The 112,170-nt window shown below is 73.2% G+C and carries 106 protein-coding genes and 4 pseudogenes (1 of these 110 only partly in view); 57 read left to right on the top strand and 53 right to left on the bottom strand.

Annotated features, from left to right (window positions below; all coding sequences use genetic code 11):
* From ADK41_RS07390 to ADK41_RS07375, 4 genes are all read right to left on the bottom strand, one after another.
* A protein-coding gene (locus ADK41_RS07390) for a TOPRIM nucleotidyl transferase/hydrolase domain-containing protein (RefSeq protein WP_030827050.1) crosses the window boundary here: on the bottom strand, positions 1-292 show its beginning. 326 nt of this gene lie to the left of the window's left edge; the window shows 292 of its 618 coding nt (coding positions 1-292); it begins with the start codon at positions 290-292; the stop codon falls past the left edge of the window.
* 72 nt (positions 293-364) lie between these two features.
* The gene (locus tag ADK41_RS07385) at positions 365-1,444 is read right to left on the bottom strand and encodes a lytic polysaccharide monooxygenase (RefSeq protein ID WP_030827048.1); all 1,080 of its coding nucleotides are present in this window, start codon (positions 1,442-1,444) and stop codon (positions 365-367) included.
* 190 nt (positions 1,445-1,634) lie between these two features.
* Positions 1,635-2,762 (bottom strand): GH12 family glycosyl hydrolase domain-containing protein, encoded by a 1,128-nt coding sequence (locus ADK41_RS07380; protein WP_030827042.1) that lies wholly within the window; start codon positions 2,760-2,762, stop codon positions 1,635-1,637.
* A 269-nt stretch (positions 2,763-3,031) separates the two neighbouring features.
* Positions 3,032-4,054 carry a LacI family DNA-binding transcriptional regulator gene (locus ADK41_RS07375; RefSeq protein WP_030827039.1) on the bottom strand — a complete coding sequence of 341 codons (1,023 nt, stop codon included), beginning with the start codon at positions 4,052-4,054 and terminating at the stop codon, positions 3,032-3,034.
* Between the two features lie 927 nt (positions 4,055-4,981).
* On the opposite strand from ADK41_RS07375, the gene ADK41_RS07370 reads away from it, so the two are divergent.
* From ADK41_RS07370 to ADK41_RS07355, 4 genes and pseudogenes are all read left to right on the top strand, one after another.
* A complete protein-coding gene (locus ADK41_RS07370; protein WP_030827034.1) occupies positions 4,982-5,398 on the top strand; it encodes a DUF2809 domain-containing protein in 417 nt (138 codons plus the stop codon).
* Positions 5,399-5,474: 76 nt separating this feature from the next.
* Positions 5,475-5,717 carry a hypothetical protein gene (locus ADK41_RS07365; RefSeq protein ID WP_030827031.1) on the top strand — a complete coding sequence of 81 codons (243 nt, stop codon included), beginning with the start codon at positions 5,475-5,477 and terminating at the stop codon, positions 5,715-5,717.
* A gap of 96 nt (positions 5,718-5,813) precedes the next feature.
* Positions 5,814-6,032: a hypothetical protein gene (locus ADK41_RS07360; protein WP_030827028.1), complete on the top strand. Its 219-nt coding sequence runs from the start codon at positions 5,814-5,816 to the stop codon at positions 6,030-6,032.
* 26 nt (positions 6,033-6,058) lie between these two features.
* Positions 6,059-6,226, top strand: a pseudogene (locus tag ADK41_RS07355) (saccharopine dehydrogenase); the annotation flags it as partial.
* Between the two features lie 85 nt (positions 6,227-6,311).
* Here ADK41_RS07355 and ADK41_RS07350 read toward each other — a convergent pair.
* Complete coding sequence (locus tag ADK41_RS07350) at positions 6,312-6,761, bottom strand: hypothetical protein (RefSeq protein ID WP_030827022.1); 450 nt, start codon at positions 6,759-6,761, stop codon at positions 6,312-6,314.
* Positions 6,762-6,888: 127 nt separating this feature from the next.
* Positions 6,889-7,908 carry an aldo/keto reductase gene (locus ADK41_RS07345; RefSeq protein WP_030827019.1) on the bottom strand — a complete coding sequence of 340 codons (1,020 nt, stop codon included), beginning with the start codon at positions 7,906-7,908 and terminating at the stop codon, positions 6,889-6,891.
* Between the two features lie 162 nt (positions 7,909-8,070).
* Here ADK41_RS07345 and ADK41_RS07340 point away from each other — a divergent pair, with 162 nt between their 5' ends.
* Positions 8,071-8,685 (top strand): TetR/AcrR family transcriptional regulator, encoded by a 615-nt coding sequence (locus ADK41_RS07340; RefSeq protein ID WP_030827016.1) that lies wholly within the window; start codon positions 8,071-8,073, stop codon positions 8,683-8,685.
* A 319-nt stretch (positions 8,686-9,004) separates the two neighbouring features.
* On the opposite strand, the gene ADK41_RS07335 is transcribed toward ADK41_RS07340, so the two are convergent.
* The gene (locus ADK41_RS07335; RefSeq protein WP_030827012.1) at positions 9,005-9,247 is read right to left on the bottom strand and encodes a DUF6411 family protein; all 243 of its coding nucleotides are present in this window, start codon (positions 9,245-9,247) and stop codon (positions 9,005-9,007) included.
* 328 nt (positions 9,248-9,575) lie between these two features.
* Here ADK41_RS07335 and ADK41_RS07330 point away from each other — a divergent pair, with 328 nt between their 5' ends.
* From ADK41_RS07330 to ADK41_RS07300, 7 genes are all read left to right on the top strand, one after another.
* On the top strand, positions 9,576-9,935 hold the full coding sequence (locus tag ADK41_RS07330; RefSeq protein WP_030827009.1) for a hypothetical protein: 360 nt from the start codon (positions 9,576-9,578) through the stop codon (positions 9,933-9,935).
* Positions 9,932-10,531: a class F sortase gene (locus ADK41_RS07325; RefSeq protein WP_030827006.1), complete on the top strand. Its 600-nt coding sequence runs from the start codon at positions 9,932-9,934 to the stop codon at positions 10,529-10,531. The genes ADK41_RS07330 and ADK41_RS07325 overlap by 4 nt, the downstream gene beginning before the upstream one ends.
* A 91-nt stretch (positions 10,532-10,622) precedes the next feature.
* Positions 10,623-11,114: an RNA polymerase sigma factor gene (locus tag ADK41_RS07320; protein ID WP_030827003.1), complete on the top strand. Its 492-nt coding sequence runs from the start codon at positions 10,623-10,625 to the stop codon at positions 11,112-11,114.
* Complete coding sequence (locus tag ADK41_RS07315; protein ID WP_030827000.1) at positions 11,098-11,580, top strand: hypothetical protein; 483 nt, start codon at positions 11,098-11,100, stop codon at positions 11,578-11,580. The genes ADK41_RS07320 and ADK41_RS07315 overlap by 17 nt, the downstream gene beginning before the upstream one ends.
* A 268-nt stretch (positions 11,581-11,848) precedes the next feature.
* Positions 11,849-12,832: a hypothetical protein gene (locus tag ADK41_RS07310; RefSeq protein WP_030826997.1), complete on the top strand. Its 984-nt coding sequence runs from the start codon at positions 11,849-11,851 to the stop codon at positions 12,830-12,832.
* Positions 12,833-12,890: 58 nt separating this feature from the next.
* Positions 12,891-14,753: an HSP90 family protein gene (locus ADK41_RS07305; RefSeq protein WP_030826994.1), complete on the top strand. Its 1,863-nt coding sequence runs from the start codon at positions 12,891-12,893 to the stop codon at positions 14,751-14,753.
* A 2-nt stretch (positions 14,754-14,755) separates the two neighbouring features.
* A complete protein-coding gene (locus ADK41_RS07300) occupies positions 14,756-17,749 on the top strand; it encodes a hypothetical protein (protein WP_030826991.1) in 2,994 nt (997 codons plus the stop codon).
* 52 nt (positions 17,750-17,801) lie between these two features.
* On the opposite strand, the gene ADK41_RS07295 is transcribed toward ADK41_RS07300, so the two are convergent.
* The 4 genes and pseudogenes from ADK41_RS07295 to ADK41_RS07285 form a co-directional block, all read right to left on the bottom strand.
* Positions 17,802-18,701, bottom strand: coding sequence for an NAD-dependent protein deacetylase (locus ADK41_RS07295; RefSeq protein ID WP_030826988.1), 900 nt, complete (start codon positions 18,699-18,701; stop codon positions 17,802-17,804).
* A gap of 37 nt (positions 18,702-18,738) precedes the next feature.
* Positions 18,739-19,223 (bottom strand): annotated as a pseudogene (locus tag ADK41_RS38880) (DUF664 domain-containing protein); the annotation flags it as partial.
* 29 nt (positions 19,224-19,252) lie between these two features.
* Positions 19,253-19,879, bottom strand: a complete 627-nt coding sequence (locus ADK41_RS07290; RefSeq protein WP_030826985.1) for a class I SAM-dependent methyltransferase — start codon at positions 19,877-19,879, stop codon at positions 19,253-19,255.
* Positions 19,880-19,977: 98 nt separating this feature from the next.
* On the bottom strand, positions 19,978-20,253 hold the full coding sequence (locus tag ADK41_RS07285) for a hypothetical protein (protein ID WP_030826981.1): 276 nt from the start codon (positions 20,251-20,253) through the stop codon (positions 19,978-19,980).
* 424 nt (positions 20,254-20,677) lie between these two features.
* On the opposite strand from ADK41_RS07285, the gene ADK41_RS07280 reads away from it, so the two are divergent.
* The 3 genes and pseudogenes from ADK41_RS07280 to ADK41_RS40630 form a co-directional block, all read left to right on the top strand.
* Positions 20,678-23,653, top strand: a complete 2,976-nt coding sequence (locus tag ADK41_RS07280) for a glycosyl hydrolase (RefSeq protein ID WP_420706763.1) — start codon at positions 20,678-20,680, stop codon at positions 23,651-23,653.
* Between the two features lie 584 nt (positions 23,654-24,237).
* On the top strand, positions 24,238-24,603 hold the full coding sequence (locus ADK41_RS07275) for a transglycosylase family protein (RefSeq protein ID WP_030826976.1): 366 nt from the start codon (positions 24,238-24,240) through the stop codon (positions 24,601-24,603).
* Positions 24,604-24,666: 63 nt separating this feature from the next.
* Positions 24,667-24,951 (top strand): annotated as a pseudogene (locus ADK41_RS40630) (P1 family peptidase); the annotation flags it as partial.
* A gap of 128 nt (positions 24,952-25,079) precedes the next feature.
* Here the strand turns inward: ADK41_RS40630 and sigJ are convergent.
* Positions 25,080-26,036 carry an RNA polymerase sigma factor SigJ gene (sigJ, locus tag ADK41_RS07270; RefSeq protein WP_037804291.1) on the bottom strand — a complete coding sequence of 319 codons (957 nt, stop codon included), beginning with the start codon at positions 26,034-26,036 and terminating at the stop codon, positions 25,080-25,082.
* A 102-nt stretch (positions 26,037-26,138) separates the two neighbouring features.
* Between sigJ and ADK41_RS07265 the strand changes: the two genes are divergently transcribed.
* The gene (locus tag ADK41_RS07265; RefSeq protein WP_030826969.1) at positions 26,139-26,513 is read left to right on the top strand and encodes a hypothetical protein; all 375 of its coding nucleotides are present in this window, start codon (positions 26,139-26,141) and stop codon (positions 26,511-26,513) included.
* Between the two features lie 95 nt (positions 26,514-26,608).
* Here ADK41_RS07265 and ADK41_RS07260 read toward each other — a convergent pair whose 3' ends face one another.
* The 5 genes from ADK41_RS07260 to ADK41_RS41585 all read right to left on the bottom strand — a co-directional run bounded on the left by ADK41_RS07260 (position 26,609) and on the right by ADK41_RS41585 (position 31,704).
* Positions 26,609-27,370, bottom strand: a complete 762-nt coding sequence (locus tag ADK41_RS07260; protein WP_030826966.1) for a ZIP family metal transporter — start codon at positions 27,368-27,370, stop codon at positions 26,609-26,611.
* 71 nt (positions 27,371-27,441) lie between these two features.
* A complete protein-coding gene (locus ADK41_RS07255) occupies positions 27,442-29,511 on the bottom strand; it encodes a SpoIIE family protein phosphatase (RefSeq protein WP_030826963.1) in 2,070 nt (689 codons plus the stop codon).
* A 280-nt stretch (positions 29,512-29,791) separates the two neighbouring features.
* The gene (locus tag ADK41_RS07250) at positions 29,792-30,583 is read right to left on the bottom strand and encodes a polysaccharide deacetylase family protein (protein WP_051843177.1); all 792 of its coding nucleotides are present in this window, start codon (positions 30,581-30,583) and stop codon (positions 29,792-29,794) included.
* Positions 30,584-30,632: 49 nt separating this feature from the next.
* Positions 30,633-31,532 carry a DMT family transporter gene (locus ADK41_RS07245; protein ID WP_030826957.1) on the bottom strand — a complete coding sequence of 300 codons (900 nt, stop codon included), beginning with the start codon at positions 31,530-31,532 and terminating at the stop codon, positions 30,633-30,635.
* 13 nt (positions 31,533-31,545) lie between these two features.
* Positions 31,546-31,704 (bottom strand): hypothetical protein, encoded by a 159-nt coding sequence (locus ADK41_RS41585; RefSeq protein WP_158717670.1) that lies wholly within the window; start codon positions 31,702-31,704, stop codon positions 31,546-31,548.
* A gap of 158 nt (positions 31,705-31,862) precedes the next feature.
* Here ADK41_RS41585 and ADK41_RS07240 point away from each other — a divergent pair, with 158 nt between their 5' ends.
* Positions 31,863-32,927 (top strand): MGDG synthase family glycosyltransferase, encoded by a 1,065-nt coding sequence (locus ADK41_RS07240; protein ID WP_037804328.1) that lies wholly within the window; start codon positions 31,863-31,865, stop codon positions 32,925-32,927.
* 151 nt (positions 32,928-33,078) lie between these two features.
* Here ADK41_RS07240 and ADK41_RS07235 read toward each other — a convergent pair whose 3' ends face one another.
* The 6 genes from ADK41_RS07235 to ADK41_RS07210 form a co-directional block, all read right to left on the bottom strand.
* A complete protein-coding gene (locus ADK41_RS07235) occupies positions 33,079-33,909 on the bottom strand; it encodes a ribonuclease BN (protein ID WP_051843176.1) in 831 nt (276 codons plus the stop codon).
* Positions 33,910-33,947: 38 nt separating this feature from the next.
* Positions 33,948-35,168, bottom strand: coding sequence for a sigma-70 family RNA polymerase sigma factor (locus tag ADK41_RS07230; protein ID WP_051843175.1), 1,221 nt, complete (start codon positions 35,166-35,168; stop codon positions 33,948-33,950).
* A 524-nt stretch (positions 35,169-35,692) separates the two neighbouring features.
* Positions 35,693-36,184 (bottom strand): hemerythrin domain-containing protein, encoded by a 492-nt coding sequence (locus tag ADK41_RS07225; protein WP_030826948.1) that lies wholly within the window; start codon positions 36,182-36,184, stop codon positions 35,693-35,695.
* 361 nt (positions 36,185-36,545) lie between these two features.
* Positions 36,546-36,857: an SCO4225 family membrane protein gene (locus ADK41_RS07220; protein WP_030826946.1), complete on the bottom strand. Its 312-nt coding sequence runs from the start codon at positions 36,855-36,857 to the stop codon at positions 36,546-36,548.
* Positions 36,858-36,908: 51 nt separating this feature from the next.
* A complete protein-coding gene (locus ADK41_RS07215; protein WP_030826944.1) occupies positions 36,909-37,592 on the bottom strand; it encodes a response regulator in 684 nt (227 codons plus the stop codon).
* Positions 37,589-39,928, bottom strand: a complete 2,340-nt coding sequence (locus ADK41_RS07210; protein WP_030826942.1) for a sensor histidine kinase — start codon at positions 39,926-39,928, stop codon at positions 37,589-37,591. The genes ADK41_RS07215 and ADK41_RS07210 overlap by 4 nt, the downstream gene beginning before the upstream one ends.
* Positions 39,929-40,181: 253 nt before the next feature.
* Here ADK41_RS07210 and ADK41_RS43865 point away from each other — a divergent pair.
* Positions 40,182-40,806, top strand: a pseudogene (locus ADK41_RS43865) (alpha/beta fold hydrolase); the annotation flags it as partial.
* A gap of 265 nt (positions 40,807-41,071) precedes the next feature.
* Here the strand turns inward: ADK41_RS43865 and ADK41_RS07200 are convergent.
* Entirely contained in the window at positions 41,072-42,592 is a 1,521-nt protein-coding gene (locus ADK41_RS07200) for a cytochrome P450 family protein (protein WP_158717669.1), read from the bottom strand.
* 526 nt (positions 42,593-43,118) lie between these two features.
* Here ADK41_RS07200 and rpmG point away from each other — a divergent pair.
* Genes rpmG through ADK41_RS07185 form a run of 3 tightly spaced genes read left to right on the top strand, consistent with a single transcriptional unit; the run spans position 43,119 to position 43,753 of the window.
* On the top strand, positions 43,119-43,283 hold the full coding sequence (gene rpmG / locus ADK41_RS07195) for a 50S ribosomal protein L33 (protein WP_030826934.1): 165 nt from the start codon (positions 43,119-43,121) through the stop codon (positions 43,281-43,283).
* A gap of 50 nt (positions 43,284-43,333) precedes the next feature.
* Positions 43,334-43,591 carry a type B 50S ribosomal protein L31 gene (locus tag ADK41_RS07190; RefSeq protein ID WP_030826931.1) on the top strand — a complete coding sequence of 86 codons (258 nt, stop codon included), beginning with the start codon at positions 43,334-43,336 and terminating at the stop codon, positions 43,589-43,591.
* A 39-nt stretch (positions 43,592-43,630) separates the two neighbouring features.
* Complete coding sequence (locus ADK41_RS07185; protein ID WP_030826929.1) at positions 43,631-43,753, top strand: ribosomal protein bL36; 123 nt, start codon at positions 43,631-43,633, stop codon at positions 43,751-43,753.
* Positions 43,754-43,925: 172 nt separating this feature from the next.
* On the opposite strand, the gene ADK41_RS07180 is transcribed toward ADK41_RS07185, so the two are convergent.
* The 3 genes from ADK41_RS07180 to ADK41_RS07170 form a co-directional block, all read right to left on the bottom strand.
* The gene (locus ADK41_RS07180) at positions 43,926-44,549 is read right to left on the bottom strand and encodes a hypothetical protein (RefSeq protein ID WP_234318790.1); all 624 of its coding nucleotides are present in this window, start codon (positions 44,547-44,549) and stop codon (positions 43,926-43,928) included.
* 181 nt (positions 44,550-44,730) lie between these two features.
* Positions 44,731-45,504: a hypothetical protein gene (locus ADK41_RS07175; protein ID WP_030826924.1), complete on the bottom strand. Its 774-nt coding sequence runs from the start codon at positions 45,502-45,504 to the stop codon at positions 44,731-44,733.
* Complete coding sequence (locus ADK41_RS07170; RefSeq protein ID WP_030826922.1) at positions 45,501-46,115, bottom strand: ABC transporter ATP-binding protein; 615 nt, start codon at positions 46,113-46,115, stop codon at positions 45,501-45,503. The genes ADK41_RS07175 and ADK41_RS07170 overlap by 4 nt, the downstream gene beginning before the upstream one ends.
* A 565-nt stretch (positions 46,116-46,680) precedes the next feature.
* Here ADK41_RS07170 and ADK41_RS07160 point away from each other — a divergent pair.
* Complete coding sequence (locus ADK41_RS07160; protein ID WP_037804289.1) at positions 46,681-47,874, top strand: PP2C family protein-serine/threonine phosphatase; 1,194 nt, start codon at positions 46,681-46,683, stop codon at positions 47,872-47,874.
* A 508-nt stretch (positions 47,875-48,382) separates the two neighbouring features.
* Here ADK41_RS07160 and ADK41_RS42890 read toward each other — a convergent pair.
* Positions 48,383-48,721: a hypothetical protein gene (locus ADK41_RS42890; RefSeq protein ID WP_245174622.1), complete on the bottom strand. Its 339-nt coding sequence runs from the start codon at positions 48,719-48,721 to the stop codon at positions 48,383-48,385.
* 357 nt (positions 48,722-49,078) lie between these two features.
* Between ADK41_RS42890 and ADK41_RS07150 the strand changes: the two genes are divergently transcribed.
* Positions 49,079-50,278, top strand: a complete 1,200-nt coding sequence (locus tag ADK41_RS07150) for an oxygenase MpaB family protein (RefSeq protein ID WP_030826913.1) — start codon at positions 49,079-49,081, stop codon at positions 50,276-50,278.
* A gap of 69 nt (positions 50,279-50,347) precedes the next feature.
* Here ADK41_RS07150 and ADK41_RS07145 read toward each other — a convergent pair whose 3' ends face one another.
* The 4 genes from ADK41_RS07145 to ADK41_RS07130 form a co-directional block, all read right to left on the bottom strand.
* The gene (locus tag ADK41_RS07145) at positions 50,348-51,544 is read right to left on the bottom strand and encodes a TetR/AcrR family transcriptional regulator (RefSeq protein ID WP_030826910.1); all 1,197 of its coding nucleotides are present in this window, start codon (positions 51,542-51,544) and stop codon (positions 50,348-50,350) included.
* A gap of 136 nt (positions 51,545-51,680) precedes the next feature.
* Entirely contained in the window at positions 51,681-52,772 is a 1,092-nt protein-coding gene (locus tag ADK41_RS07140) for an NAD(P)-dependent alcohol dehydrogenase (RefSeq protein WP_030826908.1), read from the bottom strand.
* On the bottom strand, positions 52,769-53,278 hold the full coding sequence (locus tag ADK41_RS07135; protein ID WP_030826905.1) for a DUF4334 domain-containing protein: 510 nt from the start codon (positions 53,276-53,278) through the stop codon (positions 52,769-52,771). Before ADK41_RS07135 ends, ADK41_RS07140 begins: the two co-directional genes overlap by 4 nt.
* Before the next feature lie 89 nt (positions 53,279-53,367).
* A complete protein-coding gene (locus tag ADK41_RS07130; RefSeq protein WP_030826902.1) occupies positions 53,368-54,072 on the bottom strand; it encodes a TetR/AcrR family transcriptional regulator in 705 nt (234 codons plus the stop codon).
* A gap of 261 nt (positions 54,073-54,333) precedes the next feature.
* On the opposite strand from ADK41_RS07130, the gene ADK41_RS07125 reads away from it, so the two are divergent.
* From ADK41_RS07125 to ADK41_RS07105, 5 genes are all read left to right on the top strand, one after another.
* Entirely contained in the window at positions 54,334-55,488 is a 1,155-nt protein-coding gene (locus ADK41_RS07125; RefSeq protein ID WP_030826898.1) for a CaiB/BaiF CoA transferase family protein, read from the top strand.
* Positions 55,488-56,513 carry an LLM class F420-dependent oxidoreductase gene (locus tag ADK41_RS07120; RefSeq protein ID WP_030826895.1) on the top strand — a complete coding sequence of 342 codons (1,026 nt, stop codon included), beginning with the start codon at positions 55,488-55,490 and terminating at the stop codon, positions 56,511-56,513. The genes ADK41_RS07125 and ADK41_RS07120 overlap by 1 nt, the downstream gene beginning before the upstream one ends.
* A complete protein-coding gene (locus ADK41_RS07115; protein WP_106979465.1) occupies positions 56,510-57,658 on the top strand; it encodes an acyl-CoA dehydrogenase family protein in 1,149 nt (382 codons plus the stop codon). The genes ADK41_RS07120 and ADK41_RS07115 overlap by 4 nt, the downstream gene beginning before the upstream one ends.
* A gap of 65 nt (positions 57,659-57,723) precedes the next feature.
* On the top strand, positions 57,724-58,836 hold the full coding sequence (locus ADK41_RS07110) for an acetyl-CoA C-acetyltransferase (RefSeq protein ID WP_245174621.1): 1,113 nt from the start codon (positions 57,724-57,726) through the stop codon (positions 58,834-58,836).
* The gene (locus ADK41_RS07105; RefSeq protein WP_234318785.1) at positions 58,755-60,938 is read left to right on the top strand and encodes an AMP-dependent synthetase/ligase; all 2,184 of its coding nucleotides are present in this window, start codon (positions 58,755-58,757) and stop codon (positions 60,936-60,938) included. Before ADK41_RS07110 ends, ADK41_RS07105 begins: the two co-directional genes overlap by 82 nt.
* A gap of 69 nt (positions 60,939-61,007) precedes the next feature.
* Here ADK41_RS07105 and ADK41_RS07100 read toward each other — a convergent pair whose 3' ends face one another.
* Complete coding sequence (locus ADK41_RS07100; protein WP_030826881.1) at positions 61,008-62,147, bottom strand: acyl-CoA dehydrogenase family protein; 1,140 nt, start codon at positions 62,145-62,147, stop codon at positions 61,008-61,010.
* A gap of 129 nt (positions 62,148-62,276) precedes the next feature.
* On the opposite strand from ADK41_RS07100, the gene ADK41_RS07095 reads away from it, so the two are divergent.
* On the top strand, positions 62,277-62,903 hold the full coding sequence (locus ADK41_RS07095; RefSeq protein ID WP_030826878.1) for a TetR/AcrR family transcriptional regulator: 627 nt from the start codon (positions 62,277-62,279) through the stop codon (positions 62,901-62,903).
* Positions 62,904-62,953: 50 nt separating this feature from the next.
* Here the strand turns inward: ADK41_RS07095 and ADK41_RS07090 are convergent, their stop codons facing one another.
* The 5 genes from ADK41_RS07090 to ADK41_RS41580 form a co-directional block, all read right to left on the bottom strand.
* Positions 62,954-64,459, bottom strand: a complete 1,506-nt coding sequence (locus tag ADK41_RS07090; protein WP_030826873.1) for an aldehyde dehydrogenase family protein — start codon at positions 64,457-64,459, stop codon at positions 62,954-62,956.
* On the bottom strand, positions 64,456-65,397 hold the full coding sequence (locus ADK41_RS07085; protein ID WP_030826869.1) for an oxygenase MpaB family protein: 942 nt from the start codon (positions 65,395-65,397) through the stop codon (positions 64,456-64,458). The genes ADK41_RS07090 and ADK41_RS07085 overlap by 4 nt, the downstream gene beginning before the upstream one ends.
* A gap of 448 nt (positions 65,398-65,845) precedes the next feature.
* Positions 65,846-66,532 (bottom strand): hypothetical protein, encoded by a 687-nt coding sequence (locus tag ADK41_RS07080; RefSeq protein WP_053670218.1) that lies wholly within the window; start codon positions 66,530-66,532, stop codon positions 65,846-65,848.
* Positions 66,532-67,056 carry a SigE family RNA polymerase sigma factor gene (locus ADK41_RS07075; protein ID WP_051843172.1) on the bottom strand — a complete coding sequence of 175 codons (525 nt, stop codon included), beginning with the start codon at positions 67,054-67,056 and terminating at the stop codon, positions 66,532-66,534. The genes ADK41_RS07080 and ADK41_RS07075 overlap by 1 nt, the downstream gene beginning before the upstream one ends.
* A gap of 130 nt (positions 67,057-67,186) precedes the next feature.
* Entirely contained in the window at positions 67,187-67,753 is a 567-nt protein-coding gene (locus ADK41_RS41580; protein ID WP_159043945.1) for a hypothetical protein, read from the bottom strand.
* 333 nt (positions 67,754-68,086) lie between these two features.
* Here ADK41_RS41580 and ADK41_RS07065 point away from each other — a divergent pair, with 333 nt between their 5' ends.
* The gene (locus ADK41_RS07065) at positions 68,087-68,503 is read left to right on the top strand and encodes a hypothetical protein (protein ID WP_030826857.1); all 417 of its coding nucleotides are present in this window, start codon (positions 68,087-68,089) and stop codon (positions 68,501-68,503) included.
* Between the two features lie 229 nt (positions 68,504-68,732).
* Positions 68,733-69,563, top strand: coding sequence for an ammonia-dependent NAD(+) synthetase (gene nadE, locus ADK41_RS07060; RefSeq protein WP_030826854.1), 831 nt, complete (start codon positions 68,733-68,735; stop codon positions 69,561-69,563).
* 135 nt (positions 69,564-69,698) lie between these two features.
* Here nadE and ADK41_RS07055 read toward each other — a convergent pair whose 3' ends face one another.
* On the bottom strand, positions 69,699-70,571 hold the full coding sequence (locus tag ADK41_RS07055) for an SGNH/GDSL hydrolase family protein (protein ID WP_030826851.1): 873 nt from the start codon (positions 70,569-70,571) through the stop codon (positions 69,699-69,701).
* 161 nt (positions 70,572-70,732) lie between these two features.
* On the opposite strand from ADK41_RS07055, the gene ADK41_RS38855 reads away from it, so the two are divergent.
* From ADK41_RS38855 to ADK41_RS07040, 3 genes are read left to right on the top strand one after another with little or no spacing between them, the layout of a single operon-like run.
* Complete coding sequence (locus ADK41_RS38855) at positions 70,733-71,290, top strand: helix-turn-helix domain-containing protein (RefSeq protein WP_234318813.1); 558 nt, start codon at positions 70,733-70,735, stop codon at positions 71,288-71,290.
* Between the two features lie 25 nt (positions 71,291-71,315).
* A complete protein-coding gene (locus ADK41_RS07045) occupies positions 71,316-71,864 on the top strand; it encodes a TetR/AcrR family transcriptional regulator (protein ID WP_030826845.1) in 549 nt (182 codons plus the stop codon).
* Between the two features lie 26 nt (positions 71,865-71,890).
* Positions 71,891-74,059: an MMPL family transporter gene (locus ADK41_RS07040; RefSeq protein WP_030826842.1), complete on the top strand. Its 2,169-nt coding sequence runs from the start codon at positions 71,891-71,893 to the stop codon at positions 74,057-74,059.
* Between the two features lie 617 nt (positions 74,060-74,676).
* On the opposite strand, the gene ADK41_RS07035 is transcribed toward ADK41_RS07040, so the two are convergent.
* Together ADK41_RS07035 and ADK41_RS07030 are read right to left on the bottom strand one after the other, a co-directional pair.
* On the bottom strand, positions 74,677-74,895 hold the full coding sequence (locus ADK41_RS07035; protein WP_030826839.1) for an EF-hand domain-containing protein: 219 nt from the start codon (positions 74,893-74,895) through the stop codon (positions 74,677-74,679).
* Between the two features lie 371 nt (positions 74,896-75,266).
* Entirely contained in the window at positions 75,267-76,094 is an 828-nt protein-coding gene (locus ADK41_RS07030) for an alpha/beta fold hydrolase (protein WP_030826836.1), read from the bottom strand.
* A gap of 69 nt (positions 76,095-76,163) precedes the next feature.
* On the opposite strand from ADK41_RS07030, the gene ADK41_RS07025 reads away from it, so the two are divergent.
* Positions 76,164-76,619 (top strand): MarR family winged helix-turn-helix transcriptional regulator, encoded by a 456-nt coding sequence (locus ADK41_RS07025; protein WP_037804286.1) that lies wholly within the window; start codon positions 76,164-76,166, stop codon positions 76,617-76,619.
* A gap of 483 nt (positions 76,620-77,102) precedes the next feature.
* On the top strand, positions 77,103-77,393 hold the full coding sequence (locus ADK41_RS07020; protein ID WP_051843171.1) for a WhiB family transcriptional regulator: 291 nt from the start codon (positions 77,103-77,105) through the stop codon (positions 77,391-77,393).
* 189 nt (positions 77,394-77,582) lie between these two features.
* Here ADK41_RS07020 and ADK41_RS07015 read toward each other — a convergent pair whose 3' ends face one another.
* Positions 77,583-78,041, bottom strand: coding sequence for an SRPBCC family protein (locus ADK41_RS07015; protein ID WP_030826830.1), 459 nt, complete (start codon positions 78,039-78,041; stop codon positions 77,583-77,585).
* A 127-nt stretch (positions 78,042-78,168) separates the two neighbouring features.
* Between ADK41_RS07015 and ADK41_RS07010 the strand changes: the two genes are divergently transcribed.
* Genes ADK41_RS07010 through ADK41_RS07000 form a run of 3 tightly spaced genes read left to right on the top strand, consistent with a single transcriptional unit; the run spans position 78,169 to position 79,223 of the window.
* Positions 78,169-78,651: a GNAT family N-acetyltransferase gene (locus ADK41_RS07010; RefSeq protein WP_030826827.1), complete on the top strand. Its 483-nt coding sequence runs from the start codon at positions 78,169-78,171 to the stop codon at positions 78,649-78,651.
* A 39-nt stretch (positions 78,652-78,690) separates the two neighbouring features.
* Complete coding sequence (locus tag ADK41_RS07005) at positions 78,691-78,942, top strand: hypothetical protein (protein ID WP_030826824.1); 252 nt, start codon at positions 78,691-78,693, stop codon at positions 78,940-78,942.
* Positions 78,943-78,980: 38 nt separating this feature from the next.
* Positions 78,981-79,223, top strand: a complete 243-nt coding sequence (locus ADK41_RS07000; RefSeq protein ID WP_030826820.1) for a DUF5302 domain-containing protein — start codon at positions 78,981-78,983, stop codon at positions 79,221-79,223.
* A 115-nt stretch (positions 79,224-79,338) separates the two neighbouring features.
* Here the strand turns inward: ADK41_RS07000 and ADK41_RS06995 are convergent, their stop codons facing one another.
* The 4 genes from ADK41_RS06995 to ADK41_RS06980 form a co-directional block, all read right to left on the bottom strand.
* Positions 79,339-79,863, bottom strand: coding sequence for a hypothetical protein (locus tag ADK41_RS06995; protein ID WP_030826817.1), 525 nt, complete (start codon positions 79,861-79,863; stop codon positions 79,339-79,341).
* A gap of 243 nt (positions 79,864-80,106) precedes the next feature.
* On the bottom strand, positions 80,107-80,724 hold the full coding sequence (locus ADK41_RS06990; protein WP_030826814.1) for a dirigent protein: 618 nt from the start codon (positions 80,722-80,724) through the stop codon (positions 80,107-80,109).
* A 679-nt stretch (positions 80,725-81,403) separates the two neighbouring features.
* Positions 81,404-81,700 carry an STAS domain-containing protein gene (locus ADK41_RS06985; protein ID WP_030826811.1) on the bottom strand — a complete coding sequence of 99 codons (297 nt, stop codon included), beginning with the start codon at positions 81,698-81,700 and terminating at the stop codon, positions 81,404-81,406.
* Complete coding sequence (locus ADK41_RS06980; RefSeq protein ID WP_030826808.1) at positions 81,700-85,860, bottom strand: SpoIIE family protein phosphatase; 4,161 nt, start codon at positions 85,858-85,860, stop codon at positions 81,700-81,702. Before ADK41_RS06980 ends, ADK41_RS06985 begins: the two co-directional genes overlap by 1 nt.
* Positions 85,861-86,129: 269 nt before the next feature.
* Here ADK41_RS06980 and ADK41_RS06975 point away from each other — a divergent pair, with 269 nt between their 5' ends.
* Positions 86,130-87,446 carry a PP2C family protein-serine/threonine phosphatase gene (locus ADK41_RS06975; RefSeq protein WP_030826806.1) on the top strand — a complete coding sequence of 439 codons (1,317 nt, stop codon included), beginning with the start codon at positions 86,130-86,132 and terminating at the stop codon, positions 87,444-87,446.
* Entirely contained in the window at positions 87,443-87,802 is a 360-nt protein-coding gene (locus tag ADK41_RS06970; RefSeq protein ID WP_030826804.1) for an STAS domain-containing protein, read from the top strand. The genes ADK41_RS06975 and ADK41_RS06970 overlap by 4 nt, the downstream gene beginning before the upstream one ends.
* Before the next feature lie 388 nt (positions 87,803-88,190).
* On the opposite strand, the gene ADK41_RS06965 is transcribed toward ADK41_RS06970, so the two are convergent.
* The gene (locus ADK41_RS06965; RefSeq protein ID WP_234318784.1) at positions 88,191-88,652 is read right to left on the bottom strand and encodes an ATP-binding protein; all 462 of its coding nucleotides are present in this window, start codon (positions 88,650-88,652) and stop codon (positions 88,191-88,193) included.
* Between the two features lie 259 nt (positions 88,653-88,911).
* On the opposite strand from ADK41_RS06965, the gene ADK41_RS44195 reads away from it, so the two are divergent.
* On the top strand, positions 88,912-89,136 hold the full coding sequence (locus ADK41_RS44195) for a helix-turn-helix domain-containing protein (protein WP_030826799.1): 225 nt from the start codon (positions 88,912-88,914) through the stop codon (positions 89,134-89,136).
* Positions 89,137-89,615: 479 nt separating this feature from the next.
* On the opposite strand, the gene ADK41_RS06950 is transcribed toward ADK41_RS44195, so the two are convergent.
* Positions 89,616-91,442, bottom strand: coding sequence for a glycoside hydrolase family 3 protein (locus ADK41_RS06950; RefSeq protein ID WP_030826791.1), 1,827 nt, complete (start codon positions 91,440-91,442; stop codon positions 89,616-89,618).
* 323 nt (positions 91,443-91,765) lie between these two features.
* Between ADK41_RS06950 and ADK41_RS06945 the strand changes: the two genes are divergently transcribed.
* Together ADK41_RS06945 and ADK41_RS06940 are read left to right on the top strand one after the other, a co-directional pair.
* Positions 91,766-92,317: a GNAT family N-acetyltransferase gene (locus ADK41_RS06945; RefSeq protein WP_030826788.1), complete on the top strand. Its 552-nt coding sequence runs from the start codon at positions 91,766-91,768 to the stop codon at positions 92,315-92,317.
* Between the two features lie 737 nt (positions 92,318-93,054).
* Positions 93,055-93,501 carry a hypothetical protein gene (locus tag ADK41_RS06940; RefSeq protein ID WP_234318783.1) on the top strand — a complete coding sequence of 149 codons (447 nt, stop codon included), beginning with the start codon at positions 93,055-93,057 and terminating at the stop codon, positions 93,499-93,501.
* A 78-nt stretch (positions 93,502-93,579) separates the two neighbouring features.
* Here ADK41_RS06940 and ADK41_RS06935 read toward each other — a convergent pair whose 3' ends face one another.
* Both ADK41_RS06935 and ADK41_RS06930 read right to left on the bottom strand, forming a co-directional pair.
* Positions 93,580-94,317: an NIPSNAP family protein gene (locus ADK41_RS06935; protein ID WP_234318782.1), complete on the bottom strand. Its 738-nt coding sequence runs from the start codon at positions 94,315-94,317 to the stop codon at positions 93,580-93,582.
* Between the two features lie 5 nt (positions 94,318-94,322).
* A complete protein-coding gene (locus ADK41_RS06930) occupies positions 94,323-94,703 on the bottom strand; it encodes an Rrf2 family transcriptional regulator (protein ID WP_234318781.1) in 381 nt (126 codons plus the stop codon).
* Positions 94,704-94,710: 7 nt separating this feature from the next.
* On the opposite strand from ADK41_RS06930, the gene ADK41_RS06925 reads away from it, so the two are divergent.
* From ADK41_RS06925 to ADK41_RS06900, 6 genes are all read left to right on the top strand, one after another.
* Positions 94,711-95,049, top strand: coding sequence for a DUF4240 domain-containing protein (locus ADK41_RS06925; RefSeq protein WP_234318811.1), 339 nt, complete (start codon positions 94,711-94,713; stop codon positions 95,047-95,049).
* Positions 95,050-95,567: 518 nt separating this feature from the next.
* Complete coding sequence (locus tag ADK41_RS06920) at positions 95,568-97,322, top strand: lysyl oxidase family protein (protein ID WP_030826777.1); 1,755 nt, start codon at positions 95,568-95,570, stop codon at positions 97,320-97,322.
* 246 nt (positions 97,323-97,568) lie between these two features.
* Positions 97,569-98,429 (top strand): glycoside hydrolase family 16 protein, encoded by an 861-nt coding sequence (locus ADK41_RS06915; RefSeq protein ID WP_030826774.1) that lies wholly within the window; start codon positions 97,569-97,571, stop codon positions 98,427-98,429.
* Positions 98,430-98,682: 253 nt separating this feature from the next.
* Complete coding sequence (locus tag ADK41_RS06910) at positions 98,683-99,198, top strand: GNAT family N-acetyltransferase (protein ID WP_030826772.1); 516 nt, start codon at positions 98,683-98,685, stop codon at positions 99,196-99,198.
* A gap of 253 nt (positions 99,199-99,451) precedes the next feature.
* A complete protein-coding gene (locus ADK41_RS06905) occupies positions 99,452-99,880 on the top strand; it encodes a hypothetical protein (protein WP_051843169.1) in 429 nt (142 codons plus the stop codon).
* 313 nt (positions 99,881-100,193) lie between these two features.
* Positions 100,194-100,403 carry a hypothetical protein gene (locus ADK41_RS06900; RefSeq protein ID WP_030826767.1) on the top strand — a complete coding sequence of 70 codons (210 nt, stop codon included), beginning with the start codon at positions 100,194-100,196 and terminating at the stop codon, positions 100,401-100,403.
* Positions 100,404-100,492: 89 nt separating this feature from the next.
* Here ADK41_RS06900 and ADK41_RS06895 read toward each other — a convergent pair whose 3' ends face one another.
* Complete coding sequence (locus tag ADK41_RS06895) at positions 100,493-103,522, bottom strand: AfsR/SARP family transcriptional regulator (RefSeq protein WP_030826760.1); 3,030 nt, start codon at positions 103,520-103,522, stop codon at positions 100,493-100,495.
* 181 nt (positions 103,523-103,703) lie between these two features.
* On the opposite strand from ADK41_RS06895, the gene ADK41_RS06890 reads away from it, so the two are divergent.
* Both ADK41_RS06890 and ADK41_RS06885 read left to right on the top strand, forming a co-directional pair.
* The gene (locus ADK41_RS06890) at positions 103,704-105,068 is read left to right on the top strand and encodes a helix-turn-helix domain-containing protein (RefSeq protein ID WP_051843168.1); all 1,365 of its coding nucleotides are present in this window, start codon (positions 103,704-103,706) and stop codon (positions 105,066-105,068) included.
* A 142-nt stretch (positions 105,069-105,210) separates the two neighbouring features.
* The gene (locus tag ADK41_RS06885; protein ID WP_030826751.1) at positions 105,211-106,137 is read left to right on the top strand and encodes an ornithine carbamoyltransferase; all 927 of its coding nucleotides are present in this window, start codon (positions 105,211-105,213) and stop codon (positions 106,135-106,137) included.
* Positions 106,138-106,224: 87 nt separating this feature from the next.
* Here ADK41_RS06885 and ADK41_RS06880 read toward each other — a convergent pair whose 3' ends face one another.
* Entirely contained in the window at positions 106,225-106,437 is a 213-nt protein-coding gene (locus ADK41_RS06880) for an MbtH family protein (protein WP_030826748.1), read from the bottom strand.
* A 173-nt stretch (positions 106,438-106,610) separates the two neighbouring features.
* Positions 106,611-106,892, bottom strand: coding sequence for a hypothetical protein (locus ADK41_RS06875; protein WP_030826745.1), 282 nt, complete (start codon positions 106,890-106,892; stop codon positions 106,611-106,613).
* Positions 106,893-107,329: 437 nt separating this feature from the next.
* Here ADK41_RS06875 and ADK41_RS06870 point away from each other — a divergent pair, with 437 nt between their 5' ends.
* The 5 genes from ADK41_RS06870 to ADK41_RS06850 form a co-directional block, all read left to right on the top strand.
* Positions 107,330-107,725, top strand: coding sequence for a cobalamin B12-binding domain-containing protein (locus ADK41_RS06870; RefSeq protein WP_234318779.1), 396 nt, complete (start codon positions 107,330-107,332; stop codon positions 107,723-107,725).
* A complete protein-coding gene (locus ADK41_RS06865) occupies positions 107,722-109,047 on the top strand; it encodes a methylaspartate mutase (protein WP_051843167.1) in 1,326 nt (441 codons plus the stop codon). Before ADK41_RS06870 ends, ADK41_RS06865 begins: the two co-directional genes overlap by 4 nt.
* Before the next feature lie 2 nt (positions 109,048-109,049).
* Positions 109,050-110,066, top strand: coding sequence for an asparagine synthetase A (locus tag ADK41_RS06860; RefSeq protein WP_030826737.1), 1,017 nt, complete (start codon positions 109,050-109,052; stop codon positions 110,064-110,066).
* A complete protein-coding gene (locus ADK41_RS06855) occupies positions 110,063-111,346 on the top strand; it encodes a glutamate synthase-related protein (RefSeq protein WP_030826733.1) in 1,284 nt (427 codons plus the stop codon). Before ADK41_RS06860 ends, ADK41_RS06855 begins: the two co-directional genes overlap by 4 nt.
* Before the next feature lie 125 nt (positions 111,347-111,471).
* Positions 111,472-112,170, top strand: a 699-nt coding sequence (locus tag ADK41_RS06850; protein ID WP_159043944.1) for an AMP-binding protein, incomplete at its 3' end; no start/stop codon positions are given.

Below are 112,170 nucleotides of genomic sequence, written 5' to 3'. Positions count from 1 at the left end.
CGCCCTCGTCGCACAGCCCCGTGAGGCGCAGGTCCAGACCGGACGGCCCGAGAAGGCGGGCGAAGCGCCCGATGTTCATCGCGCCCCCCATCGGCAGGACGCAGATCCCCTCGGCCGCCGGGTTCCGGCCGCGGCGCGCGGCCAGCGCCTCGACCGCCGCGGCGTCGCTCAGCCCCTCGAGCAGGACCGCCGTCCGGACGCCGAGCCGCGCCGCCGACTCGCGCGCGGGCCCGCCGGGACCGCCGGCGGCCCACGCGGTGACCGCGTCCCGGAACATTTCCATGTCAGTCATGAGAGGAGTCTCGGCCCTTTCCGGGCGGTACCGGTAGGGAATTTCCCCCCGCCACCGCCCGGTCCGGGACGGCTACGGCGTCACGCAGCCGATCGTGCCCACCGGGAAGTCGTTGCCCGACGACGTGGCGGTGAAGCCGAACGTCACACTCCCGTCGGGGTTGACCACACGGTTGTGATCGACGTTCCTCACGGTCACCGTGCCGTCGGAACCCTTGGTCAGGGAGCCGTTCCACGCACTGCCGATCGTGGTCCCGGAACCGGGCTTCCACTGCACGGCCCAGCCGTTGAGCGGCGACGTCCCGTGGTTCATCACCTCGACGGAGCCCTGGAAGCCACCGTTCCAGGAGTTCACCACGTTGTAGACGGCCATGCAGGAACCGGTGTGCGGCGGCGGGTCCGTCGGGTCCGTCGGATCCGGGGTCGGCGTGCCGCCCGAGCCGCGGATGCCGGTCACCTCGCCGTTGCCGCCGTCGAAGACCACGTCGGAGCAGGAGAAGAAGTTCTCCTGGCTGTCCGAACGCACCCACTGCATGAAGATCAGCGCGTTGCCGGAACGTCCGGAGGGCAGCTTCAGGTCCCAGTTGTAGTGGCCGCCGTTGGTGCCCGGCGAGCCCTGCTGGGGCGGGTTGGTGACGGTCTGGATGAGTTCGAGGTCGTTCCAGCCCAGCTGTGAGGTGGGCGACCAGCCGGGCTTGGTGAGGTAGACCCGGAAGTCACCCGGATGCGCGGCCCAGTTGCTGTACTTCACCTTGACCGTGGCTCCGGACGTCAGATGCGTCCGGGGCCAGTCCGAGCGGGCCGCGTTGTAGGCGGAGAAGTCGTACGGGGAGCGGTCGCCGGCGCTGCAGAGCGTGCCGTCCGGGACATAGCCGGCTCCCCGCCCGGCGGCCTTGGAGTCGAGGACGGCGAACCAGTTGTACAGCGCCGACGAGCCGCTCCGGTTCAGCGCGTCCCGGCACGCCGGGTTGGTCGGGTCCAGTCCGCCGGTGCCGGTGACGGCGTCCAGCTGACAGAGGTAGGTGCGCGATCCGGGCATCATCGCCACGCCGTGCGCCTGCGCGTCGTTCTGCCAGAGGAAACTCAGGCCGAGCCCTCCGAGGAGGGTGGCCAGTACTGCTGCCAGGGAGACGAGTCTCCGTCGTAAGGGCATGGGATCTCCTGTGCCGGTAGTGGATGGGTCGGACAGGGGCGGAAGGTGGAAACCCCGCCCGTCCGGGGAGGGGCGTCAACCGGAGGGGCGGGGGGTTCGAGGGGCGGGGCAGGGGCCCGCCCTGTCGGCGCAGGGAGGAAGAGCGGGCCCCGGGCCGGGGACGCGGCGGGTGCGCGGCCCGCCGGTCGCCTCACGTGGTCGTGCAGGCGGTCCCGTTCAGGCTGAAGCCGTTCGGCCGGGCGAAGGCGCCGCTGTAGGTTCCCTGGAAGCCGAAGTTCTGGCTCCCGCCGGGCGCGATCCGCGCGTTGCCGTCGAGACCGCTCGCCGTGACCGCGCCCGAGGAAGGGCTGACGGACGCGTTCCAGGAGTTGGTGACGCGCTGGCCGGAGGGCAGGGTGAAGGCGAGCCGCCAGCCGTCGACGGCGGACGAACCGGTGTTCCTCACGGTGACGTCCGCGGTGAAGCCGCCCGGCCAGGCGTTCGTGGCGTAGGACACGGTGCACGCGGCCGGGCCGCCGGGTCCCCCCGGTTCGCCGCCGCCGGTGTTGACGGTGGAGGAGAAGGAGTTCACCGCGAGCCCGGCGCCGTTCTGCCAGGGCTCGAAGCCCGCCTGGACGCTCGTCAGGTACCAGTCGTTCCGCGCCATGCCGCGCGCGACGGTCTCCCGGACGAAGTCCATGACGTCGAAGCCGAAGCTGCTGATCGCCGACGGCGCGACGAACGACAGCACGTCGTTGGTGCCGTTGCCGCCCGACCACACCTGCCAGGTGCGCCCGGCCACGGTGGCCGTGCCGACCTGGGAGCCGATCGGCTGAATCGGGCCCACCTTGTTCAGCCAGATCATGATCTCGGTCCGGTTCACGCCGTCGGTCCGGGGCGTCGGGTCCAGCCAGATGTCGTACGAGGCGTTGTACACGGCGTCGTTGACATAGCCGTACGAGATGCTGCTGGGAGCACTGGAGATGCCGCTGATCCGCGCGGGGAGGGCGGTTCCCGGCGAGCAGTTGGTGTAGTGGCAGCCGTTGAAGAGAGACGGGTACGACTTCGGGGCCCCGTTGGTCGGCACCGAGCCGTCGGCCCGGGTGAGGCGGAAACCGGTGTCCGTGGCGGTGACGCACTGGGTGGCGCTGGTGCCCCAGCGGTTGTTCTGGACGACGTAGCGCCCCTGGACGGTGGTCGATCCGTACTGTTCGCAGATCGTGGTGTCGGCCTGGGCCGGCGCCGTCCCGGTCACCAGCGCCGCGACCACGGCGAGAGCGGTGAGGAGCGTCGCGAACAGGCCGCGCAGGGCCCGGGTGTGGTGCGGTAACCGTCGCATGCGGGGACCTCTCCGAGAGGATGGGGGGGCGACCGGCGGGAGCGCTCCCCTCTCCCCATTGATGGGAGCGCTCCCAGTGGTGTTTCGGAACGGGACTGTAGGAGCTACCCATGTCCCTGACAAGACTGTGCGCGGGAAACTGTCGAATTCATTTCGAAGCCCCAGGTCAGCGAGGTGATCCAGAAGGGCTCTCCGCCTCGGGAGCGCTCCCGAAACATTCGATGACGCGGTGATCCGTGAGGCGGTCGAGGAGAGTGGGGAAAGGCGGATCAGGCGGAGCCGCGCAGCACCAGCTCCGTACGGAGGATGACGTGCCGCCAGGCCACCTCCGGCTCCTCCATCTCCTCCAGGAGCAGACGCACCATCGTCCGGCCGATCTCCTCCAGCGGCTGGCGCACCGTCGTCAGCTTCGGATCGGTGTGCTGGGCGAGCGGGAAGTCGTCGAAGCCGATCACCGCGACGTCCTCCGGCACCCGGCGTCCCGCCGCGCGCAGGGCGTCGAGGGCGCCCGCGGCCATGGTGTCCGACGCGGCGAACACCCCGTCGATCTCCGGGGCGCGCTCGATGAGCCCGGCCATCGCCCGGCGCCCGCTGTCCGCGGAGAAGTCCCCCTCGACCGTCCAGGCCGGCCTGTTCTCGGCGCCCGCCCGCTCCAGCGCCTCGCGGTAACCGCGCAGCCGGCACTGGGCCACGTACATGTCGAGCGGCCCGGTGATGGTCGCGATCGAGCGGCGTCCGAGGCCCAGGAGGTGCGCCACCGCGCCGCGGGCGCCGCCGGCGTTGTCCGCGTCGACGTAGGTCACGCTCTCCTCGCCCGAGCGCCGCCCCAGCAGGACGGTGGGCAGCCCCACTTCGGCCAGCATGTCGGGCAGCGCGTCCTCGGCGTGCACGGACATCAGCATCACGCCGTCGACCCGGCCGCCGCGCGCGTACTCCACCAGGCGCTGCCGTTCGGCGTCCGTGCGGACCAGGGTGAGCAGCAGCTGCACCTTGGTGTCGGTCAGCGCGTCGCCGACGGACCGGACGATCTCCGAGAAGAACGGCTCACCGAACTGCCGCCAGTCCGGCTCCGTCATGACCAGCGCGACGGCGTCGGCACGCCTGCCCGCCAGTGAACGGGCCGCCAGATTGGGCACGTACCCCAGTTCGGCGATGGCGCGCTGCACGGCACGGCGCGTGGAATCCTTCACGCCCGCCGCGTCGTTGACGACGCGGGAGACGGTGCCCCGCCCCACACCGGCGAGCGCGGCCACCTCCTCCAGCGTCGGTGTGCCGGGACGCCGCTTGCCCATGACCCCACCCCCCACGAGATCACTAGATCTTACGGCCACCGGGCGTCCGGAACGGCCGGTCCCGCGAACCTCCGGCCGGATCGAGGACGTCGAGCGGGATGCCTCGCACCCCCGCCGACGCACCCTCCTCGGCGCCGCACCGGGCGGCTCCCGACGGCCCCGGCGGCAAGGCGCCGGGCGCCGGCGGCACGTCCGCGCGACAGCCGGTGCACGTGTACGGGGCCGTCCGGCCCCGGGACGCCCTCGCCGCCCGCGCACCACGGCGCCTGACTCCCGACCGGCCACGGGAGAGGAGCGGGCGCCGCCGGATCCGGTGGCGCCCGGTGCCGCTTCGGCTTCCTGCGGCGCGGACGGAGGGGAGAGCTGTGCGCGGACCGACGCGGGATCCGGGTTGACGTGCGGCCGGCCCCCGACGACGACCGTCGGCACGGTCTCGTGGCCGTCGGCGGCCGCCCGCACCGCCGCCGCTCCGTCCGGATCACGCCGGATGCCGACCCGGTGCGACCGCCCGGCGTCCCGGCCCGACCGGATGCGCAGGCGCAGGCGGTACGTGCAGCCGGGTCGCCAGAAGACGACCGGCCGGCCGTCGACCGCGCTGCGGCGCCGTGCCTCCCGTGCGGTGGGGTGCGGCATGCCGGGGCGACCGCCCGGCGCCGCCCCTCCGCCCACTCGCAGGAGCGGCCGGTCCGCGAGGTCCCGCAGGAGCCGACGGTCGTGGGACGCCACGACGACACCGGCGGCGGTGCCGCGGAGCGCCCCGGTCGGCTCGTCGACCAGCGGCGCCGACAGGTGGTCGGTCGGCTCGTCGAGCAGCGGGACGTCGTGCCCCGCGCCGAGCGGACACGCCGGCCGGATGCGGTGGCGCTGCCCGGCCGAGAGGGTCGCCGGCGACCGTGCCCGGACCGCGGCTGCGGGATGATGACGATCATGGCACTCTTTCTCAGGACCCGTCCCGGCGGTGATCCGGCGCGGACCCGTGTCGCGGCGGCCGTGGCCGCACTGGCGACCGTCGGCGCCGGACTGGGCCTGCGGGCCGTGGCGACGGGGGACGTGGCCAAGTACGGCGGCGACGCCCTCTACACCCTGCTGATCTTCGCCCTGGTCGTCCTGGTGGCACCGCGGACGACACCGCCGAGGGCCGCCGCGGTCGCGCTCGCCGTCAGTTGGGCGGTCGAGTTCCTGCAGCTCACCGGGGTGCCGGCGGAGCTCTCCCGGCACAGCGTCGCGGCCCGTCTGGTCCTCGGTTCCACCTTCAACGCGCCGGACCTGTTCTGGTACGTGATCGGCGCGATCGCGGGCTGGCTCGTCGCACGGGGACGTGCGGCGCCGACCGGGGAGCCGTAGCACGCGGTACCGGTTTCACCGGGCGGCGAGGTGATACCCGGCCCTCCGACCCGTTCCCCTACGCGCGGGAGGACTCATGGCGACCGGCGAGACGGGCTTCAGCGACGTCGTGTACGACCTGATCTCCGTGCAGTACCACTCGTTGAAGGCAGGCCACGACTACGGCCAGTACGTCCGTGACGCGGAGAACGCGGACCAGAGGGAGATCGCCGACTTCTTCAGGGAGGTCATGGAACAGGACGCGGAACGCGCGGCCCGCTGCCACCGGTACCTGGCCCGGCTGTCCGGCACCGGGAAGGCCGGCCCCGCCGTCGGCTGACCGCGAAGGCGCGTCGCGGCTCGCCCGGCCGGGCACCCGGGTGTCCCGCCGGGAGCCCGGCGTGCGGACGGACGCCGGGCACCGCACGCTGGTGCCATGGCGAACGACCGGCCCATCGTGATCTGCCCGCCCGGCGAGGACGGCGGCCGGCGCGTCCGCGACGGCCCGCGGTTCCTCGGGATGGCGTACGGGCGGCTGGACGTGGTGGAGTTCCTGCGCCTCGAGGGCCTGGAGAGCGTCGACCACGACTGGCTGCGCCGGTCCGCGAGGGTCGAGTGGCGCGGCGGCCCGGATGCGTGGCGTGGTCACGGCTGACGGGGCGTCCGTCGGGGACCCTGTCGTCGGATCCGCACACCCCGGCGCCGGCCGCGACCGACGAGCTCGGGCGGTCCGCGCGGACCTTCCCCGTCGACGTCGTCGTGCGCTCCGGCGGCGGCGAACGGCGCGCCGTGGCCCGGGACATCCACGCCGTCACCGCGCCGCTCGTGGTGGAAGCGGTGGGCCGCGTCCGTGAGAGGCCGGGTGAAGGGCTCGAGCCCTGACCGGGCCGTGAGACCCGGTCAGGGCTCGAGCGTGTCGCCCGGAAGGCGCGGATCAGCGGGTGAAGGTGACCCGGTGCTCCTTCAGCGCGCCGCAGTTGGAGCCGTACACCTGTACGTACACGTTGTCGATGCCGCCGCCCCAGTCCACGCAGTGCCCCTTGCCGTAGACGTAGGTGGGCCCCGCGTACGACGTGTACCACCCGCCGTCCTGGTCACCCTTCTCGGTGTCGGGGACGTAGACCCACGCGGACATGTCCCGGGCGGTGCCGGGGTTGGTGCGGATGGTCGTGACGCAGTTCCGGCCGTTGGCCGAGTTGTACGTCAGGTAGACGGTGCCCAGGGAGCCGACGGCTGCCGAGTTCACGGTCTTGTAGCCGCTTCCGCACACCTGCTGCGGGGTGGTGTCGGGTGCGGCCGCGGCCGGTGACGCCAGGGCGGTCGTGGCCCCCACCGACAGGGCGGCCAGGGCGGAGGCGGCCAGGACGGAACGACTGAATCTCATATTTCCCCCTTGCGGCTCTTGGAGCGGTTGCTCCTGTCCTGTGGGACCCGCGGGCCGGGCGAAGGGTTGTGCCGTGTCCGGCGGCGGATGCCGGCGCCCGGTTCCCGGGTGCGCGGCGGGAGATCCGTCAGCGGCGCCGCAGCGACGCGTCGAGCAGTGCGGGCGGGGTGTCGTGCTTCTCGTGTGCGGCCAGGTCGGTGCCCGGGGCGACGACGGAGTCGATCGCGTCGAGTACGTCGGCGCCGAGCACGGTGTCGGCGGCGGCGAGCTGGGAGTGCAGGTGGTCCAGGGTGCGCGGTCCGACGAGGGCGCTGGTCACGGCCGGGTGCGCGGTGGCGAAACCGAGCGCGAGCTGGATCATCGTCAGTCCGGCCGCGTCGGCGATCCCGGCCAGCCGCTCGACGGCGTCGAGCCGGGCCCGGTTGGCGGGGAGGGCGGGGTCGAAGCGTTCCGGCATGAACGCCGAGCGGTGGGTGGTGACGTCCTTGCCCCTGCGGACGGCGCCGGACAGCCAGCCCGAGGCCAGCGGACTCCAGACCAGCACCCCCATCCCGTACTCCTCCGTGACGGGCAGGACGTGGGACTCGATCCCGCGCTGCAGTACGGAGTAGCTGGGCTGTTCGGTGACGTAGCGGCTCAGGCGGTGTTCGCGGGCGGCCCACTGCGCCTGCACGATGCGGTACGCGGGGAACGTGGAGGAGCCGAAGTAGCGGATCTTTCCCGCGCGTTGCAGATCGGTCAGGGCGGACAGGGTCTCCTCGTCGCCGGTGGCCGGGTCCCACCGGTGGATCTGGTACAGGTCGACATGGTCGACGCCGAGGCGGCGCAGGCTGTCGTCCAGCGCGGCGACCAGCCTGCGGCGCGAGCTCCCCCGGTGGTTCGGCTCGTCACCCATGGGCAGGCCGGCCTTGGTGGCCAGCACGATGTCGTCACGGCGGCCGGCGACGGCCTTGCCGACCATCTCCTCCGACTCGCCGTCGCCGTACACGTCGGCGGTGTCGATGAGATTGACACCGGCCTCCAGCGCGGCGTCGACGAGGGCGGTGGCCTCCTCCTGGGTGGTGCGTCCGATCCTGCCGAAGTTCATCGCGCCGAGCGCGAGGGTGCTGACCTGGACACCGGTGCGCCCCAGGGTGCGGTACTGCATGGTCGTGTCTCCTCGGTACGGGAAATGCGTGAGGGAACGGCGGCGCACGGCTTGGTGGCCGGGCGCCCGCTCTGGCATCATAAGCAAGCGGAACCGTGTTCCGGAACCATACGGAACGACGTTCCGCTTTGGCAAGCGGTGGTGAGCGAAAGGAGCGGCGCGGTGAGCGACGGCAGCAGTGGCGAGGGCGCCAAAGGCGCGGCTCCGTCCCGGCGCAAGGACGCCCGGCGCAACAAGGAGGCCCTGCTCGACGCCGCCGCCGCGGTCTTCGTCACGTCGGGTGTGGACGCGCCGGTTCGCGACATCGCGGCGGCGGCCGGAGTGGGAGTGGGCACGATCTACCGCCACTTCCCGACGCGGGCGGACCTCATCATCGCCGTCTACCGGCACCAGGTCGACGCCTGCGCCGAGGCCGGTCCGGCCCTGCTGGCCGGCGGTGCGACTCCGCACGCGGCACTGGGGGAGTGGGTCGCCCTCTTCGTCGACTTCCTGGTCACCAAGCACGGTCTCGCCGCCGTGCTGCACTCGGACGAGGCCGGCTTCGACGCCCTGCACGCCTACTTCCTCGACCGTCTCGTGCCGGTCTGCGGCCAACTCCTCGAAGCGGCCCGGGCGGCCGGTGAGATCCGCTCCGACATCGACGCCTACGCGCTCATGCGCGGCATCGGGAACCTGTGCATCGGCGCGGAGAGCGACCCCCGTTACGACGCGCGCCGACTGGTCGAACTCCTCATCGCGGGGCTGCGCTCACCCCGGCATCCCCTTACCGGGCGGTGAGCGGCCCGGGGCCCGACGTGTCACACCTCTGACCGGTCTCCGTCCCACGGGCCCGCCGGCGGCGTCCGCGCTCCCGCGGAGGCGGCGTCGCCCTCCCGCCCCGAAAGGCGGCCGGCGCGAAGCGCCCCTCCCTCGCCCGCCGGACCCGCGCCCCGCCCGCCGGCCCGGTCCACGGCGCGCTCGCCGGCGCCGCCGACGCCTCGCGGGAGGCCGCGGCGGTCACGGCCGCGACACGGCGGCCCGTGACCGATGCCGCGTCGGCCGGGGCGCTTTCCGCACCGGCGTGATCACGCCGGTGCGCCAAAGCGGCGCCCGGGCCTCAGAACGGGAGCCGCCCGCGCGCCCGCCGTCCCGCGGAACCGCTGCGGCCGACCGCGCGGGAGCTCGAGCTGAAGGGCTTGCTGAGGAGACGCCCGAGCGGTCCCGGCGCCTTGGACCCGGCCCGGGAGCCGAGGCCGAGAGTGCGTTGTGCCCCGTTCTGCGGGTGCCGGGAAAGACGCGGGACGAGGAAGGCGAGGACGGCGATCACCACGCAGACGGCGACGATGCCAACGACCATCATGAGGGCCTCCGGAGTCGGGAACGTGAACACCGGACCGGTTGGTCCGCAGGGGACCGCTTGCCCCGTTCCCGGGTGAACACGCCCCGATCCGGACCGCGTGTCACCGCTCCGTCTCGCGTCCGGCGCCGTCGGATCGCCGGACGCCCCGGCAGGCGCGACGGGGCGATCCCGGTGCCGGCGGGTGACGAACGGCCCGGCAACGGCCCTTCCAGCGCCGGACTTTGCCTTCTCTTTACAACCCGTGCCGCCGCTGTCACGTCTCTTCGCACGATCCATGACCCAGCCCGCCAGGCCATCGTGCGGGCGGAGCGACGAAAGAGAGCGATCCATGCGCCGAACTGTCCTCAGTGCCACAGCACTCGCCTGTACCGCCGTGTTGGCGAGCACGACGCCCGCGCTCGCCGACAGCCCCTCCCCGGTCCCCGCGGCCACCGTGGCCCCCAGCGAGTCGTCGGCCCCGGCCGACGCCACGGAGCCGAGCCCGGTACCTGCCGAGGACGACGCGCCGGACCGGTCGACGGCCCCCGGCGAGGTCGCCGTCGTACCGAGCGGCGCGCCCGACACCGGCGTCGCGTCCGCGGAGTCCGGGGCCGACGGCGCGCTGATCGGCGGGAGTGCCGCCGCGGTGCTCACCGCCGGCGGCGCGGCGGTCCTTCTCGTGCGTCGTCGGAGGGCGACCACGGCATGACGTCGCTCTCCAGGCGTGCCTTCGCCGCCGCGGCGACGGCCGCGCTCCTCGGCGGCTGCGGCGGCGGTCACGGGAACGGCCGGTCCACGGCCGGACGCCCCGGGAGCACGACACCGTCCGCACGGCCCTCCGCGGAGCCGGTGCGCGTCCTCGCACGTTCGGTCCCGGTCGGACTGGAGATACCGGCCATCGGGGTCGACACCCCGGTCATACGGCTGGGGCTGGCCCCGGACCGCACGGTCCAGGTGCCTCCGGTCACGGCCCATGACCGGGCGGGCTGGTACCGGCACTCGCCGACGCCCGGCCAGATCGGCCCGTCGGTGATCCTCGGCCACGTCACGGTCGGCCGCCACGGAGACGGCGTCTTCCGCCACCTCGCGCGTCTGCGCCCGGGGGACGGGATCGTGGCACGCCTGGAGAACGGCACGGCGGCGGTGTTCGCCGTCGACTCGGTCCGGACGGTCGCCAAGGCGGACTTCCCGACGGACGCGGTCTACGGTGACGTCGGCCGTCCGGAGCTGCGGCTCATCACGTGCGGCGGCCCGCGCACCGGCGACGAGTACCGCGACAACGTGATCGTCTTCGCGCGTGCCTGAACCGTCGCCGGGTCCCGGGCCGGCGGGCCGCGCGTTCGCCGGCCCGGGACCCGCTCCCCCGACACCCGTACCGTCCCGAGCATGGAGAGCATTGAAACGGTCCCGAGAGCAGGCGGCTTCCGAACTCTTCGCCGCCCTCTACCCGCGCCTCGCCGGCTGGTGCCGCCGGCTGGTCGACGACGACGAGACGGCCCACGAGATCGCCTCGGAGGCCTTCACCCGGCTGTGGGCCCGCTGGACGTCCGTGGCCGAACCCCGGGGCTTCCTCTACGTCACCGCGGCCAACCTCGTCCGGGACCACTGGCGCGCACTCGAACGCGAGCGCAGGACCGTGCACCGTGTGACCACCGAGACCGCCGTCCGCCCGCCCGCCGAACAGTCCGACCCGTCCGTCCGTCTGCTCGTGCGGTCGCTGCCGGAACGACTGCGCGTCCCGATCCTGCTGCACTACTACGCCGACATGCCGATCCGGGAGGTGTCCGCGGTGACCGGACGCAAGGAGGGGACCATCAAGGCCGACCTCCACGCGGCCCGCGAACTGCTCCGCGCCCACCTGAGGAGAAGCCTTGATCACACACGCTGACGAGGGTCCGGAGTTCGAGCCCGACGACCCCCTCGCCGTCGTCCTGCGGCCCGGCTCCGACTACCTCGGTCCGCCCCCCGGCCGGTTCGAGGAGATCCGCCGCGGCGCGGCGCGGCGCCGGCTGGTCCGTACCGCGGTCGGGGTCGGGGCCGGAATGGCGTGCGCCGTCGCCGCCCTCGTCGTGCTGCCCCCGCAGTCGTCGCCCCTGGACGCCCCGGTGTCCCCGACGGTCCCCCTCGCCCCGCCTCCGGTGAGCAGCCCTTCCGCCACACCCACCCCGTCGCCGTCCCCGGAGCCCACCGAAGCCCACTCCACTCCGACCGAAGCCCACTCCACTCCGACCGAAGTCCACTCCACTCCCACCGAAGTCCGCCCCACTCCCCGGGCCCCGACCGACGGCCCCGGGGACCCGGGGGCGAGGACACCCCCCCTCCCGGCCCGGGGTGAGCCCGGCGGCTCCCCGTGACACCCGCGCACATCCCCGCCGGGGCGCGGCGGCACGGCGGGGCGCACGCGCCGCTCGACCGGACCGCCGCGCTCCCGGTCAACCGGCCCCGACCTGGTGTTCTCATAAGGCCCGGCCGGCCTGACGAGGTCTGCCGAACACCGTCGGGGCGGGCGGCGGACCTCGCCGGCCGGATCGTGGAGCGCCGGTGAAAACCCTGTGGAAGCGGTGTCGGTGGGGTCGCTTATGCTGCACCGGATGATCACGCGGGACCAGGGGAGGACGCGGGATGTTCGGCAAGTTGTTCGGCAGGGAAGCGGAGAGACCGGCGGCGGATCCGTACGCGCTTCCCGCCCCGCGCAGGAAGAACGGGACGTACACGCTGCGCGCGCTCGGGGACACGCGCGTGCTCGCGCTGGTGGAGGCGGCCGACGCGGGGGAGTGGGAGGCGGTCAAGGCGGCACTGGCGCCCTTCGACCTCGGCCGCGACCACCAGGTCCTCGGTGAGCTGGCCGTCCTGGACGGTGTGCAGGACTGGATCGGCCGGGCCGTCGAGGAGGACAAGGAGCACCGGGCGACGGCCCTGCTGATCTCCGGGGCGCGCCACATCGGCTGGGGCTGGGAGGCGCGCACCGCCGCACGCGCCGCGCACGTCACGCAGGAGCAGTGGCGGGTCTTCCACGAGCGGCTCCACATCGCCGAGGAGCAGCTGCTGGAGGCCGCCGAGCTGCGGCCGGAATGGGTCACGCCGTGGCGTCAGCTCCTCACCTCCGGCCGCGGCATGTCGCTGGGCGCCGCCGTCAACGAGACCCGGTTCGACGCCGGACTGCGCCGCGACCCGCTGGACCTGGAGATCCACACCGAGTGGCTGGCCCAGCTGCAGCCCCGCTGGGGCGGCGAGCCCGGCCAGGCCCTGGCGTTCGCCCGGGACGCCCTCGCCCGCGCCCCGCAGGGGCACCGCCTCGGCTGCGTGATCGCCATGGCGCACATCGAGGAATGGGTCGAGTCGGACCGCGGAAGCTGTCTCGAAACCCTTGAGATCCAGGCAGAGTTGCGCGACGCGGCCGACCACAGCATCCTCCACCCGGACTACGCGTGGCGCCCGGGCTGGCAGCAGGACTTCAACATGTTCGCCATGGCCCTGTCGCTGGCCGGTGAGCGCCACACGGTCCGGCGCGTCTTCCGGACCCTGGACGGCGCCTGCACCAAGTGGCCCTGGACCTTCTTCGCGGACCCCGAGAAGGAGTTCGCCCGCCGCCACCGCCGCGCCTGAGCGCCCGCCGGCCCCGGACCGCCCGCCATCCGTCGTCCCTCCCACCCCGGACTGCCCGATGACTCTGCCCGAAACCGCCGCCGACCGCACCTTCCAGGTGGATCTGCGCGGCCTCGTCGACCTCCTCTCCCACCACCTCTACTCCAGTCCCCGCGTCTACCTGCGCGAACTCCTGCAGAACGCGGTGGACGCGCTGACCGCCCGGCACGCGCTCGAACCGGCCGCCCCCGCCGGCTCCTTCGGCGTCCGCCTGTACGCCGACGGCACGGTGGTACGCGTCGAGGACGACGGCGTCGGCCTCACCGAGGCCGACGTGCACACCTTCCTCGCCACCATCGGCCGCAGCAGCAAGCGCGCCATGGGGGTCCCCCCGGACGAGCCCATTCGAGGCTGGGGGAAGATCACCGAGCAACGCGACGACTTCATCGGCCGGTTCGGCATCGGCCTGCTCTCCTGCTTCCTGGTCGCGGACGAGATCCACGTCCTGAGCCGCTCCGCCCGCACCCCCGACGCGCCCGCCGTGGAGTGGCGGGGACGCGGCGACGGCAGCTACACCGTCCGCGTCCTGCCCGCCTCCGCCCACCCCCGGCCCGGCACCACCGTCACCCTGGCGCCCCGCGCCGACGCGGGCGAGTGGACCCGGCCGGCACAAGTGCACGCGCTGGGCCGGCACTTCGGCTCGCTGCTGCGCCACCCGGTGACCTTCGACGACGGCACGGGCGCCGCCTCCGTCAACCCCGAGCCCGCTCCCTGGGCGCGCACGTACCCCACGCCGGGGGCCCGCTCCCGCGCGCTGGCCGCGTACGGCGAGGAGGTCTTCGGATTCGAGCCGCTGGACACCGTCGAGCTGGACCTGCCCGCCGTGGGCCTGAAGGGCATCGCGTGCGTGCTGCCCGAGACGGTGCCGGCCGGCCGCAGTCACGGCCACCGCGTGCACGTCAAGGGCATGCTCCTGTCCGAGCAGGCCGAGGAGATCCTGCCCGAGTGGGCGTTCTTCGTCCGCTGCGTCATCGACGCCGAGAGCCTGCGCCCGACCGCGTCCCGCGAGTCCCTGTACGAGGACGACACCCTCGCCGCCGTCCGTGACGCCCTCGCCGAGCGGCTGCGCGCGTGGATCGCCCGGGCCGCCGCCAGCGACCCGGACCTGCTGGCCCGCTTCCTCCAGGTCCACCACCTGGCCGTGAAGTCGCTCGCCGTGCACGACGACGAGATCCTGCGGATGCTGCTGCCCTGGCTGCCGTTCGAGACCACCGACGGACACACCACCCTCGACGAGTTCGCGCGCACCCACCGCACCGTGCTCGTGACCTCGAGCGTGGAGGAGTTCCGGCAGGTCGCGGCGATCGCCTCCGCCGCCGGACTCGGCGTCGTCAACGGCGGCTACACCTACGACCGCGAACTGGTCCACCGGCTGCCCGAGATCAGGTCCGAGGCCACGGTCGCCGACCTCGACCCGGCGACCCTCACCGCCCACCTCGACCCCGTCGACCGGGAGACGGAACTGGCCGCCGGGGCCTATCTCGCCCAGGCCCGCGACGCCCTCGCCGTCTTCGACTGCGACGTCGCGCTGCGCACCTTCCAGCCCGCCTCGGCCCCCGCCCTCCTCGTCGACAGCCGCGAGGCCCGGCACGAACGCACCCGCTCCCGGCTCGCCCGCGAGCAGGAGGGCGGCCTGTGGGGCGACCTCCTCGGCGCCCTGCGCCAGGAGGCGCCGCGGGCCCAGCTGATCCTCAACCAGCTCAACCCGCTGGTCCGCACCGCCGTCGCCATCGACGAGCCCGAGCTGGCCCGCACCAGCGCCGAGGCCCTCTACGGGCAGGCCGCGCTGCTGTCCCGGCGGCCGCTCAGACCCGCCGAGTCGAGCCTCATCAACCGCTCCTTCCTCGACCTCCTCGCCCACGCCCTCCGCAAGGACAGCTGACGATGCCGACCGCACCCCAGACCACCGATGAGCTGTACCGGGCGCTCCAGGAGAACCACCGGCGTCCCTACGGCCTCACCCGCACCGTCACCGCCGAGGAACTCGTCGACGCCGCCGAGCGGTTCGCGGAACCCGTCCCGCTGGTCCGCGCGCTCTTCGAACTCCAGGAGGCGTACACCTACGGCTCCGAACCCCGGAAGTCACCCGTCGTCTTCGCCCGCCTGCTCACCCTCTTCGACGAGCAGCCGGACGTCTTCGACGACCGCATGCGCCACACGCTGTTCTGGCGGTTCAAGTGGGTGGCCAACGCCCTGCGCGCGCTCCCCGAGATCCCGCTGGCCGGCCTGCGCCAGTGGCTGACGGAGATGCGCGACCGGTACGAGAAGGCGGGCCTCGGCCTCCAGCCCTACTACGGACAGGCGTACCAGCTCGCCGCCCACGTCGGCGAGGACACCGCGCTCGCCTACGAGCTGTGGGCCGGCCGCGCCCGCACCCGGCTCAGCGACTGCGAGGCCTGCGAGATCTGCGAACGTGCCCTGTACCACCTGGCGGCGGGCGACGACGAGCGGGCGCTGCGCGCCTGGGAGCCCGTGCTGGCCGGAAAGGAGTCCTGCCAGGAGGAGCCGGCCCGCTCCTTCTCGTACGCGCTGCTGCCCCTGCTGCGGGCCGGCCGCACCGACCAGGCACGCGAACTGCACCTCGCCGGCTACCGCGGCTGCCGCCGCAACCCCTCGATGGCCGGGGAGGCCGGGCGGCACCTGGAGTTCTGCGCGCTGACCGGCAACGAGGCACGCGGCCTGGAACTCCTCGCCGAGAACCGGAACCTGTTCGACGAGGTGGACTCGCCGCGCGAGCGGTTCGACTTCCTCACCGGCGTGGAGGTCCTCCTCCAGCGCGTCGAGCACCTCGGCCACGGCGCCCTGCCCGCCGCCGGCTTCACGGGCCGCACCTGGACGGTGAGCGACCTGCACGCCGAGGTGCGGGAGCGCGCCGACGGACTCGCCGCCCGCTTCGACGCCCGCAACGGCACCACCGCCCACGCCGACCGCCGCAAGGCCCGCCTCGGCCGCGCCCCGCTCCTGGACGCACTGGAACTGACCCTGCGCGCCCGCACCCTCGACGACGTGGCCCCGGCGGCCCCGGTCGCCGCCCCCACCGCCCGGACGGCCCCCGCCGTCCCCGAGTCGCTGCCCGAACTCATCCTGCGGGCACGGGAACTGGACGAGCAGGGACACCCGGACGCGCGGGCCTGCTGGGCACGGCTGCGCACGCTCGTCGCCGCCCGCGGCTACACCCACCCGGACGACCCGGCCGCGGGCCCGCTCGTCCAGCTGCACGCCGATCTGCTGGACGACGAGGCGAGCCGGGCCGGCGAGAAGGACGAGTTCGCCGACGCCGCCGCCCTCCACGAGGAGGCCGCGGGCCTGTACGACGACGCGGGGCAGCCGGGTCACGCGGCCCTGGCCCGTGCCTGCGCCCTGCTCGCCACCGCGCAGGATCCCGCGCAGGATCCCGCGCAGGATCCCGCGCAGGATCCCGCGCAGGATCCCGCGCAGGATCCCGCGCAGGAGGCCGACGGAGCCGAGGCGAAGGCCGCCGCGCTGACCGCCGCACACGCGTCCATGGTCCGCCTCCACGAGGAGACGTCCGGCCTCACCCCGCGCCAGGAGGCCCGCCTGCTGCGGCTGCGGGCCACCGCGCTCGGCATGCGTCTGCAGACGTCGGGAAGCGAGGAGCACATCGCGCCGGTCCTCGCGGAGGTGGACCTGCTGCACGCCTTCGCCACCCGGCACGACGTCGACGCCCAGATTTCCGGGGCCCTGCTGCTGCGGGCCACCACCCACGCCCTGTCCGGCGACCTGCCCGCCGCACTCACCGGGACCGACGGCGTCCTCGACCGGCTCAAGGAGCACGGCCCGGCCTGGCACCTGCCCCGCGCCCTCGCCCTGCGCGGCCGGCTCCACCTCGGCCTGCACAACGCGCAGGCCGCGTACACGGACCTGGCCGAGGGGCTGCGGCTGGCCGCCGACTGGCCGGCCGACACGGTCGACGCCTCCCGTCTCCACAGCGATCTGGCCGGGGCCTGCCTGCACCTGGGCCGTCCCGACGAGGCGCTGCGGCACCTGACCCGCTCCGCGGAGATCGATCTCCGCCTCGGCAACCGGTTCGACGCGTTCTGCACCTACGGCAACGCGGCCCAGCTCAGCCTCGACCTCGGCCGGGTCGAGGACTGCATCGCGCTGCTCGACTCCGTGCTCGCCGAACCGGACGTCACCGCCGGGGAGCTGGACGACCGGCTCGTCGCCCAACTGCGTCTGACCCGCGCCCGCGCGCTGCACGCGGGGGAGGACCTCAAGGCCGCCACGGCGGAGTTCGTCGCCCTCGCGGCCGAGTCGGCCGGCTGGGACGACGACCCCGGCAGCCACGCCATGATCGCCGCCGAGACGGCCGTACTCCTCGGCGAGTCCGGCGAGTTCGGACGGGCCCGCGAGGCCGTGGACCAGGCCCTCGCCGCCCACGCCGAGGACCCGCGCCATGAGCAGCTCAGCAACTGCCTGCGCGAACTCGCCCGGCTCCAGGCGGAGCGGCAGGGTCCGGAGGGCCTGGCCGGCGCCCGCGCCTTCCTCGCCGACGCCGGCCGGGTCGCCGACGAGGCCCGCGCCGCCGGGTACGAGGCCCACGGCCGTCCGCTGGACGCCGCCCTGGCCTACGAACACGGACGGGTCAACGCCTACGCCGGTGAGTACGAGGACGCCCTGACCGCACTGGAGAAGGCCCTCGCCCTGCTCGGCGAGCCGGGACAGGACCGGGAGCACGCCGGCGAGTGGGCCGAGTGCGTCCGCCTCGCGGGCGCCGTGGAAGGCGTCTACCTGGAGCGCACCGCCCCGGCCCTCACCCGTCTCGACGCGGCGGTCTCCCGCCTCACCGCGCTGGGCCACACCGAGGGGACCGAGCCGCTGGCCTCCCTGGCGGCCCGGCTGCGCGACGAGAAGTGACACGGCGGGCCTGACCCGTTCGGGGACCGCGGGCGGGGACGGGGGCAGCCGCTCAGGCTGCCGTCCGGCCGTCCACCGGGACGCCCAGCCGGTCGGCCACGGCGGTGAGGGCCGTCCCCAGGGGGAGCGCGACCCGGGTGACGGCGTGCCGGTCGCCCCGGGTCGGGTCCCGATTGACGATCAGCACCGGTGTGCCCGCCCGGGCGGCCTGACGGACGAACCGCAGCCCGGACATCACCGTCAGCGACGACCCCAGGACGAGCAACGAGGAGGCCTCACGGACCAGCGCGCGGCAGTGCTCCACCCGCGGCGGCGGCACGTTCTCGCCGAAGAACACCACGTCCGGTTTGAGGACGCCGCCGCAGAGCGCGCAGGGCGCCACCCGGAAGTCCCCGACCTGTTCGTCGGTGAGGTCGGCGTCACCGTCGGGGTTGACGCCCGCGGCCACCGGCGCGAAGCCCGCGTTGGCCTCCTCCAGCCGCCGGGCGAGTTCGCGGCGCGGGCTGAGGGCGCCGCAGGAGAGGCAGACGACCCGGTCCAGGCCGCCGTGGAGCTCCACGACGTCCTCGCTGCCGGCGGCCTGGTGCAGACCGTCGACGTTCTGCGTGATCACACCCGAGAGCAGGCCGTGCCGCCCGAACGCGGCCACGGCCCGGTGCCCGGCGTTGGGCAGGGCACGGTGGAAGGTGCGCCAGCCGAGGTGGCTGCGCGCCCAGTACCTGCGCCGGGCCCGGTCGCTGCCGGTGAAGTCCTGGTAGGTCATCGGTGTGTGGCGGCTCAGGCTCCCGCCCTCGCCCCGGTAGTCGGGGATGCCCGACTCGGTGGAGATGCCGGCCCCGCTGAGCACCAGCACCCCGCCGGCGCCCAGCGCCTCGGCGACCGGCTCCGGATCCGTGGAGCCCGGCGGCAGGCCTTCTTCGGGGGTCCAGCTCAGAGTGGGGCGCATGCGCATGCCGCCAGGGTACGGTGCCCGTTCTCCCGGACGGCCGGCGTCCGGTCGCCCCGTCGATCGGTTCACGGAGCACGTCCGCGTGGCCGGCGTGGCGGCCGGTCTCCTCGATCATGCGGGTGAGCGCCCGGCGGACGCCCGGGGCGGGACCGTTCGACCGGGGGCGGGGAACCGGCGCACCGAGGCCGGCGCACGCGTCGAGTACGTCGTTCGCCCGGGCGACCGCCTGCCGGCAGCGGGTGACGACGTCGGCCGCGCCGTCCGCGGGCGCGGCGTGGAAGGCGGCCCGCCGGTCGGCGACCCGGTCCCCGGGGAACGTGGCCCGTCCGACGAAGGCGAGGTGGTCGAGCAGCCCGAGCAGGTTCGTGCCCGCGGGTACTCGGGCAGTCCTGGCCCGCGGTTCGGGGGCGTCCTCGACCTTCGCGGAGACGGAGTCCCGCAGGTGGCCGAGGAAGCCGCGCAGGACCTCGGTCCCGCTGTCCCGGTGCGGGGCGGCGGGGTGTCGCCCCGGCCGCCGCGGTGCACGGTTCCTCCTCGTGCGGGGCGGGGCCGGCTCAGGCCGTGCGGCGGACGATCAGGACGTGGTCGGTGACCTCGGCGGTCCGCCCGTCCGGTCCGGTCGCGACCCGGCGGGGCGAGTCGGCCCGCTCGACCGTCCACGCCGCCGGGTCCAGGCCGATGCCCGAGGCGACCTCCCGCGGGGCCGGGTACCGGACGTCGGGGTCCTGGTCCCACGACCACGGAGCGGTCGAACCGTGGTCGACCACCAGCAGCCGTCCGCCCGGCCGCAGGGCGTGCGCGGCCCTGTGCAGGACGGCCGCCCGGTCCAGGTCGAGGGGAGTGTGCAGATAGTGGGCGCAGACGGCGTCGAACGCACCTTCCGGGAACGATTCCCGCAGGTCGTGCCGCTGGGCGGCGATCCGGTCGGCCAGGCCGTGCGAGACGGCGAGTGAGGTGAGGCGCTCGACCGCCACGGACGAGACGTCGACGGCGGTGACGCGCCACCCCCGGCGGGCCAGCCACAGCGCGTCGCCACCGGCGCCGCATCCGAGGTCCAGCACGTCACCGGGCGGCAGGTCCGCGAGGATCTCGGTGAGGCGTACGTTCGGCCGCGGATCGCCGGCCGCCGGCCGGGCCGCGTGAACGCCGTTCCAGAACGTGATCGCGTCGGTGGTACTCATGTGGGGCTCCTTCTGCCGGGGGACGCGTCCGAGTCTCACCCGACCCCCGTGGTCCGGCACGAGATGTTGCCGTTCCGGCAAGATGCCCGGTGGGGCCTTCACCCGAGAGCCTCGTAGGCGGACGGCGGATGGACGAGTTCGGGGTGCTCCACCGTGTACCGGTCACCGTGGATCGTCAGCATCGCCCAGTGCCAGGCCTCGTCCTGGAAGACCAGGCCGCGACAGGCGTGGTCCGCCGGCTCGTACGGGTGGCACTCCAGGGCCGCTTCCGTGGCTCCCGCGGGCGTCGGACCGCCGTGATGCCGCATCACCCACGCGAAGGCACGCCGCTCGGCGTGCAGGTGATCGAGGTACTCCGCCTCGCTCCATGTCATGGGCAAAACCCTACGGGTCGGGCTCAGCGGGCTGCGGCACGTCCGTGTGCGGAAGCGAAGGGAACGCCCCGTACGAGCCGGCCGCAGGCCGGCCGGTACGGTGCGCGGTCCCCGGCAGGCCCGGAGCCGCCCGCCCCGACGCGGACGCGCCGGCGCCGCCCTCGTGCCGGTGCGTCCGCGAACGGGGGGGCGGGGAACCCGGCCGGCGGAAGGCGCCGACGGTCACGCCCGCGAGTCGCGCACCCCGTCGACGCCGCCCGCGCCCCTCACCGGTTCCGGGAAACACCTCGCGTCCCACACCTTGACCCGTCCGAACCGCGCGGTTTAGCGTTCCCGCGTTTGATAGTGATTGAAACGATTCAATACACATGAACTTCCCTGGGGTGCACTCATGTACGACGAATCCGTCCCGCAGCGTGGCGGGATGTCCAGGCGCACGGTCCTGGCCGCGGCGGTGACCGCGGGGGCCGCGGCCGCCCTCGGCGCGGCCTCACCCGGCGCCGCCGCGGCTCCCGCCGCCCAAAGCGCCGGGCCGACCGCCGACTGGTTCGCCGCCCCCGCCCGGTCGGTGCGTCCGAAGTTCCGGTGGTGGTGGCCGGACGGTCTCGTGGACCCGGACGAGATAGCCCGCGAGATCGACCAGATCGCGGACGCGGGCTTCGGCGGGGTCGAGATCGCCGCCGTCCACCACAGCATCAAGGACAAGTCGCTGCTGGACACCGCCCGTCACGGCTGGGGAGGCGGGCCCTGGCGCGACGGCGTCGAGGCGGCCCTGCGCCGGGCGGCGAGACGCGGCCTCACCGTGGACGTCACCCTCGGCCCCAGTTGGCCCGTGGCCGTCCCCGGCATCACCCCCGACGACGAGGCCGCAGCCAAGGAACTCGTCCACGGCCGCGTCCCGTTGGCCGGCGGCGCCACCTACGAGGGACCGGTGCCCCCGCCCGTGCGCGAGGCCGCCCCCGGTGTCACCGCCGCGCGTCTCCTCGCCGTGCAGGCCGCTCGTGTCGAGACCGCCCACTCCACCCGCAAGGAGACGGGACTCGACCCGGACAGCGTCCGCGACCTGACCGCCGAGGTCACCGACGGAGCCCTGACGTGGACGGCGCCCGCCGAGGGCGAGTGGGTGCTGCTCTCCTACTGGCAGCGGGGCTCGGGCCAGCAGCCGGAGTCCGGACCGCACTCCGCCCCCGCCGCCTACGTGGTCGACCACTTCGGCGCGGCCGGCACCGCCGCCGTCACGGACTTCTGGGAGCGCCGGATCCTGACCGACTCCCTGCGGCGCCTGCTGGAGGCGGCGGGCGGCGCCTTCTTCGAGGACTCCGTGGAGATGGAGACCGAGGGACTCGTCTGGACGGAGCGGCTGCCGCAGGAGTTCGAGAAGCGCACGGGCCGTCCCCTGCTGCCCCACCTGCCCGCCCTCGTCCTGGACGACGGCAACCAGGTGTTCGCCTTCGAGGCCCAGCTGACCCGGCAGATCAGGCACGACTTCTGGGGCACGGTCTCCGACCTGTTCAACCGTCACCACCTGCGCGCGCTGCGGGACTGGGCCCACACCCTGGACATGACCCTGCGCTCGCAGCCCTACGGCCTGCAGACCGACGCCATCGAGTCCGCCGCGATCCTCGACATCGCCGAGGGCGAGTCCCTCGGCTTCAAGAACCTGGACGACTACCGGTGCCTGGCCGGCGGCCGGGACATGGCCGGGCACACCGTGCTCTCCTGCGAGTCGGGCGCGTACAACGGCTCGGCCTACGGCACGACCTGGGACCGGGTCCTGCGCACCATGGGCGGCGCGTACGCGGCGGGCGTCAACCAGACCGTCCTGCACGGTTTCTCCTACGCCAAGGCCCCCGAGGCCCGGTGGCCCGGCTTCGCCGCCTTCAGCCCCTACAACGGCAGCCCCGGCTACGGCGAGTCCTGGGGGCCCCGGCAGCCGACCTGGCGGCACGTCGAGGACGTCTCCGGCTACCTCGGCCGCGTGCACCAGGTCCTCCAGGCGGGTACGGTCCGCGCGGACGTCGCCGTCTACCGCCAGACCGGTTACACCGCCACCGGCATCGGCGCGTCCTGGTTCACCTCGACCGGTGTCCCGCTGGGCTGGACCCACCAGTTCCTCAGCGGTCCGCTGCTGGACCTGCCGAACGCCAAGGTGTCCGGCGGCCGCCTGGCCCCCGACGGCCCGTCCTACAAGGCGCTGTTCGTCGAGGGCGACTTCTTCCACGGCTCCACCCCGACCCTCGCCCTGGCCGACGCCCGCAGACTGCTCCGCTTCGCCGAGGCCGGGCTGCCCATGGTGTTCCTCGGCGCCTTCGACCAGGCGCTCACGCCGGGTGTGCCGGCGTCCGGGGAGACGGAGCGGCTGCGGGACGTGCTGGCCCGTCTGCTCGCCCTGCCCCACGTGGTCCGCGTCACCGACAAGACCGCGGTCGGCGACGCCCTCACCGCCCTCGGCGTCAGCCCCGACGTCCGCTACTCCGCCTCCTCGACGCTCCTCAACGCGCACCGCGTGACGGAGGAGGCGGACTTCTACTACCTGTGCAACGGCAAGCACGCCGAGACCGTCAAGCCGCCCGTCGCCGCGATCGACCACGACGTCACCCTGCGCCGCACCCGCGGCCGCCGGTCGGTGCCCTACCTCCTCGACCCCTGGACGGGCAAGGCCGCACGGGTGGGCCGGTACACGCAGCAGGGCGACGAGGTCACCCTGCGCGTCGCGCTCCGGCCGGGCCAGACGGCGATCGTCGCGCTGGGGCGTCCGGGACTGTTCGGGGACCGGAACGGAAACCGTCCGCACGCGGTCTCCTCGGACGCCGACGAGGTGCTGTTCACCCGGGACGGACTCACCGTGCGGGCCGGTACGGCGGGTACGTACCGGACGGAACTGTCCCAGGGGCGCACGGTCACCACCACCTTCCGGTCCGTGCCCGCCGCGATCGAGCCGGACCGGTGGAACGTCGAGGTGGAGGACTGGGTCCCGGGCTCCGACGCCACCCGGACCGAGAAGGTGCGCAAGAATCTGGTACTGGACACGCTGCTGCCCTGGTCGAGGATCCCCGAACTGGCGGACTCGGCCGGCATCGGCCGCTACCGCACCACCGTCGTGCTCCCGCGCGACTGGACCTCCGACCACGGCGCCTTCCTGGACCTGGGACAGGTGAGCGACACCTTCCGCGTGACGGTCAACGGCAAGGAGTCGGGTCCCGCCGACCGGATGTCTCCCGTCATCGACGTGGGGCCGCTGCTGCGGCGCGGCGAGAACACCATCGAGGTCGAGGTGGCCACACCGCTCGTGAACCGCCTCAGGACGACCCGTCCGGAGGTCTTCGGCTCCCTCGCCCGCCAGGACCACGGACTCGTGGGACCGGTCAAGCTGGTGCCGTACGCGCAGACCACCATCTGACCGGACGATTCGGTTCCCTCTCTCCGGATCCCATGACGAGGCAGCCGCTGTGCGGACGGTGCGTGCGCCGGTCCGCACAGCGGCTGCCTGCCCGACGCCCTCAGCCCCGGCTGCCCCGACCGGTCCGGCGACCGGACCGGCCCGCAGCCGGCGTCGGCCGCGTTCGCGCTCTTTGAGGTCCGGCTGCTCGACGGTCCCCTCCTCGCCGGCGTGCGCCGCGCCTGAGCCCGTCCGTTCTTCGTCGGCTTCGACCGGCTGCCGCACACCTTCCGGCCGAACACCGGGCCTGCTCCGCCCAGGGAGACCGGGGCGGCCCCCACGCCGAGGTGGCGCGCGACCCGCCCGGATCCCGTGGGACGCGGGTCCCCGAAAGGGCCCGAGGGACCGGCAGCACGTCACCGGAGGCCGGCCGCCTCGCGAGGAGGGCGCCATGACGCCGGCGTCCCCGCCGCGGTGCCGGACCGTGCTCCGCGCGTCGCCCGGCCGGAGCGACACCGCGAGACGGAGGGACCGCTTACCCCGTCCGGGCCAAGGGGAGGGCCGTCGGCGCGCCGTCACGCGGTGGCACGGTGTAACAGTTCTCTATGACCTGTAGACGAGATACCTCCACGGGCCACGTGCGGAACACGCGTGTGAGCCGGATCAGGACCGCTGTGATCGTCCTGGTCGCCGCGACCGCCCTGGGCACGACCACCGAAGCGATGGCGTCCCCATCGGCTCCCCGAGGGACCGACTGGGACGCCATCGCCGCGTGCGAGTCCGGCGGCGACTGGCAGGCGAACACCGGCAACGGTCACTACGGCGGCCTGCAGTTCACACAGTCGAGCTGGGTCGCGGCCGGCGGACTCGAGTACGCCCCGCGCGCGGACCTGGCGACCCGCGGGGAACAGATCGCCGTGGCCAGACGCCTGGCCCGTATCCAGGGAATGTCGGCCTGGTCCTGCGCCTGACCCTCCGCCCCGCGGCGGCGAGCGTCGATCCGGCCGGGGACGCCCCCGGGCGGGGCGGGTCGCGTGACGTCCACTCCGCTGGAGGACCCGGCTCCCGCACCGTCCGCGCCGGGCACCCGCCACCGGGCCCTTCGACGCGATCACCGAGGTGCCGGGCGTCCGCGTCGGCCACGTCACCGTCCGCCGGCCCCCGGCGCGCACAGCGGGGTCGCCGCCGCCCGCCCCCGCACATCACCGCCCGCGGGCGCTTTCACCGGCACCGGTCACGGCGAACTCATCGGCACGACCCGCCTCGCCGAACCCGGCGCGCCGAAGACGCCGGTGCCACTCACCTCCACGCCGTCGGTCCTCCGCGTCGCCGGCGCCCTCGTCGGCCGGATGCCCGAACGGTCCGGTCGCCGTGGGCGAACCCGCTGCCCCCACCCGGTCCCGGCAAGGCCGGAGCCGTACCCCTCGACGCGCGGCCGCGGCGCCGATCACGACAGCGGCCCGCCGGCGACGACCGCGCGCACCCCCTGGCCCTCCCGCGCCCACGGTCGCAGCTTCTCCGGGTTGCGCACCACCCAGACCCGGGTGACGTGCCCGTCGGAGACGTCGAAGGACGCCACGGTCACGACGGCTCCGCCGCGCCGGGCCACCAGGCCGGGAACACCGTTGACCGACCGCTCCAGGAGTTCGAGTCCCGGAGCCCTGTCGGCGACGGCGACCATGTACCGGGCGATGCGCGCACCGCCCTCCACCGGACGCAGGACGGTGCCGACCATGCCGCCGCCGTCCGCGGTCATCACCGCGGACGGGTCGAGGAGACCGACGAGAGCCGTGATGTCCTTGGTCTGCCAGGCCTCTTTGACGTGCCTCACCACGTCGCCCCGGCCGGTCGCCGGCGCCGGGGCACGCGCGGCGCCCACCCGCCGCCGGGCGGAGGCCGCCAGTTGCTTGCAGGCCGCGGGGGTCCGGCCGAGAACGCCGGCGATCTCGGCGAACGGGTACCGGAAGACGTCGTGCAGGACGAACGCCACCCGCTCGGCGGGCGTCATCGACTCCAGTACGACGAGGAAGGCCATGGCCACCGACTCGTCCAGGACGATCTGGTCGGCGGGGTCCGGGGGCACGGTGGGGTCCGCGCCGCCCGACCGGGCCCACTCGGTGCGATCGGGCAGCGGCTCGGGCAGCCACGCGCCGACGTACCGTTCACGGCGGGCCCGCGCCGAGCCGAGCAGGTCCAGGCAGATGCGGCCGGTCACCGTCGTCAGCCAGGCGCCGGGGGACAGGATCTCCTCCCGTCTGCTCCGCGGCAGCCCGTACCAGCGCGCGTAGGCGTCCTGCACGGCGTCCTCGGCCTCGGTCAACGAACCGAGCAACCGGTAGGCGACATTGATCAGCTGACGTCGCTCGCCGACTGTCCCGTCCGTGCTGTTCCCGGCACTTCCCATGCTTGTGGCCGCCCCCTCGCCTTACCTTTCGCGGGCCCGCGTCGTCGGTCCGGTGAGACCTTATCGATCCACCGCCCGAGGGCGGGAAAAGGGGACTGTGACATGACCACTCAGGTGACGACCACGACGGACGCCCGGCGCGGCTCCTCGTTCCTGCGGATCGCGATCGCCCTGCAGACCCTGACCATCTTCCTCCAGGCGGTCTCCGCCGGACTGCTGCTCGGCTCGTCCTACGGGGAGACGCCGCACAGCGTCGGAGCCCGTGTGATGTACGGGGCTTCGATGCTGTACGTGCTCGCGGCGGTACTGGCGTGGAAGCCGGGCGGTGGCTCACCCCGGCCCGTCTGGCACGCGTCGGGTTTCCTCGTGCTCGCCTCGGTCCAGGTCGTCCTCGGCATCGCCCACGTTCCGTCGGTCCATCTCCCGCTGGGCGTCCTGATGTTCGGTCTGAGCGTGCTGGCGCTGTCCCGGCGCTGAGGCCCGGCGGGAGGCCGCCGGGACCGGCCGGGCCGCGTTCGGCGGACCACCCGCCCGGACCGGCAGGAGGAGGGCGGCTCCCGCGTCCGGGCGGCTCAGCCGTGGGAGAGGGCGAAGGACACCAGGAAGCCGCTCACGGTCACCAGCCCGATGGCCAGGTGGGCGTCCTCGAACGCCTCGGGGATCATCGTGTCGGCGATCATCGCGAGGATCGCCCCGGCGGCCACCGCGGTCACGGCGGCGATCACGGCCGGGGAGAAGTCTCCGACCACCGTGTAGCCGAGGACCGCCGCGAGGGTGCTCGCGGCGGCGATGGCCGCCCACACCCCGAAGACGTAGGCCTTGCCGCGGCCCGCCTTCTTCATGCCCGCCGAACTGGACATCCCCTCGGGGACGTTGCTGATGAACACCGCCGCGACGGTCACCAGGCTCACCGCTCCGCCGTCGAGCAGACTCACGCCGATGACCGCGGACTCCGGTACGCCGTCGAGCAGCGCCCCGAAGGCGAGCGCGAGGCCGGAGCCGGCCTGCCCGCTCTCGGACGGCTGCGCCTGCTCCCGCCGGTGACCCGAGCGCTTGCGGTGCCGGGCGCCCCGGCGGGCCAGCCACATGTTGCCCGCGGTGTAGGCCACCGCGCCGGCCAGTGTGCCGACGGCCGCCGGAGCCAGTCCGGCCTGGTCGTAGGCCTCCCCGACCAGTTCGAAGCTGACGGCCGACAGCAGCACCCCGGCGCCGAAGGCCATCACCGTCGCGATCACCTTCTGCGGGATCCGCAACCCGTATCCCAGCGCCGCCCCGACCAGCAGCGCCGAGCCCGCCACCAGTCCCCACCAACCCGCCTGAAGCACTTGTGCCATGGAAGACCGGTACCCGTCACGGGCCATGTCACCGGCTGACGGCGGCGGAGCACGGTCGCCTCCTCGCCGCGTCAGCCACAGGGACTGATGAGGAGCAGGGCGATGTCGTCGCCGGGGGTGGGGGAGTGGCGGATGAGGGTGTCGGCCATGGCGTCGAGGTCCGCCGGGTCCGTGTGTTCGAGGAGCCCGGCGAGGGCCGCGGTGGCGTCGTCGAAGTCCACGCCGGGAGCCTCGACGAGCCCGTCGGTGTAGAGGGCGAGCACGCATCCGGGCGGCAGGGGGACCTCCATGGCCGGGTAGCGGGAGTCCGGCTCGATGCCGAGGAGGAGACCGGGGGGAACCGGGACGACTTCGGTGTGTCCGTCGGCGTGACGGAGCAGGGGTGGCGGATGGCCGGCGGTGGCCACGCACGCGCGGCGGGTGGCGAGGTCGAGGTGGACGTAGACGCAGCTGGTGAACAGGCCCGGCTCGAGGTCGGTGAGCAGACGGTTGGTGCCGGCCAGGACCTTGTCGGGGGTCGAGCCCACGGTGGCGTGGGCGTAGACGGCGGTGCGGACCTGCCCCATGAGCGCCGCGGCGTCCACGTTGTGGCCCTGCACGTCGCCGATGGTGGCGCCGACGGTGTGCTCGTCGAGGCGGATGAGGTCGTAGAAGTCGCCGCCGATGCCCAGGCCCCGGGCCGCCGGAAGGTAGCGTGCGGCGACCTTCAGACCGGGGATGTGGGGAAGCGTGTGCGGCAGCAGGGCGGACTGCAGGCGGTGGGCGAGGTCGTGTTTGGTGTCGTAGAGGCGGGCGCGGTCCAGGGCCTGCCCCACCAGGCCCGCCATCGAGGTGAGGATGGCGCGTTCGCCGGGCGGGAAGGCGCGGGGCCGGCGGTAGGAGAGGAGGAGGGAGCCCTTGGGACGACCGGAGGCGATCAGCGGCAGGACGGCCCAGGCGGCCATCCCGTCCTCGTGCGTCGTCGCCGGGTAGTCACGCCGGAGCTCGGCGAAGTTCATGAAGAAGCACGGGACGCCGGTGGTCAGGACCCTGGCGGCGGGGATGTCCTCGCTCAGGGGGAGGCTGTCGAAGCGGGCGATGAGTTCGGCGCTGTAGCCGCGGTGGCCGAGAATCCTCAGCCTGCCGTCCTCGGGGGCCATCAGCACCATGCCCTGGGCGCCGAGGGCGGGCAGCAGCTGGTCGGCGGTCTGGTCGGCCACGTCCTGTACGCCGACGGCCTCGGTCAGTGTGGCGGCCAGCTGCATCAGCTGGTACAGCAGGACGGCGCGGCTGGGACCGGTGGCCGGCGCGGCCGGTGCGGCGGGAGCGTCCTTCGACGGATCGGCGCCGGTGATGCGGACACTGACCCCGGAGGGGTCCGGGTACAGCTCGAACGCCAGCCACGTGTCCGGGGGACGCAGGACGGTGAACGTCTGCGGCCGGTTGCTGACCAGCGCGGCCCGGTAGCGGTCCTCGACCTGGGGGACGTCCATCCACGGCAGCGCTTCCCAGGGCAGGGCGCCCACCAGCTCGTCCGGACCGACGCCGAAGAGATCGACGGCGGTGGGGGTCACGAAGGTGATGCGGCCGTCCATGTCCAGTGCGCAGGACCCGCCGGGCAGGCGGTCGACGAAGGCCGTGATCGCGGCCGCCTCGTCGGGCGGGACCGTGCGCCCCTTCGGCAGGGGCAGGGGCAGGGTCCGCGGCCGGCCGGTGGGCAGCAGCGGGTCCCCGCGGTCCGCGGACTCCTGGAGGAGGCTGCCCAGACGGCGGCAGCCGGACTCGATGGCCTCGCGCTCACCGGGACCGAGCTGCGGGGAACGGGTTCCGGACCACAGCAGCACCAGTCCGCCCAGGACCGCGGCGCCCGACGTGACCGGGGCGGCCGAGAGCGCGAAGTCGTACGGCAGCACGAGGGCCGGCCGCGGGTAGCGGCGTGCCAGCTCCTCCTGTCCGCTGATCCACACCAGGCGCCGTTCGCGCACGGCGTCCGCCACCGGCATCGGATCGGTCAGCGCGATCCGCCGCCACGGACTCGCGAGCTCGTGCGGGGCTCCCGCCACCACGACCAGCCACAGGGCGTCGTCGCCCGGCGGCAGCACGTACAGCAGCCCGCCGTACGCGCCGCTCTCCCGCACCACGGCAGCCATCGCGGTTTCCATCAGCCGCCCACCTGAACCTCACCGACTTCCCGGCCGGCCGCCGGCGCGTCGGACACGTGGTAACGGCTGCCCCGCACCACCGACCCCGACGAGGGAGCACCACACCAGCCACAGTAAACACTGAACATATCTGGACAATACGACCAATGTACCGCGAGGGCGGCCAGGTGCCGGAGCGGAGCCCGGCTCGGTCCTTGCCCATGGCTTCGCGCATCACGTCCTCGGTGCGGTCCATGAGCGCGACGACCGGACCGAGGGCCGCGTCGTCCCTTCCGGCGGGTCAGCCGGTACGGCAACCGGGCCGGTGGGTGGCGGAGCGGCCGGCCCGCGCCGGGGGCAGTCCGTGGTCGGCGAGCGGACCGACCGACAGGCCCGCCTCCCGGCAGCCGTCCACGATGTCGGGCAGGGCGCCCAGCGCGGCCCGCCAGCAGTCCGGGGCCGACATCCTGTCCGTGTCGTGCAGGAGGACGGTGCCGCCCCCGCGCAGCCCGGCCGCGACGGCCGACCGCACCGACGCCGGGGTGGCCCCGGCCGTCCAGTCCCTGCCCCAGGCGGTCCACAGCACCGGCCGCAGGCCCGCCCTGCGGGCGGCGGCCCAGCGCCCGGAGGTGAGGATGCCGTAGGGCGGCCGGTACCAGCGGGGGAGCAGGCCCGTCAGCTCCCGCACCGCGCCGGCCGCCCGCAGCAGGGCGCGCGCCTCGTCCGCCGGGGCGGGCCGCCAGGGACGGTCGTGGCTCCAGCCGTGCACGGCCAGTTCGTGCCCGCGGCGGACGGTCTCGCGCGCCACGGAGGGGTGCCGTACGACGCCGTCGCCCAGGACGAAGAAGGTCGCCCTGACCCCGAGTTCCTCCAGCGTGTCGAGGAAGCGCGGAGTGGACTCGGGGTCGGGCCCGTCGTCGAAGGTCAGGGCGACGTGGGCGGGGTGTCCGACACCGGCGAGACGCGGGAAACGGCGGCGCACCACGGGCAGCCAGGTCGCGGCGGGGGCGATGTGCGCCGCGGCGACGGCGGCGACCGGAGCCAGCACGGCCGCCGTGTGCCGGACGGGGGAGTGGAGGGGGGACGGGGGCATCGGTTTCCGGCTCCTTTCCGCGTGAGGTGGCCGTGCCGGCCGGGGACGCCTACGACACCGGCCGGGGCGAGTCGCCGTCGCCGCGCGACGCCGCGTCCCAGCTCCCGGAGACCGACGGGGCGCGGGCCAGCCCCGCCGTCCCCGCCCCGATGAGCGCCACACCGATCACCGCGGGCACCACCCGCACACCGAGCGTGACCTGCTCCCCGAACAGCGCCCACCCCAGGGCCACGCTCGTCAGCGCGTCGCCGAGGGTCAGGGCAGGCTGGGACGCCGCCAGCGTCCCGGCCCGGAAGGCGCTCTGGAGCAGCAGGAAGGCGAGGGCTCCGGCGACGGCGGTGGCGTACAGGGGCCACGTCCCCAGCACGGCGCCCGCCCCGTCCGGAATCCTGCCGGTCACCTCCTTGAGCAGCGCCGCCGTCAGGGAGAACGACACGGCGGACGCCAGCCCCAGCAGCCCCGCGCGCGGTGCGCCCCGCACGGCGCGGGCCGTCACCACCAGCGCCACCACGGCGCCCAGCACCGCCCCCGCGGCCACGATCCACCGCTCCGCGGAGGCCGTGGACCGGCCCGCGGTCGGAGCGACCGAGGTCAGGAACGCCGCCAGCCCGGCGGCCAGGGCGGCGAACGCCAGCCAGGTCCTGCGGTCCGGACGGCGGTGGAAGACCACGCTGCCGACGACGAGGGTGAACAGCAGCTCGGCGGCCATCAGCGGCTGGACCAGCGCGAGGCTGCCCACGCCCAGAGCCGCCGCCTGCAGAACGGTCGACAGCGCCAGCATCCCGGCCCCCGCGACCCAGTAGGGCCGCCGCAGCACGCGCCCGAGCCAGCGAACGGCCTGACGCACGCCCGCGCCGCCCTCCGGTTCGTCCGCCGCGGCCCGCCGCTGCAGTACCGAGGCCGCGGCGTTGGACAGCGCCGCCAGCAGGGCCAGGACGACGACCAGCACGCCGTGACGCCGTTCAGCCGGGCACGGCGACGAGCCGCCGGTACGGGCCCGGCACCGCGTCGGCCGGGCCGGCGGGGGAAGCGTGAGACATGGGCGGCACCTCGGCTGCGAGGGTGAACGCCCGGGAGACCGCCGTCCGCGGCCGCTCCCGGCGTTCGGCGGGGAGGGGCATCCCGGGAGTATCCCCGGCGCGGCCGCCGAAACGCGGGAAAGCGGGTTTCACCGGTGCGGCGGAAGGAGACACGCCACCCCGTGCACTCACCGTCTTCGGGGCCCCGCCGGGACGCGCCGGCGGACGACGGGCCGCGACTGCTGATCGTCAGCGCGAGCATGGGGGCCGGACACGACACGGTGGCCCGCGAACTCGCCCGCCGAGCCCGGGAACAGGGCCACGACGCACAGGTCGTGGACCTCCTGCGGCTGCTCCCGTGCGGTCTGGGGGCCGGGCTGCGCCTCTTCTACCAGTCCTCGGTACGACACTTCCCCTGGGCGTACGCGGGCCTCTACCGCGCACTGCTGCGCCCCGGCCCGCGGTACCGCCCCAGCGGCGTCCCCCTCGCCCGGCTGGCGGGCCGCCGTCTGACGGATCTCGCGGAGCGCACGGGCGCCGACGTGGTGGTACCCGTCTTCCACCTGGCCGCCCAGCTGACCGGTCACCTGCGGTCCCGCGGGCGGCTGCGGTCCCCGAGCGCCGTCTTCATGACCGACTTCGCCGTCCACCGGCAGTGGCTCCATCCCGGCAACGACCTGTACCTCTGCCTCACCGACGACGCCGCGCGGGACGTGGCCCGGCGCATCACGGCGCCCGTCGAGACGACCGGACCGGTCGTGGCGCCCGGCTTCTTCGCGCCGGCCGCCGGAGCGGCGCAGTGGCGGCAGCGCTTCGAGCGGTACGCCTTTGGACGCCCGCCCGTCGTGCTGTCCGCCGGAGCCTGGGGCGCGGCTTCGCAGCTGGACGAAACCGCCCGGCTGCTCGCCGCCGCCGGTTTCCTCCCGATCGTGCTGTGCGGCCGGAACGAACGGCTGCGGGCCCGCCTGGCCGGGCTGCCGGGCACGCTCGTACCGGACTGGGTCGCCGACATGCCCGGTCTGCTGCGCGCGGCCCGCGTCCTGGTCGACAACGCCGCCGGCCAGACCGCCGTACAGGCACTGGCCTCCGGGCTGCCCGTGGTGGGCTACCGCCCGCTGCCCGGCCACGGCGCGGAGGGCGTGCGCCGGATGGCGGCGCTCGGCGTCTCGGAGATCGCCTCGGACGCCGCCTCCCTGCTGCACGCCCTGCGGCGGCTGTCGGCGGACGGCGCGTACCGGGAGCACCGGATCGCCCGCGGGCGGGAGCTCTTCCGGGGGGACGTCCTGGCCCGGGTGGCCGCACTCGCCGACGCGTCGCCCGTGTGACCCGCCGAAAGCGCCGGAAGGCGGCGGCACAGCGGTCGGCGGGCTCCGTGCACCTCGCCGAAGCCGGGGTCCTCCGTCGCGTCGGCCGGCACGGTGGCGTCCGGTGCCGCCCCTCCCGGGGCCGCGGCCATGGGCGGGGGAGCGAGCGCCGTCAGTCGTGGTCGGCCGGTTCCGTCCCGGACGGCGGGGGCAGGTTCGGGGTGAACCGGTGCCCGTGGTGGTGGAGGAGCCAGCGGCCGAAGAGCGCGCCGCCGAAGATGACGAACCCCACGCCGATGAGCCAGGACTCGACGATGAGGACGACACCGACGGTGCCGTAACTGATCGCGTTGTCGATGATCAGCGGGGCGAAGACGAAGTAGGAGAAGGCCCGCAGGCCGATCAGGCCCGCCATGGTGGCGATCGCTCCCGGCAGCAGATGCCACCAGCCGATCTGGCTGCCGAGCAGGAAGCGCTGCCCCCACCAGAAGAACAGGACGCCGGTCACCAGCGAGAGGGTGATCCGCTCCGGCCCGTGCATGGCGTCGCGGGTCAGCACCTCCTGGTAGAGGTACGCGGTCAGGACGCACAGCCAGGTCGCCTGTCGCCAGATCCGGTGCCACGGCCCCGGCGGCAGGTTCCACATCCGTTCGTACCCGTTCTGGACGCTCCCGCCGAACGGGACGCCGAACACGGCGAGTGCCAGCACGCCCCACAGGCTGGTGGTGCCGATCACCTCGGGCGGCGGACTGATGATCTCCGTGAGGACGCGCGCGGATCGGCCGGACAGCCCCATGCCGTCCGCCAGCCAGGCCGCGAAGCCACCCCGTCCGAGCGGATCGGCGGCGGCGATCACGATGAGCAGGGGCGCCAGCGTGACCAGCGCCAGCGTGGCGAATCCCATGGCCCTGTGCATCAGTTCGATGTCACGGCCACGCCGCACCAGGGTGTGGGCGCCCAGCCGCTCCCACCCGTGCCGGAGCGTGCGCAGGCCACGCCTCACGGTGCGCTCCTTCGTCGGCTTGCGTACACGCACCTGTGTCACCCGTCGCCAGGCGGGACAAACCCGGGCGGGGAAGGTGCTCCCTCCTCGTGCGCGCGGCGGACGGGAGGGGACCGCGCGGCCCGGCGGAGGCGCCCGGCGCGTCGGGCGGCGGCCGGCCGCGCCCCCGTGCGCCGTGGCACGGCCCCGGCGCACGCCCGCCACCGCGCTCCTGCGGATCGCCGCCGGACCGGGTGCCCGCCACCGCGCCGGAGCCCCGCACCGGCCGTGACGCGCGGAGCCGGGCCGGCCGGTGCGGGGGCCGCGGGACCGGGCGCGGGGCGTGCCGGACCGGTGGACCGCACGGAATGTACCGGCTTCTTCGTGTCACGGCGACCGCACGGGGCGCGCGCCGGCCGGGCCGCCCGGCCGGCGGCCGGGCCCCGCGTCTCCTCGGCGGTCCCCGCGCACGGCTCGCCCGCCAGGAGCGCCTCGCGGAGCCGGTCGAGGCACCGGCGCGGGATGCGCGAGACCTGCATCCGGGAGACGCCGACGGCATCCGCGATCTGCTGCTGGGTGCGCTCCCGGTAGAAGCGCAGGCAGAGCACTCGGCGGTCCCGCTCCGGAAGCCGCTTCACCAGGGCGGCCAGGGACACGGTGTCGACCACCCGGCCGAGCGCCGGATCCTCCGCGCCGGCCAGACGGGCGAGCGGCCCCTCCTGGCCGTGCCCGGTGTGCTCGGCGATCTGCTCCGAGGTGGGCGAGTGGCCGCCGGACCGCTGTTCGAGCTCCTCGACGGCCTGGAAGACCGGACCGCTCGCCTCCTGCAGGGGGCGGGGCAGCCGCACGGTGGCCGTGCGGCCGCGAAGGTGCCGCCGGAGCTCACCGGTGACCTCGGGAAGCGCGTACGACAGGAAGGCGTGGCCCCGGGCCGGGTCGTAGCCGTCGACGGCCTTGATCAGTCCCAGGGACGCGACCTGCACGAGATCGTCGAACTCCTCCCCGTGGCGCCCGAAGCGCCGCGTGACCCGCCGCGCCATCGGCAGCAGCAGGCGGATGAGGTGGTCCCGGAGGGCGGCCCGCCGCCGTCCCGGCGGGTGCTCCGAGAGCTCGCGCAGCAGTGCGTCGAGTTGTTCCGAGGACGGTTCCGGTACGGCTGCGTCGCACGTCCGGATCACGTCGGCGACTGAGGTGGACATGGGCCTCTGGGGGGTGTCGGCCTGGTGGGACACGTACGGCGTGACGCTGCCGGGTCCGCCCGCGCGGGCGGTGGCGTCCACGCCAGTCTCGGAGTCACCCCGCGGCAGGGTCCTGAAACCCGGCCTGAGCCGCGTGCGGGAACCCCGTCCGTCCCGCGGGTGACGTCGGGCGCCGGCCGGTTGCGCTCCGGACCGGGCCGCGCGGCGACCCCGCCGTCGCTCCGGCGGGGCGGACGCGCCGACCGCCCCACGACCGCCGCACCGCGGTCCCTGTCCCGTGGACGGGCGCCGTGAGCGTGTGGCCGTACAGCGGGTGACCGCTGACGACGAGCGGGGACAGGGCGTGCGGACCTCGCCGACGGGTACGGGCGGCCACCCCGGTGGAGCGCCCGCCGCGCGCCCGATCGCAGCGGGCCGCCGGGTGCGGGCACCGGTCCGGTCCCGGCCGGACGGGTCGGATCCGGCGTGCTCCGTCGAGTCCGACCACGCGCGCACCCCGGCCATACGACGGGACCGGAGGCCGATGACGCGGCCATGCGCACGGTCCCGTGGAAGACGGTGACGACGTGCGGTCCGTCGGCGCACAGGGGGCGCCTCCTGCGGGATCAGTCCCCGACGAGCCGGCGCACGTTGTCCACGGAACCGCATCCGGCCTTCAGCCGGCGTTCACGCTCCTCCAGGAACGCCGCGCCGAGCTCCTCCCGCCGCCGCATCGCCACGTTCTCCCGCGCCTGGTTCAGGATGGTCCGCTCCTCCTCGTCGGCGTGGTGGGTGACGGCCTCCACGAGTGCCTCCAGCTTCGCGTCCCACTCCTCGGAGCCGACGTCCTGGACCTCGAGGAGCTCCAGGAGGGCCTGGTTGCCCTCGTCGTGCTCGTGCTCGCCGTGTTCGACCTCTTCGTCGTCGATGTTCTTGTACCGCTTGAGGGCGGGGTAGACCTTGCTCTCCTCGGCCAGCGCGTGTGCGATCAGCAGGTCGGCGAACTCCTGCAGGGCGGTCGCCCGGTCCGCCTCGACGCTGCGCATCTCACGAAAGAGGTCCTCCATGCGCCGGTGGTCCTGGAGGATGAGCTCGACGACGTCCTGTGTCTCGGCCATGGGACGCGTACTCCTTCATATGGGGGAAGTGGTGCCACTACCGCTTGCCCGCTCCCGCCGACTTGAGTGCCCCCGACTTCGTGCCGGTCACCGGCGCCATCCGGCCCGTCCCGGCCCTGAGCCACGTCGAGCGGAAGCCGCCGTCGCGACGCCGCACGGTCCGTACGGTGATGCCGGTGGCCTCCTGGATCCGGGCGGGGAGGCCGGGGCCGCGCCACGAGCCGGGTCCACGAGGAGGCCGGCGTGCCCGGGCGTGCGCGTCGCGGAGCCGCTCACCTGCGCGTCGTGCAGAGGGAGTCGGCGCACGCCGAAGGCCACGTCGCACCCCGGGGACGCCGGACGCCCCGGACGGCGCCCGCCGTCAGGACGCCGTGTCCGGGCTGCCCCCACGACGCAGCACACGGGCGCACCAGCCGATGATCATGGCGTTGACCAGTGCTCCGAGGACGAGGGAGAGCAGGAACGTCATGTCGCCTTCGGGCAGGACCAGCAGCAGCACGAGACTGGCCGGGAGGGTGGCGAACAGCGGGACGACAACCGCCATGGACCCCTCGGAGGAGACCACCAGCGCCCACCCGAGCAGCAGCACACAGGCCGTCAGGTAGACGCGGGCGGCGGTGGTGCCGAGGGCGCGGCGCACACCGCGCAGGACGGAGAGACCCGGACCGGGCATGGTGGTGGACTCCTGGAACGTGGTGGCCGGCGGCCGGTGGCCGAGGGACTGTCAGGCGAGGGAGTGGGGCGGGTTCGGACGGGCGAGGCCGAGGTCGTAGGCGAGGATCGTCGCCTGGACCCGGTCGCGCAGTTCGAGCTTGCGGAGCAGCGCGTTGACGTGGGACTTCACCGTGCCGACGGTGATGCCGAGGTGCTCGGCGATCTCCGTGTTGGTGAGCCCCGCGGCGATCAGGCCGAGGACGTCGCGCTCACGGCCGGTCAGGCTGTCCAGCTCACGGGGAGCGCTGCCGCCCGGAATCCCGGCGCCAGGTCTGGACGCGTAGTGGCCGATCAGCCGGCGGGTGGCGGACGGGGCCAGGACGCTCTCGCCCGCGGCCACCACCCGGATGCCGTTCAGCAGTTCGCCCGGGTGCACGTCCTTGAGGAGGAAACCGGAGGCGCCGGAGCGCAGCGCGTCGAACACGTACGCGTCGAGGTCGAAGGTGGTCAGCACCAGGACACGAGGCGCGTCGGGACGTCCGGTGATGATCCGGGTGGCGGCGATGCCGTCCAGTTCCGGCATGCGGACGTCCATGAGGACCACGTCGGGCGCCAGTTCCCCGGCCAGGCGTACCGCCTCGGCGCCGTCGGCGGCCTCGCCGACGACCGTCATGTCCTCCTCTGCGTCGATCACGGCGGCGAACCCCGCCCGTACGATGCCCTGGTCGTCGACGACCAGCACCCTGAGACTCATCGTTGTCCCTCCTCGTCGTCCTGCTGCGCGGACGGCGCCGCGGTCAGCGGCAGCAGGACGAGGACCGGACCCGCCGGGCCGGCGGTGACCGTTCCGCCGGCCACTGCCGCCCGCGCCGACAGCCGCCGGCACAGGGCGGAACGCACGGGGTCCGGAACGCCGATCGCCGTGAGCGTCAACGCGGAGTCGTCCGCGTCGAGTTCCACCACCATCGGCTCCTCGCCGCCGACCGCGAGTACCGTTTCGCAGGCATGGTAGGCGGCCAGGTCAACGGCGGTGGGCAGCCGTCTCGGTATGCGGGCGGTCAATCGTATCTCGACGTCGCGGCCGGTGGCCCGGAGTTGCCGGCCGAGGAGGTCGAGGGCCTGCAGAGTGGGCTGCGGACGCAGCGCGGGCGTGGCCTCGGAGTCCCGGACCGTGTCGAGCAGGGCGCGCATCGCGGCGAGGGCCTCGCGGGCACGCCCGACGACCTCGTCGAGCCGGCCCGCCTCGGCCAGCGCGACCATGTCGGCGGTCCGCGTCAGCACGGTGGTCTCCAGCCCGGCGGCGATGCGACGGCGTTCGGCCCACGCGTCCCGCACCGCTTCCTCGGTCCAGGCCGCGAGGTGTTCCGTCCGCGCACCGTGGGCGGCCCGGCGGTGGCGCCCACGCCGGGTCCCGCCCCACCACGCCGCGCCGACCACCAGCGCCGCCTGCGCCGTCGAGCCCGCCGCCAGTGCCCAGGCGGGGAAGGACACGCCCCGGTGCAGGAGGGCGGCGGTCGTGGCCGCCGCGTGCACCAGCACGGCCAGGACCGGGCCGGTCCACCCGGACGGGCCCGGACGGCCTCCGGTGAGGGGCGGACCGGCGGCGGCCGTGCGGGCCGCGGCGGAGGCGATCACGGCGCAGGTGGCGGCCATGCTCAGCAAGGGCGGCAGGAGCACCCAGCCGGTGTACGCACCCGCGGCCATCGCCACCGGCCAGAGCGGAGCCAGGCCGAACACGAGGCCCTGGGCGGTGCGGGGCGCCCGCCGCCGCCACAGCAGCGCGAGCGCCTGCCCCGCGGCCAGCAGCGCGAAGAGCACACCCGCCGACACCCCCGGACCGGTCGTCGTGGAGTCCGCCCGTACCAGCAGGAAGGGAAGCATCGGCTGGACGACGAGGCCGACGGCGGCCGTCACCTGCGCCAGGCGGTACTGCCACGGGACCGACTGCCGCACCGAGGCGGCGGCGACCCGGCCGGGCAGGACCGCCCTCACCTCCCAACCGCCCTCCGCGGTCGGGCCGCTGGTCAGGGTGCCGCCCGCTTCCCGGGCCCGCGACCGCAGAAAGCCCTGGCCGCGCCCCGAGCCGAGGCCGGCGCCGTACGCCGGCGAACCGGCCGGCGGCGCGGCGCTCGTGACGACGACCTCCGTGCGGGCGTCGCCGTACCGGCACGTCACGGTGGTGAACGCACCGGGCGCGTGCCGCGCCACGTTGGTCAGCGCCTCGCGCACGATGCCGTACACCGCGTCCCCGACGACGCCGTCCGGCAGCGCGTCGATCTCGCACTCCACGTGCTGGCCCAGCCGGGAGACCCCGGCGACCAGATCCAGCAGCCGCTCCCGCGGTGACGGTTGCCGGTCCCGTGAGGGCGCCGGCGCCCTCACCGCACCGAGCGCCCGGGTGACCTCACGGCCCGTCTCGGCGGCGAACCGAAGGGCCTCGTCGGCCAGTTCGGGGCGACGGTCGCGCAGCCCGAGTGCCGCACCCGCCGTGACGACCACGGCCGTCAGGTGATGGGCGCTGACATCGTGCAACTCCCTTTCCATCCGCTGCCGTTCGGCTGCCGGGAGTCGGTGCCGTTCCAGCTCGGCCCGCTTCAGGCGCTGTTCGGCGGCCCGCCGTACGAGCCGGCTCCGCCGTACCAGCATCCCGGCGGCGCACGCGGCGGCGTACAGCAGGGCCGTCAGGACGATGTCGAGTCCGTTGCGGTCGCTGAGCCCGTGCAGGGTGATGTTGTACAGGGACTGCCAGGCGGCGAGGGTCGTCACGCACAACAGGGCGGTGAAGGTGTCGCGTTCGCCGGCCACGGTGAACAGGGCCAGGGCCACACCCGCCGTTCCCAGCAGGGCCGTGGCCCCGGTGGGCAGGGGAGCGGCGCCCAGCGCACAGGCGGCGGCGACCAGGAGGAGGGTGGCCACCGGTTTCGAACGGCGCAGGGAGAGCGCTGCCGTCACCAGCCCGGCGACGAGGGCCGCCACGAAAAGGTCCACCCCTGCCGGGAGGTTCCCACGGACCAGGTCCGCCCCCGGCCACACGAGGGCCTGGGCGCCGAGCAGTACGAGGGGCGGAAGCCGGTCGTCGGTTCTCTTCATGAGGGAGCAAGATTATGGCCGCGGGTGAGTGGCCGTCCTCGGGCTCGAGACGGACCCCGTTCTCTTACCTGGGGTGCAGACGCTGCGCCCGCGGTCGCACACGATGCTCCTTCCGCGGCGTGAGGATCACCCCCTGTTCCCGGCCACAGGCTCGATCACATCGGGGGAGCGGCCGACCGGCCACCGGCTCCCGGTCCGCTGCCACCGACCGACTTCCCCGCGCCACGCCCCACTCCGAAAGGCAGCGCTCACCATGCCGTTCATCACCGTCGGCCAGGAGAACACCACCGGCATCGAGCTCTCCCACGAGGACCACGGCACCGGGCAGCCGGTCGTGCCGATCCACGGCCACCCGCTCGAGGGCCACCCCTGGGAGAAGCAGGCGGCCGCCCTGCTGCGGGCCGGCCACCGCGTCGTCACCTACGACCGGCGCGGCTTCGGCCGCTCCTGCCGGCCCACCACCGGCTACGACTACGACACCTTCGCCGCCTACCTGAACACCCTCCTGGAGACCCTCGACCTCGACGACGCGTCCTGGTCGGCTTCTCCATGGGCACCTACGGCTCCGCACGCATCGCCAAGGCCGCCTTCCTGGCCTCCTTCCCGCTCAAGACCGACGACCACCCCACCGGCGTCGGCGGCAGCGTCTTCGCCGGCATCGAGCAGGCCGTCACCGCCGACCGCTACGCCTACTTCACCGCCTTCTGCCAGGACTTCTGCAGCCTGGACGAGAACCTCGGCACCCGCTCGGCGAGGAGGCCCTGCGCCACAGCCGGAACACCGCCGCCTCCTGGTACGCCTCGCCGGCCCGCGTGGCCACCTGGACCACCGACTTCCGCGCCGACATCGAGAACCTCGACGTCCCGCTGTACGCCCTGCAGGTCCACTGACCGTCCGACCCCTTCGGCAGCAGGCGGCGCAGCAGCACCGCGGAGGCACGGCCACCGGGAATCGCATGCCGCCGAGGGCGGCCCCACCGAGCGGCCGGGGCCGCCCTCAGGGCGTTCGAGGACATGAACGACCGGCGGCCGCTCCACCTCACTCGGGACCGGGGGCGGCCGACGGGCCCGCTCGCCGAGGTGGCGAGCGCGGGGCCTGCGGCCCTGACACGTCTGCCGTGCCGCGGAGTCGGCCGGTGATCGGTCATCGCTCCTGAACGCGGGCGAGCAGCCGCACGGGGGCGTTGCTGGAGAGGGAGTCCACCTCACCGATGCGGTCCAGCGGTTCCCCCGGGGTGATCGTGAACCGTTCGAACAGGGCGCGCAGCGCGATGTGAGCCTCAAGACGGGCCAGGGCGGCGCCCAGGCAATGGTGCGCGCCGTGGCCGAAGGCGCGGTGCCGGTGGGCGTCGGCCCGGCCCGCGACGAAGGCGTGCGGGTGAGTGAAGGTTTCGTCGTCGCGGCCGATCGCGGCGGTGTGGATCATGACGGGCTCACCCGCCCGGACGGTGACCCCCGCGACCGTCACGTCACGTGCCGCGTAGAGGAACATCGTGGTGGCGGCGGGAGCGTCGTACCGCAGGGATTCCTCCACCACTCCCGGCCAGGGGTCCTCGTCGAGGTCGGGGGCCAGGAGGAGGCTGAGCTGGTCGGGGTGCTGCAGCAGGCGCCGGATCGCGTTGGTGATCAGGTTCTGGGTCGTCTCGTGGCCCGCGATCAGCATCAGGAACAGGGTTCCCGCCAGCTCTTCCTCGCTGAGCCGGCCGCCGTCGAACTCGCCGATGAGGGCGGTGGTGAGGTCGTCCCCGGGCACCGCCCGCTTGGAGGCGATCAAGCGGGCCATGGTGCTGAAGATGCCGGCCTGGGCTCCGAGGCGTTCGCCGGGCGGCGCCGTACTGCTGATCAGGAGGCGGGTGTCGACGGCCAGCTGCCGGCGCATGTCGTCGTCGTCGACCCCGAACAGCTCACAGATCACGCGCACCGGCAGCTGGAACGCGAACGTGGCCCGCAAGTCGATCTGTTCGCCGGGGGAAGTGGCGGCGAGGGCGTCGAGGAGTTCGCGGGTGATGTCCTCGACGCGCCCGCGCAGGGCCTCGACCCGGCGAGCGGTGAAGGCACGCTGCATCGGCTGGCGCAGGCGCGTGTGGTCCTCACCGTCCCGGACGAGCATGGTCTCGGCGGTGAGGATCTTCAGCATCGGCCAGTCCTTCGGTACCAGGCCGTCCTGGTACGCCCGCCAGTACCTGGGTGACTTGCGCATGTCCGGGTGGGTGAGGAGCCGGTCGGCCTCGGAGCGCCGGGTCACCGCCCACGCCGCCACCGGATCAGGGAGCTCCACCGGGACGATCGGGCCGAGTGCCTGGAGGGCGCGCCCCTCGCCGGGGAAGTCGCCCCCGAGGGGATCGATCCGGTAGAGGGGCCGGGCGAGTTCCAGCTCGTGGGGGGCGGGGACGTGGCCGGTGAGCCGGGGCTCGACGAGTTCCATGCGGGACCTCCGAAGGTGGGTGGTTGTGGTGGGCCCGGCCTGTGCCGGTTCCGTCTCGGCGAAGGCGAAGGCGAAGGCGAAGGCGAAGGCGAAGGCGAAGGCGAAGGCGAAGGGGAGGGCGGTCGGTGCCCGCGCGACGAGATGGTGGCCCAGGGCGGGGAGGGCTCGTCCGGGGAGGCGGGGCCATCCGAGGGCAGCGCTTCCGCGGCCGGTCCGCGAGCGGGCGTCGGCGCCGGACACGAGGTGTGTGCGGTGGTGAAGCACATACGCGTCGGGGGAAGGGCCGAGCACCGGATCGTGGTCGGCGCCGGCCGGCCCGAGAGCCGGCGTCCCACCGGTTCTCGTCCGTCGGCCGCCGTCGTCCGTGATCGGAACGCCTTCCGGAACGCCGAGGCGCCCGGCCGGAGCCGTCAGCCCGCGCGTACGCCGGCTCCCTGGCCCGTACGCCGGCCCCGTCTGTCTCCACCATGTCTGGAACAACGAAACCGGCCGGCTCAGGCAACGTTCCGAACGGGGTACTGGTGTCTGTGCCCGATGGCGGTCGATCCGCGGGACCGTCCTCCGCCCGCACCACGCGGCCCGTGAGACTTCCGGTCCACGGGCACGCCGGGGGCGAGTCCGCGGTGGCGCGCTGCTCGGGGACGAGTGGTGGCCCTGATTCCGCGGAGGGCGGGACCGCCGGAATACGGCGCCCGCCGATGCCGTTGCACCTCCTGTATGACATGCCCGAATCAATTTGCTCGGGTGACGGCGGAAGGAGCACCTCATGACACGCAGCACCGCGAGGCCGGTCGTCAGGCTGAAGTCGACAGCCGGTACGGGGGTCACCTACGTGACCCGCAAGAACCGTCTGAACGACCCCGACCGGCTGGTCCTGCGGAAGTACGACGCGGTCGTCGGCGCACACGTCCTCTTCCGCGAGGAACGATGAGACCCGCCTCCGCCGCTCCGGCGGCGGAGGCGCCCGAGGAAGGACATCCCGTGAGGCACGGCATCCGCCCCGTCTCCCGCCCGGCCGTCTTCCGCGACCGCGCGTCCGGCTTCCAGCCGCTCACCCGCTCCACCATCGAGTCACGGCACACGGTGGAGTGGGAGGACGGCGCCACCTACCCGGTCGTCGACGTCGAGATCTCGTCGGCCGGCCACCCGTTCCTCACCGGCGCCTCGCGGCTCGTCGACAGCGCGGGCCGGGTGGAACGCTTCGAGCGGCGCCACGGCACCGCTGCGGCTCGCCGCTGACAGCGGCATCCCCGTCCGGTTCCGCGGAAGGAGATCGTGATGAAGGTACGCACGTCCCTGCGTTCGCCGAAGCTCAGGCCCGGCGCCCAGGTGGTGCGCCGACGGGGCGCGACGTTCGTGATCAACGAGAAGGATCCGCGTTTCAAGGCCCGCCAGGGCTGACGAGCGACCTCAGCAGCCGGACGGCCCGGTACCGCGCTCGTGGTACCGGGCCGTGGCGTCCCGCGAACCGTCGCCCGGCCGGGACGCAGAGGCGTCGTGTCCGCGCCCCGACCACCGTGCGGCGCCCCCTTCCCCGCCCCGGTCCGCGACGTCGTCCTCGCTCGCCGGCCGGTCAGCGCTCCAGGTCCGCGCGCATCCCGACGAAGAGCTTCCCCGCATCGGCGAGCGTGCTGTCCTCGAAGAGCGCGACGGCCGCCGTGCCCTCGTCGGCCCAGCCGCAGATGACGTTGCCGTCCTCGCTCAGCGAGGCGAGCAGGCACTCCACCGAGCCGCCGAGCGGCCCCGGTTCCACCGGCTGGGCGTCGGGGTGCCCCAGCTCCGGGTCCCACCGGATGTACTCGAGCATGCCCCGGAACAGGTGCTCACGACGCTCGTTGGTGTCCTCGGGTACATGATCGACGCCTTCGAACAGCACCGGCGCGCCCTGCCCGTCCGGCTTTCCGTAGGCGCCGGTGACCAGCGTCATGCCGTCCCGCATCTCGCCGGGGTCGACGGGGACGTCCGCCAGGGCTCCGTCCCCGGTCAGCTTCTCCAGGCCACCCGCCCCGGGAGCGTCCACCAGGGCCCGCGGACCGCTTCGCTCCGCCGAAGGCGTCGGTGACGCGGGCGCGGAGACCTCTCCGCTCGGGGAGGCGGCGGGAAGCCCCGCGTCGTCCTCCCGACAGCCGCCGACCGTCAGGATCGCCAGCACCGCCATGGCCGTCAGGCCCGTTCTCGCCGCGGACCCACACTTCATTACGTCCCCCCGCTGTCGCTTCGTCCAGGATGTTTCCCACCGCTTCGGGCGGCGGCAATGATCAGTGACGAGCCGCCCCGGCCGGATGGTTCCCGCCCCGGGCACGAGGACCCGCCGCACGGCACGATGCTCGGCGACCCGGACCGATGCTCGGCGACCCGGACCGATCGCGGCCGTACGACTACGACGGGGCCCGGCGCCGGCGCGGCGTGCGGTGGTTGCGGGTACGGAGGGCGAAGGCGGCGAGCGCGGTGGTCATCATGGCGGTCAGCCAGAGCGCGCTGTGGATCAGGGGGCTCACGGTGGCGTTCCGGGTGAAGCCCGCGGCGAGGCTGGTCTGCAGGGAGCCGTAACCGGGAAGCAGTTCGACCAGGGCTCTGTCGGCGGCGGTGCTGGCGACGGGATTCTGCGGCGCGAGGTCGATGATGCTGGTCATGATGATCGTGACCAGTCCTTCGACCTCGCCGCGCAGGAAGAGGGCCAGGCACATGCCCATGGCGCCGTAGACCAGGCAGATCGCCAGGACCGCGATGCCGAGGAGGAAGGGCTGGAGAGGGGTCCAGAACAGCAGCATCCAGGCCGTGGCGTAGGCGCTGACCAGGACGGACGCGACCAGGAGCGTGGTGAGCTTGGCGCCGATGAGGGCGGCCCGGGGATAGCCGGACGCGGTGAGGCGACGGTCGAAGGCCCTGGTGCGGCGTGCGGCGCTGAACATCAGGAATCCCACGAGGAGGGACACCGCGTTCAGGGAGCCGCTGATCATCGTGATCTCGTCCCCGCCGGCGCGCAGCCAGGTTCCGGTGGCGCGCAGCCGGAAGGGGAACGTCTTCGGTGTGGTGAGGGTCTTCGCCACGGTGATCCACATCGGGATGAAGGCGATCAGGAGCACGGCGGCCAGCCGGTTCTTCGCCATGGCCAGCAGGGCGTAACGGCTGGCGACCAGGTAGGCGCTCATGCGGGGTCCGCCGGGGGGGAGGGGTCGAGGAGGCCGTCGCGCAGATGGTGCAGGACGTCCAGGCGCCCGGTGTCGTGGGCGAGGTGGGAGACGATGATCACGGTGCGGCCGCGGCCCTTCAGCTCCTGGGCGAGGTCCCAGAACCGCAGGTAGGTTTCCCAGTCGAAGCCCTGGTACGGCTCGTCCAGCAGCACGACCTCCGGGTCGTGCATCAGGGCCAGGACCAGGTTCAGCTTCTGCAGGGTGCCGCCGCTGAGGACCTTCGCCGGCGTGTCCAGATAGCCGGTCGCGGAGAGCGCGTCGATCAGCCGGAGCGCGCGGCCGAGGTCCGGGAGACGGTAGGCGACCTGGAAGAGACGCAGGTGCTGGCGCACGGTCAGTTCCTCGTCCAGGACCGGGTGCTGCGGACAGTAGCCCCAGGTGCCCGCCAGCTCCACACGTCCGTCGTCGGGGCGCAGGTCTCCGCTGAGGACGCGCAGCAGCGTGGTCTTCCCGGCGCCGTTCTCCCCGACGATGCCCACCAGCTGTCCCGCCCGCGCCTCGAAGCCGACCCCGCGCAGGACCTGCCGGGACCCGAAGGCCTTGCGGACCGCCGTGACGCGCAGCACCACCGCCGCCCGGCTCCTCACGCCCGGACCCGGACGGCCGAGCCCGCGCACCGCCGGTCCCGCGGGTCCCGGCGGTGACCGGATCCTTGGCGCGGGGAGGGGGCGCCGCCGTGGAGGGCGCTCCCGCCGGCCCACCGCGGCAAGGCCCCGTCGGGGCCGGCGGCTCGGGCGTACGCGCGTTCGGCGGACGGACGCCGGAGGGGCGGCGCGCCCTCGTCCCGGTCGACGGACGGCGGGCTCGAACTGGCCACGGGGGCTCCTCGAGAGCGGTGGGGTGCACGGGTTCCGACCGGCCAACGACGCACGGGCCCGTCGGGACACGTCACGGACGCTTCCGGCGCGCGCTGCCGGACCGGGGCGTGCGCCGGCACGGGGAGGGATCCAGGACGGCGGTCCCGTTCACCCCGTGCCGGCGCACGGGCCGTCCGCCCGCCCGCGGACGCCGCCCGGCGGAACGGGGCTCTTTCGGCAGCGGCCCGGCTCACCGCCCCGGCCAGCCAGGACGGGTGCTCCGGGTGAGGTCGCGGAAACTCGGGGAAAAAGATTCGGCAGCCGACAGGAGGTTGCCGTGAAGGGTGGAGACGTGGAACTGGGCGAGCTGCTGGCCGCTGCGGAGGCGGCGCCGCCCGGTGAGTCCGTCGACGTGGTGGCGCACGATCTGCAGAAGCGGTTCGGTGCGGAGCGTGTGTCCTTCCTGTTCGTCGACCTCGTCGGTCAGCGGCTGGTACGGCTCACCACGGCCGGCGATGACGCCGCGGACCCCGACGGGCCGATCGACCTGCAGGGCAGCGTCTACGACCGCGTACTGAGGAGCCAGCGCCAGCACGTGGAACCGGACTGCCAGGGCGGACTGCGCGTCATCACGCCGGTCACCAACCGCGGCGACTGCATCGGCGTGCTGGAGGCGACCCTGCAGTCCGCCGACGACACCGTGCTCCGGCAGGTCCGCGACGCGGCCCACGCGCTGGCCTACATCATCGTCACGGACCGCCGCTTCACCGACCTCTACCACCTGGGCCGGCGCACCACCGAGACCAGCCTGGCCGCGGAGATCCAGCACCAGCTGCTCCCCTCGGCCCCCTGCTGCGAGGCGGACCAGTTCACCCTCGCCGCCGGGCTGGTCCCGGCCGACGACATCGGCGGCGACACCTACGACTACACCCTCGACCGCGACACCCTGCACCTGTCCGTCACCGACGCCATGGGTCACGACACGGCCTCGGCCCTGCTGGCCACCTTGCTGGTCGGCGCGCTGCGACGGGCACGCCGCAGCGGCTGTGACGCCCTCAGACAGGCCGAGCACGCCCACCGGGCCCTGCTGAGCCACAGCCGCGGCCTGGCCACCGGACAGCTGCTGTGCGTCGACCTCGAAACGGGTCTGTGCGAACTGGTCAACGCCGGCCACCCCCGGCCGCTGCGGCTGCGCGACGGCGCCGTCGAGGAGGTCGAACTCGCCGTCAACCTGCCGTTCGGCGTGGTGGCGCCGACCCCCTACCGTCTGCAGGAGCTGCAACTGCGGCCCGGCGACCGCCTGATCCTGCTCACCGACGGAATGCAGGAGCGCGGCGCCGCGGCCGTCGACCTGGCCGCGCTCGTCCGCGACACCGGTGCGCTGCATCCGAGAGAAGCCGTACGGAGCCTGACCGGCGCGGTGCTCGAGGCCTGCCACGGCAGTCTCAGGGACGACGCCACGATCCTGATACTGGACTGGCACGGCGAACGCCGCGGACCGGACGGGACCGGACAGGGCGCGCAGCGATGAGCCGCAGCGTCCGCCGTACGGGACCCGACGCCGGGTGTCCGGTGCGGGAGCGGGCCGGACAGGACGCGTCCGGCGCCGGGCACGTCCCGCCCCGGCGCACCGCGGAGCGACCCGACCCGCGGGCGCGGGGCGCCGAGCCGCGCGACCGCCACCACGCGGACCGGTCCGGTCCGGACCTCGCGCACAGGCCGTGGGACCGACGCGTTCCGTACCGCCCCGGCGCCGTCATCGGCGTTCGGGGCGGTACGCACATATGGAGTCCCACCGGAGGGTGAGCGCGTGGACCCGCACCCGGGGATCGTCCCGGAGGGTGAGGGAACGCACCGTCCTTGAGGCGTCGGGGGTCCGCCGAGGAACCGGACAGACGCACCGGCGGGCCGGCCACGCCCTGCCCGCGCCTGATCCGGTGCGGCGTCTCCAGCACCACGGAGCCGCTCCCGCCCGGTCGCCCACGGGACCGGCGCTTCGGCGGTGGTCCCGTCGGTGCAGCGGACGGTGAGCACGGTCGTCACCGGGCCGTGGTGGGCCGCGGCGACCAGGCGCAGCGCGCCGTACGACCCGGCCGGGGCAGCACGGCCCGACCGCGGGCCTCGACGAGGTTCCCGGCCGTCCCGGGCGGATCGGGGGCGTCGCAGGTCACGCCGTCCCACGCGACCGGGCCCGCCGCGGGCAGCGGGTCACCGTCGTGGCTCCGCCCCGCTCCGTCGAAGTCGCCCTCGCCGGAGGCCGCGACGGTCGCGGTCCCGTCGTGGTTCACCTCCTCGCCGAGGTCCACGGCACGCTGCTCACCGGCCTCCGCCGCGCAGCGGGCCGCGGCGCGCACCTCGATGGTCGTGACCCGTTCCACGCTCTTCACCCCCTTCGCGGTCGCCGTGATCCGCGCGGTGCACGAACCCGGCGCGGTTTTGGCCGGCACGCTCACGTCCACCGCCGCGACCCGCTGGACGGGGAGCCGACGGGAGCCTTCGCGTCGACGCCCACCCGCGGCGTGCCGGGGGAGGCGCCGCCGGACGTCGCGCCGGAGAGGGACGGGGCGAGAGGGGTGAAGGGCCTCGGTCACCACCATTGCCGACGGCGACGTACCTCGCTATGTTAATCGAAAATCACATCCGCGCGACGCTTCTCACCGCGTCTTGGTCGAACAACCGGCAGGTCTGCGAAGGCATCTGGAACCATCTGGCCCCTCAGGGAAGCAGGTAAGTCAATGGAGAACCTCAGCAGGCGAAAGGCTTTGTCACTCGGTGTCGCACTCGGCCTCGTGGGCGTGGCGAACCCCGCCCGGGCGTGGGCGTCGGGGGGACCGGCGACGGGGGCCGCCGTGGGGACCGGTCCGGAGTGGATCTGGGACGACGCGGCCGACCCCCTGATGGCTTCGATGATCGACGACGGGCACGTGCCGGCCATCAACGCGGCATGGGCGTCGTGGGTGAACAACGACGACCCGCTGCCCAGCGGCCTGCCGGCCGCATTCGCCGCGTACCTGCGGCAGGCCAACCGGCTGCCCTCCTGGGCCGACCCCGTGAAGCTGGCCCGTGCCGGCGACTTCAACCGGCGCAAGGACACGTACCTCTTCATGCTGTACGGCCTCGGCAGCGGCATCATGAGCACCGTGATCCCGCGCGAGGCCAAGAGCGTCTACTGGTCCGCGGGCGGCGCCGACATGCAGGACCGCGCGGCCAAGACGTTCACGTTCGGCTACGACCTGTCCGAGCTGGGAGCCTTCAAGCCGACGGGACAGTTCGTCGTCACCGCCAACAAGACGCGTGTGGTGCACGCCGCGGTGCGTCACCTGCTGCCGCAGTCGCCGCACTGGCGGGCGGTCGCCGACGAGACGATCCCGATCAGCGCCGCCGACATCCTGGTCACCTTCCACAGCCTGGGCACCTACGTGTACCGCAAGCTGCTCGACTGGAAGGTCCCGTTCCCGGCCGCGGACCAAGAGGCGTTCCTGCACTCGTGGCAGGTCGCCGTCCACCTGCTCGGCGTGCCGTACGAGCACATCCCCAAGACCTGGGCGGAGGCCGAGAGGCAGTCGGCGCGGGTGCTCACCCCGGTCCTCACCCCGTCGACCGAGGGCATCGCACTGGCCGAGGAACTGCTCGGCCTGACCGCGCAGATCGACCTCGGCGTCACGCGCGGGTTCCTGAACGAGTTCGTGCGCTACGTCCTCAGCGACGAGGTCGGCGACTGGCTGGGGTTGAAACGCGACTACGCGTCGGCGGCCCTGGTGCGCACCGCATGGCCGGCGTTCATCCTGTTCCGTGAGGGGCTGTCGCCCGTCATGCCCGGCGCCTTCTACATGTTCGACCAGTTCGTGCGCGCCCTGGCCATGCTGTTCCTCAACAAAGGCTCCTCCGGGACCACCACCCCCATCACGATACCCACCGGCAACAGGCCGGGCTGAGCCGTCGGGCCGCGCCCGGCCGGCGCCCGCCCCGCGGTCGGACGGGCCGAGGGGCGGGCATCGGGGTGCTCACACTCCCAGAGCGGCCAGGACCAGAGCGGTCACGGCCTCACGATGCTCCGGACAGTCCCGCCACCGCAGTTTGCGTCCCGCCTCGACCACCACACCGAAGCCCGCGTGCACCAGCACCCTGGCCTGACGCGGATCCAGCTCCGGACGGACCAGCCGCAACTGCTGCTCCCAGACTGCGATGTGCTCCCGCTGCGCCAGCACCACGGGCCGCCGCAGGTCCTTTGGCAACCCGGCCAGCTCGGCCTCGGCGACGCTGTTGAGCTCGGTGTACTCGAAGCTGTACGCCACGTACGTCGCGGCCAGCGCGACGACGGCCTCCCGCGGGCCGGGCACCCCGCGCAGGCCCCGCTCCACCCCCTGGGACAGCAGCGCCGCCGCCTGGAGGCATGCCGCCGCCAGAATGTCGATCTTGCCGGGGTAGTGGCGGTAGAGCGCGGACGGGGTCAGTCCCACCGCCTGTGCGATCTGCCCGTTCGTGACGTTGGCGAACCCGTTCCGGGCGAACAGCGGGACGGACGCCGCGAGGATCTCCGCGCGCCGTGTGCGCGGCACCGGCCGGGCGGGAAGTTCGACGGGGTGCGCGCCCGGCCGGACCACCGCGGGGCCGCTCGCGGCCACGCCCCGCGCCGACGCCGACAGCAGTTCCTCGGCCCGGCGCGGGGCGATGGAGGTGTGATGCATCGTGATGGACCCGATGGCGCCGAGAGCCGCCGTGGCCCGCAGGCGCTCGTCGGGCAGGGGATGCTCGCGCTGGACCGCTTCGTCGACCCGCTCGACCAGGCGGTGGAACTTCACCCGGAGGCGCCGGCGGTCCTCGCGGTTGAGATAGCGCGCTTCCCAGCGGTACACGCCGCCCGACGCGCGGTGGGCGACGGTGATCCGGGTCAGGGCGGTCAGTACGTCCGTCGGACTCGCCCCGGACGGCACCTCGTCGAGCGCCGCGACCAGTCCGTCCACCATGACGTCGGCGCACTCGGCGAACAGCGCGTACTTGTTCGGGAAGTGGCGGTACAGGGCGGCCGCGGAGATGCCCACGCCGGCGGCGACCTCCTCCATGGAGGCCGTGTGGTAGCCGCGCTCGCTGAAGACCCGCCCGGCCGCCTCGACGATCAGCTGCTTGCGGTTGCGCGGCCGCGTGGCCGGGGCCGGTTCGGCGGGCGCGGCCGAACGGGCGGGCGGGGAGGCGGGAGCCATGCCGTTCAGTCAATCACACGCGGTCAGCGCGCCGGGCGCCCTCCGGGCGGACCGCGCGGGAGGCGACCGCGGCATCCGGACCCCCGCTGCCGGCCGCCACCGACGGTGCGCGGCGGCGGCCGGACGCCTCGCCCGGTCAGGTGAAGGCGAGGACCGGCTTGACCACGCTGCCGTCCTCCATGGCTGCCACGGCCGCGCCGATCTCCTCGAACGGGAAGGTGGTGACCAGCGCGTCGAGGGGGAAGAGGCCGCGGCGGCGCAGGTCGATCAGTTCGGGCACGAAGCGGCCGGGGTCGGAGTCCCCCTCGATCACCCCGTGCACGCGGACGCCCTTGGCGAGCAGGGCCATCACGTCGAAGGTCACCTCGCCGCCCAGGCCGAGAAGGGCGAGTTCACCGCGCGGGCGCAGCGCGCCGACGGCCCGGCGGGCCATCTCCGGACGGCCGGTGGTCTCGACGACGTGGTGCGCCCCGCCGCCGGTGAGGTCCCGCAGGGCCGCCACCAGACCGTCCCCCGGGGCCAAGGCCGCCCCGGCGCCGAGTTCGGTGGCCAGGGCGCGACGGGAGGGGACGGGGTCGACCGCCACCACCGGGTCGCAGCCCACCGCCACCGCGGCCATCACCGCGCTCAGCCCGACCCCGCCCGCGCCCAGGACGACCAGGGAGGATCCGGGTTCGGGCCGCAGTCGGTTGAGCACCGTGCCCGCACCCGTCTGGGCGCCGCAGCCGAGCGGCGCGGCGACCTCGGCCGGCAGGTCGGCGGGCACCTTGATCACGCCGCGCTCGTGCACCACGGCGTACGTGGCGAAGCTGGACTGTCCGAAGAAGCCGGCGTGGAGCGGTGCGCCGTCGAGGGAGAGGGGAGTGGTGCCGTCGGCGCGTCCACCGGAGAAGTTCAGGGACCGGGCGTCGAGGCAGTAGGCGGGGTGGCCGGCCGCGCACGGCTCGCACGCGCCGCAGCTGGCGAAGGTGAGACAGACGCGGTCTCCGGGCGCGGCACCGGTCACCTCCCCGCCCACCGCCTCCACGCACCCGGCCCCCTCGTGGCCGAAGACCATCGGAGTGAGCCGCCGGGGCCAGGTGTCCCGCATCCCCAGGTCGGTGTGGCAGATGCCGACCGCGGTCATCCGTACCAGTACGTCGTGCGGCCGCGGGTCGTCGAGGTCCGCGTCCCGGACGGTGAACGGGGCCCCCGGCGCCTGGGTGACCGCGGCGCGGACGCGCCTCACGGCCCCTCTTCGGCGCGTGGGCCGTCGTGCGCGGACCCGGGAGCACACTCGAGGAAGAAGTAGTAGAAGGGGCCTTCGGCGGGGACTCCCTTGGCGTTCATGACGCCCAGCAGCGTACTGTCGTCCACGCGTTTGAAGTGGTCGAGGACCGGCCGGCCGTCGTAGACCATCGTGGCCGTCGACTCGCCGCGGAACTCGACGGTCCACAGGCTCGCCTCGCCCTGGCCGAGTTCGATGTTGGAGTACAGCTTGCCCGCCTCGTCCCGGCACATCAGCGGCTTGGCGTCGTGCACGGAGACGAACGTCTTGCCGTACCAACCCGCCTTTTTCAGCGTCCCGTTGAGGGGATGACCGGTGTCGAACTCGCCGCCCTTCCACTCGCCGAGGACGTCCTCGGGGCGGACCGTCGGCAGCGCCGCCCAGATCTCGTCGAGCTCGCGTGGGTCGACCTGGCCGTCCTTGTCCCGGAGTCGCCGAAACCGGGTGCGGGCCTCGAACACGTCCATGCGCGGGTGTCCTCTCGTCGGTCGGTACTGACTCGGTCGGTCGTGCGGTCGTGCGGCCGGCCGTGAACGGGGCGGAGGGCGACGGCGTGTCACCCGGCCGAGCGGGGTGCCGTGCCCCGGGTGACCGGGGTCCGTGGGCGCGGCGGTACGGCACGGCCGTTGACCGCGCCGGGATGGCCCACGGTCCCGAGGCCCAGCAGCACGTGCCGTTCGGCGACCTCCTCCGCGGTGAGCGGGCCGTCCTCCCGGAACCAGTTGGCGACCCCCTGGCACATGACCAGCACCGAGCGCACCGCGTCGGCCGGGATCGGCGTGGTGAACACGCCCTGGGCACGGCCCGCTTCGACCGTGTCCAGCAGCATGTGCTCCAGGTAGTCGCGCAGGGCGACGTACCGTGCCCGGTTCCGGGGTTCCAGGCTGCGGATCTCCGTGTCGAGGAAGGCCAGTTGCCGGCGGTGGGCCATGTACAGCACGATCGACTCGACCATGCCGCAGAAGCGGGTCAGCGGATCGTCCCCGGCCTCCCCGGCCGCGGCCCGGCAGCGGTCCAGGACGTCCTTGATCGACGTCTCCAGCAGGGTCGCCAGCAGCGCCTGCTTGTTCTCGTAGTGGTAGTAGAGCGCGGGCACCGTGACCCCGACCCGGCCGGCGATGTCCCGGACCGAAGTGCCGTGATAGCCGTGCTCGTTGAAGGCCCGCATGGCGTGCATCAGGATCGGGTGCAGGTCGAGTGGGGCGTAGGAGCGCCAGTGCTCCGCCGGTGGCGTGGTCTCCTGGCTCGGCGCTGTGTTCAACGGCTCTCCTCCGAGGCGGGCGGCGATCGGCGACATCGTACGGCCGTGAGTCCGGCGCACCTCCTTCCGGCCGCTTAGCGATCGCTCAGTGGATCCTGGCACAGGATGCCCGGCCTCATGCCACTTTCCCCGGCTCGGTCGACAAAAACAAGTACTGCGCGAGGAGTTGACCGTCCAGTGTCGTGCTCCTACGTTTTAGCGAACGCTCAGTAAGTCCCCGGTTGACGGCGGCGGGTCCGCCGCGCACCGAGAGAGGAACCCATGAGCCCGTACCCCACCCACCCTCCCGGCCGCGACGCCGCGGGACCGCTGGACGGTGTGCGCGTGGTCGAACTGGCCGGCATCGGCCCCGGCCCGTTCGCCGCGATGCTGCTCGCCGACCTGGGCGCCGACGTGGTGCGCGTGGACCGCCCCGGCCGCACTCCGCTCGGCGGCGAACCCGCCCACGACCTGACCAACCGCAACAAGCGCTCCGTCGTCGTCGACCTCAAGTCGCCCGAAGGGCCGCCTGCGGTACGGGCGCTGGCGGCGCGCGCCGACATCCTGGTGGAGGGATACCGGCCTGGCGTCGCGGAGCGGCTCGGCGTCGGCCCCGAGGAGTGCATGGCCGGCAACCCCGCGCTGGTGTACGGCCGGATGACCGGATGGGGCCAGGAGGGGCCGCTGGCTCCCCTGGCGGGCCACGACATCGGCTACATCGCCACCGCCGGCGCCCTGTCCATGATCGGAGCGCCGGACGGCCGGCCCGTCTTCCCCGTCAACCTGCTCGGCGACTACGCGGGCGGCTCCCTCTACCTGACCACCGGTGTCCTCGCCGCGCTGCTCACCGCCCGCGCCACCGGCCGCGGCCAGGTGGTGGACGCCGCGATCGTGGACGGGACCGCACACCTCACCGCCCTGTTCTGGGGCATGCTCGCCGAGGGCGCCTGGCGGGACGCCCGCGGTCACAACCTGCTCGACGGCGGCTGTCCCTACTACGGCGTCTACGAGACCTCCGACGGCGGCTGGATGGCGGTCGGCGCCCTGGAGCCGCACTTCTACGAGGTGTACGTCTCCCTGCTCGGCCTGGACGCCGGCGACCTGCCCGACCGCGCCGACCCACGCAACTGGCCCGAGTTGCGAGCCGAGTTCACCGCCCGGTTCAAGACCGCCACCCGTGCGCGGTGGACGACCGTCTTCGAGGGCACCGACGCCTGCGTCGCACCCGTGCTCTCCCTCCGCGAGGCGGCCGGCCACGAGCACCTGACCGCACGGGGCACCTACACCGAGGCGTACGGCGTCACCCAGCCCGCTCCCGCCCCCCGTTTCTCCGACACGCCCGGCGCCCTCCGGCTCCCCCCGGCCCTCCCCGGCGCCCACACCCCCGACGTGGCCCGCGACTGGGACGTGCCCGAACTGCTGAAGGACCACAGCTGATGGAACTGTCCTCACCCCTGGCCTACGCGGAGGATCCGCGTACCGCCGCCGACCGGGCCGCCGCCCTGGAGTCCGCGGGTCTCGACGCCGTCTGGGTGGCCGAGGCCTACGGCTTCGACTCCCCGACGATCATGGGCTACCTCGCCGCGAAGACCGAGCGGATGCGGATCGGCTCCGCGATCCTCAACGTCTACTCCCGCACCCCCGCCCTGATCGCCCAGACCGCGGCCGGGCTCGACGCCGTGAGCGGTGGACGCGCCCTCCTCGGCGTCGGCGCCTCCGGGCCGCAGGTCGTCGAGGGCTGGCACGGCCGCCGCTACGACCGTCCGCTGGGCCGCGCCCGCGAGGTGATCGAGCTGTCCCGGCGGATCTGGCGGCGCGAGGTGATCGAGCACCACGGCATCACCGACCTGCCCGTGCCGCCCGGGAAGGGAGGCGCCCTCGGCAAACCGCTGAAACTGCTGAACCACCCGGTCCGCGACACCATTCCGGTCTACCTCGCCGCTCTGGGCCCGGCCAGTGTCCGGACGGCCGCCGAGATCGCCGACGGATGGCTGCCGTTCCTCTACGCTCCCGAGCACGCCCCCAAGGTCTGGGGCCCGTCCCTGGCCGAGGGCGCCGCCCGGCGCGACCCCGCGCTCGGCCCGCTCTCGGTGGTGGCGGGCGGCCTGCTGGCCATCGGCGACGACGCCGCGGCCGTACGCGACCTGATGCGCCCCACCGTCGCCCTGTACGTGGGCGGCATGGGCGCACCCGGGCGCAACTTCTATCACGACCTGATCTGCTCCTACGGCTACGAGGCCGCCGCGTCCGTGATCCAGGAGCACTACCTCGCCGGACGCAGGAAGGACGCGGAGGCCGCCGTACCGGCCGAACTGCTGGAGCAGCTCTGCCTGGCCGGGCCCGAGGGCTATGTCCGCGACCGCGTCGAGGTCTTCCGCGAGGCGGGCGTGACCATGCTCAACGTCACCCCCGTCGGACCCGAACCCGCCCGGCTGATCGAGCGCGTGAGGAGTTGGCTGTGACACTGCGACGAGACCTGTACGGCCCCGACCACGAGGCCTTACGCGAGACGGTGCGGACCTTCCTCAGCAAGGAGGTGGTCCCGCACCACGAACGCTGGGAGAAGAACGGGGTCGTGGACCGTGAGGTGTGGCGCTCGGCCGGCCGCCGGGGCCTGCTGGGCATGGCCGTCGACGAGGAGTACGGCGGCGGCGGTACCGGCGACTTCCGCTACAGCGCCGTGCTGATCGAGGAGTTCGCCCGCGCCGGCGCCTCCGGTCTCGCCCTCAGCCTGCACAACGACATCGTCGGCCCGTACCTCACCCGGCTGGCGAACGAGGAGCAGAAGCGCCGCTGGCTGCCCGGCTTCACCTCCGGCGACCTCGTCACCGCCATCGCCATGACCGAACCCGGCGCCGGCTCCGACCTCCAGGGCATCCGCACCACCGCCGCCGACCGGGGCGACCACTACCTGCTCAACGGCACCAAGACGTTCATCTCCAACGGCATCCTCGCCGACCTCGTCGTCGTGGCCGCCCGCACCACCCACGAGGGCGGCGCGCACGGACTGTCGCTGTTCGTCGTGGAGCGCGGCGCGGAAGGCTTCGAACGCGGCCGCAACCTCGACAAGATCGGCCAGAAGGCGCAGGACACCGCCGAGCTGTTCTTCAACGACGTACGGGTCCCCAAGGAGAACCTGCTGGGAGAGGAGAACCAGGGCTTCGCCCACCTCATGGGCAACCTCGCCCAGGAGCGGCTGGCCATCGCGGTCGGCGCCGCCGCCGCGTCCGAGGAGATCCTCGACGTCACCACCCGGTACGTCAAGGAGCGCGAGGCGTTCGGCAAACCACTCGCCCGGCTCCAGCACATCCGCTTCGAGATCGCCGAGATGGCCACCGAGACCGCCGTCACCCGCGCCTTCCTGGACCGCTGCATCGACGAGCACAGCGGGGGCGAACTCGACGCCGCGCAGGCCTCGATGGCCAAGTGGTGGGCCACCGAACTGAACAAGCGCGTCGTCGACCGCTGTCTGCAACTCCACGGCGGCTACGGCTACATGAGCGAGTACAAGGTGGCCAGGGCGTTCCTCGACAGCCGCATCCAGACCATCTACGGCGGCACCACCGAAATCATGAAGGAGATCATCGGCCGCTCACTGCTGCGCTGAGCACCGGCCGGCTCCGTGCACCGCGTTCGCGGCGTCCGTCGGACCCGACAGGGAAGGCAACCGAGGTGAGCACCGAAGCGTACGTGTACGACGCGATCCGCACCCCGCGCGGGCGTGGCAGGGCAGGCGGCGCCCTGCACGGCACCAAGCCGATCGACCTGGTCGTCGGCCTGATCCACGAGACCCGCGGCCGCTTCCCCGGCCTCGACCCGGCGGCCGTCGGCGACATCGTGCTCGGCGTGGTGAATCCGCTGGGCGACCAGGGGTCGGACATCGCCCGCACCGCCGCCGTGCTCGCCGGTCTGCCGGAGACGGTGGCGGGCGTCCAGGAGAACCGCTTCTGCGCGTCCGGGCTCGAAGCCGTCAACATGGCTGCGGCGAAGGCCCGTTCGGGCTGGGAGGATCTGGTCATCGCGGACGGCGTCGAGTCCATGTCCCGGGTCCCGATGGGCAGCGACGGCGGCGCCCGGTCGGCGGACCCGCGCACCAACCACGACACCGGGTTCGTCCCGCAGGGCATCGGCGCCGACCTGATCGCCACCCTGGAGGGGTTCTCCCGGCACGACGTGGACTCCTACGCGGCGCTCTCCCAGGAGCGGGCCGCCGCGACCTGGAAGGACGGCCGCTTCGACCGCTCGGTCGTCCCCGTGCGGGACCGCAACGGGCTCCTCGTCCTCGACCGGGACGAGCACCTGCGGCCCGGCACCACCGCCGAGAGCCTGGCCGCCCTCAAGCCCTCGTTCGCGAAGCCCGGTGAACTGGGCGGCTTCGACGCGGTCGCGCTGCAGAAGCACCACTGGGTGGAGAGGATCGACCACGTCCACCACGCGGGCAACTCCTCCGGCATCGCCGACGGCGCCGCGCTCGTCGCCATCGGCTCCAAGGAGGCCGGCGAGCGTTACCGACTGCGGCCGCGCGCCAGGATCGTCTCCGCCGCCGTCTTTGGTGCCGAGCCCACCATCATGCTGACCGGACCCGCGCCGGCTTCCCGCAAGGCGCTCACCAGGGCCGGGCTGACCATCGACGACATCGACCTCGTCGAGATCAACGAGGCGTTCGCCGCGGTCGTCCTGCGGTTCGCGCGGGACAGCGGGACATGGGCCTGTCCCTGGACAAGGTCAACGTCAACGGCGGCGCCATCGCCCTGGGCCACCCGCTCGGCGCCACCGGCGCGATGATCCTCGGCACTCTTGTCGACGGACTCGAGCGCCGCGACCTGCGGTACGGGCTGGCGATCCTGTGCGCCGGCGGCGGCATGGGCATCGCCACCGTCGTCGAACGCGTCCGGACCCTCCCACGGACCACCAGGAGGCATCGAACCGGCCCCGCGGGCGGGACCGCCCCGCCCCCGACCTCCACCGCACCGGGTACGCCCGCAGGGGCTTCCCCACCACGCCCCGGTCTCCCCGGACGCCCCCTCCCCGACCCGCAACGCAAGGAGGCCCCGATGACATCGGCACCCCGCACCGCAGGCGACCTGCCCGACGACCCCGCCGACCGCACGCTGCCCCGACTGCTGGCCCGCAACGCGCACGAATACCCACGACTGCCGGGCCTGTCCTGGCAGTCGGGGGATCCGGACGCCGACTGGACGACGCTCGGCTGGGCCGAGATCCACGAGCACACCCGCAGACTCGCCGCCGGCTACCGGGCCCTGGGCGTCGGCCGGGGCGACCACGTGCTGCTGATGATGGTCAACCGGCCCGAGCACTGGCTGTCGGACCTGGCGCTGGTCCGCCTCGGCGCGATCCCGGTGAGCGTCTACGGCACCGCGGCCCCCGAGCAGATCACCCACATCGCCCGCAACTGCCGGGCCCGCCTCGCCGTCGTCGGGGGAGCGGACCAGGTGGCGGTGTGGGAGCCGCTGGTGGCCGACGCGGACACCCCGCTGGAGCGGCTGGTGGTGGCCGACGCGGGAGCGGAGGGGGCACACGTCCCGTACGGGTCCCTGCTCCGCGAGCCGGTGCCGGAGCGATTCGCCAAGGAACTGGACACCGCTCGCCCCGAGGACCCGCTGACCGTCGTCTACACCTCCGGCACCACCGGAGAGCCCAAGGGCGTCGTCCTCACCCACCGGGTGGTGCTGTCCAACGCCCTGGCACTGGACGCCGTGGTGGAGCTGCCCCCGCACGTCGAGCACATCTGCTACCTGCCCCTCGCCCACATCGCCGAGCGGATGCTGGGCATCTACCTGCCCTGTCACCGGGCCTCGCACGTCTACCTGTGCGCCGACCCGACGCGGGTCGGCGAGGTGGTGCGCAAGGTGCGTCCCGCGCAGTTCTTCGGGGTGCCGAGGATCTGGGAGAAGCTGTCCGCCGCCGTGCGCGCCGTCCTCTCGCTGATGCCGGCCGACCAGCGGGCGGTCATCGACCAGGCGTTCGAGGTGGCGCGCGAGCACGTCGGGTACCGCGAGCGGGGCGAGACGCCGCCCGCCGAGCTGGAGGAGCGCTACGTCCGCGTCCGCAGGGACGTGCTGGTGCCCATGCTGGCGGCGGGCGGCCTGGACCGGGTGACCTGGGCGGCCAGTGCCTCGGCGCCGATGCCGGTCGACGTGGTGAGGTTCTGGGCGGGCTTCGGCATCGTCATCATGGACGCCTGGGGGCTGACCGAGACCGCCGGTGTGGCCACCGGCAACAGCCCGAAGACCGGGTTCCGGCTCGGCTCGGTGGGTCGCCCGGTGGAGTCCGCGGAGATCCGCACCGCCGGGGACGGGGAGATCCTGGTGCGCGGCGCCTCCGTGTTCTCCGGCTACCTCCAGCCGGACGGCTCGGTGCGGTCCGTCCTGGACGCCGACGGCTGGCTGGCCACCGGTGACATCGGCCGGATCGACGAGGACGGCTACCTCTGGCTCACCGACCGCAAGAAGGAGATGATCATCACCTCCACCGGCAAGAACGTCTCGCCGGCCCTGGTGGAGAACGCGCTCAAGGAGCACCCGCTGATCGGCCAGGCGATGGTGCACGGGGACAACCGCTCCTACCTGGTCGCCCTGCTGGTGTTCGACGCGGAGGCCGCCTCCGCCTGGGCCGCGGCCCACGGTGTCGAGGCGGAAGGGGGACCTGCCGGGCTGGCGCGGCACCCCGCCGTCCGGGCGGAGGTGGACCGCGCGGTGGCCGCCGCCAACGCCAGGCTCAACCGCACCGAGCAGGTCAAGCGGTACGAGCTGCTGACCGAGGAGTGGGGTCCGGCGACCGGCGAGCTGACGCCGTCACTGAAGATGCGGCGCCGCGTCATCCGCGACAAGTACGCCGACGCGCTGTCCGGACTCTACGAGGACTGACCGGCCGCCCTCGCGAAGACGGCCGCCCGCCCCTCTCCCGGGGCGGGCGGCCTTGCGTGTCCGGCCGTCTCAGAGTCCGTACGTCTTGCCGATGACGTCCCGCTGGATCTCACTGGTCCCGCCGTAGACCGTGGAGGCGACCGCGGCCCGCAGGTGGCGCTCCATGTCGAACTCCGTGGTGTAGCCGTAGCCGCCCATCATCTGCATGCCCTCCAGGGCGGCCCGCTTGGCGATCTCGGTGGCCTTCAGCTTGGCCATGGAGGCCTCGCGCGGGAACAGCTCGTCCGGCTGCGCGTCGCAGTCCAGGGCCACCTCGCGCACCAGCAGCCGGGTGCACTCGATCTCGGTGGCGAGGTCGGCGATCCGGTGCCGCAGTGCCTGGAAGGAGCCGACGGGCCGCCCGAACTGCTCGCGTTCGCGGACGTAGGCGACGGCGTCGTCGAAGGCGCGGCGGGCCAGGCCCAGCATGTTCGCGGCCAGGAAGAGCCGCTCGTAGTTCAGGCCGGCCATCAACTGCCGCCACCCGAGTCCCACTTCACCGACGACGGCGTCCGCGGGCAGTCGTACGCCGGTGAGGAAGACGTCGTTGACCTCCCGGCCGCGCATGGTCTCGATGCCCCGGATCTCCGTCCCCGGTGCGTCGGCGGGCAGATGGAACATGGTCAGACCGCCGTGCTTGTCCTCGCCGGTGCGGGCCACCAGCAGAATGCTCTTCGCGCAGTGCGCGTTGGAGATCCAGGTCTTCTGGCCGTCGATCACCCACGTGCCGTCCGCCTCCCGCCGGGCGCGGCAGCGCAGGGCGCCGACGTCCGATCCGGCCCCCGGCTCCGACATGGCGATGGACAGGACGTCGCCGCGCACGGCGCCGGCCAGCACCTCCCGCCGCCGGCGCTCGGCGCCGAACCGCTCGTACGCCTTCGCGGTGATGACGGTGGTGACGAAACCTCCGCACGGGACCATGCCGTACGAGGTCTCCTCCAGGAACAGACAGGCGTCGGCCAGCCCACCGCCGGAGCCCCCGTACTCCTCGGGCAGGCACACCCCGAGCCAGCCCAGGTCGGCGAGCCTTCGGTACAACTCGGGGTGGTGGGCCTCGCGGCCGCCTCCGGTCAGCACGTCACGCTGCTCTCGGGTGCCGCACTCGCGCTTGGCGAAATCGCGCACGGCCGCGGCGAAAACGGCCTGTTCCTCGGTGAGTCGACTGCCCATCAGGTCCTCCGGGATCCGGGTGCCGGTCGGCGGCTCGGTCAAGGTCGGGCAAGCAGGTGGGTTACAGGGATACGATAGATGTTTCAGCGCCTCAAGGGGGAGTCGTTCGCCGGTATCGTGAGAAGCACCATGAGAACTGACACGAACGACTCGTGGCTCGACCGGGCCCTCGCCCAGCCGGAGCCGGAGGACCACATGGCGCGGCGGATCCTCGACGCGGCACTGGAGCAGTTCACCCTCCTGGGGCTGCGCCGTTCCTCGGTGGACGACGTGGCCAAGCGGGCCGGCGTCTCCCGGGTCACCGTCTACCGGCGCTTCCAGACCAAGGACAAGCTGGTCGAGGACACCCTGCTGCGTGAGCTCAGCCGGTTCTTCCAGCGGCTGGACGCGGCGGTGGCGGCGCTGCCGACCATGAAGGAGCGGGTCGTCGAGGGCTTCGTGGTCGCCCTGCGCCACACCCGCGCCCATCCGCTCTTCGGCGGCCTGCTGCGCCTCGAACCCGAGGTGGTGCTGCCCTACCTGACCGTCCAGGGCGGCTCCTCGCTCTCCGCCACCGCCGAGTACCTGACGGTCCATCTGCGCCGCGCGCAACAGGCCGAGGGCCGCCCCGACGAGGATCCGCGTCCGGTCGCCGAGCTGATGGTGCGGGTCGCCGTCTCCTTCCTGCTCAACCCCGCCGGCTGCATCGAGATGGAGGACGAGGACCAGGCCCGGGCCTTCGCCCGCCGTTACCTGGCCCCGTTGCTGGACGCCTGACCGGCCGGGCCCGTCCGAGCGGCCGGGTCCGGCCGACGGGGCGCCGCCGTTCAGCGGCGCCGGTGCAGCGCCCGCGCCAGCCGCACCGCGCGTTCCCGCGTGGCGGCCGGAACCCCGAAGGAGGTCAGCGTGATCGGCGGGGCGAACCGCTGCACCGTCGTCGACTGTACGGAGGTGAAGGCGCGCAGCCCTTCCGCACCGTGGATCCGCCCGAATCCGGAGTCCCGCGAACCGCCGAACGGCAGCGCCGGCACCGCCGCGAAGCCGAGCACCGAGTTCACCGACACCGCCCCCGCGCGCAGCCGTGCCGCGATCGCCGCGCCGGCGCGCCCGCCCCGGCAGAACACCGCGGCCCCCAGGGCGTAACGCGAGGCGTTGGCCCGTTCCACCGCCTCGTCCACGTCGGCCACCGGGTTGATCACCACGACCGGCCCGAAGGTCTCCTCCGTCATCGCCGCCGCGTCCTCCGGAACGCCGGTCAGCACGACCGGCGCGACGTACGGAGCGCGCACCGACCCGGGACCGCCCAGCAGGGCCCGCGCACCCGCCGAGACCGCGCCGGTCACATGCCGCTCGACGACCGCGACCTGCCCCGGAAGCGTCATCGGGCCGTAGGAGGCGTCCGCCCCGGCGCCCGGGCGCAGCGCCCCGGCCCGCTCGACCACCCGTTCGCACAGCTCCGCGTGGATCCCGCGCACCGCGTAGACGCGTTCCACTCCCGCACAGGTCTGGCCCGCGTTGCTCAGCGCGCCCCACACGATCGCGTCGGCGGCCGCGTCCAGGTCCGCGTCCGCGGTGACGATCACCGCGTCCTTCCCGCCGCACTCGGCGAGAAACGGCGTCAGCGTCTCGGCGCACACCGCCATCACCTTGCGGGCCGTCCCCGGCGAACCGGTGAACGCCAGCTTGTCGACCCCGGACCGGGCCAGGGCGTCCCCGGTGGACGCCCCACCGGTGACGGTGGTGAGCAGCCCGGCGTGCCCGGGCACGGCGGAGTCGAAGAGCCCGGCGAGCAGGACCCCGGTGCCCGGGGTCAGCTCGGACGGCTTGAAGACCACGGCGTTCCCCGCCGTCAGGGCATAACCGAGGGAGCCCATCGGGGTGTACAGGGGGTAGTTCCAGGGGCCGATCACGCCGACCACGCCCAGCGGCCGGTGCACCAGCCAGGCCCGCTGGTGGACGGTGAACAGCCCGGTGCCCACCTTCCGCCGGCGCAGCACGCGCCCGGCGTTGCGGGCGGCCCAGCCCAGGTGTTCCAGCGTGAGGACGACCTCCAGCGCGGCGTCACCGGCCGGCTTGCCGGTCTCCTCGGCGATGGTGCGGGCCACGGCGTCCAGGTCGGTGGCGAGGGCCTTCTTCCAGCGCAGCAGGTGGTCACGGCGCCGGGACACGGGCAGCGCCGCCCAGCCGGCCTGGGTGGTCCGGGCCCGGGACACGGCACGGGAGATCTCTTCCGGTCCGTGCCCCGGGTGTTCGGCGATCGGCTCGCCGGTCGCGGGGGAGCGGGTGGTGAAGGTCGCGGCGTGTGGTGCGGTGGCCGGGGCGGTGTCGGTCATCGGGTCTCCTGAGGGGGAGCAGGGGGGACGGACGACCGCGCCGGAGCGGAGGCCCCTTCCGGCGGCGTCTCGTCCCGGAGCGGGGACGACGGACGGGAGTGCGCCCAGTGCGGACCCAGATCGTCCAGGGTCCAGCCGAAGGGGTAGGTGCGCGCCTTGGGCTTGCGGGGAAACCGCTCCGGCCGCCCGGGCAGCAGACGGATCAGCGCGGCCCGGACGCGGAACGCGCCGTGGACGGCGGCCCGCAGCCGGCGCGGCTGAGGGCGGAAGCCGAGCGCCTTCAGCAGCGGTTCGTCCAGGACGGCGAGCACGACCCGGGGCGCCGTCCGCCGCAGCGGGGCCGGGTACCAGGAGGCCAGTATCCGCAGGGTGGCCGCGGCGACCCTGCGGTTGGCGGGGTCGTAGGCGAACATCTCCCGCTCGTAGTCGTCGTGGAGCCGCTCGAACGCGGCGTAGGTGTCGGGCACCCCGGAGATGCCCATCATCTCGCCCATCCGCCGGCCCACCAGCGCCAGACTCTCGGTCTCCTGCTCGGACAGGCGCCGCCAGCCGAACCGGTCGATCCACCGCTTCGGACCCACCACCGTGGTGGCCAGGACGTAGAGGAAGTCCTCGTCGGGGATCCGGTAACGGCCGTGTATGCGGTTCAGATGGCGGGCGGCGGCCCGGCCGTGCTCCGAGTCCATCCCCTCGCGGACCATCTCGTAGGTGATCAGCACCGTGTCGTCGTACCGCTTCTGGCCGGCACGTTCGAACTCCTGGGTGCGGTCCAGGAGCCGGGAGACGCGCGGGACGCCGTAGTCGCGCAGGAACGCGATCGACGTCCCGTGGAGATAGTCGCGCGGGAACTCGTAGTGGGTGATCCACCGGTAGATCTGCTCGAAGTCCCGCTGCGGATCCATCTGCTGGATGCGGCGGAGCCGGCTGTAGCGGCCCATGGGTGATCCCTCCTGTCGGAAGCGCGGCCACCGGCTCGCGGCGCGCGTGGTCACGCCGGAGAAGTGGACGGTCTCACCGCGGTCACCTCCGGCTTCGAAAGCCGCGTGGCGGCCGGGAGCCGGCGCTCCTGGTCCGGACGGAGCGGGTGTCCCTCGGCTCGGTCGCGTCGGCGCCGCGTTCCCGGTGCGTACGCACCTCCTCGGAGCGGAGCGCGCTGGTGCCGGCCGTGCCGGGTTCCATGGGAACACCCCCCGTGCGAGTCGAAGATACTGAAACTATTGACTTGTATCATCGGGCGTCAATACTCCGGACGCGACGGAGGCGCGGAAGCATCCGCGATCACGCCCCGGCCTCCGCTCGCGCCGTCGACTCACCTGCACGTCAAGGGAGTCGACGGTCCACCAGGAACCGGTCGTCCGACCGGGCGGCGTCCCGTGGGGCGCGGGCTCAGGGCCGGGAGGGGGTCAGTGAGGCGATCTTCCTCCCGTGCCTGTCATGGAGCGCGACGCCGTCGACGGTGAGGTTCTCGTGGAGGGGGACGTCGGCGTACCAGACGCCCCAGTCGGGTTCACCGGGCAGTCGCACCACCGAGGCGGTGACCTCGCCGTCGCCGGTGTCGACGACGACGCGACCGACGTCGACGGTGCCCGTGTACAACCCGGACAGGAAACAGCGGTCGCCCACGGTTTCCGTCATCAGGCCCACGGTGGGGTGGCGGGGGCCGGCGTCGCGGCCGACCACGCTCGTCGACCAGTGCTTGCCCTCCTCCGTCAGCCACAGCTCGACACCCGCCCCGGCCCGGACGCGTTCACCCGGCGCCACCACCCGCACCGCCCCGGCCGTGTTCGGCGTGCCCGGCGGCGCCGGACGCGTCGCCGCGACCCCGTTCCGCTCCGGGGGGCTGTGTTCCGGGAGGACGGCGCGGACCGTGACGGCGGTCAGCGGAGCCAGCAGCAGGCCGCAACCGATCACCAGCCCGGCGGTGCGACGGCGCCGTCGGGCACGCCCTGCCCGTTCGATGGCGGCCAGCGGAACGGGGGAGGGAGTGAGGCCGTAGGCCACCTCACCGAACGCGTCATACAGCCGTTCGCTCTCATGCCGGGGCTGCGGGGAGGGCCGGGACGTCCGGGACATCAGCGGTTCGCTTCCTGGTCGACGAGGTGGAAGGTGAGGAGGGGATGGGCGCGCAGCGCCTCCAGGCCGCGCCGGGCGTGCGTCTTGACCGTGCCGACGGAGCAGTTCAGCGCCGCGGCGATCTCCTGCTCGCTCATGTCCTCCCAGTAGCGCAGCACCACGACGGCACGCTGGCGGGCGGACAGGGCCGAGAGGGCCTCGACGAGGACGGTGTTCCGCTCGACGGCCTCCGCGTGCCCACCGTGCGTCCGGTGCACCGTCTCGGGCAGGAACGGCATGAGTAAGTGGGCTATGCGTTTTTTGCGCATCCGGCTGATGTTGTTGTTGACCAGGGCCCGGCGTAGGTAGAGGTCGACCTCGTGGCGCGGGATTCTCCGCCAACGCGCGTACGTTTTGGCCAGCGTGGTCTGGACGAGGTCCTCGGCCTCGTGGAAGTCGCCGGTGAGCATGTGAGCCGTACGCACCAAGCGGGGCCAGGCCACGGTGGCGAACTCGGCGAAGTCGGCGTGGCTCTCGTGCGTCACGACAATGGATTCCTTGGATTCTGAGGCGGGGAGAGGCGACGGGTACGAGGGCGGACGAGGGCGTGGGCCGGACAGGGCCGGCCCACGCCCGTGGGTCACCCCCTGAGAGCCGCCGGGGCTGTCGGGGAGGCTACGGCCGGGAGGGGGTCAGTGAGGCGATCTCCTTCCCGCGCTTGTCGTAGAGGGTGACGCCGTCGACGGTGAGGTCTTCGTGGAGGGGGACGTCGGCGTACCAGACGCCCCAGCCGGGCGCACCGGGAAGCCGCACCACGGAAGCGGTGACCGCGCCGTCGCTCGTGTCGACGACGACCCGGACCGAGCGGTGCCCGGTCACGTGGATGCCGGAGAGGAAGCAGCGGTCGCCCACGGTTTCCGCCATCAGGCCGATGCCGGGGCTGCGCAGGTCGATGTTGCCGTCGACCACGCTCCGGAACTGGTGCTCCATCGTCGACCAGTGCTTGCCCTCCTCCGTCAGCCACAGCTCGACACCCGCCCCGGCCCGGACGCGTTCACCCGGCGCCACCACCCGCACCGCCCCGGCCGTGCTCGAGGCCGGCTCGCTGATCCGGTGATGAGCGTGCGCCACGCCCGGCGCCTGCGCCGGCGTGACGGCCTGCGCCACGCCCGGCGCTCCCGCCAGCGCGACCGCGACCGCGACCGCGGCCATGTACGTGTTCGTTACCGTCATCCGTGTCATGGATGGGGGCTCCTTGCGGATCGTTCCGATCGGACAGGGTGGAGGGCGCCTCTCCACCCCTACTAACGCCGTCCGTCCCGCATTCCGATGACACGGTCCGCCGCTCGATTTCCCGAAGACCGTCGAGGCCGTACCGCGCGGCACGAGGCAGCCGCGACGCCCGGGAACGTTCCGAGTGCGGCGCCTGCTCGGACCGAATGCCCGGGCGGCCTCCGTCCGGCCGATGACGGCGGTGAGGGCGGGGCCGAGCAGGTCGACCGTCCCGACGGCGACGAACCGCGGGCCGAAGGGGACGCCGAGACCGCGCCGGCCGTCCTGCCGCGCACACCGGACGTGTGCGAGCGGCGGCTCGCCTCCCGGGAGCGGATACCGGGCGGCGAACCCGCCTCGCAGCCCCAGCCGGAGGTGCACCGGGTGGCCGGGGCCCGCGGGGCGGCCGCGTTGTACGCGGGCCTCGCCGAGGCGTACGAGCTCACGGGCCCGCAGCCGCGCCGGGCACGGGATCCGCACCCGGGTGAGGCGCTGGACGCCTGTGTGGCGGCGTACGCGAGCGCGTACGGCAGCCGCGACGCCCGGGAGTTTTGCCGGCTGCCGGCCGTGCGACTCGCGGCCGGGCCGCGTCCGGACCGGTACGGGGAGCTGACGGCCGTGGTGCTCACGCCGCCGGGCGGCCGGCCGGAGCCGACCCCGGGCTCCGCGGACGACTGGCTCCGCGCGGCACTGGAGCGCGACGGCGCCGGAGCGGCGTAGACCGGGGGGAGGAGCCGAAGGCCGCGGCCGTCGACCGTGGTTCGGCGCCGGGACACCGCGTACGTCCGGACAGGGCGTACGCGAAAGGGCCGGTCACCGTTGTCGCGCTCTTCCCGTCCTTGCGGGGCGTCCTCCGGAAGGACGGTGACCTGTCCGTCCGGATTCCCCGGGGAGCTCCTGGGTAGCCGGGGAGGCGACAGTACATCGTGAGCCGGAACGAGGAGCAGACGTGAGCGAGTCGGCGTCCATCGCCCTGCAGCAGGAGATCGCCCGGGAACTGGGTGTCGCCGAGACGTTCGAGGCCGAGCGGGAGATCGAGCGCCGGGTGGCCTTCCTCGCCGAGCGGCTGACCTCCACCGGCCGGCGTGCCCTCGTGCTCGGCATCAGCGGTGGCGTCGACTCCACGGCCGCCGGCCGACTGTGCCAGCTCGCCGTCGAACGGGCGCGGGCCGACGGACACGAAGCGCGGTTCTACGCGATGCGCCTGCCCTACGGTGTCCAGGCCGACGAGCACGACGCCCAGCGCGCGCTCTCCTTCATCCGGGCCGACCACGTGCTGACCGTGGACATCAAGCCCGCCGGGGACGCCGCGCTCGAGGCCGTGCTGGCAGCCGGGGTGAACTTCCGCGACGTCCGCCACCAGGACTTCGTGCACGGCAACGTCAAGGCGCGCCAGCGCATGATCGCCCAGTACGCGGTGGCCGGCGCGTACGACGGCCTGGTCGTCGGCACGGACCAGGCCGCCGAGGCGGTCACCGGCTTCTTCACCAAGTTCGGCGACGGCGCCGCCGACCTGGTCCCGCTGGCCGGCCTGACCAAACGCCGGGTGCGCGCCGTCGCGGACGCGCTGGGCGCCCCCGCCGATCTGGTGCGCAAGGTTCCGACGGCCGATCTGGAGAGCCTCGACGAGGGCAAGGCCGACGAGGACGCGCTCGGAGTGGCCTACGACGTCATCGACGACTTCCTGGAGGGCAAGCCGGTGGACGAGCAGTCCTTCGAAACGATCGTCCGCCACTACCGCCGCACCGACCACAAGCGCCGGATGCCCCTCACCCCCTGACGGGGGACCACCTCCCCCGCGGGGGGCGCCACCGGGCGAAGAGGCCCCTGCCCGGGCGGCGGCCGGATCGGGCGGCGCCGTCCAGGGAGCGAAGGCCGCGGGCGGCCCGGTCGCCGGGGGCGGAGCGCGCCGCCGTCAGCCCAGGCCGAGGACGCTCATGGTGTGCTCGGCCATGCGCCGTTCCCCGAGGGCGTTGGGATGGACGGGGACGAGGCTGCCGCCGAAGAGGAGAGGCTCGATCCAGCGGGTGCCGCCGGGCTTGCACGCGTCGTGGCCCTCGGAGACGCGGGAGAAGTCCACATAGGTGGCGCCGGTCTCTTCGCTGGCGCGTTCGACCGCCGCGTTGAGGTGTGCCTGGATGTCCCGCAGGTAGGGCACGTCACCGGCGGCGACCGGCAGCTTCACGAAGCAGGACGGGTCGGCCTCGGCCGGTGTGATCCACGGGTAACCCAGGACCGCCACGCGGGCGCCGGGCGCCTTGGCGCGTACGGCCCGCAGGGCGCTCTTCAGCGCGGGATAGGTGTTCGTGTCGATCTGGTCGGTGAAGGAGGTGCCGTGCGTGTCCTTGCAGGGACTGCCCTTGCCGCCGCTGAGGACCCCCGCGGTGCCGCAGGCCGTCAGGGCGTTGATGAAGGTGCCGTTGTCGTTGCCGCCGATCGTCAGCGTCACCAGGTCGGTGTCCGCGCCGACTGCGTTCACCTGGGGCGGGACCCCCGGGTACTGCGAGGTGGTGAAGTCCTTCGTCCGGGCGGCGCCGCAGGTCACGTCCTTCAGGTGGGCGCCCGTCCGGGCGGCGATCACATGGGGGTAGTTCGCGGTGGAGCGCAGGCACAGCAGGTTGGTGGGATCCACGGGCAGCACGCCCGAACCGGCGCTGTAGCTGTCGCCGAGGGCGACGTAGTCCAGCGACGCGGAGGCGTGGGCGGTGCCGCCCGTGAGGCTGAGGGCGAGCGCGCTGACGAGCGCGGATGATGTGGTCATGACATTCCGTAGGGCGTGCTTCGGCATGTGATCCCTCTTCTCGGGGGTGGGGACGGCGGGTGCGGCGGCCGACGGGGTGCGCCGTCGGCGAGGGCGGAGTGGCGCGAACGGGGGAGAGTGCCGGGCTGCGCAGTTACCGAGCGGTTCTACCGTCAAGTAATGTGCAGGTCCTCCGACGGGGAGTCAACATGGTTGACCGAACTTCTCGGAACGCTCACCAAAGCCCCCGGCCGGCCCCTGTGAACGCGCGAACCCACAGGTGCGAAGCGTTCGGGCCCCTGCCCCGCGTGCCGCAGACCGGCTCCGGCGCCACGACCCGCGAGGCCGCCCACTCGGCCGCCGCCCGGCTCCTCCGGAACCAGGGCCTCTCCAGGACCACCGTCCGCCGGATCGCGGCGGCGGCCGACACGGGTCCCGCACTGGTGATCCGTCATTTCGAGAGCGAAGAACTCCTGTTCCTGGAGGCGGTGCACCCGACGATCGACGACGAACCCACTGCTCGACGTGCCGCTGGAACGCCTGGGGGATCGACTCGCCGAACTCCTCGTCGGCCTCGACGGTTCCGTGCGGGGGTCTTCCCGGCCCCGGTGCACGGCGGCGACGAAGCCGCGGAGTCACCGTGCTCCGCCGGGCCTGACGTCCTTCGTGCGCGGGCCGGCGGAGCCGCCGTGTACGCCCCGCGCCACTTCCGGACAGAAGGAGTGACGCAAGCCACAGTGACATGCTGTCCGATCGGTCAGTTCTGACCGATCGGACAGTTATGGTTGAGGAATGGCACGCTCCGCCTCCGCCATGCGCGGTCAGATCCTGGAATCGGCACTGCGGCTGTTCGCCGTGCACGGCTTCCGCGGCACCTCGTTGCAGGACATCGCCTCCGACGCGGGCTGTTCGAAGGCGTCACTCCTCTACCACTTCGCCGGCAAGGAGAAGATCCTCACCGAGCTGCTGACCCCGGCCCGGGACGCCCTGGCCACGCTGCTCGACCGCGTGGCCGGACTGGAGGGCGGCCGGCTGGTGGAGGAGACCGTCACCGGGTACGTCGACCTGACGCTGCGGTTCCGCCGCGAGATCCGGCTTCTCTTCGAGGACATCGCCGAGATGTCCTGCCATCAGGACCTCGACGTCATGGAGTTGGCGAACGGACTGCTGGACGCGCTGGCCGGCCGCTCGCGACGGGCGCCGGCCCGGGTGGCGGCGTGGATGGTGCTGGGCGCCGTCTTCATCACCAGTGCCACCGATGACGAGGTGGCGCCGGACGAGGTGCTGCGCGCCGAAATGATCCGCAGTGCGCTGCGGGCGCTTGACCACACCCCCAGTTGACCCCTCAACGGAAAGACCCTTCCTCCATGGCGACTTTGCTGTACCGGCTCGGGCGGTTCTCCTTCCGCAGAAGAGGCCGAATAGCCGCGGTCTGGCTGCTCCTGCTGATCCTGCTGGGTGTCGGAGCCGCCACCCTGATGGGCCCGACCAGTGACAAGTTCTCCATGCCGGGCACCGAGTCCCAGCGGGCACTGGACGACCTCGGCCGGCAGTTCCCGCAGGCCGGCGGAGCCACCGGCGCCATCGTCCTCGCCGCGCCCGAGGGCGGGAAGCTGGATCCCGCCGCGGTGGCGCCCGTGGTGAAGGAAGCCTCCGAGATCGACGGCGTCACCGCCGCCATGGACCCGTTCCGGACCGGCTCCGTCTCCCAGGACGGCCGCTACGCCCTGATCCAGGTGCAGTTCGACAAGGCCGCCGACGAGGTCACCGACGAGCAGAAGTCGGCCTACGAGGCCGTCGGCGCCGACGCCGAGGGCCTGCGGGTCGAGCACGGCGGCGAGGTCATGGGCGGTGAGGTGGAGATCGGCTCCACCGAGGCGCTCGGCGTCCTGGTCGCCGCGGTGGTCCTGGTCGTCACCTTCGGCTCGCTGGTCGCCGCCGGCATGACCCTGCTGAACGCGCTGATCGGCGTCGCGGTCGGCATGGCCGGCCTCTTCTCCCTGACCAGCGTCATCGAACTGACCTCCACCGCCCCCGTCCTGGCGCTGATGCTGGGCCTGGCCGTCGGCATCGACTACTCGCTCTTCATCACCTCCCGCTACCGCCAGTACCTCACCGAGGGCCTCCAGCCCGAGGAGGCCGCCGGCCGCGCGACCGGCACCGCCGGTTCCGCCGTCGTCTTCGCCGGCGCCACCGTCGTCATCGCCCTGGCCGGCCTCTCCGTCGTCGGCATCCCCTTCCTGAGCGTGATGGGCCTGGCCGCGGCGGGCACCGTCGCCGTCGCCGTCCTGGTCGCCCTCACCCTGCTGCCGGCCTTCCTCTCCTTCGCCGGCAAGAAGATCCTGCCGCGCAAGCAGCGTCACGCGGACGGGTACGCCGCCGAGGGCGGCGCCACCGCCGAAGGCTTCGGCTTCGTCTGGGGCCGGCTCGTCGCCAGGCTGCGCGTGCCGTTCCTGGTCGTCGGCATCCTCGGGCTGGGCGCGCTCACCCTCCCCGCCCAGGACATGCGCATAGCCCTGCCGGACGCGGGCACCGCCGCCGAGGGCTCCCCGGCACGCGAGGCGTACGACCTGACGTCCGAGGGCTTCGGCGAGGGCTTCAACGGCCGCCTCGTCGCCGTCGTCAACGGTGCGGACGCGCAGTCCACCGCGGAGGCCGCCGAGAAGGCCACCGCCCTCATCAAGGACACCGACGGCATCCTGGCCGTGGCCCCGCCGCAGCTGAACGAGCAGGGCACCACCGCCCTGCTGACCATCATCCCCGAGGCCGGCCCGACCGCCGTCGCCACCGAGGACGCCGTCCACGACATCCGTGACCGGGTCGCGGACGTCGAGGGCGCCGACATCGCCCTCACCGGCGCGACCGCCCTGGGCATCGACGTCTCGGAGAAGCTCGCCGACGCCCTGCCGGTGTATCTGCTCCTGGTGGTGGGCCTGTCCATCCTGCTGCTCATGCTGGTCTTCCGGTCGGTCCTGGTGCCGCTGAAGGCGGCCCTGGGCTTCCTGCTCACCGTGGGCGCGACCTTCGGCGTCACCGTCGCCATCTTCCAGGAGGGCCACCTCGCCGGCCTGGTGGGCGTGGACACCCCCGGTCCGCTGGTGAGCTTCCTGCCGATCCTGCTCATCGGCATCCTGTTCGGCCTCGCCATGGACTACGAGGTCTTCCTCGTCTCCCGCATGCGCGAGGACTTCGTCCACGGCGCCGACCCGCAGGCGGCCATGGTCAGCGGCATGGGCCACAACGCCCGCGTCGTCACGGCCGCCGCGCTCATCATGACGTCCGTGTTCGGAGGCTTCGTCCTGATGGACGACCCGATCATCAAGTCCATCGGGTTCGCCCTCGCCGTCGGCGTGGTCATCGACGCCTTCGTCGTCCGCATGGCGCTGGTCCCGGCGGTGATGTCGCTGCTCGGCCGTGCCGCCTGGTGGCTGCCGGGGCCCGTCGACAAGGTCCTGCCCGACCTCGACATCGAGGGCGAGAAGCTGAACCGGCAGCTGGCCGCGGAGACGCGCGACGAGACCCCCGTCCCGGTCTGATCCGCGCACCGGCCGGCCCGGACCGCACCCCGGAGGGCGGGACCCGCACAGCGGGCCCGCCCTCTCCCCGTTCCCCCGCCCCACACGGAACGATTCGCCGGCCGGCCTGCCCCGCGCCCCTCGGACGGGCCCCTCACCCCGACGGTCGGTCGCCGGCGCGGTGAGGGGTGAGGACCGCGCTGAGGTCGGGTCGCGGGCGGATGAACCGAACGCCGTGCACGAGCGGAGCGGCCGACCCGTGACCACCGTGTGCTGGGTGGGGGCGCCGCCGCACCGCTTCCACGACGCGGCGCCGGAGACCGGAGCCGCCGCCGGACCGTTGCGCCGTCCGCGCCTGCCGTGCCGCGCTCTCGGACCGGAGGACGTCGAGGAGGCGCTCGACCGGTTCGCCGCCTCCGTGCGCTCGGCCCGGGCGAGGCGCTCGCGGCGAGCGGGCCCGTCACCGGTCCCGCACCTCGGCACGGAACCCCGAGGAGCGGGCACCGTCCGTCCGACCGCAGGGGTTTTGTGCGCTTGAGGCTGTCCGGGGCCGGACCGGCGAGCGACTGCCGTACCCGCTGAGGGCCCGGGTGGCCGGGGAACGGCTCCCTGGATCCGCCCGGGCCAGGCCGCCGTTGTCAGCGGTTCATGGCTGCCCAGAACTCGTCGAAGGACATCCGGCGGTCACCGTCGGTGTCGAGCGAGTCGATCAGTCCCCGGGCCTCCGACTCGGTGATCTCGCCGCCCTCCAGTTCCGCCACGACCTGCCGGTACTCCTCCGCGGTGACCAGGCCGTCACCGTCCAGGTCGTAGCGCTCGAAGACACTCCGCGCCGCCTTCTCCACCCTGTCCGCCATGTACGTCTTCCTTCCGCGATCTTCGCTGACGGCGCCAGCCTATCCGCCGGTCTCCGAGCGACCGGGCGAGCGGCCCCGCCCTTCCCGCCCGGCGTCCCTGCCCGACGGGACACGATCGAGACGCCGCACAGCGGCGCGGACCGCCGCACGGCCGAGCGCGCGCCGACGAGCCGTGTCCACCAGGACGCGATCCGGCCCTCGACGAGTCCCATGACGTGGTGGACGAGTGGCTGCGGCACACCGCCTCGCCCGGCCGCGACGACGCCCGATCCCGCGCACGCGGTCGCGGGACGGGCTTCATCCGTCGGCGAAGGCCCGCACACGGTCCGCTCCGGTGAGGACGCGGACGCCGGCGGTGTCCTTCGGCGCCGTCAGTCCAGGAAATCCACCAGCCGGTCGTTCAGTTGTTCCGGCGCGGTGAGTGGCAGGGAGTGGTGGGTGGCTCCGGGAAGCAGTGTCACCTCGCTTCGCGGGAGCGCCCGGCGGGCTTCGGCGGCGACCTCGGCGGAGTGGTGGGCACGGCTGTGTTCCGCGAGCAGGACCAGGACCGGCATGCGGAGGTCGGCGGCTCGGGGGCGGGCGCCGGCGATGAGCTTGCGGCCGGGAACGGTGGTGGACAGCGCGTAGAGTCGCTGCCAGGTCTCGTCCGGGTGGGTGTCCGCCGTCTCCCAGGCCAGGAAGGCGCGGGCGCGGGCCTGGCTCGGGCGGATCAGGGTGGGCAGTGCCCGCAGCAGGTAGCGGAGGCGGAACCCGGCGAAGACCTGGGTGGGATCGACGAGGGCGAGGCGGTCGACCCGCTGCGGTGCGTGCAGCGCGTACCTGACGGCCAGCCAGGCGCCGTACGAGTGACCGCACAGGTGAGTGCGGGCGAGCCCGAGCCCGTCCAGCAGCGCGTCCAGCCAGGCCGTCAGATCGTCGGCGCTCTTCAGCGGTGTGCCCCGGCGTTCGGTGCGGCCGGCGTCGCCCAGCAGGTCGACCGCGTGGACCCGGTACCGTCCGCCGAGGACCGGGGCGTTGGCGAACCAGACCAGGCCGGTGGCGGAGCCGCCGGGCAGCAGCACCAGAGGGCTGCCGTCCGCCGGGCCGTACACGTGGACCCGGGTGCGCCCGTACGGCGTGGCGACGTCGCGTTCCTCGGTGGACCCGGGCCAGCGGGCGCGGAGCTCGTCGTAGGCGAGGTCGAAAGCGGACAGGGACACGGGCCATTCCTCTCGCTCACCGATATTCTCGTTCAGCGAGATACTATGCGAGGGTTCGAGGGAGTGTGCATGAACGATCAGAGCCCGGCGATGGAACTGGTTCACCTGCTGCGCGCGGTGACCGTGGAGTTCGACCTGCTCGGCGCCGAGTTCGCCGCGCGCCACGGGCTGCATCCCACCGATGTGCGCGCGCTGATCCACCTGCTGGACGCGGCACGGGCCGGCACCCGCGCCACACCCGGCTGGCTCGGCGGGCAACTGCGCCTGAACTCCTCCGGGACCACCGCCCTGGTGGATCGGCTGGAGCGGCTCGGATGGGTCCGGCGCAGCAGGGACACGGCCGACCGGCGCCGTGTGCTGCTGGAGGTGGAGGAGGAGGCCGCGCGACTCGGGTGGGCCTTCTTCGGGCCGGTGATCGGCGAGGTGGTGGCGTCCGCGGAAGGTTTCGAGGCGGACGAGTTGGAGACGGTGCGCCGTTTTCTGGCCTCCGCGTGGGAGTCCGCCAGGCGGACGCGTTCGGCCTGACAGGACTTCGGCGCGACGGCGCGCGCGGCGACGCGTCCGGGGCCGTCCACGGGACGTGCGGATGGGGCGACCGTCACACCTTGGGCATCGACGTGGGGCGCGGCCGGCAAGGCGGTCGCCGCGGGGGAGTGGTCCGCGCGGCTCGTGGGGCCGCTCGCCCCCCAAGGGACGCCTGCGCCGCAACCTGAAGCCGTGGTTCTCGTCGCACACGGCCTGGTTCCGATGAGCGCCGTGGCACTGCTCGGCCTCGTGCGTCCGCCGTGGCCGATCCGCTGGGCCGCCGTCCCCCTCCCGCTCGTGCCGCTTTGCCCGCGTGCCGGCCCGCGAGCGCCGGCACGGCATCGAGGAGCGCCTCCGCACGGCACGAGCGCTGCCTGTCCGCCGGGTGCCGCGTACAGTGGACGGTGCGACCCCTGCCGGGCCTGCGGCACTCCGGTGCCGTGGCCATCTGCCGGCTTGGCCGGCAGCAGGCGGAGGTGCGCCATGACATACGACCGTCCCCTCTCCCACGCCCTCGCCGGCCCGCCTGGTGCCGCACGGGAATGGCGGCGCGAGGCCGCATGCGCGGGCGAGGACCCGGAGCTGTTCTTCCCCCTGGTCGAGCGGGACCGCGATCCTCAGGTGATGAGGGCCCGTGCGGTGTGTCGCTGCTGCCCGGTCCTGCTCGCCTGCCGCCTCTGGGCCATCAGGCACGGAGAGGACGCGGGCATCTGGGGCGCCACGACCGCCGCGCAGCGCCGTGCCATCCGTCGGGCGCTGCGCGGCGGGCGGTAGGAGCGAGATCCCCGGGAAACGGTGCGCGAACGCCACCGGGCGTGGCCGACCGGGGCAGGGGGAAACGGTCGCCGCGGCAGGCCCGGGCCGCAGTCGGCACCGCGGGCGGGACCGATGGGGGCGTCACGGTGCCGGCTACGGCGGCACGCGGCCGGTGCCCGCACCGCGGTGTCGTCGGGGTGAGGGCGCTCAGCCGGGGGTGATGCGGCCGCGCCAGGATCCGGACTCGTCCTCCCGCCGTTCGATGTACTCCTTGAAGCGCCGCATGTCGCCTTTGACGCGCCGGTCGATCGTCCCCAGCATGTCCGCGGCCTTCTCCGCGACTCCACCCGGTTCGACGTCCATCACGAGTTCCACCCGGGTGTGGCCGTCATCCACGCGCTGGAAGCGGACCGTGCCCTTCTGCTGGACGTCACCGCTGGTGGTGCGCCAGGTGATCCGCTCGTCGGGGAACTGGTCGACGATCTCGGTGTCGAACTCCCGCCGTACCCCGCCGATCTTGGTGGTCCAGTGGTTGTGGCGGGCGTCGAGTTGTGTGATCTCCTCGACGCCCTCCATGAAGTTCGGGAACTCCTCGAACTGGGTCCACTGGTTGTAGGCGGTGTGGACCGGGACCTCGACTTCCACTGCTTCCTTGACCGTGCTCATATCGGGCCTCCTTTCGCGCCGCGACGAGTACCCGGGAGGACTGCGACCTACCGGGGCGCCGGACGCAAAGGCGCCTGCGGGCCGGCGTCCGGTTCGGGCGGGCCCGAGGATGCGTAATACTCTCCACATGAAGTCGAGCATTACCCCTGGAGGTGGCGGGATCGCCGTGCGACGGGCCGTCGCCCGGGACGCCAAGCGGCTCACACGGCTCGTGCGCGGCTCGCGCGCCTACGAGGGCCCCTACGCGGCGATGGTCGCAGGCTACCGCGTCGGCCCCGACTACATCGAAGCCCATGAGGTCTTCGTGGCCGTCGACACCGACGATCCCGCGGGCCGGGTGCTCGGTTTCTACTCGCTGGTTCTCGTGCCGCCGGAGCTGGACCTGCTCTTCGTCGCGGACGGGACGCAGGGCCGTGGCATCGGGCGGCTGCTCGTCGAGCACATGAAGGCCGAGGCGCGGGCGGCGGGACTGGACCGTGTCCGCGTGGTGTCGCACCCTCCGGCCGAGGGGTTCTACCGCAAGGTGGGCGCGCTGCTCACCGGGACCGCCTCGGCGAACCCGCCCGCGGTGGCGTGGGACCGGCCCGAGCTGGAGTTCCTGATCGTGTGAGTTCTCCCGGCGGCGCCCCTCCAGGGGGTGAGGAGGGCCGTGACGACCGACGGCGCCCTCGTCCCCGTTCGGGACCGCGCGGGTGAAGTACCCTCCCGCACCTACCGGTTCCCGGTGAACCCGAGGGTCGTCGTGGACGCCGAGCCCCGCCCGGAGTGGGCCTCGTCCGGCTCCGCGACCACCGGGTCGTCCGCCCCGGCCGTCCGCGCGCACAGCGATCTGCGCACCCCGGCTCACCTGCTGACGGACGCCGGGCTGCGGCGCGGGCGGCCCGCGCGGTGCCCGGCATGACAAGCTGTGCTTTCACCGCCCGACCTCAGGAGGTCACCATGACCGCAGATTCTCCCTCGCAAGAAGGCCCGAAGACGGCTGACGCCGAGAGCGGCGCCCTGGCGCCCGACGACGACGGCCAGTACGACCTGAAGGGCAAGTTCCGGGAGGCCCTGGCGCGCAAGCGGGACAAGCAGGCGCAGGCCGCGGCTCGCGCTGCGAGCGCCGACGGGTCGAAGGTCCGCGGCGCGCACGGCCCGGCCGCGAGCCAGCGGTCGTTCCGACGGAAGAGCGGCGGCTGAGTTCGAACCGCCGCCGGACGGGACTCGGCGGGACACCGCTCGGCCGCCTCGCCGATGAGGCCGCGCCGGGTCCCGCCGGGTGTGCTCGGCCGCGAACGCGTACGGGCACGACGCTTCATGGGGAGGGCGGGGCCGCATGCCGGGCGGGGACGATCTGCCCGTCGTCGATGCGGAAGCTCTCGGTCGGTGAGCAGCCGATCGACGGCGTGACCAGCAGGCTGACGGCAACCGGTGCGGGCTCCGTACCGGAGGTGGAGAACGCGCACACCGCGTGGCGGCCGGTCAGCGGGAACCAGAACCAGGAATCCGCCTCGCCCACCGGAGCACGGTCCGATTCCCTCCAGGCGCCGTCCTCGAAGGTGAAGACCTGGAGGCGCACGGATGCCGCGAACGGGTCGGTCCGCGACCTCAGAGCGGTGAGTGTGAACCTGAAGTCCCCGTCCAGGACCGAGGTGGCGATCCGTCGGCTCTCCGCCGGCCGGGGTCCGGTCCGCGTTTCCTTCCCCTGACCGGTCGTCGGGCGGGCCTGCGGGTCGGCCGGCGACGGGTGCGGAGGGCCGCCGGTGGTGGCGCCGATCGTGGCCGCGGCGGCCGCCGCGGCGACACCCCAGCTGGTGAGTGTGCGGAAGTTCTTGATCACGACGTCTCCACGTGTGGTGAGGGGGCGTGTTCCCGAAGTGCCGCGCACCGTCTTTGAATCGGTGCGTCTCGGGGTCGGTCGAGGCTCATGCCGTCATCGGTCCGCATGACGCACCTCGGCCCGGTGGTTCGGGGGCGACGATCAGAATGGGCCTGTGACAGGGGCGGTCCGATGCCTGGCGCGGGCGGGAACCGTTGCTCTCGTCGACTGCGTCCCGGGCGGCGTCGGCGCCGCCCGACGCGGCTACTTGCCGAGGAAGGACGGAGAGACGGGCATCGGCGCCGCGGACGGACTGCGGCCGTCCTCGGCCCGATGAGGCGGCACGTCGGCCACCTCGAACGTGAGTTGCCAGGTCGCCGGCGTCAACACCCGTTGTGTCACCTGGCCACGAGCCTTACGGAACTCCCCGGTGCCGCCGGTGATCGCGTTGACGACCGGGGCCGGTACCGGAATTCCGGCTTGCTCGCCCTGGATGGTGATCTGGCCTTCCGGCAGCACCGCGGTCGACGTGCATGGTCCCGCGTTGCGTTCGAGGTCGGTGATGACGCAGAACCCGCCGATGCGCCCGACGAGGCGTTCCCCGGCTCCCTCGGCCGACGACAGATCCCCGCTGAAGACGAACTGGTCGCCGATGCTGCGGCCCGTTGCGCCCAGATCGAGCTCTTCGCCGACTCGCAGCCGAGCCTCTACGCGGATGGCGCGGCTTTTCACCGAGGAGCCGTCGCCAGGGCGGGCTGCCGCGGTCGGGGCCGCCTTCCGTGGGGCCACGTCGGCCGACGCGGACGTGATGACAGCGAGCCCGGCGGAGCAGCCGAGAACCGCGACGGTGAGGAATATGAAGGGCCGGCCGGCGAAGCCCATGGTCGCCTCCGTAGTGGTGGGAAGGAACGGGAACGTGGGAGAAGGCCCGTGGAACCACCGGGAGAACTCGTCATGCTCACCCTGGTGGTGACGCACTTCGTCCGCATGCATTGCATGACGGGCCCTCTGCCTGGCGGCAACGCTAATGACGGCCGTGGCGACGTGCTCGGCAGGGGGACGAGGACGGGGCCATTGGAGTGCATTTCCCAGGGCGGGGGCGAGGCTTCGCGTGGAGCGGATCCGTCCGGCCGGCGAAGACGCCGCGTGCGCCGCGTTCGACCGGGGAGTGCGACGCTGCTGCCCGAGCACCGCTGTGGGCACGGCGCGATGTACGACGGCTTCGACGGGCCGGACCGACACGGACGGTTGCGGCAGGCGCCGGCCGGGCTGTCACCGCCCCGGTTCCCCGGAGGTCGCCTCGCGCCGGCCACCGATGCCCCGCCGCGACCGAGGCCGGACGCCCCGCGCCCGCCGGACCGCCCGTTCCACCACGTCCACGGCCGGCCGACGACGTCACCGAGGCGGCCGCGCCGCCTTCACGGACGCCGGATACCGCATCACCCGCCTCGCCCGGGTCCTGCGGGACCTTCCCGTCGGGCTGGTGAGGCGGATCCGTGGCGACCGGCCGATGCGGTCGCCCGAGCCGCCGGCCTGCCCGGCCCGGGGCCGAGAAGCGCCGTCAGACGGTGTCCGGACCGTGCACGGTGGTCAGGCCGGCGAGTCCGGAGACTTCCAGTACGGGCGCCAGGAGCGGGGTGGCGATCAGCTCGATGCGATCGATGTGGCGGAAGAGGATGCTCAGACCGGCGCTGTCGAGGTACTCGATCCCGGTCAGATCGATGACGAGCGGACCCTCCGTGGTCTCGATCGCGCTGGCGAACGTGTCGGTGTTGCTCATGTCTATTTCGCCCACGGCCGTCAACTGGGTGACACCGTCGGGCCGTCGACTGGGAGTCAAGGTCAGAAGCGTAGTCATCAGGCGATCCTCGTGTGCATGTCGACGGTGGTACCGGCGGCGCCGGAGGTGATGGTGACCTGGTGCATCAGCGCCCGCATCAGTGCCACGCCACGGCCACGATGGGTGTTGGCCTCGGGCTGGGGCGTCTTCCAGCGGCCGGTGTCGGCGACGGTGAGACGCAGGTCGTCGACCAGCGCCTCGGCACGGAGCCGGACCGTGTCGCCGGGGGCGTCCCGGTGACCGTGCTCGATGGCGTTGGCGCAGGCCTCCCCGGCTGCCACCAGTACGTTCTGGACGGTGTGCGGGGGGAGTTCGCACTGGGCGAGCCAGCTGCGCAGGGCCTTGCGGACCGGCGCCAGCTGCGCGGACTCGGCGGGAAAGGACACGTCCAGCGGCGCCGGGTGCCGGTACAGCAGGAGCGCCACGTCGTCGTCGTAGCCGCCGACGGGCGCCAGCTGCGTCATGACCTGGGTGGCGAGGTCGTCGACCGCGATGTCACGGCCGGCCTGGACGGCTTCGCCGGCCTGGTCGATGCCGACCGTCAGAGGACGGCGCCGGCGTTCCACGAGGCCGTCGGTGTACAGCAGGAGGGTGGCACGGGCGGGTACGGTGCAGGTGCCTTCGGGGCGGTTCCGGCCGGGACGCACGGCCAGCGGCACGGAGCGTCCCTCGTCGAGGAGGACGGTGGTGCCGTCGGGGTGGGTGAGGATGCCCGGCGGGTGCCCGGCGCTGGAATAGGTGAGGCCGCCGGTGTCCGGGTCGAGTACCCCGCAGAACACGGTGGTGCACATGGCGCCGGGAACACCGGCGGCGAAGTGGTCCAGGGCCATCAGGGTCTGCGCGGGGCTGGAGTCCTGGAGCAGCAGGGCGCGGCAGGCGCTGCGCAGCTGACCCATGACGGTGGCGGCTTCGAGACCGCGTCCGACGCAGTCGCCGACGACGATGCCGATGCGCCCGTCCTGGAGCCGGACGGTGTCGTACCAGTCGCCGCCGACCTCCAGGGGGCGGGTGGCGGGTTCGTAACGGACGGCGAAGCCCTCGGGGAGGTTGGCCGGACCGAGGATGGAGCGTTGCAGGGCGAGAGCGGTCTCGCGCTGCTGGTCGATCTGATGGGCGCGGGACAGACCCTGGGCGAGTTGTCCGGCCAGGAGGGACAGCAGCAGCTGGTCCTCGCCGGTGAAGGGCCGATGGTCACCGAGGTCGATCCACACCACCATGGTGCCTTCCGGGTGGCCGACCGTGATGCCTGCCCCGGTGGTGTCGTCGACGGGCGTCAGCAGGGGCAGGTCCAGCCAGGCGGACAGCTGCTCCCGGCGCTCGGCGGGCAGATCCCGCCAGTGCAGGCCGGCCTCGGTCGCCGTCACCGACACTTCCTGGCCGGCGGTCGCGACGGCGGCCACCACACACTCGGCACGCCACAGCTTCTTCAGCTCCTTCAGGGAGCCCTCGAGGGCCTCCGGCAGGCTGGTCGCCTGGGTCAGCCGCATGCTCAGAGAAGCCTGGGCGCTCTTGCGCTGGACGGCGTAGTGCTCGGCGGTGACGTCACGGAAGGTCCCGACGGTCACCCGACGCCCGGTGTCCGGGTCCTGTGCCTGGTTGAAAGTGGCCGTCACCCACAGCCGGTGCCCGTCCCGGTGCGTCACGGGAATGGTGTAGGACCCCTTGGGATCGTTCAGCACCTGGGAGAAGGCGTCGTCGACCTCGCGATGCGCGTCGGGATCGGTCTCGGCGTCCGGCCACCAGGGGTGGACCGGCCGGTAGGGGAGGCCGTCGGGGCCGTAGCCGAGGATGTCGGTGAAGGCCGCGTTGATCTCGACGACGGCGCCCTCCTCGTCACAGACGAAGAACGCCTCCTGCAGGGAGTCCACCAGCGCCTTGCGCCAGCGTGCCTGATGGTTGCGCAGTCGCGCCAGCTCGACGTTGGCCTTCACCCGGGCGAGCAGTTCGGCCGCGGCGAACGGCTTGACGAGATAGTCGTCGGCACCGGCCTGCAGGCCCTCGATGGACGCCTCCTGCCCGGCCCGTGCGGACAGCAGCACCACCGGCACCGACACGGTCCGCGGATCGGTGCGCAGCGCCGCCACGAGACCGAGCCCGTCCAGGCCCGGCATCATCACGTCGCTGATCACCAGGTCGGGAGCGCCGGCACGGACCGCCTGCAACGCCGCCAGGCCGTCCTCGGCGGTGTCCACCTGGTACCCCGCGCCGTCCAGGAGCCGCGTGAGGTATTCACGCATGTCGGCGTTGTCGTCGGCGACGAGCACACGCGCCGCGACGGCGGGAGCGGTGGCGTAGCCCGAGGGGTCCGCCGCCGTCGCCGTCGTGCGCGCGTCCGCGGTGACCTCGTCCGGCAGCCAGCGCAGTGCTTCCTGCACGTAGGGGTCCGCGGTCGACACCCCACGGCCGTCCTCGGCCGGGGCGAGGGCGTCGGAGGGCAGGTGGGAGGCGCCGAACGGCAGACGGACGGTGAAGCGGGTGCCCTCGCCCTCGGTACTGTCGGCGGCGATCGTGCCGCCGTGCAGGCCGATCAGTTCCTTGACCAGGGCCAGTCCGATGCCACTGCCCTCGTTGGAGCGGGAGCGGGCGTTCTCGATGCGGTGGAACCGTTCGAACAGCCGCGGCATCTCCTCCCGGGGCACTCCGATGCCGGTGTCGGCGACGGTGACGACGGCGTGCGCGTCCCGGGCCCGTACGGTGACGGCGATCGAGCCCTCGAAGGTGAACTTCAGCGCGTTGCTCAGCAGGTTCAGGATCACCTTCTCCCACATCTCGCGGTCGATGTACACCCGCTCGGGGAGCCGGTCGCAGTCGATGCGGAAGTCCAGGCCGGCCTTGTCGACGGCGGACCGGAACACGCTGGCCAGATCGGTGGTGACCTGGGACAGGTCGACCGGCTCGTAACGGGCCCGCATCCGGCCGGCCTCGATGCGGGAGAAGTCCAGCAGGGAGTTGACCAGCTTGCCCAGCCGCAGCCCGTTGCGGTGGATGGCCTCCAGTTCCTCCCGCACCTGGGCATCGGCGTCCGCCAGCCGGGAGCGCAGTTCCTCCACCGGTCCCATGATCAGCGTCAGGGGGGTGCGGAACTCGTGGCTGATGTTCGAGAAGAAGGTGGTTTTGGCCCGGTCCAGCTCCGCGAGCTCCTCGGCCCGCCGCTGCTGCGCCTCGTAGCTGCGGGCGCTGGCGATCCCCGCCGCGAGGTGACCGGCGGTGAGTTCGAGGAAGCCGCGGTAGGCGTCGTCCAGGGCCCGGTACCGGTTCAGACCGGCCACCAGGAATCCGTAGGGGGCGCCGCCCTGTCGCAGCAGTGGCAGCACCAGTGCCTGTGAGGGCGGCTGCTGCCAGTCACCGGCCGGAAGGAGACCGCCGAACGGGAGGTCGGCGAGCGGCAGCAGCACGGACTCCCCGTGCGTCGGCGACGCCACGGGCCATGTGCCGGACCCGTCGGGCGGCAGGGTTTCGAGTGCGGCCGGGTGGTCCGCGGTCAGTCCGGTGGCATCCGCCAGGCGGGCGGTGCCGTCGCTCTCCAGAAGGTACGTCAGCGTGAAGGGCAGGTCGCGCCTGTTCCGGGCCAGCTGCTGGTGGGCGAAGGCGAGCCATTCCTGCTCGGTGCGGACCACGCTGGGATCGGAGCCGAGGTCGCGCAGGGTCGCCATCCGGCGCTCGCCGATGACGCGCTCGGTGTCCTCGCTGACCACGCACAGCATGCCGACCACCGTGCCGGAGTCGTCGCGCAGCGGACTGTAGCTGAAGGTGTGGTAGCTCTCCTCCGAGTAACCGGACCGTTCCAGGAACAACAGCAGGCCTTCGTCCCAGGTGGCCTCCCCCGTGGTCATCACGGTGTCGATCCGCGGGCCGATGTCCTTCCAGATCTCCGCCCACACCTCACTGGCCGGCCGCCCCAACGCCCACGGGTACTTGGCGCCCAGGGTGTCGCGCCGGTAGGCGGCGTTGCAGAAGAACGTGAGTTCCGGACCCCACGCCATCCACATCGAGAACCGGGACGACAGCAGGATGCTCACCGCGGTCCGCAGACTCTGCGGCCACTGCTCCGGCGGACCCAGCGGGGTCGTCGACCAGTCCACCCGGGCGAGGTCCGGACCGATCTCCTCGTCGGCAGTGAACACGTCTGCCCCGGGCGCTGCCACGATCTCGTGCGCAGCGTCTTCCGAACGCCTCACCGGACACCCTTTCCCTCGCACCGCTCGAGCGGGCGGTCGTCTCGACGCCCCGGCCGGCCGACTCCGTCCCGCCCTGCCGAGTGTCCGCCCCGTCCTGGAACGACACCGGGGAGGACGCCTGGACCGCCCCACCGCTGCCGCTGTCGCGGCCCGCGGGACCCGGGGGCCGCCCGCCACGTACGACGACTTCGTAGGATAAGCCAGTCGCCGGGCACATCAGCGACCGGCCGGCGAAGAACGAGCACGAGAACGATGAAACAGGGGAGACGATGACGGTGAGCCCTGCGGGGACCGCTCCGGCGGTCCCGGTCGCCGAGGAGGCGCGGCTGGCCGCCGTCCGTCGCTACCGGATACTGGACACGCCGCCCGACGGCGCCTTCGACCGGATCGCGTCCCTGGCCGCACGCTTCTTCGACACGCCCATGGCCACCGTGGCGATCGTCGACACCGACCGGGTGTGGTTCAAAGCCGCCCACGGCCTCGACGGCGTCACCGAGATCGACCGCGAGCCAGGTCTGTGCGCCTCCGCCATCCTCCACGGCGAGCCCTACGTGGTGAAGGACGCCGGCACCGATGCGCGTGCGTTCGCCGATCCCCTGGTCCAGGGGGAGCCAGGAATCCGTTTCTACGCCGCCGCACCGATCACCACGGCCGACGGACAGCGTCTGGGCACCGTCAACGTCCTGGACACCCGCCCCCGCGAACCCACCGACGACCAGCTCGAAGCCTTGCAGGACCTGGCCGCCCTGGTCATGGACGAGCTCGAACTGCGGCTGTCGGCCATGCGGACGATCGCGGCCGAACGCGACCGGCGCGCGGAGGCCGAGCGCCTCGCGCGAGCCCTGCAGCGCACCCTGCTGCCACCGGCCCTGCCCGACGTGCCCGGACTGCACGCCGCCGCCGCCTACCACCCGGCCTCCGCGGACGAGGTGGGCGGAGACTTCTACGATCTGTTCCCGCTGGACGACGGACGGTGGGCGTTCTTCCTGGGCGATGTGTGCGGCAAGGGCGCGGGTGCTGCCGCGCTGACCTCGTTGACCCGCTACACCCTGCGCGCCGCCGCCATCTACGACCCGGATCCGTGCGCCGCGTTGTCCAACCTGGACACCGTCCTCAAGGGGGAGTACCAGGGCAGCGATCCCCGTTACTGCACGGCGGCCTTCGGCGTCCTGCAGCCCCTGCCCGACGGCTCCCACGCCATCACGCTGGCCGGCGGCGGGCATCCCTCCGCCCTGGCCGTGCGTGCGGACGGTTCCGTGGAACCGATCTCCACGGCGGGCGGCCAACTCGTCGGCATGCTGCCCGACCCGCAGTTCGTGCAGACCACCACACGGCTGCGGCCCGGCGAGAGCCTTCTGCTGTACACGGACGGCCTCACGGAAGCACGCACCGTCGACGGCGCGATGCTCGGTGAGGACGGTCTCACCCGCCATCTGACCGCCACGGCCCCTCGCACGGCGCATGAACTGCTGCGCTCGGTCGAGACGTTGTTGCAGCAGATGGGCGACGGCGTCAGCGACGACACCGCCTGCCTGGCCCTGTCCGTACCCGCACCTTCCACGCCCAGCCCTCAGGAGAACCGATGATCGAGAACGAGTACCTCCTGGCCGTCACCCCGCATCAGACCCCTTCGGGACCTCTCGTCCTGGAGGTCAGGGGCGAGTTGGACCACCACACCGCCCACCTCCTGTCCCGAGCGGTCGACGACGCCGCCTTCGACGACAGCGGCGTGGTCATCGACCTGACCGGCCTGACCTACTGCGACTCCACGGGCATCACCGTGCTCATCAGCGCCTACCAGAAGTCACAGGCCACCGGCGCCCCGCTCAGCCTGGCCGGTGTCAATCCGGACCAGATGCGCGTCTTCAGCGTCGTGGGACTCGACCAGGTCTTCACGTTCCACCCCAGCACCGAGGCGGCCGTCGCGTCCCTGCGGAAGTGACCGGGCCGCCCGCCCCGGCTCCCTCGCCCGGTCGCAGTGGTGGGGAGGGGCCGAGGACCGAAGTGCTCACCCGCGAGCGTACGGAACGACCGGTCCGGGAGGCGGAACACGGTGATCGCCTGTGCCCGGCGTTCACCGATGACGAGGAGCGGCGCCGGGGCGTCACCGCCTGTCCGTCCGCCGGGCTCGAGCGCGGCGAGCGGATCATGTACGTCGCCGACCGGAGCGCCCCGGGGGACGTCCTCGGCCGGCTGAGCGCGTCCGGGACCGGTCCGGGACCCGCGCCGGAGAGGGGCCGGCCCGTGGTGGTGACGGCCGACGAAAGCTGTCCGGCAGCCGGCTCGTCCGACCCCGACGGCAGGTGCCGAACGGGCCGGCCGTCACGGACTCAGCTCAGCGCGATACGCGCGGTGACGCGCTTGCCGGGCGGCTCACGCCGGATGTCGACGTCCCGGCTCAACGCGGCGACGATTTCCAGACCGTGCTGTCCCACCCGGCAGGGGTCGGCGGGCCTGGGCACCGGCAGGGTGGTACCACCGTCTCGCACGGTGACGGTCACCATGTCGTCCGCACGTGCCAGCACCAGTTCGATGGGATCGGACCCGTACTTGACCGCGTTGGTCATCAGCTCGCTCACCACCAGGAGGACAGCCCCCACGGCGTCCTCCGGCAACGCATGCCGCCGGCCCTTCCCCGGGGCGGCGAGGTATCCGGCCGCGAAGTCGCGTGCGTCGGCGATGCGCAAGGTGTCCCGGCCGAATGTCATCGAGACCTCTCGCAGGCCCGCGTCAGCCGGTGCGCGTCCGATCGACGAGCCGTTCGGTCCGGTATCGCCCATGCCAACCGCCACGTCACTCCCGCATGTCGCACGGCACGCTGACGTCTCCCGCGTGTAGGAAAATCTGCCGCTCCTACAATAGTTCCGTCATTCGGGGATGCTTGCCTGCCTCGGACTCCGAGGAGCCCCCCCCGTGGCCCCCGGCCAGGTGCGTATCGCCGTGCGGGCGGCGGGCGCGAACCCCGGCGGCACGTCTTCGTTCTGTGGCTTGTCCCCTGTCCGGGGTAGACGACGATCACAGCCGGATGTCGATCACCGAAGGAGACGAGTCGTGGACAAGGGCAAGCAGATCACGGGTGCGGCCCGCGAGGAGCTCATGCGGGAGATGAAGAAGCAGTACGAGAACGGCCTGTCCATACGGGCCGTCGCCGAGGCGCACGGGCGGTCGTACGGGTTCGTCCACCAGGTGCTCACGGAGGCGGGCGTCCCTCTGCGCAGCCGAGGCGGGGACCGTTCACACCGACGGCTCGAGAAGGCCGGGCGTTCGCAGAGGTGACGACGACCCCTCCCGCGGGGAAGCGGCCGATGCCGGCGTACACCGGTGTGCAGGCCCGGTTCCACGCCCGCGCGATCTGTCGGGTCCGCCCGACCCGACAGATCCGCTTCGCCGGCCGGGATCCGGCGAAGGCCGTCGCCCTGGCCGAGGAGCTCCCAGCCGTACTGGTGGGCGAAGCCCGGGCCGTGCCCACCTGTGCCGAGGCGCTCGACGGCGCGGACATCGCCGCCGCGACGACGCACACCGTCGAACCCGTGATCCGCCGTTCCCGGCTGACACTTCTTCGGCCCGCTCCGACCCCGGCTGCGGGCATGGATCCGCGTTGTTCGCCTCGACCGGGGCCGGAGCGGCCGGTTCCGCTGCGCGGCGTACTGCTTCACGCCGCCGAGCGGCGAGCCGCGGCACCGAGCCGATGACGCCACCGTGCCCCTCCTCGCCGGGTAAGTCCGGTACCCGGCGGAACCGGTGGACCTGTTCGGTCAGTCGTCGTAGGACAGGCCGTGCCCGGAGCGGAAAAGGACCTTGGCCGGGTCGTCGGCCCGCTGGACGGGCACGGGCAGTTTGCCGCGCGGCTCGACCCGTCCGGCGATCACCCGGGCGGCGGCGCGCAGTTCGACTTCGGTCCAGCAGTAGGAGACGAGTGAGGCCGGGACGTCGCCGAGGTGGGCGATGTCGTAGGGGTTGCGCACCGCGAGGTGGACGACCGGGACGCCCGTCGTGAGCAGCCGGGACACCAGGGTGCGCTGGGCGCTGGTGGCGTCGACGTTGTCGGTGGTGACCACCACCGCGTCACGTCCCTGTGCGGCGGCCACGGCCTCGTCGATCTTCGCCGCGTCGGGCGTCCGTCCGGTGGCGAGGTGGGTGGTGCTGTAGCCCAGTTCGTCGAACGCCCTGGCCAGCTCGGGCACCGTGGTGCGGGTGTCGTCGGTCGGGAAGGCCGGGTCGGCGCCGACCACGAGCAGCTTCTTCTGCCGGCGGCGCAGCGGGAGCGCCTCGTCCTCGTTGACCAGCAGGGTGGTGGTGCGCTCGGCGATCCGGGCGGCGGCGAGCCGGTGCTTGCGGGCGCCGACGACCCGGTCGACCTCCTTCGGGGAGAGGTAAGGGCTGCCGCTGAGCAGGCCGACCTTGTCCTTGAGCCGCAGGATCCGCAGGACCGAGGCGTCGAGTCGGTCCTCGGGGATCTCTCCGCTGCGGACGGCGGCCAGGACGCCGTTGTAGGCGATGTCGATGTCCGGCGGGAACAGCAGTTGGTCGGCGCCGGCCTTGAGGGCGAGGACGGGCACGCGGTCGTCGCCGTACTTGGTGCGCACGCCTGCCATGTTGAGGGCGTCGGTGACGATCACGCCGTCGAAGCCGAGTTCGTCGCGCAGCACGCCCTGGAGGATCGCGGGCGACAGGGTGGCCGGTTCGTCGCTGGGGTCGAGCGCGGGGACCTGGAGGTGCGCGGTCATGATCGAGTCGACACCGGCGGCGATCGCGGCCTTGAAGGGCGGGGCGTCGATGCGGTCCCACTCCTCGCGGGTGTGGGTGATCACGGGCAGCCCGGTGTGGCTGTCCTCCCCGGTGTCCCCGTGACCCGGGAAGTGCTTGGCGCAGGCCACGACGCCGGCCTGCTGATATCCCGTCACCTGGGCCGCCACCATACGAGCGACCTCGCGGGCGTCGGCGCCGAAGGAGCGGACGTTGATGACGGGGTTGGCCGGATTGACGTTGACGTCGGCGACCGGGGCGAAGTTCTGGTGGATGCCCAGGGCGGCGAGTTCGGTACCCGATATCCGTCCGGCGGTGCGCGCGTCGGAGAGCGAGCGACCCGCGCCGAGCGCCATCGCGCCGGGCAGTTGGGTGGCGCCGCCGCCGATGCGGACGTTGGCCCCGTGCTCCTGGTCGATGGAGATCAAGGACGGGACGGGGGTGGGCAGGGCGAGCGATGCCCGCTGCACACCGTTCGTCAGGTCCGCGATCTGCCGGGGGTTCTGGATGTTGTTGGTCCAGCCGGAGAAGTAGATGACACCGCCGATGTGGTACTTGGCGATGAGCTCGGCCACGGTGCGGACGCCGAGTTCCCTGAGGTTGCGGTCCTGGTCGAACCGGCTGGGAGAAGTCGCGGACGCACCGTAGAAGTACGGCACGAACAACTGGCCGATCTTCGCCTCGATGCTCATCCTGGAGATGATCCTCTTGAGGCGGTTGTCACGTTTGTGCGCGACCGCGGGGGTGGCCGCCGCACCCACGACACCCGTTGCACTCGCGGCGACCACGGTCGCGGAGGTGAGAACGGCTCGCCTGGACAGACCTCGGTCCTGCATGCGGACATGCTCCTTCCGGCCTTGCTCATCAACGGGGTCGAAGGAAACGCGAAGTACTCCGAACGGCGGGAAACGTAGCCGCAGATCACGGTCGGGACAAGAGGTCTAGACAAAATGGGCCCAGACGGAACGGAGGCTTCCTTGCCGTATGCACAAGTGCCTTGAGCTGGGCTGACACACGGAACACACCGCTTCCTGCGATCTTCGGGGTGCCTGGTGCTCCGGTCGTGGAGCGTCGTGTGCTTGGTGCTTGGTGCCTGGGACTCTGCGCCGCTGCCGGAAACTCAGGTGGCCACGGCGCGCTGTCCGGGTAAGGTCGGGCCATGCCCGAGCTAAAGCGGCTGCATGCCGGTCATGCCCCGGCGGTCCTGGCCTTCGAGTCGGCGAACCGCGCCTACTTCGCCGCCTCGGTCCCCGACCGCGGCGGCGACTTCTTCGACCGGTTCACCGCCCGCTACAACGCCTTGCTGGCTGAGCAGGCAGCCGGCGTCTGCGCCTTCCACGTGCTCGTCGCCGAGGACGGCTCGGTGCTCGGCAGGTTCAACCTGGTCGACATCGAGGGCCACACCGCGGAACTCGGCTATCGGGTCGCCCAGCATGTCGCCGGCCGTGGCGTGGCGACCGCGGCCGTCCGGGAGCTGTGCCGGCTGGCGGCGGCCCAGCACGGGCTGCGCACCTTGCGGGCGGCCTCCGCCCGCCGCAATGCCGCGTCCCAAAGGGTGCTGACCAAGGCCGGGTTCGTCCCTGTCGGCCCGGCCGACCCGGCCCACCTCAGCGGTGAACCGGGCACCTGGTATCAGCGCGACCTGGTGCTCCGGCCGGAGCCTGCGGTCTTGCCGGGAAACCGACTGAGGGACGGGGCGACCACCGGCTGATCACCGCTGTGTGAAGACCGAAGAGCATGCGGTGACCGCAGGTCGCAGCGTAGACCCGGCCTGCCGGCAGGAGGTGTTCGAGATTCCGATGTCCCGGACGGCGAGCCGGTTCGCGGGTCGAACCCCGGTGTCGAGTGAGGGACTTGCTGCCGGGGCCGCTGTCGGACCTACCGCGCGGGAACTGCTGGAGCGTCGCCGAGTGGGCCGGGGGGCAGTCCGGACGGTACGCGGTGCTTGCCCGGCCCGACAGCCGCTGACGCTGTGGCTGGTCACTCACGAAGCCGTCCTGCGCCGGCGCGCCGCCGTCCGCCCTCCCGTCATGCGGGAGCAACCGCGGCGCCCGCGTGAGCGGGCCGAACCACTCGACGTGGCCCGGTGGGAGAACCTCATCGGCGCGTTCCGCGTTGAGGCGGTCGACGAAGTCGAAGCCGGCTGCCGCAGGCCGCCGACGAGGAGCGGCAAGCGCCACCTCGCGCAGGAGGTCCCGGGCGACGTCACCGTCCCCCGGGCTGAGGCAGCCGGGCGGCCACAAGGCCACAACGAGGGCGCAACGGGTGGGTGGCGGCGCTGCGACTCGGTGCGGGTCGTCCCTACCATCCGGCATACAGGGGGTACGACAAAGAGCGATCCCCCGGCAAGGGGGCTTTGTGCGGTCGATCGTTCCACGGCCGGTACTCCGGCGCTTGGCTGGCGTCGTCGCGATCGGCGTGGCCCTGACCGCAAGCTCAGGGTGCACGGTGCCCGTCGACGCCGTCGCCGGCGTCTCCGTGACCGCCGACGGCCGTCTGCTCGGTGTCATGATGATCTGCGGGCATCGGATCGATGGCGCGACCCTCTCCGTGGACGGCACCGACGTCGACGGTGAGGAGATCGTCGGTTCATGGACCGCCGACCGCCCCCTCACGGCCGGTCTCGCCACGTGGATACTCGATTCCCCATCCGCCGGCTGGGCCGCCACTGGATCTCTCGCTCCGCTCACCGCTGAAACCGACTACGTCCTCTACGGCTGGACCAAGGACAACGCGTGGTCGTCGAGCGGCGTCTCCTTCACCCTGGCCGACCAGGACCGGCTCACCCCGGGGATGGTGCGTTATGACGACGTCGAGGGCGACGGCGGCGGTCCCGCGATCACCGTCCCCGTGGCGGAGTTCGAAGCCAGGGCCTGCCGGATTCATCGCGAGTGATCGCCGGCGGTTCCGGATCGGTCCCGCTCCTGTGGCGGCGGTGAGGAGGACGCCTTCTGTCCCCTTGCTCCCTGGGACTCATCGCAGTATCGACCGCTCGGTGGGTACCAGCCGTAGCCGTTGCGGGGCCTTGGCCCAACGTTTCGAAAGGGCGGGCAGGATCTCCTCGCGCCAGCGTTCTGAGCGCTGCAGGCGATTCAGATGGTGGTCGACGTGGGCTTCGTCGGTGAAACGTGCGAACCATACGAAGACCTCCTCGTCCACCCGTACCGGCAGCGCCGGGAAGCTGTTCGGGGCGTGCTCCGACTGCAGGTACGCCACCGGCTCGCCGCCGGTCTCGGCCAGTACGGGTCGTACGCACTGCTGGAAGAACTCGGCGAACGCCGTGTCGAACGGGACGTGGCCGTACCAGATCGTGGCGAGGACGAGCGACGGTGGCCACGGCGCCGGCTCGCCGGGGGCCGGCCGGGCGCCGACCGGCGCCGGGAAGCCCCCGCGCGCCGAGGCCGGCCGCAGCAGCAGCACGTCGTCGGAGTCGGCCATCGTCGCGTTCGCCTCGTCGCGGTGTGCCTGCCAGACCGGCCCGCCGTAGAAGCTCTCCAGGGCCTCGGCGCGGCGCGGCATGTCCTCGAAGCCGCGGAGCCAGACGAACCGGTCGGGGTCGTCCAGGTCACGGAACTGCCCCAGGACGGTCGCGCCCACCGCCTCCTGGGACTCGACGAACTCGCGGTCGAACAGGCCGATCAGTGCGTCTCGCTGTCCGGGGTGCAGCGTGTACTGCCGCAGTTCGACGACTGGACACCGCAGGACTCTCACCGGTCTCACTCCTCGTTCAGTTGTTGCGACTTTTTTGTCACGACAAGCGGTGCGGTGGCTGCCCGCCACCGGCCTGCCGGCTGGTTCACCAGCGTCTCGCGAAGCACATCGGCGATCGACGTGTTCGCCGGCTCCTGCCGCATGACCCGCTCGACCCGGTCGTAGACCCCGCTCAGGGCGGGCCGGATGCCTCGACCGACCGGACACTCCGGATGGGGATCGGTGTGGTGCAGGCCGAACGTCGGCTGGGCGTCCACGGCGTCATACACCTCGAGCAGGGTGATCTTCTCGGGTTCACGGGCCGGACTCCAGCCCGCGCCGGCGCCGTGGCGGACCTCCACCAGGCCGGCTCGCCGTAGGTCACCAAGGCGGCGCCGGATGATCACGGGGTTGGTGTTGACGCCGGCCGCGACCACCAGCCTTCTGCGGGCCGCTGCCCACATCGCCGACGGTGACTGCTCTGACGACGGCTTCGACCACTTCCCCGGCTGGCTGATCGCGCAGGGTCCTGAGGTCTTCGAGCGCGTGGTCGCTGATCCCGGTGCCCTCGCGGGACAGCCCGTCGTTCGAGTCTCCGTGGCCGACGGCGCCGACCTGGAGGGTGAGGACGTGCTGGTCATCGCCTGGAACGCACCTACCACGGCGACTGCTCCACAGGGCTGCTCACCGATCGCGAGCCTGATCGACGAAAGCCGACTTCGCGGGGAGGGCCCCCTCGGCATCGGCCCATGACGCTGGGGAGTCCCCTGTGATCACGCAAGGCGTACAGGCCACAGGCCGCCGCAGCGCCTGCGGAGGCGCGACGATCTGTGATGCCGGTCGGTTTTCCGGTCGTGACACGCTCTGCCGGGGCACCGAGGGCGGGACTCCGGCGGCGCGTCCCGCACTCCCTCCACCAGGACGGTGAAGGCCGGATCGCCGGACGTGCCGACGCGCACCGGGAGGGTGTGGGCAGGTTCGACCATGCCGGCCCCTCGGCCCGGGGCATCGAGCCGCTTCTATCAGAAGGCCCGCCGCCGGGGAAGCCGTACCCGAAACTTCGGCCTGATGCCGTCCGCGATGCGGCGATCCGGTCAACACCCCACGATTTTCCACCGCCTGACAACCGGGCATCCGGTCCACCCCTCTTACGGCGCGGGCACGACGAGTGCCCGTCACCCCGCCCGCGCGGCGGCTTTCCCGGCTCGGCCGACAAGCCGGGCCGCCGACCGCCCGCTTCCTTTCCACCGCATCCGAAGGACGAGGGACCGATGACCAGAACGCGCACCATCCGGCTGCGGCGCCCGCTGCTCGCCGGCACCACGGCCGTCGCCGCCATGGCCGTGACGGCGGGGCTGGTGGCCGCCACCGCGGAGCCGGCGAAAGCGGCGACCGGACCCAGGCTGAGCCTCATCGCCGCGACCACCTCGATCACGCTCACCTCCTGGAAGGAAGACCCGGGCGTCTACCTCGACCTCGGCACCTACCTCACCGCCGAGAAGACGCCACTGGAGCTGAAGGTGACCCGGAAGTCCTACAAGGACCCGGTGACCATCACCCAGACCGTGTACGAAGGCGGCAAGGCCAAGGCCAAGGTCCTGCCCAAGGGCACAGTGCGGGACTTCTCCGGACTGCGGGGCTTCGCGGAGATCACGATCACGGACAAGGCGGGCAGGAAGGTCCTCACCCGGAGCGAGGACTTCTGCCCGAACAACGCCAGCGGCCGGGTGCGGCCCGACGCGCCCGCCACCTCGAAGTATCCGGAGAGCTGCTCCACCAACCCGTTCACCCTCGGTTCGGTATGGGGCGTCGAGAAGGGCTGGGCGGCCAACACCTACGCGGGTTCCTACACCGATCCGGTCGCGCTGGCGGCCGGCACCTACACCGCCAGGATCGGGGTCGCCAAGAAGTACCGTGACCTGTTCGGCATCGCCGACAAGCCGGCCACGGTCAAGGTGACCGTGCAGGAGCGGAGCTACGAGGACGAGCGGGACGCCGCCGGGTCGGCGGCCCGGTCCTCCGCCTCGGACGAGCACGCCGGTCACGGAGCCGCCCACCGGGCGCCGGCCGCGCACACGGGCCACGGGCCGGGACACACCCCGACACCCGCCCAGGCCGCCGCGCCGGTCACGAGCGGCGCGGGCCCCTCGTACAACGTGGGCCACGGGCCGCTGAAGGCGGCACCACCCGCTCTGCCGTGGGCGCTGAAGAAGCAGCAGGCCGCACGCTCGACGCGAGTGGGCGACACGGACGGCCGGACCGACGGCTCGCGCAAGGCGCCGGCGCTGCAGCCGCTGTCGAAGCGGCCCGCCGGCAAGGCCTCCGTCCCGGCCGTCCCCAAGCCCGACCTGCGCTCGCTGCCGGCCTACGGCATCGTCGTCAGCGACGGCGCGAAGGACATCCCCGGCAAGGACTACCTGGCTTTCAGCGCCAACGTGTGGAACGCCGGTCCGGCGCAGCTGGTGGTGGACGGCTTCCGGTCGCCCGGCAAGCCCAAGATGGACGCCTACCAGTACTTCTACGACGCCAAGGGCAAGCAGGTCGGCTACACCCCGACCGGCACCATGGAATGGGACCCCCGCCCGGGCCACATGCACTGGCACTTCACGGACTTCGCCAGCTACCGACTGCTGAAGGCGGACAAGAAGGAGGCCGTACGCAGCGGTAAGGAGGCCTTCTGCCTCGCGAACACCGACGCGATCGACTACACGGTGAAGAACGCCAACTGGCATCCGTTCAACACCGATCTGTCCACCGCCTGCGGTGTGGAGAACTCGATCTCCGTCCGGGAGGTGCTGGACGTCGGCTCCGGTGACACGTACTCACAGGACCTGCCCGGCCAGTCCTTCGACATCACGGACGTGCCCAACGGCACGTACTACATCCAGGTGCTGGCCAACCCGGAGAAGCGGCTGAAGGAGACCAGCCTCGACAACAACAGCGCCCTGCGGAAGATCGTGCTCGGTGGCAAGCCGGGCAAACGGACGGTGACCGTACCGGCACACGACCTGGTCAACGCGAACTGACGACACGCCAGGAAAACGCTGACGCAGGTCAGGGGGGGCGACGGCCGCGTGCGACGACCGTCGCCCCCCGCCGCGTCGTTGCAGTTCCGGTGCCCGTCCGCCGAGGGCCGGCACCCCGGCGCCGACCGGATCGCGGCCGGCCGGTCACGGCTGCGGCATCGCCCCGCCCGGCCAGGCGCACGAGGTCCTTTGTAGGGTGCGTGCCATGTGCGCTTTTCCGATGAGGGCTCGTTCAGGAGCAGTGCGGTGAACCGACGGACCGGCCTGGCGCTCGTACTGGCCCTGGGGTGCCTGCTGGGCGCCTGCGGCACGGCGCCGACGCGGGCGCACCGCCCGGCGCCGAGCGGGGAGGAGCCTTTCTGGCAGGCCGAGTTCGACGGCGCGGCGGGAACCCGCCCGTCGGACGGCTCCTGGAACACCGAGACGGGGAACCGGGAGGCCGAGGGCTGGGGCAACGACGAGTTGCAGTACTACACGGACGACGCGGCCAACTCCTCCCTCGACGGCGAAGGGCACCTCGAGATCTCGGCGCGTCCGGTTCCCTCGGGGGCCGAGTTCCCCTGTTTCACGCAGGAGTTCTGCCCTTGGACGTCGGCCCGCCTGACCACGGAGGGAAAGGTCGCGCTGACCCGCGGACGGGCGGAGATCCGGGCGAGGATGCCCACGGGCACGGGGCTGCTGCCCGCGATCTGGATGCTGGGCGACAACGGAGTCGAATGGCCCGGACAGGGTGAGATCGACATCTGCGAGGTGGTCGGCGGGGAACCGCGGACGGTGTACGGCACCGCCCATGGACCGACCTACTACAACGAGAACGGGATCGGCGAAGCCGTCACCCTGACCGACGACGTCTCGGCGGCCTTCCACACCTACGCCGTCGACAAGCAGCCGCACCGCATCACCTGGTCCGTCGACGGAAAGCCGTACTTCACCCTGACCCCCTCGAAGCTCCCCTCGCCGCGCGACTGGGTCTTCGAACAGGACATGCACCTGCTGCTCGACGTCGCCGTCGGAGGCGACTGGCCGGGCCCGCCCGACGCCTCGACACCGTCCCCCGCGACGATGACCGTCGACTACGTCCGCTTCTACGGCGAAGGCCGCGCCTGAAAGCCGGGGACCCTGCCGTGCCGGGCGGCTGGGGCGTACGGCCTTCGGTGGGCGAAGGCCCCGGCCGGCGGCCCGGAAACGAGTTGCCTCGGCCGGGGTGGAGCTACTACCGTCACGCCGACGCGACAGACGCGTGTTCTCGGGATGGGGAGGTTGATGAATATGGCCGCCGTCGGCCCTCGTCAGCATGTCCTCATCCGGCCCGCGCACCAGTAGAGCGCGGCCCGGTCGCTCCCACGACCAGGAGAGACACATGTCTTCCTCTTCTGCATCCGCCCCCACCGACGTGGTCACCGAGCGCCTCGTCCTTCGGTCCTGGACCATGAGCGAGGCCGCGGCGGTCCTCGACGGCGCCCGGTCCTCGCACTGGGCGGACGACTTTCCCGCCGACGGCGATCGCGTGGTCGCGGGCCTCCTCGGCCGGCGCCCCGAGTGGCTCGGCGTCTATGGCCACCGTCTGGTCATCGAGCGCGACAGCGGCTTGGTGGTGGGCTCCATCGGCCTGTTCTGGCCACCCGGCGAAGGCGTCCTCGAGATCGGGTACGGCATCGTGGCCTCCCGCCGCGGCCGGGGCTATGCCCCCGAAGCCACCCGGGCCCTGGCCGATTTCGCCCTCACCGCGCCTGACGTCCACACCGTGTCGGCCGGCGTGGAACTGCCGAACCCGTCCTCGGTCCGCGTGCTGGACAAGGCCGGCTTCCACCGGTGGGCCACCGAGGAGAACGTGGTCGAGTACAGGATCACGAGTCCGCACCACGACCGGCGCTGACCTCGGGGTCCTGGAGGCGATGTCCTCCAGGACCCGGCGCGATGGCTTCCTCCCGCCGCGGCCGGCGTGATCGGGGGGACAGGGCCCGGCCGGTCGGGAAGGGGCGGCGAGCTTTCGGGTTCGCCGCTTCGCGCCCTTGCCCGCGGCGAGCTGTCCGCCCGGGCCGCAGACGGTGGGCGGGAGCCGGACGGGACGTGGACGGGAACGGGAGGCTCCAGGGTGCTGGAGCAGTTCTCTCCAGGAGGAGTCTCCGATGAAACATCCCCCCGACCGGATCGACGTCGCCGTGGGGCTACGCCGCATTCTTCAGGATCTGTCCGCCGTGGAGCGCTGGGCCGAGGGCGCCGGGGCCGCGCCGCCGGCGCCGTACGCGGACGAGGAACCTTGGGACGGTCCCGAGTTCAGTGTCGAGACGGTGAGCGACAGCAGCATGCACACGGTCGTGGACATCATCCCGCGACGCGGTTTTGACCGGGTGGGGGCGGGCCGGGACCGGCCGAGCGAAGGCGAGGCGGCGGCGCTGCGCTCCACCGTGCGGGCGCTGCTGGATCTGGCGGACGTCGGGGCGGGGCGTGCCTGGACCACCGTGGTGCTGACCGGGCGCGGGCCGCGCGTGGTCAGCTGTCGGCTGGGCGCCGGCGAGACGGTGTTCGCCCGGGAGCCGGTGCCGGGACGGGACTGAAGGCCGGGGCGCAGCGGGGTGAGGCGGCCGGGGGCGGAAGAGCGGAACCGGATACCGGATACCGCAGCCGGGTGCCGGACCACGCCCCCGGGGACCGGTTCCGTGCCGCTCGCAGCCCTGGAACGGGACCGGCCGAGCATGTTCCGTCCGGTTGTGACACCCGCTCCCGCCTGCCGATACCGCCTGCCTCCTCCACTCGGGGCGGGAGGCGGTATCGGCGGGGGAACGGTCCGGGAACGGGTCCCGGGAGAGTTCGTGGTGTCGGGAAGAGGAACCGGGAAAAACCGGGGACACCACATAAAGGGGATATGTCATGGGACGCAAGTCGACCGGTCTCGTCGGAATCGTCGCCGCTGTCCTCGCCCTCGGCCTGGGAGCCACGATCGAGACGGGGCACCCGCAGGGCCGCTCGGCCGGTGCGCGGGTCGTCGCCGACGACCGCGGCCCCACGGTGGTCGGCACCCACGGTTCCCCCGCCGCGACGTCCGCCGACGACCGCGGCCCGACTGTCGTCGCCGCCTGAAGCCCGCCGCGCACGACCGCGCCCCGCCCTCCGGTCCAGGAAGACCGGAGGGCGGGGCGCGGTCGTGCGAGCGTGGTGACGGGACCGGGTCAGCGGCGTCGGCCCGCCGGCACCCCCATCGTGGTGAACATCTCCTCCGCGGACCGTTCGTGCCGTGCCGCCTCCTCGGTCCGGCCGAGCGCCGTCTGTGCCCGGGCGATGCCGGACAGCGCGTAGGCCATCTCGATCCGGAAGTCCAGCGAGCCCGCCACCTCGTGTGCCCGCTGGTGCAGGGACAGGGCGGGCGCGGCGTCGCCCCGTCGGCACAGATAGCGGCCGACCGTGTTCTCGACCTTGACGCGGCGCAACGGAGAAACGTTTGAGCCGACGATGTCCAGCGCGTGGTCCCCGTACTCGACGGCCTGCCCGGTACGGCCCAGCCGATGGCAGACCTCCGCCGAGAGCGCGAGGGCCAGCGCCACCTGGCCGGGGTCGCGGTTCTCCTCGCACAGGTCGCGCGCCTGCTCCAGACTGTCCTCGGCCTCCTCGTCGTCCCCGAGGCAGGCCTGCGCGAACGCCAGGTCGGTGAGCGCGACCAGCTTGTTCTCGTGCCGTCCGAGTTCGTCGCACAGCGTGATCGCCCGGCGGGCCGCCGCCGCGGCCTCCTCGTGCCGACCCCACTGCTCGTACAGCGTGCTGAGCAGCGTGAGGCTCTCCGCCTCCGCACGGCTCGCGCCCAGCTCCCGCTCGTAGCCGATCGACTTCTCCAGGTGCGACAGCGCCTGCAGGAAGTGCCCGAGCAGACTGTTGAGCTGCCCCAGCGTGCTCTCGCTGTGGGCCAGGGTCTGGAGATCACCGAGCTGCTCGGCGACGTCCCGGCCTTCGGTGGCGATCTCGACGGCCTCGGTGAACCGTCCGAGCTTCCAACAGGCGACGCCCAGATTGGACAGGCTGACACCGAGGAGCGGCAGCTCGCCGAGCCGTCTCGCGGCGGACACCGCCTCCAGGCCCATCGAGCGGAACTCCTCCAGCTGACCGCGGGCACTGAGCTGGAAGGCCAGATTGCGGGTCAGCAGCACGGTGTGCCGGTCGCACCCGAGCCGCTGGGCCACGCCCACCATTCCCAACAGCGCCCCCTGTTCCCGCGCGAACCAGCGCTCCGCCTGTCCACGCTCGGCGAACTGCGGCGCCCCCACCGGTGTCCCTTCGCCACCGGTGGGGATCCGGCGGCGCCCCGGGAACATCAGCTGGCACGCCGATTCCGTCGCCGTCAGGTAGTAGTCGAGCAGCCGGTGCACCGACGCGTCGTCGTCCCCTTCCGTCGCCTGCGACCGCAGGCTGTGCGCGAAGCTGCGCACCAGGTCGTGGAAGGTGTAGAGACCGATCTCCGGTTGCTGCATCAGGTGTACGTCCAGCAGGAGTTCGAGAAGGTCCTCGGCGTCGCGGGGGTCCGTGCCGAGCAGCGCGGCGGCGGCGTGCACGTCGATGTCGCCGCGCGGATGCAGCGCCAGGATGCGGAACGCGGTCCGGCACTCCTGGTCCAGGGCCTGGTAGGACAGGCGCAGGGTCGCGGCGACACTGCGCTGCCCCGAACTCAGCTCGTCGAGCCGACGGGCCTCGTCGCGCAGCCGGTCGGCCAGGTAACGCAAGGTCCAGCGGGGGCGGTTGCGCAGCCGGGCCGTGGCGATGCGCAGCGCCAGCGGCAGGTGGCCGCACAGCCGGGCCAGCTCGGCGGCGGCCTCCGGCTCGGCCGCGTACCGCTGCTCTCCCAGGGTCTCCGCGACGAGTCCCGCGCACTCCTGGGGCGACATCACGTCGACCGAGATCCACTGCGCCGAATCCAGGTCCACCAGCCGTGCCCGGCTGGTGACCAGCACCAGGCAGCCCGGCGCGGTCGGCATCAGCGGCCGTACGCCGTCCGCGTCGGCGGCGTTGTCCAGCAGGAGCAGCAGCCGCCGGCCCGTGATCGTCGCCCGCCACAGCGCCGTACGGCCCGCGAGGTCCTCCGGGATGCGCTCGCCCGGCATCCCCAGCGCGCGCAGCAGACTGTCGAGCGCCCCGCCGGGGGTGACCGGCTCCTCACCGGGGGTGTAACCGCGCAGGTCGATGTAGAGCTGGCCGTCGGGGAAGTCGGCCGCCAGGCTGTGCGCCGCGTGGACGGCGAGCGAGGTCTTGCCGCTGCCGCCCATGCCGTCCAGGGCCACGATCGGCGAGTGACGCGCGTAGTCCCGCCCGGCGCAGCCCAGCAGCTCGGCCAGTTCGCGTTCGCGGCCGGTGAAGTCCGCCAGGTCGTACGGCAGAGTGCAGGGGGCGTCCGCGGGTGCGGTCGGTACCGGGGCGGACATGGGCACGGGCACCGGCGGGGGAGTGGGCGCGGCCAGCTCCGGGCTCTCGCGCAGGATCCCCTCGTACACCCTGGCCAGGCCGGGGCCCGGGTCGACGCCCAGTTCCTCCACGAGGAGTTCGCGGACCCGGCCGTACTCCTCCAGGGCCTCCGCCTGCCGGCCCGCGCGGTACAGCGCCAGCATCAACTGGGCGCGCAGGGTCTCGCGAAGGGGATGGCTCTGCACGAAGGCCCGCAGGTCCACCACGAGTTCGCTGCTCTCGCCGAAGCCGAGCCGCAGCTCGAAGAGGTACTCGGCGGCGGCGAGCCGTTGCTCCTCGAACGTGGTGGCCGCCGCTTCGATCACGGGTCCGCCGGCCCCGGACAGGATCGGGCCGCGCCACAGGCCGAGCGCCCGGTGCAGCGCCTCGACCGCCTCGTCCGGCCGGCCCTGGCCCGCCGCCTTCCTGGCCGTCCGGACCAGCAGCCCGAACTGGGTCAGGTCGAGCTGCTCCTGACCGAGTACCACACGGTAACCGGGGCCGTCGGTGACGATGACCTCGTCGCCCGCCGGAATGCGCCGTCGCAGAGTGGCCACGGCCTTGCGCACCTGGTGCGAGGCGGTGGCGGGCGGGTTCTCCGCCCACGCGGACTCCACGAGACGGTCGATCGGCAGCACCCGGCCGGTCTCCAGCAACAGGGTGCCCAGTACACGTTCCTGGATGAGTCCGCTCAGCCGGAGCCGGGAGCCCTCCGCCCAGCCCTCCAGCGGACCGAGCACGTTGAAGCGCAGTGAACCTAACTCGGCATCGCTCATGTCGATGCGCCTCCCCCAGGTCACGAATCCCCGTCCGCGCCCGGATCATAGCCCGTTCCCCCGGTTCCGGTAACGAGGCGGTACGCGTTCGGTAAGCACCGCAGCCACCTTCGAGTCACCAGGCGGTACCGGAGACAGGCCCTCGCCGACGGGCCCCACACGCAAGTCGAGGAGAGTGGTCATGACGGAGCAGGCAGCGACGGACGGACTCGCGAAACAGCTGCGGGCGGCACGCCGGTGGGCGGGAATCACCCAGGAACAGCTCGCCGGCCTGTCGACCGTCAGCGTGCGGGCCATCCGTGACCTGGAGCAGGGGCGGGTGCGGCACCCGCGCCGGGAGACGCTCCGGCTGCTCGCCGACGCCATGCGGCTGGGTGACGCCCGGCGCGCGGCCCTCGAGCTCGCCGTCGAGGGCGCTCCCGCCGACACCGTGATGCGCGAGGCGTTCGGCACCGAACTGGCTCCGTCGCCCGAACCGCTGCGCCGCATGGTCGGCCGGACCGAGGAACTGCGGGCCCTGACCGGACTGCTCGCCACCGAGCACGAGCGGCTGCTGACCGTGGTCGGTGTCGCGGGCGTGGGCAAGACCCGGCTCGCCCAGGAGGCCGCGCTGCTGCTGCACACCCGCGACCGGATGCCCGTCCTCTGGGTCGACATGAGTACGCCGGCGCCGACGTCCGGCACCGCCCGCAGCCCGCGCGCCGCGCTGACCGGCTGGGCCCGCTCCGTCGCCGCCGGCGGGCCGGGGCTGGACGAACTGGCCTCGGTCGTCCGCGATCGCGCCGCCCTCCTGGTCCTCGACGGCCACGACGCCGTACCGCGCCCGGTCCCGCAGCTCCTGGAGCTGCTGCACGGCTGCGAGCGCCTCAAGGTGCTGATCACCGCCCGGGAACCGCACCGCACCCCGGGCAACCGGCTGCTGCCGCTCGGCCCGCTGCCGCTGCCCGCCCCGGAGCCGTCGGCCGGCGCGGCCGCACCGCTGCCGGGAGCCTCCCTCGCGGCCGGCGAGCCCGCGGTGGAACTGATGCTGTCCTACGTCGGCCACATGCGTCCCGACCTGCTGCCCACGGACTCCGTCGTGCGCACGGTGGCCCGGGTCTGCCAGGCCCTGGACGGGGTTCCGCGGGCGATGGAGTCCGCCGCGTCCTGGCTGCTGCTGCACTCGCTGGAGGAGCTGCTGCGGATCGCCCGGTCCAACCCGCTCGAACTCGTGGACGACACGACCCTCTCCGACGTGAACGGAGAAGGGCTGAAGGCACTGCTCGCCGCGGCGGTGGACCGGCTGGACGACACGCAGGCCACCCTCCTCGGCGGCCTGGGCGCGCTGGCCGACGGCTGGACCGCCGAGCAGGCCTCCGCCGCGCTGGCCGTCCCCGCCACGACCATGGCGCGCGAGGTGCACGCGCTGGTGCTGCGGGGGCTGGTCCGCCGGCTGCCGGCCGCGGGGGAGGGCGCCAGCCGGTTCGGCGTCCTCAACCTGGTCCGGGGACTCGCGGCGGACCGCGCAGGGGCGGCGCCCCACCGCTTTGGAGCCCTGGTGCACTGAACCGGCCGCCCGCCCACCGGCCCGCGGTCCTCACGGGCCCCCTTCCGATCACCGGGGCGCCGCCCCGCCCACCGCCCGGACACCCGCCCTTCCCCCTCCCCTTCCCTCCCGGCATCCGTCCGTCACCGAAAGGTCTCCCGCCATGCGCAACCTGATCTCGCTCGCCGACCTCCGGCCCGAGCAGCTCACCCGTATCGTCGCCCGTGCCGTCGAGTTCGGCCGCGGGGACGTCGAGGACCGCCCACTGACCGGCCGTCAGGTGGGCGTCTACTTCCGCAAGTCCTCCACCCGGACCCGCACGTCGTTCTGGAGCGGGGCCACCCGGCTGGGCGCCGACGTCATCACCTTCGGACCGGACGAACTCCAGCTGACCACCGGCGAGACGGTGGAGGACACCAGCCGCGTCCTCGGCCAGTACCTGGACGCGCTCGTCGTCCGCACCAACGGCGACGTCGAGGAGATACGCCGGCTCGGCACCAGCCCCGACCTCGCCGTGGTCAACGCGCTCAGCCTGGACGAGCACCCCACCCAGGCCGTCGCCGACCTGACCACGCTCACCGAGCACTTCGGGAGTCTCGCCGGGCGGCACCTGCTCGTCGTCGGCGAGGGCAACAGCTCCGGAGCCGCCCTCGCGCTGGCCGGCGCGCTCGTCCCCGAGCTGCGGATCACCCTGCTGTGCCCCGAGGGCTACGAGGTGCCCAAGAGCACCCTCGACCTGGTCGACGAGCTGAGCGGCGGCCGCCACCAGGTCGGCCGGATCACCGATCCGGCCGCGGTCGAGGGCCCGGTGGACGCGATCTACACCAGCCGCTGGCAGACCATGGGCGTGCCCAAGGCCGACCCGAACTGGCTGGCCGCGTTCGAGGGGTTCCGTGTCGACCGGGACTTCTTCGACCGCCACAGCGGCCCGCACACCGTGTTCCTGCACGACCTGCCCGCCGTACGCGGTCAGGAGGTCACCGACGAGATCCTGGACGGCGGACGCAGCCTCGCCTGGCGGCAGGCCCACCACAAGATGACGGCCGCGATGGCGGTCCTGGAGTGGTGCGTGGTGGGCCTGCGGGACTGAGGGCGTCCAACGGGCCGCACACCGGGGCGGCGTCGGTACGGCTCACGCGGAGCCCTGCCGACGCCGCCCCGGTGCGGGCCGGACGACTCAGCCGCCCATCGCGGCCACCACCGAACGCGGTCGCAGGTCCGTCCAGTGGGTCTCGATGTACTCGGTGCACTCCTGCTTGCTGCCCTCCTCGCGCACCTGCCGCCAGCCGTCCGGGCGCCGGATGCGGGCGGGCCACAGCGAGTGCTGGCCCTCGTCGTTGACCAGGACGACGAAACGGCCGTCGGCGTCGTCGAACGGGTTGGTTGCCATGGAAGTCACCTCTGTAGGTCCGTGGAACGGGTCGGTACAGGGAGGTCGCCACCGCACCGCTTCCTCGACGCTAGGCGTCCCACCCCGTGAGACCGGGCAGTGCGGGCGGCAGTTGGGCGGCATACCGGCGCCGGATCGGCCGGAGCTCCGGCCCGAAGAGGCCGCCGGGACGGTCAGACCGTCACGCCCGCGGCCTGGCGGGCGCGCGTGACGGCGACCCCGGCGGCGACGACGGCGGCCCGCACCGCGCCGAGCGCCTCGCGCAGCAGCTCCGTGCGCAGCTGGGGCTGGTCGGCCAGCTCGGGCCGGTCGGCGTCGAGCAGTTGCACCGCCGCTTCCAGCACCGCGAACTTCGCCTCGCCCACCGGCTCACGACGATCGGCCTGGCACATGGCCTCGCGCAGCGCCGCGGCCAGCATGTCGTCCGGGGCGGCGACAGGGGAGATCTGGGACATGGGTCTGCTCCTTCGCAAGGTACGGAATGACGCCGGCCACCCGCGCGTGCGCATTCTCCGACGTCGATTTCGCTCGCACCCGCGCTGCGCGGGCGTGCGCCGGAATGGCGCGGCGACCGCGTTTCCCACGCGTCCTTCACGCCGGCGCGGCGCCGGGAACCGACTGTACGCCGGGCCGGGAACACCGCATCGGCCGGCAGCGGCAACTGCCGCCCGGCTGCCGCCCGGGACGCCGGTGAGCCGCGTACCGCGTTCCTACGATCGACGGCGGAGGGAAGTCCCGGGCCATCCAGGACCTCCTTCTCCCCTTGACATCCCATGATGTGGACGAAGTGATGACGCAGCCTGCGGAATTGGCGCCCCGAGATCCATCCGGGCCGCTGGACGTCGTGGTCACCGGACTGTCGTCCGATGCACACACCTGGAATCTCGTGTTCATGCAATTGCTGCTCGAAGACCTCGGACACCACGTCGTCAATCTGGGGCCGTGCATCTCGCAGGACGAGATCGTCGAGTCGTGCTGCAAGTACCAGCCCGACCTGCTCGTGGTGAGCAGCGTGAACGGCCACGGGTTCCACGACGCCGAGCACCTCGTCCGGGCGCTCCGGGCACGCTGGGAACTGGCCGGGCTCCCGGCCGTCGTCGGCGGCAAGCTCGGTGTGCGGGGCGCCGAGGGGCAGGACGGGCACCGGCGGCGGCTGCTGGCCGCGGGGTTCGACGCGGTCTTCCACGACGAGCAGGGCCTGGGGCCCTTCGAGGCGTTCGTCACCGCGCTGGCGACGGACCGGACCCCGCCGGCGCCGGCCGGACCCCGGGAAGGAGCGGCACGGTGACGTCGTTCGGACGGTTCGTGGCCGCCGCCCGCGCCCGGGGCGCCCTCGTGGTGCAGCCCCGCATGGGCTTCTCCGGGCCCGCCCGCATGCGGGCGGGACTGCTCGCCACCAAGCACGCGGCGGACGCGGTCGCCGGCACCCTCACCATCGACAGCTACACACGCGTCGGCGACGAACCGGCCGTCGTACGGGCCCTCAACGCGGACGTCCCGCTCAACGGCTACCCCATCACCTCCTACAGCCCGCACACCTCCCACTGGGTCCTGGACGGCATCCCCGGTCCCGCCTTCCCCGTCCAGGTCCGGCACGGCTCGGCACGCCCGCAGCGGATCGTCGCCGCGCTCGCCCGGCTGGGCCTGACCGCCACCGAGGGCGGCCCGGTCTCGTACTGCCTGCCCTACGGCCGCACCCCGCTGGTCGACTCGGTGCGCAACTGGCAGGAGGCCTGCGAACAGTTGGCCGCGCTCCGTGCCGAGGGCGCCGAACCGCACCTGGAGAGCTTCGGCGGCTGTATGCTCGGCCAACTGTGCCCGCCCGGACTGCTGGTGGCGATCAGCGCCCTGGAAGGGGTCTTCTTCCACCGGGCCGGACTGCGCTCCGTCTCCCTCAGCTACACCCAGCAGACCAGCCCCGAGCAGGACCGGCAGGCGGTCCGCGCCCTGCGCCGTCTCGCGGCCGAACTCCTCCCCGACACCGACTGGCACGTCGTCGTCTACACCTACATGGGGGTCTACCCCCGTTCCCCGCACGGCGCCCGCGCCCTGTTGGAGCGCTCCGCCGAGCTGGCCGTCCGCGCCGGCGCCGACCGGCTCATCGTGAAGACCTCCGCCGAGGCACACCGCATCCCGACCGTCGCCGAGAACGTGGCGGCCCTGCGTGTCGCCGCCCGGGCCGCCGCCCGTGCCGCGGCGACCGCACCCGGCTCCCCGGCCGACGCCCTCGACACGGCCGACAACCCCGTCTACGCCGAGGCCCGCGCCCTCGTGGACGCCGTACTCGACCTGGACGCCGACCCCGGCAGCGCGCTGCTCAAGGCGTTCGAGCGCGGCTACCTGGACGTCCCCTTCTGCCTGCACCCCGACAACGCCGGCCGCACCCGCAGCCACATCGACGGCGCCGGTCGGCTCACCTGGTCGGACATCGGGGCCCTGCCCATCGGCCGGGTCGCCGGACAGCGCGGCGCCCGGCTCACCGCCGCCGGCCTGCACGACGCCCTGACCTACGTACAGCGCCGGTACGACCGGACCCCCGGTCCCCGCTCCGCTCCCGGCCCGCAGCGCGCGGCCGCCGTCGAGCGCACCCACGACCTCCTGGAGGCATGACCATGACCGTGACCACCCCCGAGGCCGTGGACGAGGCGCTGACGCCGTTCCCGTCCTCGCCCGACACCCACCTCACCGACCCTCGCACCCGGGCCACCCTGCGCGTGCAGAGCCGCATGCTCGCCGCCACCCGTGCCTTCCTGACCGCACACGGTTTCCAGGAACTGCTGCCGCCCCTCATCGGCCCGGTCACCGATCCCGGCATCCGCGGCTCCAAGCAGGTGGACGTCGACTTCTACGGCCACAAGTACAAGCTGATGACGAGCGCCATCCTCTACAAGCAGGCCTCGCTGCTCGCTTTCGACAAGATCTTCTACATCGCGCCCAACGTCCGCCTGGAGCCCGTCGAGACGGCCGTGACCCACCGCCACCTCGCCGAGTTCCACCAGATCGACGTGGAGATGCGCGACGCCCGCCGCGAGGACGCGATGCGCCTCGCCGAGCAGCTCGTCACCCACGTCGTCACCGACGTCGTCGCCTCGATGCCCGCCGAACTGGACGTGCTCGGCCGTGACACCGACACCCTGCGCCAGGCCGTCGCCGACACCTTCGGCCGCGTCGGGCACGCCCGCGCCACCGCCGACCTGATCGCCGCCGGGCACCCGCAGGACCCCGCCGCCGAGATCGACTGGCAGGGCGAGGAGATCGTCTCCGCCGACGCCGACCGCCCCTTCTTCATCACCGACTACCCCAAGGGATCGCGCGGCTTCTACGACAAGGAGGACCCCCGACGGCCCGGCGTGCTGCGCAACTTCGACCTCATCGCACCCGAGGGCTACGGTGAACTCGCCAGCGGCAGCGAGCGCGAGCACGACTACGCCACCCTCGTCACCCGCATGCGCGAGACCGGCGAGAACCCGGCCAAGTACGGCTGGTACCTGGACCTGGCCCGCCGCGGCATCCCCGCCGGCTCCGGCTTCGGCATCGGCCTGGAGCGCTTCACCCGGTACGTCACCGGACGGCAGGCCGTCTGGCAGGCCAGCGCCTACCCGAAGCTCCCCGGGGTGGTGTCGGCGTGAGCACCGCACTCGTCGCGAACGGCTTCCCCGAGGAAGAGGTCCGCTCCCGCGCCCGGCTCGGCGCCGCCGCTGTCTTCCCCGCCGAGTCCGGCTACGGCAACGGACTGCTCGGCGCCGGCCCGGCACCGTACGCGCCCGACCGGGACGACGACTTGGAGCGCATCAGGATCGTCCCGCCGGTCTTCATGCCCGAGCGCCTGAAGAAGCTCATCGACCTCGGCCGCGAGCCCCTGTACAGCGATGTCGAACTCGAAACGGTCATCGGTGGTTTCACCAGCCGACTGCCGTTGTACGTCTCCGCGTTCGGCTCCACCCAGGTCGCCAGCCACCACCTCGGCGAGGCCGTCGGCCGGCAGGCCGCCCGGCTCGGCGTCCCCCTGGTCATCGGCGAGAACGTGGTCCCCGTCAACGGCTATCGCGACGCCGACGGCGCCGGGGTCACCCCGCTGCTCGGCCGGATCGCCGCCTACGCGGAGGCAGCCGACGACGAGCACGGCGGCGTCGCGCTCCAGCAGTCCACCGAGGACGCCGACGCCGAGGTGTGGAACCTCGTCTACAGCGACCCCGTCAGCGAGCCCCTGCTCGCCACCGGCCGGCTCGCCTTCGAGCTGAAGGTCGGCCAGGGCGCCAAGCCCGGCCTCGGCGGCCTCACCGTCCTCGACCGCGACACCGCCGGCCGTGTCGCCGAACAGTACGCCACCGACGAGGTGTTCGGCGCCGACAGCGACAGGGTGCTGCGGGCCAGTAGCCCCGGCACCTTCACCGAGGAGATCCTGCGCCAGCAGGTCCGGCTCATGCGCAACAACTTTCCCCGAGTCAAGGTATGGGTGAAGCTGCACCCCGGCCGGGACGTCGCCCTCGCCGCGGCCACCGCCTGGGCGGCCGGCGCCGACGCCGTCACCGTCGACGGCGCCGAGGGCGGCACCGCATGGGCGCCCACCGGCTTTCTCTCCCACGTCGGACTGCCGCTCGCCGACTGCCTGCGCCGCGTCGGCCGCAAGGACCGCTGCCTCCTCGCCAGCGGCCGCATGTGGGAGGGCACCCGGGCCGTCAAGGCCCTCGCCCTCGGCGCCCGCGCCGTCGGCCTCGGCCGCGCCGCACTCCTCGCCGTCGACGAGGACCGCGAGGCCGGCCTGCGCCGCCTCGCCGAGGCCTTCGCCCTGGAGACCCGGATGCTGACCAGCGCGGTCGGCAAGTACCACGTCAACGCCCTCGACCCGGAGGACCTGCTCCTCCCGGCCGCCTGGCGCATGTCACCGGCGACATCCGGCGCCGCCTGACCCGGCGCCGCGCCCCTGCGCCTTTTCCGCACCGCACACGCGCTTCCTCAGTCGTGGCCGCACCGGTTTCCGGCACGCCGCGAGACCCGTGCAGACCCCGAACTTTCGAGAATGGTGTTGAGAAGATGTCTCACCGGCACCCCGTCCAGGCCGCCACCCCCGTCGACCTCGACGCCTACAACGACACCGCCGTACGGCTGCCGGAGGGCGCCCTGCACGAGCTGTTCGCCGCGCAGGCCGCCCGTACCCCCGACGCGCCGGCGCTGGTGTGCGAAGGCCACGAACTGACCTACCGAGCACTGGACCGGGCCGCCGACGCCCTCGCCCGCCGGCTACGGTCCCGGGGCGTGCGCCCGGGAGACGCCGTCGGCCTCTTCCAGGACCGCTCCCTCGACTACGTCGTCACCGCCCTCGCCGTCCTCAAGACCGGCGGCTGCTACGTCCCCCTCGACCCCCGCCAGCCCGAGGAGCGGCGCGCGTTCATCCTCGCCGACACCGGCGCGGCCCTCCTCCTCACCGACCGCGACGACGAGCACGCCACGGCCTTCGCCGGCACCGTGCCCGTCCTCCGCCTCACCGACGACGTCACCGAACCCGCCGAACACGCCCCGCCCCTCGACGTACCGGTTCATCCGGATCAGTTGGCGTACGTGATGTACACCTCCGGGTCGAGCGGGACGCCGAAGGGCGTGGCCAACACGCACCGCAATGTGGTGGAGCTGGCACTGGACCCGTGGTGGGGTGCGGGGGAGCGGCACCGGCGGGTGCTGGCGTACTCGCCGCCGGCGTTCGACTCCTCCACGTACGAGCTGTGGGTGCCCCTC

It is taken from the genome of Streptomyces caelestis (assembly GCF_001279005.1).
Classification (GTDB): Bacteria; Actinomycetota; Actinomycetes; order Streptomycetales; family Streptomycetaceae; genus Streptomyces; species Streptomyces heliomycini.
The sequence above is the reverse complement of the archived record's forward strand: the minus strand, read 5'-3'. Positions and strand labels throughout refer to the sequence as shown.

Excerpts from the sequence above, each read along its gene's own strand:
- ADK41_RS07385 (WP_030827048.1), bottom strand. The coding sequence starts at position 1,444 with ATGCCCTTACGACGGAGACTCGTCTCCCTGGCAGCAGTACTGGCCACC.
- ADK41_RS07380 (WP_030827042.1), bottom strand. The coding sequence starts at position 2,762 with ATGCGACGGTTACCGCACCACACCCGGGCCCTGCGCGGCCTGTTCGCG.
- ADK41_RS07375 (WP_030827039.1), bottom strand. The coding sequence starts at position 4,054 with ATGGGCAAGCGGCGTCCCGGCACACCGACGCTGGAGGAGGTGGCCGCG.
- ADK41_RS07370 (WP_030827034.1), top strand. The coding sequence starts at position 4,982 with ATGGCACTCTTTCTCAGGACCCGTCCCGGCGGTGATCCGGCGCGGACC.
- ADK41_RS07365 (WP_030827031.1), top strand. The coding sequence starts at position 5,475 with ATGGCGACCGGCGAGACGGGCTTCAGCGACGTCGTGTACGACCTGATC.
- ADK41_RS07360 (WP_030827028.1), top strand. The coding sequence starts at position 5,814 with ATGGCGAACGACCGGCCCATCGTGATCTGCCCGCCCGGCGAGGACGGC.
- ADK41_RS07350 (WP_030827022.1), bottom strand. The coding sequence starts at position 6,761 with ATGAGATTCAGTCGTTCCGTCCTGGCCGCCTCCGCCCTGGCCGCCCTG.
- ADK41_RS07345 (WP_030827019.1), bottom strand. The coding sequence starts at position 7,908 with ATGCAGTACCGCACCCTGGGGCGCACCGGTGTCCAGGTCAGCACCCTC.
- ADK41_RS07335 (WP_030827012.1), bottom strand. The coding sequence starts at position 9,247 with ATGATGGTCGTTGGCATCGTCGCCGTCTGCGTGGTGATCGCCGTCCTC.
- ADK41_RS07330 (WP_030827009.1), top strand. The coding sequence starts at position 9,576 with ATGCGCCGAACTGTCCTCAGTGCCACAGCACTCGCCTGTACCGCCGTG.
- ADK41_RS07325 (WP_030827006.1), top strand. The coding sequence starts at position 9,932 with ATGACGTCGCTCTCCAGGCGTGCCTTCGCCGCCGCGGCGACGGCCGCG.
- ADK41_RS07310 (WP_030826997.1), top strand. The coding sequence starts at position 11,849 with ATGTTCGGCAAGTTGTTCGGCAGGGAAGCGGAGAGACCGGCGGCGGAT.
- ADK41_RS07305 (WP_030826994.1), top strand. The coding sequence starts at position 12,891 with ATGACTCTGCCCGAAACCGCCGCCGACCGCACCTTCCAGGTGGATCTG.
- ADK41_RS07300 (WP_030826991.1), top strand. The coding sequence starts at position 14,756 with ATGCCGACCGCACCCCAGACCACCGATGAGCTGTACCGGGCGCTCCAG.
- ADK41_RS07295 (WP_030826988.1), bottom strand. The coding sequence starts at position 18,701 with ATGCGCATGCGCCCCACTCTGAGCTGGACCCCCGAAGAAGGCCTGCCG.
- ADK41_RS07290 (WP_030826985.1), bottom strand. The coding sequence starts at position 19,879 with ATGAGTACCACCGACGCGATCACGTTCTGGAACGGCGTTCACGCGGCC.
- ADK41_RS07285 (WP_030826981.1), bottom strand. The coding sequence starts at position 20,253 with ATGACATGGAGCGAGGCGGAGTACCTCGATCACCTGCACGCCGAGCGG.
- ADK41_RS07280 (WP_420706763.1), top strand. The coding sequence starts at position 20,678 with ATGTCCAGGCGCACGGTCCTGGCCGCGGCGGTGACCGCGGGGGCCGCG.
- ADK41_RS07275 (WP_030826976.1), top strand. The coding sequence starts at position 24,238 with ATGACCTGTAGACGAGATACCTCCACGGGCCACGTGCGGAACACGCGT.
- sigJ (WP_037804291.1), bottom strand. The coding sequence starts at position 26,036 with ATGGGAAGTGCCGGGAACAGCACGGACGGGACAGTCGGCGAGCGACGT.
- ADK41_RS07265 (WP_030826969.1), top strand. The coding sequence starts at position 26,139 with ATGACCACTCAGGTGACGACCACGACGGACGCCCGGCGCGGCTCCTCG.
- ADK41_RS07260 (WP_030826966.1), bottom strand. The coding sequence starts at position 27,370 with ATGGCACAAGTGCTTCAGGCGGGTTGGTGGGGACTGGTGGCGGGCTCG.
- ADK41_RS07255 (WP_030826963.1), bottom strand. The coding sequence starts at position 29,511 with ATGGAAACCGCGATGGCTGCCGTGGTGCGGGAGAGCGGCGCGTACGGC.
- ADK41_RS07250 (WP_051843177.1), bottom strand. The coding sequence starts at position 30,583 with ATGCCCCCGTCCCCCCTCCACTCCCCCGTCCGGCACACGGCGGCCGTG.
- ADK41_RS41585 (WP_158717670.1), bottom strand. The coding sequence starts at position 31,704 with ATGCCCCTCCCCGCCGAACGCCGGGAGCGGCCGCGGACGGCGGTCTCC.
- ADK41_RS07240 (WP_037804328.1), top strand. The coding sequence starts at position 31,863 with ATGGGGGCCGGACACGACACGGTGGCCCGCGAACTCGCCCGCCGAGCC.
- ADK41_RS07225 (WP_030826948.1), bottom strand. The coding sequence starts at position 36,184 with ATGGCCGAGACACAGGACGTCGTCGAGCTCATCCTCCAGGACCACCGG.
- ADK41_RS07220 (WP_030826946.1), bottom strand. The coding sequence starts at position 36,857 with ATGCCCGGTCCGGGTCTCTCCGTCCTGCGCGGTGTGCGCCGCGCCCTC.
- ADK41_RS07215 (WP_030826944.1), bottom strand. The coding sequence starts at position 37,592 with ATGAGTCTCAGGGTGCTGGTCGTCGACGACCAGGGCATCGTACGGGCG.
- ADK41_RS07210 (WP_030826942.1), bottom strand. The coding sequence starts at position 39,928 with ATGAAGAGAACCGACGACCGGCTTCCGCCCCTCGTACTGCTCGGCGCC.
- rpmG (WP_030826934.1), top strand. The coding sequence starts at position 43,119 with ATGACACGCAGCACCGCGAGGCCGGTCGTCAGGCTGAAGTCGACAGCC.
- ADK41_RS07185 (WP_030826929.1), top strand. The coding sequence starts at position 43,631 with ATGAAGGTACGCACGTCCCTGCGTTCGCCGAAGCTCAGGCCCGGCGCC.
- ADK41_RS07180 (WP_234318790.1), bottom strand. The coding sequence starts at position 44,549 with ATGAAGTGTGGGTCCGCGGCGAGAACGGGCCTGACGGCCATGGCGGTG.
- ADK41_RS07175 (WP_030826924.1), bottom strand. The coding sequence starts at position 45,504 with ATGAGCGCCTACCTGGTCGCCAGCCGTTACGCCCTGCTGGCCATGGCG.
- ADK41_RS07150 (WP_030826913.1), top strand. The coding sequence starts at position 49,079 with ATGGAGAACCTCAGCAGGCGAAAGGCTTTGTCACTCGGTGTCGCACTC.
- ADK41_RS07145 (WP_030826910.1), bottom strand. The coding sequence starts at position 51,544 with ATGGCTCCCGCCTCCCCGCCCGCCCGTTCGGCCGCGCCCGCCGAACCG.
- ADK41_RS07135 (WP_030826905.1), bottom strand. The coding sequence starts at position 53,278 with ATGGACGTGTTCGAGGCCCGCACCCGGTTTCGGCGACTCCGGGACAAG.
- ADK41_RS07125 (WP_030826898.1), top strand. The coding sequence starts at position 54,334 with ATGAGCCCGTACCCCACCCACCCTCCCGGCCGCGACGCCGCGGGACCG.
- ADK41_RS07120 (WP_030826895.1), top strand. The coding sequence starts at position 55,488 with ATGGAACTGTCCTCACCCCTGGCCTACGCGGAGGATCCGCGTACCGCC.
- ADK41_RS07105 (WP_234318785.1), top strand. The coding sequence starts at position 58,755 with ATGGGCCTGTCCCTGGACAAGGTCAACGTCAACGGCGGCGCCATCGCC.
- ADK41_RS07100 (WP_030826881.1), bottom strand. The coding sequence starts at position 62,147 with ATGGGCAGTCGACTCACCGAGGAACAGGCCGTTTTCGCCGCGGCCGTG.
- ADK41_RS07095 (WP_030826878.1), top strand. The coding sequence starts at position 62,277 with ATGAGAACTGACACGAACGACTCGTGGCTCGACCGGGCCCTCGCCCAG.
- ADK41_RS07090 (WP_030826873.1), bottom strand. The coding sequence starts at position 64,459 with ATGACCGACACCGCCCCGGCCACCGCACCACACGCCGCGACCTTCACC.
- ADK41_RS07085 (WP_030826869.1), bottom strand. The coding sequence starts at position 65,397 with ATGGGCCGCTACAGCCGGCTCCGCCGCATCCAGCAGATGGATCCGCAG.
- ADK41_RS07080 (WP_053670218.1), bottom strand. The coding sequence starts at position 66,532 with ATGTCCCGGACGTCCCGGCCCTCCCCGCAGCCCCGGCATGAGAGCGAA.
- ADK41_RS41580 (WP_159043945.1), bottom strand. The coding sequence starts at position 67,753 with ATGACACGGATGACGGTAACGAACACGTACATGGCCGCGGTCGCGGTC.
- ADK41_RS07055 (WP_030826851.1), bottom strand. The coding sequence starts at position 70,571 with ATGCCGAAGCACGCCCTACGGAATGTCATGACCACATCATCCGCGCTC.
- ADK41_RS38855 (WP_234318813.1), top strand. The coding sequence starts at position 70,733 with ATGGTTGACCGAACTTCTCGGAACGCTCACCAAAGCCCCCGGCCGGCC.
- ADK41_RS07045 (WP_030826845.1), top strand. The coding sequence starts at position 71,316 with ATGGCACGCTCCGCCTCCGCCATGCGCGGTCAGATCCTGGAATCGGCA.
- ADK41_RS07040 (WP_030826842.1), top strand. The coding sequence starts at position 71,891 with ATGGCGACTTTGCTGTACCGGCTCGGGCGGTTCTCCTTCCGCAGAAGA.
- ADK41_RS07035 (WP_030826839.1), bottom strand. The coding sequence starts at position 74,895 with ATGGCGGACAGGGTGGAGAAGGCGGCGCGGAGTGTCTTCGAGCGCTAC.
- ADK41_RS07025 (WP_037804286.1), top strand. The coding sequence starts at position 76,164 with ATGAACGATCAGAGCCCGGCGATGGAACTGGTTCACCTGCTGCGCGCG.
- ADK41_RS07020 (WP_051843171.1), top strand. The coding sequence starts at position 77,103 with ATGACATACGACCGTCCCCTCTCCCACGCCCTCGCCGGCCCGCCTGGT.
- ADK41_RS07015 (WP_030826830.1), bottom strand. The coding sequence starts at position 78,041 with ATGAGCACGGTCAAGGAAGCAGTGGAAGTCGAGGTCCCGGTCCACACC.
- ADK41_RS07010 (WP_030826827.1), top strand. The coding sequence starts at position 78,169 with ATGAAGTCGAGCATTACCCCTGGAGGTGGCGGGATCGCCGTGCGACGG.
- ADK41_RS07000 (WP_030826820.1), top strand. The coding sequence starts at position 78,981 with ATGACCGCAGATTCTCCCTCGCAAGAAGGCCCGAAGACGGCTGACGCC.
- ADK41_RS06990 (WP_030826814.1), bottom strand. The coding sequence starts at position 80,724 with ATGGGCTTCGCCGGCCGGCCCTTCATATTCCTCACCGTCGCGGTTCTC.
- ADK41_RS06985 (WP_030826811.1), bottom strand. The coding sequence starts at position 81,700 with ATGACTACGCTTCTGACCTTGACTCCCAGTCGACGGCCCGACGGTGTC.
- ADK41_RS06975 (WP_030826806.1), top strand. The coding sequence starts at position 86,130 with ATGACGGTGAGCCCTGCGGGGACCGCTCCGGCGGTCCCGGTCGCCGAG.
- ADK41_RS06970 (WP_030826804.1), top strand. The coding sequence starts at position 87,443 with ATGATCGAGAACGAGTACCTCCTGGCCGTCACCCCGCATCAGACCCCT.
- ADK41_RS06950 (WP_030826791.1), bottom strand. The coding sequence starts at position 91,442 with ATGCAGGACCGAGGTCTGTCCAGGCGAGCCGTTCTCACCTCCGCGACC.
- ADK41_RS06945 (WP_030826788.1), top strand. The coding sequence starts at position 91,766 with ATGCCCGAGCTAAAGCGGCTGCATGCCGGTCATGCCCCGGCGGTCCTG.
- ADK41_RS06920 (WP_030826777.1), top strand. The coding sequence starts at position 95,568 with ATGACCAGAACGCGCACCATCCGGCTGCGGCGCCCGCTGCTCGCCGGC.
- ADK41_RS06910 (WP_030826772.1), top strand. The coding sequence starts at position 98,683 with ATGTCTTCCTCTTCTGCATCCGCCCCCACCGACGTGGTCACCGAGCGC.
- ADK41_RS06905 (WP_051843169.1), top strand. The coding sequence starts at position 99,452 with ATGAAACATCCCCCCGACCGGATCGACGTCGCCGTGGGGCTACGCCGC.
- ADK41_RS06900 (WP_030826767.1), top strand. The coding sequence starts at position 100,194 with ATGGGACGCAAGTCGACCGGTCTCGTCGGAATCGTCGCCGCTGTCCTC.
- ADK41_RS06895 (WP_030826760.1), bottom strand. The coding sequence starts at position 103,522 with ATGAGCGATGCCGAGTTAGGTTCACTGCGCTTCAACGTGCTCGGTCCG.
- ADK41_RS06890 (WP_051843168.1), top strand. The coding sequence starts at position 103,704 with ATGACGGAGCAGGCAGCGACGGACGGACTCGCGAAACAGCTGCGGGCG.
- ADK41_RS06885 (WP_030826751.1), top strand. The coding sequence starts at position 105,211 with ATGCGCAACCTGATCTCGCTCGCCGACCTCCGGCCCGAGCAGCTCACC.
- ADK41_RS06880 (WP_030826748.1), bottom strand. The coding sequence starts at position 106,437 with ATGGCAACCAACCCGTTCGACGACGCCGACGGCCGTTTCGTCGTCCTG.
- ADK41_RS06875 (WP_030826745.1), bottom strand. The coding sequence starts at position 106,892 with ATGTCCCAGATCTCCCCTGTCGCCGCCCCGGACGACATGCTGGCCGCG.
- ADK41_RS06870 (WP_234318779.1), top strand. The coding sequence starts at position 107,330 with ATGCAATTGCTGCTCGAAGACCTCGGACACCACGTCGTCAATCTGGGG.
- ADK41_RS06860 (WP_030826737.1), top strand. The coding sequence starts at position 109,050 with ATGACCGTGACCACCCCCGAGGCCGTGGACGAGGCGCTGACGCCGTTC.